This is a genomic window from Bacillus sp. 7894-2 (assembly GCF_002272225.1).
Classification (GTDB): domain Bacteria; phylum Bacillota; class Bacilli; order Bacillales; family Cytobacillaceae; genus Cytobacillus.
Genome location: NZ_NPDG01000058.1, coordinates 1 through 113,863 on the forward strand (window position 1 = coordinate 1; position 113,863 = coordinate 113,863).

A 113,863-nucleotide genomic window follows, 5' to 3' on the forward strand; every position below is an offset into this window, starting at 1 on the left:
GTTCGCTGCGTGCCTGCAGCGGAAATCAACGGGTAGAATTCATAAACCAAAAACAACAATCATTGAAAAAAGAGCCAAATAATAAAACGGACAAGCCAATGCTTGCCCGTTTTATTATTAAAGGTGATCTGTTTTTTTCGAATATTGGTTTTTCCCGGCTTTGCGGTTTTTCTCGCGCATCATATTTTTTTCGTGGAGAAGCGCATTATTGTCTTTCGCTTTCTTATCATTATCGGAAGTATGCGGCATAATAAAAATACTCCTTTCATACTGATGGGTTTAGCCTTCAGGAATATAACTGAAGTACAGTCATATTGTCTGTCAGAATGAAATGGAGTATGTATCCTGCACTTTTGGTTTAAATTTGCTTAGAGAAGAATATCGCTAAAGACCCTGGGCCAGTATGAGCCCCAATTGCTGAACCAATGGATGTAATATAGACTTCTTTGGCATTAAGCTCGTCCAGTATCAGGTTTTTCATTTCAAGGGCTGTGTCTTCATCATCAGCATGGCTGATGCCGACAGTCTGCGACTCAAAGGAAGTTCCATATTCTTTCATCAGCTCAATAATGCGGCGAAGCAGCTTTTTCTTGCCGCGCAGTTTCTCAATCGGCACAAGTTTCCCATCTTCTACTGTTAAAAGAGGTTTAATATTCAAAAGTCCGCCCAGAAATGCCGAGGCTTTCGATACACGGCCGCCTTTTGCAAGATATTCAAGATCATTTACCGTAAATAAGCTCTCGAGGTTCCGGCAGCGAAATTCGATTACTTTTTGGAGGTCTTCCTTGGATGCGCCTGATTGCGCTGCAGCTGCAGCTGCCTTCACAATTAATCCATATCCCAATGAAGCAGCCTTGGAATCGATGATGGTTAATTGGAAATCGGGGTAGTTCTCTTTTACTTGCTCAAGGATCATGACAGCGGTCTGGTATGTACCCGAAAGTTCGGAGGAAAAAGAAATATAAATGCCGTCTTCATTGTTTTTTGCCATTTTATTGAACGTTTTCTCAAAAAGAAGAGGGGATACCTGAGAAGTTTTTGGCATTTGGCCTTCCCTTATAGCTCTATAAACTTCCTTAGGTTCTATGGTGACTAAATCTTCATATTCTCCATCATTCAGTTGGACCTGTAACGGAAAAAGTGTGACGCCATGTTCTTTATAAAAGCTAAGCGGCAAGTCACACGCACTGTCAGCTAGAATTTTTACTGACATTATCTTTCACCTGCTTTCAAACTATATGAATTAAGTTTATAGAAATCAAGGAGAAAAAACAATGAATTGTGTTGAAAATGCACCTTATTAGGGTAAAGAAACTATAAAAATTCAGGGGGTAAAATATGGTTTGGCTAGAAACTAAGAAAGTATTTATTGTGTTGATTGGCGCGATATTGAATGCAATCGCGATGAATTTTTTTCTCATACCCGCTAATGTATATGCAAGCGGTTTTACAGGAGTGGCACAGCTTCTTTCAAGCATTCTGGGTGATTTCGGATCAACAGGTATATTGCTGTTCATTCTAAATATTCCTGTTACCATATTGGCCTGGAAAAAAGTTGGCCGTTCGTTTACGATTTATAGTTTTTTAAGCGTCTTCCTGATGTCTTTCTTCCTTGAAGTGATACCTGTAATCCACGTATCAAAAGATATCCTGCTTAATGCCGTTTTTGGAGGTGTCATAGCAGCTGTAGGTGTAGGGATGACACTTAAATGGGGGGCTTCCACAGGAGGAATGGATATCATTGCGATGGTCTTGTCCCGAATGAAAGACAAACCTGTCGGTACATATTTCTTCACTCTTAATGCCATTATTATTATAACAGCCGGTTTTTTATATGGCTGGGAAAAAGCTCTATACACTCTTGTAACCCTTTATGCTTCTACAAGGGTTATTGATGCCATCCACACCAGGCATGAAAAACTTACAGCTCTGATTATCACGAAAAAATCTGAAGAAATGAAAAAAGCGATCCATGACCATCTTGTCAGGGGAATAACAACTTTCCCTGCAAAGGGAGCTTTTACAAATGAAAATAAGGAAATGATGATGATTGTCATCACACGCTATGAGTTATTTGACCTTGAAAGAATCATAAAAGAAGTGGATCCGAATGCTTTTACAAATATTGTTCAAACAACTGGTGTATATGGTTTCTTCCGCAGGGATTAAATGAATGGAGGGATGAAGGATGCTTCGGCTTTTGGCTGCTGCTGTAATTATCTTTACTATGCCTATGCAAAGTTTTGAAGCTTCTGTAAAGGAAATGCCTTTTGACTTTAATGTAATGCCTCAAGCAGGACAAGAAACACTAAAGATCGATCTGCTTCTGAGGAATAAGGCCAATTATCCGCTGAGCTTTGAGTTTGGATCCTCTCATTTTTATGAAGTGGAGATTTTCACTCAAAAAGGCGAAAAGGTATATTCCTCCTCAGAAGGAAAAGTATTTTTACAGGCTATCCAAAACATTACCATTAACCCGGATGATATCAAGGTATGGGAAGAGCAGTGGGATTACAGGCATAAAGGGAAAAGAGTTCAGGAGGGAGAGTACCTAGTAAAAGCCCGGCTGCTGGCATCAAACTTAAATGGGGAAAAGTTGGAGACAAAACCTGAATCTCAAGCATCTGTTTATATCCCGGGCCAAAATCCTTCCTTTAGCCAGGCAAAGGTTACAGGCGGGAACGGCGAATATATCATATTATTTAAAGCTCGCCCAAAAAGCGGAAAGCTATGGTATACAGTTGAAGATGGCCATAATGAGCTGCAGTCTGAAAAGTCCATAGTGGCTTCATCAAATGATTGGAAGAGCTATAGGATAAAAATAAGCATTCCTTCTGTGAACATCCCTGAAAACGGAACAGTGCTTTTGCATTTATATGAAAAAGATGTAAACGGAGATATAATAAATTCCTTTCCTGTTATCCTGGAAAGGAGGTAAAAAGAGCTGGCAGCCATTGAGGCCGCCAGCTCTTTTTAGCGATACTGCGAATATTGTTCAAGCTCCTGCTGCATCTCCCGGAGCTGTGCCTGTTCAGCTGCAGTGGAGTTGGCAAATGCAGAACTTAAAGCATTTTTCGCTCGGGAAACAGTTTCTTCGCCTGCAGAATTTTTGGCTATTTCCACATATTTTCTGGCTTCCTGAAATAATCTGTTACCCATCGCTATATTCCTCCGAGGGATGATTCTTTCACATTAGCTAGTTTTTGGGCTTCCGCCTCAGCATAGGTCATGTGGTACGGGATACGCTCATCATGCTTACTAACAGTATCAGCACCCTGTTGAACGAAGCGTTTTGATTTATTACGTTTACCCATTCGAATCCCCTCCATGAAAAAGTTTGAAGCCGCAATTGGGCTGCTTCATCTTTAGTATGCTCCAAAGAAAGGATTTAAAAAGGGGATGGTTTCAAATTATTTCTTCATGGTCAGCAGCTTAAAGAGCTTTAAGATTTAATAAGTCATTTAGGTAAAGGCCGATTCCATCTTCCTCATTGGTTAATGTGACCTCTTTGGCAATATTTTTCACCTGGTCGATCGCATTGCCCATGGCAATCCCGTAGCCTGCAAATTCAAGCATTTCAAGATCATTGTCCTCATCGCCAAAAGCAATGATCCGCTCGGGTGGTATTTGGAAGTAATCAGCTGCTTTTTTGAGGCCAACAGCTTTATTCAGTCCTGTTTTCACGATTTCAATGACATGCCAGGGAGCCGCCCATCTGCGGTGGTCAATTACTTCGGCATGGACCTCGGAAAGATGATTTCTGATGGATTTTACATGTTCCTCATCAGTATGGATCAGCATGCTTGTCGGATTTTCTTTTAAGTAACTGCGCAAATCTCCCGTCGTAATATTCGGATCGCCAAAACCAAAGATGTCGAGAAGCTTCTCATCATGGTAGTGCAAATAAACATCATCAATAACTTCTGCCACGATATTATGAATAGTATAGCTATTAACGGCTTCGACAATTTCCTTTGCCACATTCATTTGCAGTGGTGTGTGGTAAACACCCCAATTATGGTCTTTAGGATGATGTATATATGCACCATTGAAATTGACAATCGGCGTAGTCAAACCCATTTCACGATAGTAAATTTCACTCGAGCGAAATGGCCTTCCAGTGGCAATCATTACTTCATGCCCTTGTTCGCGTGCCTTTTGAATAATCATTTTAGTTTTAGCCGAGATGGTTTTGTCATCTTTTAATAATGTGCCATCAAGGTCCAATGCAATTAAATGTTTTTCTGCCATAAGATCTCCTTCTAAGCGCTCAGCACTTTTATAATAATAATGTAATTGCAGCCAGCAGACTGCAGCGCATTGCTTATAGTGAAGTATGCCCCGCTTTTGTTCTAAGTGTAAAGGTTTTGGAAAAGAAAAGTCCACATGTTAAACTGAAAATATAGAAAGAATTTACATAAGACAAGAGCTTTAGCTTTTACAAAATCATTTTATACATATATGTTATCAATATTATTATAATTTTGTAAAAAAATTCATCTTGGTACAACAGGTTTAGGAGGGGAAATTGTGGTTGTAATTGAACATAAGCTTATCAGAGAAATTCCTGTTCTTGAACTTGCCAGGCAGGAACTAAAAGAGGAACCCCTGCCTTTTATCATTTTTGTTCATGGTTTTACGAGTGCCAAAGAACTTAATCTGCATTATGCCTATCTCCTTGCAGAAAAAGGGTTTAGGGTAGTACTGCCGGACACCCTATATCATGGGGAAAGATCCGAGGGCTTATCAGGCAGCGATTTAAACTTCAAGCTTTGGGATATTGTTCTGAATACCATTGCGGAATTGAACATAATCAGGAATGTCTATGAGGATTGGAACCTGATTGATCAGGGAAGAATAGGACTTGTGGGCACCTCAATGGGGGGAATAGTCACTTTGGGCGCCCTGACACAGTATGAATGGGTCAAAACTGCAGTTAGCCTTATGGGTATGCCATATTATGAAAAGTTTGCTCAGCTTCAGCTCGATGAACTGAAGAAAAATAATATCAAGGTTCCGCTCACAAATGAAGAACTAGCAGATCTCTTGAGAATTCTTAGGGAGCGGGATCTGAGCCTTCAGCCAGAAAAGCTTGCCGGAAGGCCGCTCATGTTCTGGCATGGCAAAAAGGACCCGGTTGTTCCTTATTCCTATACATACCAATTTTATGAGACCATCCAGCCCCTGTACAGTGATTCACCTGAAAACCTCCTGTTTATATCAGATGAACAGGCGGGGCATAAAGTCAGCAGGGAGGGGCTTCTTGAAACAGTTAAATGGTTTGAGGAACATTTATAACCTGTTTTTTTTCAATTCATTTAAATTTTTGTTAAGATAAAGATAGTAAATAATGAAGGAGTGCTGCAGAATGGATCAGGATTTAAAAGACAGCATTATGGGTGCACTGGAGCTTGTAGTAGACCCTGAGCTGGGGATAGACATTGTTAACTTGGGCTTGGTATATGATGTGAAAATGGAAGAGGAAGGGAAAGCTATAGTTGATATGACTCTTACTTCCATGGGCTGTCCTATGGCAGGCACAATTGTTGAACAAGTAAAGTCAGCGCTGGCAGATATCCCTGAAGTAAAAGACGCTGAAGTGAATATTGTCTGGAACCCGCCTTGGTCCAAGGACAAAATGTCCCGCTATGCAAAAATTGCACTTGGCGTACGATAAAATTTAAGCTTAAAACAGCAGGAGTATTTCCTGCTGTTTTTTTGTGCCCTTGTGAGGTAGTTCACTTATTTAACATGCCGATTACCCTATAATGACAATGGAAAGACACAATATAGTTTGCTTTACGTTGACAAATGGCCGGGAGTGAGGCCATCAAGGAGGCATCTCTAATGGGATTTGCTAGAGACTTTAATAAAGACCCTTTTATTGTGATATGGGAATTAACAAGGGCATGCCAGCTAAAATGTCTGCATTGCCGTGCCGAAGCACAGTACAGGAGAGATCCGAGAGAACTTTCCTTTGAAGAAGGGAAGGCCCTGATTGACCAAATCAGGGAAATGAATAACCCTATGCTTGTGTTTACGGGTGGAGATCCATTAATGAGGCAGGATGTATTCGACATAGCCGAATATGCCGTGAAAAAGGGTGTTCGTGTTTCCATGACGCCCAGTGCGACACCAAATGTAACTAAGGAAGCTATTGAAAAAGCCAAACAGGTCGGCTTAGCTCGATGGGCCTTCAGCCTTGATGGGCCAAATGCAGAAATTCACGACCACTTTAGGGGGACTTCCGGTTCCTTTGATTTAACGATTGAAAGGATAAAATATCTGCACGAGCTTGAAATTCCAGTTCAGATAAATACAGTTATCTCGCGTTATAATATCGATTACCTTGAGGAGATGGCCAAGGTTGTAAATGAACTCAAATGTGTTCTTTGGAGTGTGTTCTTCCTTGTTCCAACAGGGAGAGGGCAGGAGAAGGATATGATCTCACCGGTTGAGCATGAGAAGGTTTTTACATGGCTGTATAACTTAAGCAAAAAGGTTACCTTCGATATTAAGACAACAGCTGCCCAGCATTACCGGCGAGTGGTCATTCAGCAAAAAATGAATGAAGCAAAGGGTCAAAATGAGGATATTCAATATCTCGATGCTCTTACACAGCAAGGGCTGACGGGTTCCATAGATGGTTTAGGCAGGGCGCCTAAAGGAGTCAATGACGGAAATGGCTTTGTTTTCATTTCGCACATTGGGGACGTTTATCCGAGCGGACTTTTGCCTGTTAAAGCAGGGAATGTTAGGGAACAGCCGCTCGCCGAAATATACAGGGAATCACCCATCTTTAAAGATCTCAGAAATCCTGATAAATACAAAGGGAAATGCGGCCAATGCGAATTTCGTTATGTTTGCGGAGGATCGAGATCACGTGCATTTGCCATGACAGGGGATTATATGGAAAGTGAGCCGTTTTGTGTATATATTCCTAAGGCACTTAGAAAAAAAGCAGCAAAAGCGTAAAGGAATGAAGGAGTGCATTATGACTGCACTCCTATTCAATGCTGCAGTAAACGGCAGGGCAATTTTCACAGCCTATTTCATTTTTTAAATACTGAAGATCTTTAACTGTAATTCTTCCATTCATTATTGAAATAATGTCGTCCTTCTTCAGCTCGCCCAGTATCCGATTGGTGCTCTCTCTGGAGGTGCCGCAGAAATTTCCGAGTTCCTGATTCGTAAGTGGCAGATCAATGAGTATGCCGCCATCCAACTTTACGCCATAGCTGTTAGTCATTCTGATAAGAGTGGAATACAGGGCACCTTTTTTTCCATTAAGCACAAGGTCTCTGAATTTGGTCTGTGTATTGCGGAAATGGTCGCTCATCCATTTCATAAATTCATAGGCCAGAGTACTATTTTTGAAAATCTCCTTTTCCAGGACATCTTTTTTTATCACAGCTACCTCACCAGCTTCAAGAACTAAAGCATTCAATAAATATTTGGGGTCACTGGTAAATAAGGTCAGCTCACCAATGATTTCATTTTCCCCGCATAACCTGAAGGTGAGTTCCCTGCCATCTGCTGTTATCTTGCTGATTTGAATCTTGCCGGAAAGGATGATATATAGCTCATCAGCATCCATGCCTTCCTGAAAGATATAAGCCCCTTTCAGTGTTTTCATATGCCGGTCAGCGAAATGAAGAAGCTCTTTAATCTCAATGGAATGTGTCTGTTTAATGGCTGAATGAGCCATGGTAATCCTCCTTCATAAAACAGCTGTCTTTTCTCACAATAATATCATTTGTATAGTGAAAACATTGCCGGCTTTTGTGTCTTTATTGTGGCATTTTCTATAGAAATGGTTAGTCTTAACTAATAAACAGCATTTCCCTATTAACATTGCAGCGATTGTATGTTCTAATAATAAAAGCCCTTAATTTGAGATACTGGGTTATTTCTGTTATTTTAAGGGAAAGGCTAAAATATACATCTGTATAGAAAGCTTAATAAAGTCACTCTTTAAATGGAGTTGAACGAAATGGCTAAAACAATTATTAAAGATAAATTGAATAGACCTTTAAGAGACCTGCGCATATCTGTCATTGACCGCTGTAATTTCCGCTGCCAATATTGCATGCCGGCAGAAATCTTCGGTCCTGATTTTGCTTTTCTACCAAAAAGCGAGCTGCTCAGCTATGAGGAAATTGAAAGGCTGGCTAAAATTTTCGTAAGTCTTGGAGTGGAGAAGATCAGGTTAACAGGCGGAGAGCCCCTTATGAGAAGGGACATGCCTAAACTTGTTAAAATGCTTTCAGACATTGAGGGATTAAAAGATATTGGACTAACCACCAACGGTGTATTGCTTCCCAAACATGCCAAGGACTTAAAGGAAGCAGGACTGCTGAGGGTTAACATCAGTCTTGACAGTCTGGATGATGAGCTTTTCGGACAAATCAACGGACGCAATGTGGGTGTCAAACCAATCATTAAAGGGATTGAAGCAGCAAAAGAAGCAGGACTTGGGGTGAAGATCAATATGGTCGTCAAAAAAGGCCTGAATGATTCTGAAATTGTCCCTATGGCTAAGTTCTGTAAAGACAACGGCTTACAGCTGCGCTTTATTGAATACATGGATGTCGGAAGTACGAACGGCTGGAAAATGGATGAGGTTGTAACTAAAAAAGAGATTTATGAGATCTTAAAGGAACACTATTTATTGGAGCCGGTAGATCCCGATTATTTCGGAGAGGTGGCCAAGCGGTACCGCTATAAAGGTACCGATGTGGATGTTGGGTTTATTACATCTGTTTCTGAATCCTTCTGTTCAAGCTGCACTCGTTCAAGATTGTCAGCAAACGGCCAAATTTTCACATGCCTATTTAATGGTGAAGGGCACGATTTAAAGGAATTTATGAGAAAAGGCGCTACTGACGAAGAAATTACCGATCGGATTATTAGGATTTGGAACGGCAGAAAAGACCGGTATTCAGACGAGCGGACTGAAGAAACCGCTGCAAACAGGAAAAAGATTGAAATGTCCTATATTGGGGGATGAAAAAGCATGCTTTGCTGTGTCATGAGAAATGGACATAGCGGGCAGGCTTTTATTTTTGCCATTAGAATGCACAAAATCTGCAGCCGATATTGGCTGCAGAAAATGAGTGTTTAAATATATCGAGGGAAAAGAATGTTATTTTCCAGATGAACATGCATGAACGTTTGGCTTTCCAAATCTTCAAGCCGCTTATATACAAGACGGTAAGAGCCGCATGCATCAGCTGGAGGAGTAAAATCAGCTGTAATTTCCCTCAATTCCTTTAAGATTGAACCTGCATGATCATGCTCCTTCTCAAGCTCACGGATGTAGCTGATGATTTCTTCGCGATTTTCAACTTTAGGATCTTCAAGCTTTAGCAGAAGTGGAAAAACTGATTCTTCCTCTTTGGATGTATGTTCAAGAAGCTCGTGCTTCAATTCAAAGAACAATTGATGGACTTTAAGAAGCTCCTCATGGCTTTCTCCATGAACTCTTGATACCTTTGTAACATAAGGGCTAAGGAGTGATAGTTCTTCTTCAAGAGGACGATGATATCGATTAATGACATGTTCAATAATGTCTTCAGATGTACTATCTGTCCAGACCTCTAAATCATCAGTTTGGTTTTCCTTTTGAATTACTTCGTTTAATTCGCTAATCAGAACGTTCATATCCGCAGACTGCTCTGAAACTGCACGCGATAGCGGAATATTTCCGCCGCAGCAAAAATCAATGCGATGACGTTTAAAAACATCACTTGTCTTTGGAAATTCATTTACGATATCTTTTACGAGACGATCTTCGGTAATTTGTATTGTCATTGAATTTTCCTCCTTCTATCTTGTGAACTATCTAAAGAATAAACGATTATCCACTTCAACTTGGTGACGTGCATCACACTTGCAGGCTTTTTATAAAGTTTTTTGGGTAAAACCCAGCAAAAATGAAAACTGTAAGTGTGTTGATTGTCATGTTATGAATTTTCATGTACGTTTATAATAATTGAATTAGAAAAGTACATAGGAGCTGATATTATGCTGGAAAAAAGGACTCCCATTCCTGTTGCTGAAGCCGTAAAAAAAATCATGGCATATCAATTAAACGGAAGTGCAGAATACGTATCTATTAATGAAAGCAGCGGCCGTTTTCTGGCGGAAGATTTAAAAGCGACACATGATGTCCCTCATTTTGATCGATCACCATATGACGGTTTTGCTGTCCGTTCTGCGGATACAAGAGAAGCTTCAATGGAAAATCCCGTCATATTTGAGGTGGTGGACCACATTGGGGCGGGGCATGTGACTTCTAAAAACATTGGTCCATTCCAGGCTGTTAGAATCATGACGGGTGCGCAAATGCCTCAGGAATGTGATGCTGTTGTAATGCTTGAACTGGCAAAAGCATATGAAGAAGACGGTAAGAATTATATGTCCATAAAGCGATCCTATAAACCAGGAGACAATGTTTCCTTTAAAGGAGAAGATGCAAAAAAAGGAGATTCTTTAGTTAAAAAGGGGACAAAGATCAATCCCGGAATTCAGGCCATTCTCGCAACCTTTGGTTATGCAGAAGTGCCTGTTGCCAAAAAGCCTGTTATTGGATTATTTGCAACAGGAACTGAACTATTGGAAGTCCATGAACCGCTGGAGCCGGGAAAAATCAGAAACAGCAATGCTCATATGATTACCGCGCAAATTGAACGGGCCGGCGCGGAAGTTATTTATTATGGAAAGCTTCCTGACGAATTTGATACATGTTTTAATGCTGTGAAGGAAGCATTGAACAATGTAGATATGCTGATCACAACAGGCGGTGTATCTGTGGGCGATTTTGATTATCTGCCGGGCATTTATGAAAAGCTTGAGGCTGAGGTGCTTTTCAATAAAGTGGCCATGAGGCCAGGCAGTGTGACGACTGTTGCTCAGCATGAGAGAAAGCTTCTGTTTGGACTTTCGGGAAATCCTTCTGCCTGCTATGTCGGGTTTGAACTTTTTACCAGACCAGTCATCCGAAAAATGCTGTTCGCTGAGAAACCGCATTTAAGGAAAGAAACTGCTGAACTGGTGGCAGAATTTCCAAAAGCAAACCCATTTACGCGATTTGTCAGGACGTCTGTAAGTTATTCGTCAGGACGACTGGTGGCAGCACCAAGCGGAGTGGATAAATCAAACATTGTGATGAGTCTAGCCGGTGCGAATTCGCTAATGATTCTGCCAGGTGGAACCAGAGGATATGGCAAGGGGGACACCGTTGAAGTGCTATTGCTTGAGGACCATGAAGGAAGCGAATGGCCATGGTAAAGGAACCTGTTATCCTTCAGGTATCCGGCTATCAAAACAGCGGAAAAACAACGTTGATAAATAAATTAATTTCCGGATTAAAAGAGAATGGGCTTTCTGTCATTACCATTAAACACCATGGTCATGGCGGCAAACCTGAAACTCCAGAAGGCAAGGATTCCACAAGCCATATTGAATCAGGAGCTGAAGCTTCACTTGTAGAAGGGGGAGGCAGACTGCTATTGCATGCTGAAAAGAATAGCTGGAGCCTGGAGGAGCAGGTAAGGATTGTGCTGCAGCTGCAGCCGGACGTCGTGCTTATTGAGGGTCATAAAAAGGCATCATATTCTAAGGTTCTCTTGCTAAGAAGTAATGAAGATATGCATCTTTTGAAGGAATTGACAAATATATGTGCAGTGATCAGCTGGGATGATAACGTAATAAAACCAGACGATCTAAATTTTGAAGCGCCGTTTTTCAGCATTGGTGACCCCAAAGGGCCTGAGTGGATCGTTGAGTATTTAGCGAGCGAAAGAATGAAATAAAGATTAAATCAGAACAGCCCAATTTTATTGTGGGCTGTTTTTAATATCTTCAAATTTGAACGTTTTGTGGCGTTGCGTGTATCAGTGATAATCTTCACTTTATATTTACCGGGAAGATTATATATTATAGGCAGAAAGCAGCGGGGAGGTATTATAGATGAAGTTATTTATGCCAAAACAGCATGGTGCCTGGGCAATGCTGATTCTGCCATTTTGGCTCGGAGCAGCTGCATCTGATATTATTTGGTCTCATATCCCGTTTTTTTTAGGATGGATATTACTATATCTGGCCACTTATCCGGGCCTTCTGCTATTTAAAAGAAAAAGGATGGCTTTATATTCTAAATGGACAGCTATTTATCTGGTCCCGGCTATTTTACTCCTTTTAGTTCCTTTACTGGAAAGGCCATCGATTATCATTTTCGGACTTCTTTTGGTTCCTTTTTTTATTATTAATGCGCTCTATTCTTCCAAAAACAGAGATAGAGCATTGGGCAACGACTTTAGTGCCATTTGTGCATTTTCAATAGCAGGCCTTGCGAGCAGCTACTTGCCGCATGGGGAAATTTCACCGATGGCCTGGACAGTGTTTACAGCATCTATATTATTTTTTGCAGGAAGCACCTTCTATGTAAAATCAATGATCAGGGAAAAGAAAAATGGTTCTTTTAAATGGGTTTCATGGATCTTTCATACTGTGGTACCGATACTTTGGCTGCTGGCAGGCGGATGGATTGTATCTGCTGCGTTTCTTCCAAGCCTTTTCAGGTCCATTGCATTTTATGGAAAGTCATTTACACCTAAAAAAATTGGCGTTTATGAAATTGCTAATGCCTCTATATTTTTCTTAATGTTATTATTTGCCATACACACTTGAGAACCGGCCTGATGAGGCCGGTTTTTCCATTTATCAAGAAATGCGGATAATTAATATTAGAAATCTTTAAAACTTCAGTAAAATAGGTTGCAATTTTTCAAACCAGTTTCTATAATAAGAGAAACGCAAATTCATAAATATGTATTTAAATGATTAAATATACACTAAGTATGAAAGGAGCAATTATGAAGGTTTCAATAATCGGAACAACAGGATATGGGGGTGCTGAATTGCTCCGTATCCTTAAGCAGCATCCGGAATTTAACATTAAATCGATTCATTCTACCAAAGAAGGCATCCCCATTTGGAATGAATACCCGCATCTATATGGAATATTAGATGAAAATTTACAGCGAATAGATTCAGATCAAATAGCTGGACAGTCTGATATTATTTTTCTGGCTACACCATCCGGGATATCGGGAAAACTTGCTGAAGATTTTTCAGGTAAAGACGTTAAGGTAATTGACCTATCCGGTGACCTAAGAATTCCAGCTAAAGATTATGTCGAGTGGTATAAACAAGATCCTGCCAGCGAAGATCTTGTTGAAAAAGCAGTATATGGTCTTCCTGAATGGCACCGCAGAGAAATAGCATCCGCAGAAATCATATCTAATCCTGGGTGCTATCCAACAGCTGCTCTGCTAAGTCTTGCACCTGTGGTAAATGAAAATTTAATAAAACCAGATACTGTTGTCATCGATGCAAAGTCCGGAGTGTCGGGGGCAGGAAGGGCGCTTTCAAGAACAACAAGCTATGCGGAAGCAAATGAAAACCTGCGGGCTTATAAGGTAAACCAGCATCAGCATACACCGGAAATCGAACAGCAGCTGATGAAATGGAATTCCGAAATGAAGCCGATCACCTTCACGACCCATCTTCTTCCGATAACACGGGGCATTATGACAACCAGTTATGTTCAGCTGACCAAGGAATGCACTTCTTCTCAAATTCTTGAACTTTATCAATCAGTCTATGAAAACCAGCCATTTGTCCGGATTCGTCCAGAAAATACCTTCCCTTCTGTAAAAGAGGTTGCAGGCTCTAACTTTTGCGACATAGGTATCCATATGGACTCCAGAACGGGCAGACTGACAATCGTTTCAGTGATTGATAATTTAATGAAAGGCGCTGCCGGGCAGGCTGTGCAAAATGCCAATATAATGAGCGGATGTGATGAAACAGCGGGTCTCGGATTTGTTCCGCTCTATCCATAAGGAGGAAAGATAAATGCAATTAGTATCTCAAGCTGAAGTAGCTGAAGTGCCCGCCGGGAGCATCATCACACCGAAAGGCTTTACAGCAGCGGGTGTTCATGCAGGGCTGCGCTATTCCAAAAAGGATTTAGGGATTATTTTAAGCGATATTCCTGCACATTGTGCAGCAGTCTATACAACCAGCCATTTTCAGGCGGCCCCTCTAAAAGTTACACAGGAAAGCATTGCAGCCTATGGACTCATACAGGCAGTCATTGTCAATAGTGCATGTGCCAATGCCTGTACAGGGGAACAGGGTCTAATAGATGCTTATCAAATGAGAAAATCAGCTGCAGATAAATTCAATTTAAAGGAACAGCATGTGGCGGTTGCCTCTACCGGTGTCATTGGCGAGTATATGCAGATGGATAAGATAGAAGAGGGCATTAAGATGATGAAGCCCGGCAATGAGGCAATTCACTCAGACGATTTTCAAACAGCCATATTAACAACAGATTTAGTGATGAAGAAGTGCTGCTATTCTGCAGTTATTGATGGAAAAACAGTCACGATGGGCGGGTCTGCTAAGGGTTCAGGAATGATTCATCCCAATATGGCAACGATGCTTGCGTTTATCACAACAGATGCGAATATAGCCAGCTCTGATTTGCAATTTGCTTTAAAACAGGTTACCGATCGAACGTTCAATCAGATAACCGTTGATGGAGATACCTCAACAAATGATATGGTAATGGTCATGGCCAATGGAGCCAGCGGTACCAATAAACTTTCGCCGGATCATCCAGATTGGGATGTATTTATACAAATGCTTTCCAAAACTTGTGAAAGTCTGGCCAAACAAATCGCAAAAGATGGTGAGGGAGCAACAAAGCTGATCGAGGTGGAGGTATCGGGGACAAAAACCGATGATGATGCAAGAATGATTGCTAAACAGATTGTCGGCTCGAACCTTGTAAAGACTGCTATATATGGAGCAGATGCCAATTGGGGCAGAATTATCGGGGCAATCGGACAGGGCCAGCCGGCTATTGATCCATCTTCGGTAGATATTTCAATCGGACCTATAGTCATGCTGAAAAATAGTGTTCCTTTGACATTTTCTGAAGAAGAAGCAAAAGAGTACTTATCCAATACTGCCATTCAGATTACTGTGGATCTTCATCAGGGAGCAGGCATAGGGAAGGCCTGGGGATGTGACTTATCCTATGATTATGTCAAAATCAATGCAAGCTATCGTACCTGAGGGGGATGCCATTTGAAAAGTATAGTCATTAAATGCGGCGGCAGTGTTATGGAAGAACTGGGAAAAGATTTTTTTGATAGTGTTTTATTGTTGAAGAAAGAAGGATACCAGATTGTTTTTGTTCATGGAGGCGGCCCGGCAATTAACAGCATGCTGGAACTTTATAATATACCTCATGAATTTGTCAATGGGCTAAGAAAGACGACTCCGGAAGTTCTGGGGGTAGCAGAGATGGTCTTGTCGGGACAATCAAACCGCAAACTTACCTCAATGATCGAACTGCATGGTTTGAGAGGTTTTGGCGTAAATGGCAGTGATGCAGGATTACTAAAAGCAGAATGCATCAATCAGGATGAGCTTGGACTGGTTGGAGAAATAACGGCTGTTAATCCGTCGTTACTGGAAATGTTATTTAACGAAGACCTGGTCCCTGTCATTACTCCTATTGCAGCTTCAGAAGGCGGCACGAAACTGAATATCAATGCCGACTATGCTGCGGCAGCCGTTGCCAATGCCATTAAAGCTGAACAGTGCATCTTTGTAACGGATGTAAAAGGAATTTTCATTGACGGCAGCCTCGCTCCCCAGCTTGACGCGGATGAAATTGAACAGCATATTAACGATAAAAAAATTACAGGCGGGATGATTCCAAAAGTTACATCTGCCTTGAGCTTAATCAGCAAAGGACTAAAAAGCGTAATGATTGTATCAGGTAAAGAAAAGTTTTATAAGGATGGCATATGGATCGGGACGAACGTTTCTGCCAAGAAGGGGGTCTTAAATTGAGTAACCTATTTCCTACGTATGCCCGGTGGGAAGTCGAGCCGGAAAAAGCAGAAGGAAGTTATCTTTTTGATAAAAGCGGGAAGCGCTATTTGGACTTCACCTCAGGAATCGGAGTCTGCAATCTGGGCCACCGTCCAGCAAGTGTCCAACAATCTATTAACGAACAGCTGAATAAATTCTGGCATGTTTCCAATTTGTTCATACAGGGTCAGCAGGAGAATGCAGCAAAGACTCTCTCTGAAGCTGCGGGCATGGACCTTGTATTCTTTGCCAACAGTGGAGCAGAAGCAAATGAAGCAGCTATCAAACTAGCCAGAAAAGCTTCGGGACGGGAAAAAATCATTACTTTTCAGCAATCATTCCACGGGAGGACCTTCGCCACTATGGCTGCAACAGGACAGGATAAAATAAAAAACGGCTATGGTTCCATGCTGGAAACATTTAAATATGTTCCTTTTAATGATATTAATGCATTAAAGAATGATATGGATTTGGAAACAGCCGCTGTAATGCTGGAAATTGTCCAGGGTGAAGGCGGGATTCACATTGGGAATCAGGAGTTTCTTGCAGAAACAGAGAAGCTTTGCAAAGAATATGGTGCGCTGCTGATAGTAGATGAAATTCAGACCGGCATTGGCAGGACTGGGAAAGCCTTTGGATTTCAGCATTTTGGCCTTGAGCCCGATATCGTAACCGCAGCTAAAGGTCTGGGAAGCGGAATGCCAATAGGCGCTGTAATCGGAAGAAAAGCATTAGAAGGGGTGTTTGGACCAGGAAGCCATGGATCAACATTTGGCGGGAACCCGATCAGCATTGCTGCAGCTATTGCTACAATGAAGACAGTCTTTAATGATGATTTTTTACAAGGCGTTCAGGAGAAAAGTGCCTATCTTGTTGACAAATTGTCAGAAGCGCTAAAACAGATCGCAGCTGTTAAAGAGATTCGCCAACTTGGTTTGATGGTCGGTATTGAATCAGATATCCCTCTTCCATCTTTGTTAAAGGAATTAAGAGACAAGGGCTTGCTGGCATTGCCTGCAGGGGAAAATGTTTTGAGGCTGCTGCCTCCTTTGACAGCATCCAAATCTGAAATAGATGAAGCGGTACAAATTCTGCAATCCACCCTAAAGGAATTTTCAAAATCAGCTGTGTAAGCTGTATTATTTTTCACATAGATGAATAAAAATTAACAAAGTTATATAAATATACAAATTGCTTCGAGGTGTTGAGAATGGAAGGATACCTTCATTTAAATAGCGGCCATTCCTATAAGGGCCAATGGCTGACGGATCATCCTGAAAAGGATATAGAAGGGGAAATTGTCTTTTTTACAGGAATGACAGGCTACCAGGAAGTTTTGACAGATCCCTCTTATAAAGATCAAATTATTGTATTTACGTATCCTCTAATCGGAAATTATGGGATAAATGAGTCTGATTTTGAGAGCAAGAAACCACATGTTGCCGGGGTTATTGTTTATGAAGGAAGCAGAAATCCTTCACATTACAAATCCGCCTATTCACTTCAGGAATATCTTCGAAAATGGAATATTCCATTATTAGGGCATATGGATACCCGTTCCATTGTAAAGAAAATCCGTTCCGAAGGCAGTATGCCGGCAAAAATGTCTTCTTCGGAAACATCAGCTGACGGAATGCTGCTTCTAAAGGATGAAAAAGTTTGTAAAGTATCTTCACAAGCTAAGGAGTGCTTTGGAGAGGGCAGCGTTCATATAGTTGTCATTGATTTTGGCGCTAAAAAATCAATTGTGGATTCTTTGCTGAAAAGAGCTTGCAAGGTTACGTCTGTTCCATATAATACAAACTTTGAACAGATAAAAAAATTAAATCCGGACGGGGTAGTGCTTTCAAACGGGCCTGGAGATCCAAAAGAATTAAAAAGCATACTCCCGGAATTAAAAAAGGTGCTGGAGCAGTATCCGGCTTTGGGAATTTGCCTTGGCCACCAGCTGGCAGCTTTAGCATTTGGAGGCAATACAAAGAAACTGTCTTTTGGCCATAGGGGTGCCAACCACCCGATTGCGGACATGAAGAAGAGCACTGTCTTTATGTCATCACAAAATCACAGTTATGTGGTTGATGACGAGAGCATAAAAGGTACAGGGTTCAAAACCCGTTATATAAACCTTCATGACCAGTCTATTGAGGGACTGATGCATAAGGTCCTTCCAATCCATACGGTACAATTCCATCCTGAAGCACATCCGGGACCTGCGGATGGCGATTATATTTTTGATGAGTTTATGAACATGATTCAAGAGGAGAATAGGAGAGTTTTTGCTTATGCCTAAAGACACCAGTATCCAATCCATATTAGTAATCGGCTCCGGCCCTATTGTCATCGGGCAGGCAGCAGAATTTGATTATGCAGGAACACAGGCCTGCGCAGCATTAAAGGAAGAAGGCTATAAGGTTATTCTTGTTAATAACAATCCGGCTACCATTATGTCTGATAAAGCTTTTGCTGATAAAGTCTATTTTGAGCCGATGACAGCTGACAGCCTTGAGAAGATTATAAAGAAAGAACGTCCAGATGGCCTGCTTGCCACACTGGGAGGCCAGACAGGATTAAATCTTGCTTTTAAACTGAGTGAATCAGGTGTGCTTGAACGTTATGGAGTGAAGCTTTTGGGCAGCAGTATTGAATCCATTAAGAAAGGTGAAGACCGGGAAGCTTTTCGTAAGCTGATGAATGAGCTTAACGAACCTGTACCCGAAAGCATCATTGTCCATGAAGTGGAAGAAGCGCTTCAATTTGCCCGTGAAATTGGATTCCCTATTATCGTCCGTCCAGCCTATACCCTTGGCGGAACAGGCGGGGGAATTGCCGGAGATCTCGAAGACCTGATATCCCTGGTGCAGGGCGGGATAAAAGAAAGTGCGATTAGCCAATGTCTGGTTGAAAAAAGCATAGCAGGCTTTAAAGAAATAGAGTATGAGGTTATGCGGGATTCCCGGAATACATGCATCACGATTTGCAATATGGAAAATATTGATCCTGTAGGGGTACATACCGGTGATTCAATTGTTGTCGCACCTTCTCAGACCTTAACTGATGATGAGTACCAGATGCTCCGAACGGCATCCATTAAAATCATTTCAGAGCTGGGCATCATTGGAGGATGCAACATTCAATTCGCCCTGGATCCGCAAAGCAGGAATTATTACTTGATTGAAGTAAACCCGCGAGTCAGCAGGTCATCTGCCCTTGCTTCCAAAGCAACAGGCTATCCAATTGCCAGAATGGCTGCAAAACTTGCAGTCGGGTATAACTTATCGGAGATCATTAACCCTGTAACAGGAGACACATTTGCAAGCTTTGAACCAGCTCTTGATTATGTCATTGTTAAATTTCCAAAATGGCCTTTTGATAAATTTCCTTCTGCAGACCGCAGGCTCGGAACACAAATGAAAGCCACCGGAGAGGTAATGGGTATTGACCGGAATCTGGAACGGGCTCTTTTAAAAGCAATCCATTCACTTGAAGTGAAGGGAATGGATTTAATATCACCAGTTTTATCAGCTAAATCGGCAGATGAACTGGAGGAATTGCTATTAAAGCAGACTGATGAAAGATTTTTTACCGTGATTGAATTGCTGCGGAGAAACCACTCATTAGAAGCATTGCACTCTATCACAAAAATAGATTATTTCTATCTCCACATACTCAGTGAAATGGTGAAACTGGAAAAGCGCATTTCTTCCTTAACACTTGATGGAGCAACAAAAGAAGAGCTGCAGCTATTTAAGGAAAAGGGCTTCAGTGATAATTTTCTTGCATTCGAATGGAAAGTAACCGAGAAAGCAGTCAGGGGCAAACGGAAAGAGGCTGGCATTCTTCCTGCCTATAAAATGGTTGACACATGCGCTGCTGAATTTGAAGCACAATCTAATTATTTTTATTCAAGTTATTTTGGTGAAAATGAACAGGTGAAGAGTGATAAGAGAAAAGTCCTGATTATCGGAAGCGGCCCCATCAGGATTGGCCAGGGCATCGAATTTGATTATTGCTCTGTTCAGGGAGTGTTTGCGCTGAAAGATGAAGGCGTGGAGACAATCATGATCAATAACAACCCTGAAACGGTTAGTACGGATTATACAACCGCTGACAGGCTTTATTTTGAACCGTTAATCCTTGAGGATATCTTGAATGTGATTGAAGCAGAAGGAATTTCAGAAGTCATTGTGCAGCTTGGCGGGCAAACAGCTTTGAATCTGGCATCGGATCTTGAAGCTTATGGCGTTACCCTGCTTGGTACTGACTCAAATACCATCGATGCATTAGAGTACAGGAAGCTTTTTTATCAGCTGTTAGATGATTTAAATATCCCGAGGATAAAAGGAGATGTTGTCCACTCAGAAGCAGAGCTAAAAGCAGCAGCTGAAAACATTGGATACCCCATTCTTGTACGCCCATCTTATGTTATAGGCGGCAGAGGAATGGAACGTATTTCATCATCATCTGAGCTTGAAAGTTATTTAACGAAAGGTGATGTCCCTTATCCGATTTTGATTGATCAATTCGTGCATGCTTTAGAAGCTGAGCTTGATCTGGCGTCAGATGGAAATTATATATGTGCACCGGCAATTATGGAGCATATTGAAAAAACCGGAGTCCATTCAGGAGACAGCATGTCCGTTCTCCCGCCGCAAAATCTTTCAGAGAAAGTCCAGAATAAAATGCTGGTCTATGCAAAAGCGATTGTGCAAAAGCTCCATTATAAAGGACTTATGAATATTCAATATATCGTAAAGGATGAAGAGGTATTTATTCTTGAAATTAACCCCCGTGCAAGCAGAACGGTGCCTATTATCAGCAAGGTCACAGGTGTGCAGCTGGTAGAGATTGCGACAAAAATATTGCTTGGGAAATATAATTTGTCGAAAGATGAAATTCCGGCTGATTCGAAACTCCCGTTTGTATGTGTGAAATTTCCGGTCTTCTCGAATTATGCTTTAAAGGGGTTGGACAGCAAAGTAGGGCCTGAAATGAAATCAACAGGTGAGGGCATTTCACTGGCGCCTAATTATGAGGAAGCTGTCAGAAAGTCTTTCCACGCTGGTTTAAATGGTGTTAAGGGCAAATGTGTCGTAATAGCAAATTCTCCAAAAACAGACGAATTAACACATTATATTAATCAGGCTAAAGCTGTGCCTGTTTTCCTGTCTCCAGACAATATGGACTGGAATGCCCAGGAAACCTTTGCGTTATATAATCCCGGAATGAGTGAAGAAGATAAAAAAATGAGAGAAATGGGAACCAAAAACAGAATTTTGACTTTCAGTGAAAAGGAAACGCTTATTGCATTATTAAAATCAATGACGGCAGGCGAATGGGATGTTAAGTCCATTGAAGATTGGCAGGGCATAAAAAATAATGAGGCAGAAAAGGAAGTGGGCGTCATATGATTTCAACTCAGACAGCGGATAAGAGCTTAAATATTAAAGGGAAGGACTTTCTAACACTTGCAGACTTTTCAGGAGATGAAATAAAGGGACTTTTGGAAAAAGCAAAGCAATTAAAGGCAGCTCATTTGCAGGGGGCAGAAACATCTATCCTTAAAGGGAAAATCCTTGGCATGATTTTTGAAAAGTCATCTACGCGTACAAGGGTTTCCTATGAAGCAGGGATGCTTCAGCTTGGGGGCCATGCCTTATATCTAAACAGCCAGGACCTGCAGCTCGGAAGAGGAGAAAGCATAGCGGATACAGCTAAAGTGCTTTCCCAGTATGTTGATGCGATTATGATCCGCACGTTCTCACATGAGAAGATACAGGAACTTGCTTATCATGCGGACATCCCGGTTATTAACGGCCTGACAGATCTTTATCATCCATGCCAGGCTCTTGCAGATCTACTAACAATTGAAGAAAATAATGGGGAGTTAAAAGGCCAAAACCTGGCATATATAGGCGATGGCAATAATGTGGCCCATTCATTAATGATTGCTTCTGCCAAGATGGGGGTAAATATCACGATTGCCTGTCCTGCAGGGTATGAACCGGATCAATCTGTTCTCCAGCAGTCACAAGAGTTTGCCGAACAAATCGGTTCAAAGGTAAGCGTCACATCAAATCCTGAAGAAGCCGCTGCTAATGCCGATGCCATCTATACGGATGTCTGGACGAGCATGGGCCAGGAAGAAGAGAATGACAAGAGACTCAAAGACTTTGCTGAATATCAGGTTAATCAATATCTTGTCCAAAAAGCCAAAAAAGATTACGTCTTTTTGCATTGTCTGCCTGCCCATCGCGGTGAGGAAGTTACAGCAGAGGTCATTGATGGAAACAATTCCGCTGTGTTTCAGCAGGCTGGGAACAGGCTTCATGTTCAGAAAGCCATTCTTTCAGAGATATTATAATGGAAAAGCCTTCTCATCGCAGAGAAGGCTTTTTCATTAAGATAATAAGTAAACAAGCGGCCCAACGATAAAACAATAAATTGCAAAATACTTCAGGTTCCCTTTAGCCATTATATTCATAAACCATTTCAGGGAAAAGTAAGATGCAATCAGTGAGGCAAAAAAGGCTATAATATAGGGTAAAGCCAATTCAGATAAATTGGGATCAGTTAAAATGTCGTTGAAGCCCAATATCATTCCGCCGGCACTTACGGGGATATATAGAAGGAAAGAAAACCTTAAGGCTGTTTCCTGTTTCATCCCAAGTCCCATAGCGGCGACAATGGTGGCACCGGAACGGCTGATTCCCGGTATCAGGGCAACTGCCTGGGCAAGACCTACAATGATTGCGTCCTTATAAGATAATTCAGCATCATTTTTCCGTCCGCGTAAATTCCTGATCAGCCACAGGGCAAGTCCAGTTACGATAAGAGTAATCCCTACTGTCTTAATATTGGCAAGATGGTCATCAATAAAATCCTCAAACAAAATGCCAATAACACCGGCAGGGATGGTACCGATAATCAAGTAAAGGATAAATTGAAAATCTGCTTCCGCCTGCTTATCTTTGGTTGTAACGTATGCAAGGCCATTTCGAATCAGTCTTATAATATCCTCTCTGTATATAAGCAGAACAGCTAATAAAGAGGCTGTATTTACAAGAAGTGCAAAGCTTAGCCCTTTAATATCAAGGTCGAAAAAGTGCTGGGCAATTTCCAGATGCCCGCTCGAAGAAATGGGAATAGGCTCAGTAAATCCCTGAAACAATCCCAAAAATAAGTACTTAAGCAATGTCAGAAAATCAGTCACAAGTAAATCCTCCATAATGAAATCTCATACATCCCATTTAACTATAAAAAGGAGAGCAGAGTAAAGTGATATCCTTTTCATTGCTTTATGCGATGCCAATAGTTTCCCTCATGAGAGATGAAAGAGTGGAAATAATAATAAGTGATTTACGATTAAAGGAGGTATTTGGATGGGGCAAAACAGACAATTTAAGGCTGGCCAGAAGGCGCCTAATAATGGAATTTATATAGAAATTGGCGAAACGGGAAGCAACGTCAATAATCCTCAAATGCTTAAAATGAGAGCGGGGGACCAATTCCCGGAAACATCCAATCATAACCGGATTTGGACATATAAAAGAAAGCCCTGATTTAATAAATGGAAATTGGGGAAATAGGAAATAGAGCCATCCCTATAGCGGATGGCTTTTTAGATATGGAAAAAGCTGAAAACTTTACATATGAAAAGATTGCCTTATAATAAAATTAAAAGGTCAAAAAAGGTCAAAGAGGAGGTTGCATAATGGATGTAAATCGGATGACAGAGCGGCTTCAGGAAGGGTTAATGAATGCACAGTCCATTGCTATTCGCGGGCAGCATCAGGAGGTGGATGAAGCTCATTTATTCCTGGCTTTATTGGAGCAGGAAAACAGCCTTGTTTCATTAATTTTGTCAAAAATGCAGGTTCCTGCAGATTCCTTTTCTGATAAAATGCAGGAAGCACTTAGAAAGAAACCGCAAGTATCCGGTTCAGGAACAGAACAAGGGAAGCTGTATATTACCGGTAAACTGCAGCGGCTGCTGGCCGAAGCAGAAAAATACATGAAGATCTATCAGGACGATTTCATGTCAGTGGAGCATGTACTGCTGGCTGCTGCAGCAGCGGATACCGAAACGGCAGTAATTTTAAAATTATACGGGATAAGTCAAATGCAAGTGGAGCAGGCGATTAAAGAAGTCAGGGGGAATCAGAGAGTGACATCGCAAAATCCTGAATCAACATATGATGCATTAAAAAAGTATGGAAGAGATCTTGTCTCAGAGGTAAAGAAGGGAAAAGTTGATCCTGTAATTGGCCGGGACAGCGAAATCAGGAATGTCATTCGCATCCTTTCAAGAAAAACCAAAAATAATCCGGTTTTAATAGGCGAACCTGGGGTAGGAAAGACTGCTATTGTCGAAGGTTTGGCGCAGAGAATTGTCCGTAAAGATGTGCCTGAAGGCCTTAAGGATAAAACCATTTTTGCCCTTGATATGAGTGCTTTAATTGCAGGAGCCAAATTCCGGGGTGAATTTGAGGAAAGACTGAAAGCAGTTTTAAATGAAGTTAAGAAAAGCGAAGGCAGAATTCTTCTTTTTATTGACGAATTACACACCATTGTAGGTGCGGGCAAAACAGAAGGAGCCATGGATGCAGGGAATATGCTGAAACCTATGCTTGCAAGGGGAGAATTGCATTGTATAGGAGCTACCACCCTTGACGAGCACCGCAAATATATTGAAAAAGATCCTGCCTTGGAACGGCGTTTTCAGCAGGTATTGGTGCAGGAGCCGGATGTAGAGGATACAATCTCCATTCTAAGAGGGCTGAAGGAGCGCTTTGAAATTCATCATGGGGTCAACATCCACGATCGTGCATTAGTGGCTGCCGCAACCTTATCAGACAGGTATATTACAGACCGTTTCCTCCCTGATAAGGCGATTGACTTGGTTGACGAAGCCTGTGCGATGATCAGGACGGAAATTGATTCAATGCCATCTGAGCTGGATGAAGTCACAAGAAGGGTCATGCAGCTGGAAATAGAAGAAGCGGCACTAAGAAAAGAAATTGATGAAGCAAGCAAAAAGAGACTCGGAGATCTGCAAAAAGAACTGGCTGAACTAAAGGATCAGGCAAATAGCATGAAAGCTAAATGGCAGCTTGAAAAAGAAGGAATCCAAAAAGTCCAGGAAAAGCGGGAGCAGCTTGAGATTATGCGCCGCGAACTGGAGGAAGCCGAAAATAATTATGACTTGAATAAAGCCGCAGAACTTCGCCATGGAAGAATCCCGGCTTTGGAGAAGGAATTGAAAGAGCTTGAAATTGCAGTTAATGAGAATCAAGGGGACAGGCTGCTGAGAGAGGAAGTCACAGAAGAAGAGATTGCTGGCATTGTGGCAAGGTGGACAGGTATTCCCGTGATAAAACTTGTTGAAGGAGAACGTGAAAAGCTGCTTCGTCTTGAAAGTATCCTTCACGAAAGAGTAATTGGTCAGGATGAAGCGGTGCAGCTTGTGTCAGATGCTGTCCTAAGAGCCAGGGCAGGCATTAAAGATCCAAACCGCCCCATTGGCTCTTTCATCTTCCTTGGCCCAACCGGGGTGGGAAAAACTGAATTAGCTAAGGCGCTAGCACAGTCACTGTTCGATAGTGAGGAGCAAATAATCAGAATTGATATGTCCGAATATATGGAAAAACATGCTGTATCAAGATTGATTGGCGCTCCTCCGGGGTATGTAGGTTATGAGGAAGGCGGTCAGCTGACAGAAGCTGTCAGAAGGAAGCCGTACTCAGTAATCCTGCTTGATGAAATTGAGAAGGCTCATCCAGAAGTTTTTAATATCCTCCTGCAGATGCTTGATGATGGAAGGATCACTGACTCACAGGGCCGCACGGTTGATTTTAAAAATACGGTTATCATTATGACTTCCAATATCGGCTCCCACATTCTTTTGGAACGATCTTCCAATAAGTCAGACATAACTGAAGAGACCAGAGACAATGTACTTGGACAGCTGAGGAGCCATTTCCGACCGGAGTTTTTAAACAGAGTGGACGAAATTATCTTGTTTAAGCCATTAGCTCTCAATGAAATAAAGGGTATTGTATTAAAATTAATTACTCAGCTTCAAGCAAGATTATCAGATCAGCATATTAAGTTAAGTATAAATGAAAATGCGAGAGAATATATTGCAGAAAACGGGTTTGATCCTGTCTACGGCGCCAGGCCGCTCAAACGGTTTATCCAAAGGAACGTTGAAACAGCACTAGCCCGCAAAATAATCACAGGAGAAATTAAAGATCAAAGTGAAGTTATTATATCAGCAGAAAACGGCAGAATTGAACTGCTGGTAAAATAAGGACACAAATGAAAAGAATCATCCTGAATTAACAGGATGACTCTTTTCGTTTCCTGCAGAAGCTGCAGATTAATGAATTCCTTCTTTCTCAACAGGACCTTCAGGAATGATGGAAGCGACAACAAAAATTAGAACAGTTGTCCCAGCCGCCAGAATGGTGCCGGTTACAAAATCGTATGGCGCTCCAAGCATTGAGGAAACTACGTACGTTAACATTTGAACAAGAAGGAAAGTCCAGAAGAATGTCCAAAAGAATCTCATCTATTTCACCTCTAACATAATTAATCCCTTTTCATATTAGCATAAGCCATTAAAGAAATAAATTTATTTATTTTTTCTCTTTTGAGCCCATTGATGAACTTGTCTAAACTAGGCTAATCTCCCTTTCATTTTAAGTTTATTTACATACATTATATTATGAACAAACTTGCAAAGGAGTTTTACTATGGAAAGCCGGAACTTCCAGCTGGATACAGAATGGTGCATGATTCATTACCCAGATAAACCAAGTGGTTTCGGTATTCTGATAATTGGGGATGATCGGCACTTTGTTGATAGAAACTGCAGTTTTTGGACTCAAAATGAAGGGAAATGTTCATTAATTAAGAAACTCAGGCAAGATGGCTATACGATCTTTTATTCAAATTTATACGGAAGGCACTGGGGAAGCGATCGGGCTGTTGAGAAGGCTAAGTACTTGTATGAATATATTCTGCGTACAGAAATAATTAACGAAAAGATCCATATTATTGCTGAGGGCATGGGAGCGTTGGTTGCCCTTAGATTATTGCATGAAATGAGTGATTTAATCCGTTCAGCGGTATTAATAAATCCTATTCTCTCACTAAAGCACCATCTCGACCAGGAAAAAGAGCATAAGTTTTTTTATAAGAAACTATTAAAAGAATTGGCAGCTTCCTATGAAATAGAAACGGATAACATACCAGAACAGCTCAGCAAACATGAAAAGAACCTCACATCCGGCCTTAAAGTCCCCGTCAGAATCATTCAGGTTCTGGCCGGCGGAAGAGCTTACAAGCAATCGGATTATTTAAAGAAACGATCCATACAATGGGAAAATGAAAATAGCCCTATCTCAGTGTTTTATATCCTCCCGGATAAAAAACAGCGAATTTCTTCTCAAATGACAAGCTTCTTTAGAAAATATGAAAAAGTCCTGTAAATCTGCTGTAATTCCGTAAGAAATAAAGACAATCCTTTGAGCATAGTATACATTAATATGCTTCCAAGGAGGGGTGAAGATGGACAGGGCAGTCATTCTAGGGACATTTGAATTTATAGGTTTCAGCCTGTGCAAGCATCTTCTGGACCAGGGCTGCGAGATAGATGGAATCCATTTCGACAAAGAAAAAGATGACGCGTTAATTCAAGAAAAACGACTGACAATCGGACGAAATGCCAATTTCAATGAAAAAAACTATTCTGCATGGATTAAATCTGGAAAAATACTAAAAAATGACACGATTTTTATAGATATATACGACTTGTATATCAGGAATAAGCTTGGTGCTTTATGGGAGAAGGAGCTCATTGAAGGATTTCTTATGAAAAACCTGGCTATATTCCAGAGCCTTCAGGTAAAAATTGCATTTTTGCTTCCCATTCAGTGGCTTAAAGACATCAGCAGAACACACAGCCGGGTGGAAGATGTTATTACAGTCCTTAAAGAAAACAATATTTCAGTTGCAGCCTTTTATCTGCCTGTTATATATGGACCCTGGCAGCCTAAGGAATTTAGTTTTCATCAGGTCATTGCGGAAGAAAGAGTAATGATAAGTGAAAGAGAATGGATACATGATGCTATCTATATTGATGATCTCATTATTTTCTTATCAAATTGTACAGATAAGCCTTTAGATGAGTCTTATCTTTTGAAAAGCAGCACCACCGGGCACTGGCGAAAATGCGCTGACTACCTTTCTTTTGGCAATAATGAAAATTGGAGATGTCCCGATTTGGCATTAGGGAAAGTAACTGAAAGAACGATTCAGTGTTCAGTAAAATTCTCCGATGGTCTCGAAAAACAAAGACAACAGTTTATTTCATTAGGAAACCCGGATGACTTGTAAATTGGAAAAAAATCTTTCCATTTGAGATAAAGAAAAGGTAGAATTAAATTAGTCTGGTAAATTAAACCGGCAGCAGGAAGCGAAAGACAGAGAGGCGGAGAAAAAGAAGATGCATAAGACATTAAAGAATTTAGGGATCCTTCTTTTGTGCCTTCTTTTATTGGCCTCCTGCAGACAGCCAATGTCTGCAGGAAAACTTGAGAAAGCTGGATTATTAGTACCCGATACTGTCAATGACCAAGTATGGGGGACCAAAGGCTATAAAGGCATGCTAAAGATTCAATCCCATTATGATATTGAGGTTTATTATAAAGAAGGCATGAATTCAGAGATGGTTGTTGAAAGAGCTGTTAAAGAGTTTGACCAAAAAGGTGTGAACCTGATCTTTGGACATGGCAATGAATACGCTGCATACTTTAATAACATCTCAAAAAAATATCCTGACATTCACTTTGTCAGCTTTAATGGTGACGCTCAAAATGAAAACACCACCAGTTTAAACTTTGAAGCATATGCAATGGGTTTCTTCGGAGGCATGGTTGCAGGACATATGACGAAAACGAATAATGTAGGAATACTGGCGGCTTTTGAATGGCAGCCGGAAGTAGAAGGTTTTTATGAAGGTGCAAACTATATCAATGATAAAGTAAACGTGCAGATCCAATATGTTGGCAACTGGGACAATGATAACAAAGCCATCGCTCTTTTGGACAAACTTATTGCCAATAAGACAGATGTTGTATATCCGGCCGGAGATGGGTATAATGTTCCTGTTATCGAAAAGCTGAAAGAAGAAGGGCTCTACGCCATCGGCTATATTTCCGATCAGTCGGATTTAGGTGAATCAGTTGTCCTGACCAGTACAATTCAGCATGTAGATGTTTTATATGAACTAGTGGCAGAAAAATATAACGAAGGCGAGCTTGAATCAGGTAATCTATCCTTCGATTTCGAGGATGAAGTGATTTCACTTGGGAAATTCAGCCCGGACGTCGACGAAAAATTCAAAAAAGAACTAAACGCTGTCATTGAGAATTACAAAAAAACAGGCAAATTGCCTGAATAGTAATTACCATACATAGGAGGTGCTGCAAGATGAACGAAAAGAATATGGAATTCATGCAAATCGCCATGAAATACCTGCCGGAAGCCAAACAGCAGCTCGACGAAGCAGGCATCGAACTATCCATGGAAATGATTCAGCCATTTATGAACCTATTCACTAAAGTAATGAACGAAGCCTATGAAATGGGCAAAGCGGATGCCTTGGATAAGAGTGAATAATTTGGGAAACCAGCCTTTTAGGCTGGTTTTTGTTGTTTTTTGGAATACCAGCCTCTACTTCTTCCAAAACATCTCCAGCAAAGGACCCGCTTTTTTCAGTAACGGCTTTAAATGATGAGCTGAAGACATGAGCGTATCAATGTTGCCCATCAGTTCCTCGAAGTTTATATTGTTCAGGATATTGTTTTCATTTTCTTTGCCGGAACTTTCTCTTTCAGTAGTTTCTCTGCTTTTTCCCCCTAAGAGCCAGTCGTCAGCTTCATGAGCATTTCTGTTTCTGCCACCGAAAAGCCAATCATCTTTCCCCTGATGTTCTTCAGCACTGCTTTCGAATTCAATTTTGCCTCCATCTGGCTTATTTCTGACTCTTTCCCCAAATAAAAAATGGGTTAAAGGGTCCTCTGTATATCCCCTGTCTTTTTCATCTTTATCAAGCATATGCCAGTTCCCTCCTTCCAGATGCCTATATATCAGCATATGAAGAAAAATTGACCGGGTATAGACATTTGTGGAGTAATCAGCAGGCAAGGTAAAAAGTGTTGCGTTATTATATAAACTTTTGATAAAATTAGTACCAAGTCATAATAATTGATATTAATATTTAAATAGAGAATACTTATGGGTTTGTAAATATGAAAGGGAGTGGGACTCCATGAATGCTGGAATTATAGGAATCGGAAGATATCTTCCTGAAAAAGTGGTAACAAATGCTGATTTGGAGAAAATAGTTGATACTTCTGACGAATGGATCCGGACCAGGACTGGAATTGAACAGAGAAGAATTGCGGATGACAGCATCGATACATCAGATATGGCCTACGAGTCGGCACTGAAGGCATTGGCTAATGCAGGCATTGAAGCAGAGGATTTAGATCTGATTTTAGTTGCAACGGTTACACCGGATAAGCCCTTTCCATCTGTTGCCTGCATGCTCCAGGAGAGGCTAAAAGCAAGCAAGGCGGCGGCAATGGATATTAGTGCTGCATGTGCAGGATTCATGTATGGTATCATAACGGCAAAACAATTTATTGAAACTGGGACATATAAAAATGTTTTAGTAGTAGGTGTAGAAAAGCTTTCAAAAGTTACAGACTGGAATGACCGTAATACTGCCGTTTTATTTGGAGACGGAGCAGGTGCAGCTGTAATTGGGCAAGTCTCGGATGGCCGGGGGATATTATCATTTGAATTAGGAGCAGATGGTACTGGCGCAAAACATCTATACCAGGATGAATATATCATCATGAACGGGCGTGAAGTGTTCAAATTTGCGGTTCGTCAAATGGGTGAAAGCTGCATCAATGTGCTTGAGAAAGCTGGATTATCCAAAGAAGACGTGGATTTTTTAATCCCTCATCAGGCGAATATCCGCATCATGGAAGCTTCCCGACAAAGATTGGAACTTCCTGTTGAAAAGATGTCCAAAACAGTGGATAAATACGGAAATACTTCTGCTGCATCTATTCCGATTGCATTGGTGGAAGAGCTGGAAGCTGGTAAAATTAAAGATGATGATTTGCTTGTAATGGTGGGCTTCGGAGGAGGACTAACCTGGGGAGCCATTGCGATAAGATGGGGAAGATAAGAACTTCATTTAAATTTGATGATAATGTAAAAGGAGCTGCAATCTTATGAATAAAAGAAGGGTTGTTGTTACAGGCATTGGAGCTGTAACTCCGCTTGGAAATAATACAGAAACGACATGGAATAATATTAAGTCAGGTGTTTCAGGGGTTGGGCCGCTGACTAGATTAAATGCAGATGAGTACCCGGCTAAAGTAGCTGCTGAGGTAAAGGATTTCAATCCTGAAGACTTTTTTGATAAAAAAGATGCCCGAAAAATGGACCGCTTCACACATTACGCTGTTGCTTCATCCATGATGGCTGTTAGAGACGCAAACCTTCAGATTACAGATGAAAATGCTCATCGCATCGGTGTCTGGATTGGTTCAGGCATCGGCGGAATGGAAACATTCGAAAATCAATATGAAATATTTATGAAACGTGGATACAGAAGAGTCAGTCCATTCTTCGTGCCAATGATGATTCCGGACATGGCTACTGGCCAAGTCTCGATTTATCTGGGTGCAAAAGGATTTAACTCATGTACAGTGACTGCATGTGCGACTGGAACAAACTCAATCGGAGATGCCTTCAAGGTTATTCAGCGCGGCGATGCGGATGCGATGATTTCAGGGGGGGCAGAAGCACCAATCACAAAAATGTCTGTAGCCGGATTTTGTGCAAACACCGCGCTTTCAACTAATCCGGATCCAAAAACGGCCAGCCGCCCATTTGATCAGAACCGTGACGGGTTTGTTATTGGAGAAGGTGCGGGAATTGTAGTACTTGAAGAACTTGAGCATGCACTTGCCCGCGGCGCAAAAATTTATGCAGAAATAGTAGGATATGGTGCTACCGGGGATGCCTATCATATCACTGCACCGGCTCCGGGAGGAGAAGGCGGAGCAAGAGCCATGAAAATGGCAATCGAAGATGGCGGCTTAAAGCCGGATAATATCGATTATATTAATGCCCATGGCACAAGTACAGATTATAATGACAAGTTTGAAACGTTGGCAATCAAAGAGGTTTTTGGAGACCATGCCTATAAATTGGCAGTAAGCTCGACTAAATCAATGACAGGACATCTTCTGGGAGCTGCAGGCGGAATTGAAGCTATTTTCACAGTTCTGGCAATGAAGGAAGGAATCCTGCCGCCGACCATTAATCTCGAAAACCCGGATCCTGAATGTGATTTGGACTATGTTCCAAATAAGGCCAGGGAAAAAGAAATAACAGCAGCAATGAGCAATTCACTGGGCTTTGGCGGCCACAATGCAACCATTGTTTTTAAAAGATATGAATAAGAAATAATCAAAGCTGATTTAAGGGAAGTCAAACCTCCTTTGAATCAGCTTTTTTTAAAATTAACAAAATCCTTATACCTACATATTATCGAGTATAAGGAGGTGCAGAAATGGGATAGTTAGAACAGATTTATGGCTCGAGGAAGACTTTAAGGAACCGCTTAAAATATGTGAAAAGCTTACTGGACATTTCAATGATGATAATCCCCGAAAAATATACGAGTACCTAACGGGGTTCGGCATGTATAAACCTGACCGGTTCAGCAGGAATAATTTCAATGAGTTAAAAGAAAAGAAAGCGTGGGATCTGGCGAAAAAGATTCACTTAAAATATAGGAGGATGTGGACCGGGCCTGACATAGATGTTTACATTTTTCCGACTGCTGGAGGCGGACTTTTTTCGCGGCATCCTGGTAAATCAGGAGTATCCTTCGCAAATATGCTCTTTCTGTTTCTTCCTTCTGAAATAGAAGAAGATGAACTAGAGGCTTTATTTGTGCATGAATATCACCATGTCTGCAGAATTAACTCACAGAAAAAAAAGCTTGAAGAATTTACGCTGCTTGATTCCATAATATTGGAAGGGCTTGCCGAACATTCAGTAGAAATACACTGTGGAAAGAAGTTCAGAGGATCCTGGTGCAGCAGGTATTCGAAAGAGGAGATCAGGAATTTCTGGAATAAATTGATTAAATCGAACTTAAAAATAAAAAAGAATGATAGGCTCCATCAAAAGATATTATATGGTGAGGGATCATATCCTCTATTACTTGGTTATGCTGCCGGATACGAAATTGTAAGGGAATTCAAAGAGAAAAAAAGTTTTTCTACAAAAATTTCTTTTAGTGCGCCGTCCGAATATTTTGTGGACCAAACTTTATATAAACTGGATTCACATTCGCTTTAAAGTCCTAAAATGTGGGCTTTTTTTTTTGAAAAAGAAAAATGAATTTTAATAAATTTTAAAAAAATCTTGCAATTGTAATAAGTTTGTAATAATATTTTAGACAAATAGAATGAATTAACAGAATAATTAAAAATGTAAGAGGTGTCCTATGAGCGCAAAACCCCGTAAGCATAAAGACGCACCTTTACTAGAGGTGAAGAATCTAGAAACGGCTTTTTCCATAGATGGTACATACTATAACGCAGTTGATAATGTTTCTTTCCGAGTGAAACCCCGACAAATAGTTGGAATAGTGGGAGAGTCCGGGTGCGGAAAGTCTGTAATGAGCCTCTCTGTTATGAAACTCCTGCCTAAAGGCATTGGCAAGATCCGAAACGGTGAGATTCTCTTTGACGGTGTTCATTTGGAGAACATGACAGATTCAGAGATTAATAAGATCAGGGGAAAAGATATCGCGATGATATTCCAGGAACCTATGACTTCATTAAATCCTGTCTTCTCGATCGGGTTCCAGCTGCAGGAAGTATTATTCAATCATATGAAGATCTCCAAAAAAGAAGCACGGCTTAAAAGTATTGCACTTCTAAAAAGTGTAGGAATTTCAAGACCTGAAAAAATTGTGGATGAATATCCGCATCAGCTTTCAGGAGGTATGAGGCAAAGGGTTATGATTGCCATAGCCATTGCATGCCAGCCGAAGCTGCTGATCGCAGATGAGCCGACTACTGCCCTGGATGTAACTGTACAAGCCCAAATTCTTGAGCTTTTAAAAGAAATCCAGGAAGTCAATGATATGTCCGTCATTCTGATTACTCATGATCTTGGTGTAGTAGCTGAGATGTGCGATGAAGTAATCGTTATGTATGCAGGAAAAATAGCAGAGCGGACAGATGTAGATTCTTTATTTCACAATCCAAAGCATCCTTATACTCAGCTCCTGATGGGAGCCATTCCGAAAATGGATGAAGAAGTGGAAAAGCTAAGCACAATAAAAGGAATTGTGCCTTCATTAAAAAATATGCCTAAAACAGGCTGCAAATTTGCGGCGCGCTGCCCTAAGGCAATGCCTGAATGCCTGACAGTAACACCTCAATTGGCAGAAAATGAAGAAGGACATGAGGTTGCCTGTCTGCTTTACGAGACAAGCCAGCCGAAACAAGAGGTGAACGCATAATGAGTACAGAGCATAATAATACAGCTGTTCTAAAAAAGGATAAAAGCAGCAATGAAGTGCTATTAGAGGTTAAAAACCTAAAAACATACTACCCTATAAAAGGCGGAATCCTTAGAAGGACTGTAGCTGTCGTTAAGGCAGTCGATGATATTACCTTTGAAATTAAAAAAGGGGAGACATTAGGACTGGTTGGAGAATCAGGCTGTGGAAAATCAACAGCAGGCAGAACAATACTCAGACTTCTGGAGCCGACAGAGGGGCAAATCATTTTTGACGGACAGGATATCACTAATGTGAGAGGGACCAGCCTGAGGAAAATCCGCCAGGACTTCCAGATGGTCTTCCAGGACCCATATGCTTCATTAAATCCCACGATGATGGTCGGACACCTTGTGTCAGAGCCAATCAGAAATTATAACAGCAAATCCGAAAAGGAACTGAAGCCGGAAGTAATGGATCTTCTTGCGAAAGTTGGACTGCCTGAAGATGCTTACTATAAATATCCGCATGAGTTTTCCGGCGGGCAAAGACAGCGTATCGGAATAGCAAGAGCCCTGGCTTTAAGGCCTAAGCTGATTATTGCGGATGAGCCTGTCTCAGCCCTGGACGTTTCGGTCCAATCACAGGTATTGAACCTACTAAAAGAGCTGCAGGATGAATTTGATCTTACATTCTTATTTATTGCCCATGATTTGAGTGTTGTTAAACATATGAGTGACCGGATAGGGGTTATGTATCTGGGAGGCCTTGTAGAAGTCTCTGAAAAGGACAGCCTCTACGCAGAGCCTCTGCATCCATATACTCAGGCACTGATCTCTGCGATTCCTGAACCGGATCCGCGGAAGAAAAAAGAAAGAATCATATTAGAGGGTGATGTACCAAGCCCGATTGATCCTCCAAAAGGATGTACATTCCATCCGCGCTGCGCACATGCAATGCCTGAATGCCAGAGTGTAAAACCGCAATTAAAGGAGGTGAAGCCTGGGCATAGAGTCGCTTGTCACTTATATAAATAAGGCTTTGTCAAAAAAATATTTTTCGGGGGGAAAACAATGAAGAAATCAGCATTTTGGCTGCTTTCGCTTCTGCTTGTCATGTCTGTATTCCTTGCAGCATGTTCTGGCGGCGGAGAGAAAGCCAACACTGAAAAGGAACCAAAAGATGATGGGAAAGCATCTGGAGAAGTAAAAGAAGGCGGCAAAGTAACATTCGGTTACACACAGCCATTTAAAGGCGTTTTATCTTTTGCTTATTATGAAGGTGAAGATGATGCAAATGCACTTCAATTTATGCATGAAGGATTGCTTAAAGTAAATGATGAGCTTATTTCTGAACCGAACCTGGCAGAATATGAGTTATCTGAAGACAAAACTAAATTAACCTTCAAGCTTAAGCAAGGGGTTAAATGGCATGATGGTGAAGAATTAACAGCGGAAGATATGGAATATGCATGGTATTTAATTGCAGATCCAACGTATGAAGGTGCCCGTTTTGCTAACGTAGCAATGATCAAAGGTGCTCAAGAATATAAAGATGGTAAAGCTGACAAAATTGAAGGTATCAATGTAGTAGACGATTATACAATTGAGGTAACAGTAACTGAGCCTTCTGTTAACTTATTGGAAAATATCTGGATTTATCCTGAACCAAAGCACTACTACGGAGATATTTCTTCTAAAGAGCTTCCGGACGCCGATCAAATCCGTAAATCTCCAATCGGTGTAGGTCCTTTTAAAGTGAAAAACATCGTACCTGGTGAAATGATCGAATTTGAGCGTTTTGATGATTACTGGCAGGGACCAGCGAAATTGGATGGAGTAGTATACAAAATCATTGATGGTTCTCTTGCGCAAGGTTTAGTGCAAAACGGAGAAATCGATGTTATCGAAGCTCCAAAAGATCAATGGGAAGCTATTAAAGCTCTTGATAACGTAAATCCGGTAGAAGCAGATGCTATGTCTTACAGCTATATTGCTTTTGACTGGGGTCACTATGACACTAAAAAAGGTGTAGTAGTATCTGATAACAAGAAGTTCCAGAACAAATCCCTTCGCCATGCAATGGCACATGCCATTGACCGTCAGGCATTTATCGATGGTTTTGCAAATGGCTTAGGAAAACCATTAAACACTCCTTTCCCATCAGTATCTTGGGCGAAAATTGATGATTCAGAAATCAATCCGTATGAGTATGATCCGGAAAAAGCAAAGAAATTACTTGACGAAGCAGGTTATGTGGACAAAGACGGCGACGGCTTCCGTGAAGACCCAGAAGGCAAACCATTTACAATTAACTTTGATGCAATGGCAGGCGCTGAAACTTCAGAAGCACGTGCTCAATTCATCCTGCAATCATGGCAGGAAGTTGGCTTAAATGCAAAGCTTAATGGCGGTTCATTAAAAGATTTCAACCTTTTCTATGACACTATCGAAGCAGATGATCCATCTGTTGAGACATTCATGGGTGCATGGGGACTTGCAAATGATCCAGATCCAGCTGGAATCTGGTTATCTACTGATAAGTGGAACATGTGGAGATGGTACAGTGAAGAGTCTGATGAGCTAATTAAGAAGGGTATTACATTCCCTGAAGATGAAAGTAAAGATGTTACTGAACACCGTCAGGAAGTCTATAATGAATGGCAAAAGCTTGTTAATGAAGAATTGCCAATCATCTTCTTCGAACAGCGTGTAGATCCATGGGCGATCAACAAGCGTGTTGGCGGAGTTAAAGTAACTCCATTTGGAACTGATGAGTTCCACAAGTGGCACATTGTAGAGTAATAGTATTAAAGGGACCTGTATTCCTTGGGGGATTTGTTCTCCCAAGGAATACAAGTTTAACCAGCGAATAAATTTTTGTTTGGTAAGGGGAATGGAAATGCTACAGTACACAATTCGACGACTCATAGGTATGATTCCAATAATTTTCCTTATCTCAGTAGTGGTTTTCACCCTGGCAAAGCTTATGCCTGGTGATGCACTATCTGGAAAAATTGACCCATTAAACTCAGATCCGGAGTATATTGAAGAAATGCGTGAGCAGATGGGATTGAATGATCCTATTCCTGTGCAGTATGTCCGCTGGATGAGTGGTGTGGTCCAAGGAGATTTTGGAGATTCATTTGTTCACAAACGCCCGGTTATGGAATTAATTGGTGACCGTTTGCCGAATACGATTATTTTAGGAATATCAGCTCTGTTAATCACTTATTTATTAGCCTTTTTAATGGGAAGATACTCTGGGCGGTTTGCCTATAGCATTGGCGATTATTTAGTATCAGCTTTTAACTATCTAGCACTTGCAATTCCCAGCTTTGTTGCAGCTTTGGTTGCTATTTATGTTTTTGCCATCAATCTAGGATGGGTTCCAGCCACTGGAAGTATCGGCAGCGGGGTAGAAGCAGGAACACTGGAATATTACTTAAGTAAAGCAAAACATACAGTATTGCCGGCTTTAGTACTTGGAGCCATGGCTACAGCCGCATATACACAGTTCTTAAGAAATGATATGATCGAAAGCTCTCGCAAGGATTATGTTCGTACAGCAAGAGCTAAAGGTACGAAAGAATCTGCGATTTATAATAAGCACATTCTAAGAAACTCAATCATACCTATTGTAACTTTACTTGGATTCGATATTGCCAATCTATTTGGAGGGGCAATTATCACAGAAACCATTTTCACATACCCTGGCATCGGTTATTTATTCGTAGAATCAGTTAATTCACGTGATTATTCTGTCATGATGGCTATTGCCATGATGCTGACTATTCTAACGCTTATTGGAAATTTAGTTGCAGATTTACTATATGGATTAGTAGATCCGCGTATTCGTTTAAGTTAGGTAGGTGAGAGTATGGAACCATCAATTTCACAGCAAACTTCGCCTGGTTTAGCAGAGCCTGTTAAACCTCCGAAGAGTCAATCACCATGGGCTCTCGCCCGCCGCAAGTTTTTGCGCAATAAAGCAGCAATGATCAGTCTGGTATTCCTGCTGCTGGTCTGTGTAATGTCCATATTGGCTGAGCCGCTGACTATGCCGGTTGAGGAGACAGCCAAGATTAATTTAACACAAATGAGCAAAGAGCCATCTGCTGAACATTACTTCGGCACTGACAAGTCTGGCAGAGACGTTTTTGCCCGAACTCTGCATGGCGGCAAGACATCACTCTTGCTTGCATTCTCTATCACGATCTCGGTTATTACCCTTGGTACTCTCGTTGGTGCTACTGCGGGCTACTTTGGTGGCTGGGTTGATAATGCCCTGATGAGATTCACAGACTTTATGATGAACTTTCCATTCCTGCTATTTGTTATCGTGTTGAAATCCATTTTTATTGAATCAAGTACAGGAACCCTCATATTTGTAATAAGTGTACTCAGCTGGACAGGGACTGCACGTCTGGTGCGAAGCAAGGTCATGGCTGAGAAGGAAAATGAATATATCATGAGTGCGGTATCCATTGGATGTTCTGCACCGAAAACCATTTTTAAACATTTACTGCCAAACGTCATGTCAACCATTATTGTTCAGGCAACCATTACTCTTGCAGCGATGATCGTAGCAGAGACAGGCCTAAGCTTCCTTGGTTTTGGTGTACCAATCAACATTCCAACTTGGGGGAACATGCTTCAGGAAGCAAGGAGTCCCGATGTTTTAACAAGTAAATGGTGGATATGGATTCCGCCTGCTGCTGTTCTAACATTTACAATTCTATCTATTAACTTTATTGGTGAAGGCTTAAAAGATGCCTTCAACCCTAAATCAAACAGATAACAAAAAACGCCTGTAATCAGGCGTTTTTTGTTGTCTAATGGCCTATAGCTTGTACATATCTAAACAAATTTCTTCATATACATGTAAAAAAAGATAGTGGGAGTGAGTTTATGTCAGCAACAAAACCTATTAAGACTCACATATATAGAAGAGAATATGTTGTTTAGGGCATTTTGGCTTTTAACGGGATTTGGGGTTTCTGTTTCAGGAGGAGTCAGTATCATAGGGTATTTAAATTTGCTTACAACTGGACATTCCTTCAAAGAATACTTGGACTTTATTACCTCTCGTCCAGAATGCTATTTGCTTCCGGTCGGAATCATTATTATCACAATGAGCATATATATACCCCATTCCAATGAGGATGAATAAAAGGATATCATCAATTACTTTAATGATTATATATTACAAATAATGGATTGTGAGTGCAAATTAGGAATAAATTTACTGCCTGATGCCCATACTGAGTGACAAATAGTTTGTTGAAGTGGGGGTTGAAAAATGTTGTATCTTCATGATGTTTGGGTGAATTGGTTTGAAGGAGAAGAGAATGGATACAATGTATGCCATTTTCATGAATGGAGAAAAGATGATGGCGTAGAACTGCTTGACCAGGTTCCGTTGCTGAAGATTGACCCAGTTCTTTTTAATTATATTGAAAATGATCTTTCTGAGCTGCCACAACAACTTCTAGATGATATTTATCAAAAAGCTTATTTAAGGAAAAATCACGAACGCATTCAGTTAGAGTATTGTTTTGTTGTATCAGATGGGACAGGCATATTGGCTGTAGATACAATCGGCTATAATATTCCAATCAGAAAAAGCAGGCTAATACCAAGGCAGGAACAGCTGGCATATGAAATGCTTGAAAATCAGGAAACGGCTAATTACTCATTTAATGATCAAACGGCATTGAAGGAATTCCATATTCTTTCTCCTTCTCCAGATTTAATGGCAGGTTTGACAAGAAAAGAAAGACAGCTTAAACAGCTGCTCTTTATGGCACTCGACCAACTTCATTCATCTAAAAATGATGCTGAAATCCGTTATTGGTATACGGAGTGGAGCCCTGAGCGCTATACGAAAATACAATCAATGAATTTCGAAGAGGCCTGGTATGAATTATTTGATGAAAGTAAATACGGCTGGTCCAGTAAACATGAAAAATTTTGTGAAAACTTAATAAAGGGACAGCCGTTTTTTGAGAAGTTGTGGGAAATGGAGCATGGTCCAAAAGTAAATTAAAAAAAACAGCCTGAGGCTGTTTTTTTATTTTCTCTTTCTGCCAAGTCCCATGGCGCTTTCCATTTTTTTAATCATTTTGTATGCGACTTTATTAGCTTTTTCTGCTCCTTGATCAAGTACAAGATCAAGTTCTTCTGATTCCATTAATGCATAATATTTATCCTGAATAGGTTTAAGTGTTTCAATAACAATGTCAGAAAGGCCGGCTTTAAATTCACCGTATCCTTTGCCTTCATATTCTCCTTCGATTTCTGCAACAGTTTTTCCTGAAAGGATTGAGTAAATGGAAAGGAGGTTGGATACTCCTGGTTTGTTTTCTTTATTATACTTAACAATGCCTTCAGAATCTGTTACGGCACTTTTTATTTTCTTTTCAATTTGTTTAGGGTCATCTAATAATGAAATAAATGACTTTTTATTGGGATCAGATTTGCTCATTTTCTTTAATGGATCCTGAAGTGACATTACCCTTGCGCCTTCTTTGGCGATTCTTACATTTGGAACAGTGAAGATGTCGTTGTACTTCTTATTGAATCTCTCAGCAAGATCCCGGGTTAATTCCAGGTGCTGTTTTTGATCTTCTCCAACCGGAACTAGGTCAGTATTATATAGAAGAATATCTGCAGCCATCAAAGGGGGATAGGTCAGCAGTCCTGCAGATACGGCATCTTTACCTTCGGATTTGTCTTTGAACTGGGTCATGCGCTCGAGCTCACCGATGTAAGAAACACATTGCATCATCCAGCCTGCCTGTGCATGGGCTGGAACTTCCGATTGGATGAACAGAGTGGATTTCTCAGGGTCGATTCCAACAGCCAAATAGAGGGCAGCAAGACTTCGAATGTTCTTCCTCAATTCCAGTCTGTCCTGGGGAACAGTTATGGCATGCTGATCAACAATACAAAAATAGCAGTTGTAGTCATTCTGCAGTTCAACAAATTGTTTCATGGCACCAATGTAATTGCCAAGAGTAATTGTGCCGCTCGGCTGAATGCCGGAAAATATAGTTTTCATGCTTTTCCTCCTTTAATCGGCTTAAAAGATCATGAATTGACAGGCGTGTAAGTGAAGTTTTTGTCATGTAATCATAAAAAGGACATAAAAAAGAACCATTCATCCCTATAAAATAGGGACGAATGGTCCGCGTTGCCACCCTAATTACTCAAAAACTGAGTCACTCTGCCCCATGCAGAAAATCGCATAGGTCCCCGATAACGCAGGGAAGCGCCTGAACAATCAGAGGCTCAAAAGTCCATTCGATTTACCGGGCTGCCTGTTTGCACCTTCCACAGACTCTCTGCTAAACCCTGGGTAAATGTACTACTCTTTTTTCGTTGCCGACAGATAATTTAATTTTATCGTATTATATTATAAGTTAAACTATTCGGATACAAAAATCAAGCTTAGAATTAGAAATTATAGGGAGTACTTATTCTTCATAACAAGGTTAAATTTTACCAATATGTGGGTCCGATTTCCTGGTAAAATAGCAAAATATCTTAAAAAGAAAATTTTTTTTATTATCTCAAAAATCTTAATATATAAGACTTTTTGACGAAAAATGTCGTACTTCAAGGAATTGCATGTACAAAAAGCCACTTGCAATAAGTTTTTAAACTATTTATAATAAACGTAACAAACATAATCTTTACGAATTTGTTACATTTAAAACAAACCTATATCACTCCAGATTGCGAGAATATGGTGCATATTGAGTAAGTTTATAGCTTACATATTATAGATTACCCATTTTAATCTGAATTATCAGATTTAAAAGATAATCTATCTTTAAGAGAATATAAACTTGCTTTTTTTGTTGCCTTTTAAATAGTCTGCAAATTTTTTAAATTGAATTAACAGACTATTTAAGTAATATATCTGGGGCGCACAGTTGTGTTTTATATGAAAGACAAATGGTAAAGGAATTGTTTGAGGAAATTAATAGGGGGTTAATACCGTGAACAAAAGATTATCGATCTTTTTTAGCATGCTGCTTGTGCTAAGCATGTTCCTTGCTGCATGTAGCGGCGGCGGAGACAATGCTGAAGACGGCAAAAAGGGCGGAGACGACGACAAAAAGTCTGATGTGCCACAGGAATTAAGAGTAAACATCAACACTGAACCACCATCTTTAAATCCAGGGTTAGCAGAGGATGCTACATCTGGTACTGTTCTTCGCCAAATCCTTGAAGGATTGACTCGTATTGGTAAAGACGGAAAGCCAGAAAATGCAATGGCTGAAGATGTAAAGGTTTCTGATGACCAAAAGACTTACACTTTCAAAATCCGTGATGCGAAGTGGTCTAATGGTGATGCTGTAACTGCTAATGACTTTGTATATGCTTGGAAATGGGCACTTGATCCAGCTAACAACTCAACATATGCATACCAGCTTTACTACATCGAAGGTGCTGAAGCAGCAAATACTGGCAAAGGCTCACTTGATGCTGTAGGCGTTAAAGCAGTAGATGACAAAACTCTTGAAGTTAAGCTTGTTAACCCAACTCCATATTTCTTGGAATTGACAGCTTTCTATACTTATCTGCCGGTTAACAGCAAAGTTGCTGAAGCTAATCCAGAGTGGGCAACTGATGCTGGTGAAAACTATACAACTAACGGACCTTTCCATTTAACAGAATGGTCTCACAGCGATAAGATCGTTCTTGAAAAGAGCGAAACTTATTGGGATGCTGAAACAGTTAAGCTGGATAGCATTGAAATGATTATGATCAATGATCCTAACACTGAATTATCAATGTTTGATAATGGCGAACTAGATTGGGCTGGAGCTCCTACTGGTGCCCTGCCAACTGATGCAATGCAGGCTCTTAAAGATGATGGACGCCTGACAACTCAGCCAATCGCTGGTATCTATAACTATAAGTTCAATACAACTGTTGAGCCATTCAACAACGTAAATATCCGTAAAGCATTTGCACATGCTATCAACCGTCAGGAAATCATTGATAACATCCTTCAGGGTGAACAGCTTCCTGCGATGGCAATCGTTCCTCCAACAATGTTTGAAGAGAACGAAAAGGGTTATTTCCCTGACAATGATGTAGAAAAAGCAAAAGAATTTTTACAAAAAGGTCTAGAAGAACTTGGATATAAAGATGCGTCTGAGCTTCCTGCTGTAACGTTATCTTATAACACTTCTGAAGCACATCAAAAAATTGCTCAGGCAATTCAGGATATGTGGAAGCAAAACCTTGGTGTTGAAGTAAATCTTGATAACGCAGAGTGGAATGTATACCTTGATAAAATCAATACAATGGATTACCAAGTTGGCCGTTTAGGCTGGTTAGGTGACTTCAATGATGCGATGAACTTCCTTGAAATGTATCGTGACGCCGATGGCGGTAACAACAGTACTGGATGGGAGAGCAAAGAGTTCCAGGATCTTCTTGCAAAATCTGCAACTGAAGCAGATGCTGAAGCTCGCCAGCAATTATTAAAGGATGCAGAAGCAATCTTCATGGAAGATATGCCAGTAGCACCAATTTACTTCTACACTAATAACTGGGTACAGGCTGAAGGCTTAAAAGATGTTGTTGTATCTGGTCTTGGTGATGTTCAGTACAAGTGGGCACACTTTGAATAAAAAATAGTGATTAAGACGAAAGGTATATGGGAGTAATTGTCCCATATACCTTCGTTTCTGATTAAGGCATAGTAATAAATTGGAGGTGTTTGACAATGGCGAAATATATTGGAAAACGCTTGCTGTACATGCTTCTGTCTTTATGGATGATCGTTACGGCAACTTTTTTCTTCATGCGCATTGCACCCGGAAACCCTTTTGCATCTGAGAAAAAACTTCCTCCCGAAATTGAAGCTAACCTGAATGCTCATTTTGGCTTGGACAAGCCTTGGTATGCACAATATTGGGAGTATCTAGTTCGGATCGTGAATTGGGATTTCGGCCCGTCATTTAAATATAAAAGTCAAACTGTTAACGACTTGATTAATGAAGGTTTCCCTGTTTCATTTCTTCTTGGAATGGAAGCCATTTTTATCGCCGTTGCAGTAGGAGTTCTTTTAGGAATTATTGCGGCATTAAAGCACAATAGATGGCCGGATTACACAGCAATGATTGTGGCTGTATTAGGTATCTCAGTACCTTCCTTTATCATGGCATCATTCTTGCAATATTTCCTGGCAATAAAAATGGGTATTTTCCCTGTAGCACGGTGGGAATCTTTTATGCACAGCGTTCTGCCAGCCGTGGCATTGGCTTCAACACCAATGGCGTTTATCGCGAGGCTGACTCGTTCGAGCATGCTTGAAGTTCTGGCAAATGATTATATTAAGACTGCTAAATCAAAAGGTTTAAGCAGGGGAGTAATTACAGTAAAACACACGATACGTAATGCCCTTTTACCAGTAGTAACTTATATGGGGCCACTGACAGCGGGTATTTTAACAGGAAGTTTCGTTATTGAAAGAATCTTCGGTATTCCTGGACTTGGTGCGCACTTTGTAACTAGTATCAACAACCGTGACTATACGGTCATAATGGGTGTAACCGTTTTCTACAGTATTCTGTTGCTTGTATCTATTCTCCTTGTTGACATTGCATACGGAATCATCGACCCACGCATCAAACTTGCAGGCGGGAAGAAAGGAGAGTAATTATGCAGATTTCGAAAGATAAATTTAAGTTAGTCGGAACACAGCTTGGTGAAGCTGAAAAAATTTCAAAACCAAGTCTTTCTTTCTGGAAGGATGTATTTATTAGATTTCGAAAAAACAAGCTTGCCCTGTTTGGATTAGTATTATTAGGACTGCTGATCTTCATGGCAATCTTTGGACCATATATGACTCCATATGATTATGCATCAAATGATCTAAGCAACAAAAATCAGTCCCCTTCTTCTGAACATTGGTTTGGAACGGATGACCTTGGTCGTGACATGTTTGCCCGTACATGGGAAGGTGCACGAATTTCCATCTTCATTGGGGTTGCAGCAGCTGTAATTGATTTGATTATTGGTGTGCTTTGGGGCGGTATTGCCGGTTATAAAGGCGGACGCACAGATGAAGGAATGATGCGCTTTGCCGATATTTTATATGGTGTACCTTATCTATTATTAGTAATCTTGTTAATGGTTGTACTTGGACAGGGATTGTCGACTATGATTATAGCCATGTCCATAACTGGATGGATCAATATGTCGCGTATCGTCCGCGGACAGGTGTTATCTCTTAAAAATCAGGAATATGTCCTGGCTGCCAAAACACTTGGTGCCAATACAAGCAGGATTATGGGCAAACACTTAATACCAAATTCAATGGGGCCTATTCTGGTCACAATGACGCTGACTGTCCCTTCTGCTATTTTTACAGAAGCATTCCTAAGCTTTATTGGTCTTGGGTTAACACCGCCGATTGCGAGTTGGGGAACAATGGCCAATGATGGACTGTCGGCTATGCGTTACTATCCATGGCGATTATTCTTCCCTGCTGTGTTTATCTGCTTAACGATCTTTGCATTTAACGTGGTTGGCGACGGCTTGCGTGATGCTCTAGATCCAAGAATGCGTAAATAAGGAGTGAGAACATGGAAAAATTACTTGAAGTAAAAAATTTAGAAGTCTCATTCCAAACATATGGAGGTACAGTAAAAGCAGTCCGTGGAGTCAGCTTTGACCTTCATAAGGGAGAGACGCTTGCGATTGTTGGTGAATCAGGGTCAGGCAAAAGTGTTACTTCCCAGTCAATTATGAAGTTAATACCTATGCCGCCAGGCCGTATTTCAGGCGGGCAAATTCTTTTAAGCGGAGAAGACATCGTACCCAAAACAGAAAAACAAATGGAAAAGATCCGCGGCAAAGAAATCAGTATGATTTTCCAGGATCCAATGACATCATTGAATCCAACGATGAGAGTTGGAACACAGATAATGGAAGTGCTGGTTAAACATCAGAATATGTCTAAGACTGATGCCAAAAACAGAGCAATTGAATTACTGAGACTTGTTGGTATTCCGATGCCTGAGAAAAGGGTAAATCAATATCCTCATGAATTCTCCGGCGGTATGAGACAGCGTGCGATGATTGCGATTGCCCTTGCAGCCAATCCCAAACTTCTTATCGCTGACGAGCCGACAACGGCACTTGATGTTACGATTCAGGCTCAGATTCTGGAGCTTATGAAAGATCTGCAAAATAAAATGGATACATCCATAATCTTTATTACGCATGACCTCGGTGTTGTAGCAAATGTTGCGGACCGGGTAGCTGTAATGTATGCTGGCCAGATTGTTGAAATGGGTACTGTAGATGAAATATTCTATGACCCGCGTCACCCTTATACATGGGGATTGCTTGCGTCCATGCCAAGCCTGGAAAATGATGAGAAAGCTGAATTAGCAGCTATTCCAGGGACGCCTCCGGATTTGACGAACCCTCCAATAGGAGACGCGTTTGCAGCCAGAAATCAATATGCACTTGCTATTGATTTTGAAGAAGAGCCGCCGATGTTCCAAATCTCAGAAACGCATTTTGCGAAAACATGGCTTCTTCACCCGGATGCTCCAAAGGTTGAGCCCCCGGAGGCAGTAAAAAAACGTATGCGCCAATTATCCTCCACTTTTGAAAAGCCTGTAGTAGTGAAGGAGGGAAAATAATAATGGCAGAAAAATTGCTTGAAATTAAAAACTTAAAACAGCATTTTAATGTAGGCCGTCCGAATATGGTAAAAGCAGTTGATGGGATTACTTTTGATATTTATAAGGGAGAGACCCTTGGGCTTGTTGGTGAGTCTGGCTGCGGTAAATCAACTACTGGACGAACTATCATCAGATTATATGATGCAACAGATGGGCAGGTTCTTTTTGAAGGTGAAGACGTTCATGGCAAAAAATCTGCGAAAGAACTGAAAAAGTTTAACCGTAAAATGCAAATGATTTTCCAGGATCCTTATGCTTCCTTAAACCCGCGTATGACGGTTGCCGATATTATTGCTGAAGGAATCGATATTCACGGCTTGGCAAAAAGCAAAAAGGAACGTATGGAGAGGGTTTACGAGCTTTTGGACACTGTCGGTCTGAACAAAGAACATGCTAACCGTTACCCACATGAATTCTCTGGAGGACAGAGACAGCGTATCGGAATTGCCCGCGCGCTTGCGGTTGACCCGGATTTTATTATTGCCGATGAGCCCATTTCAGCATTGGACGTGTCCATTCAGGCTCAAGTAGTAAACCTTATGAAAAAACTGCAGCGTGAAAAAGGATTGACATATCTGTTTATCGCACATGATTTATCTATGGTTAAATACATCAGTGACCGCATCGGTGTTATGTACTTCGGTAAACTGGTTGAACTTGCACCAGCTGAAGATTTATATAATAACCCTATGCACCCATATACTCAATCACTGCTGTCAGCTATTCCGCTTCCAGATCCTGAAACGGAACGTACCCGCAGAAGAAAATCATATGATCCGGCAGTTCACAATTATGCTGATAATGAAAAGCTGGAAATGCGCGAAATAACACCTGGTCATTTTGTTTATTGCTCTGAAAAAGAGTACAACGAATTAAAAGCTAAATATGCAAAATAACAAAAAACGATCTCGACTGAGATCGTTTTTTACATCCTGGAAAAGTAAATGTTCGCTATAAAGGAATTACCAAGATGTAAATGGTCCAGTCAAATATGAAGAGTGTGGGAATTCTCTTTAACACTTTTATTCGCTAATGTGTACTTTCTATATAATACATCATTTTCCGGAATATTACTATGAGAATTTTCAATTATTTATATTTTTCCGTCAATTTGTTTATTTAAACAGGATTTTGATAGTTTTTTATTAAAATTGGTTTAAAGAATACTTATTAAGATAATTTAGTATAAAGATAGTTCTTAATTCTTTGAAATAATTTTATAATTAGGGTATCAAAGAGAATACTCAGATAAGGGGGCAAAACATGTGAACAAGGCATTAAACGTAGCTGCTGCCTTAATGTTAGTATCAGCTTTATTCATGTCAGCCGATCCAGGTGAGGCAAAAGAACAGGAAAATCAGGAATCAGGACTAAATCCTAAAAGGGAACATGTTTCGCTTGTGAAAACCCTTCCTGAAAAAGTCAGCCGTTTTCAATTTGATTCCGGCTATCATTTTCAATATCCAGATGCAGTAAGGGGGATATATGTCACAGGCCACTCAGCAGGGGGTGAAAAGTTTAATAAATTAGTAAAATTGATGGATGATACCGATTTGAATGCGATGGTAATTGACATTAAGGATGATTGGGGCAACCTGACGTATATTCCAGAAGAAAAATCACCATATGCCGATATCGGCAAGCCTTACATAAATGATCCAAAAAAAATCTTGAAAACCATGGAAGAAAAGCAAATTTATCCGATTGCCCGGGTGGTCGTTTTCAAGGATTCTGTTCTGGCGAATAAAAAGCCGGAATGGTCATATAAAGAAGGGAAAACAGTCTGGAAGAATGGCAGAGGTGAGTCGTTTGTAAATCCATTTTTAAAAGAGGTTTGGGATTACAATATTGGAATTGCAATCGAAGCTGCTAAAATGGGGTTTCAGGAGATTCAATTTGATTATGTCCGATTTCCTGAGGGGTTTGAACACCGCGATAGCTCCTTGAAATATAGTATGGGTGAATACGAAAATCTTAAAATTGAAAATGTACAAAAGCGTGTAAGTGCGGTTACTGACTTTGTCGAGTATGCCAGGAAGCAGCTCGAGCCATATGGGGTAAAGGTCTCGGTCGATATCTTTGGCTACACGGCGACCCTTCCAGAGGCTCCGGGAATTGGCCAAAATTTCTCTAAGATCTCAGAACATGTGGATGTAATTTCTTCAATGATTTATCCAAGCCACTGGACCTCTTATTTCGGTATAGCCAAGCCGGACCTGGAACCTTATAAGCTGGTTTCTGAATATGCTAAGCTTGAGAATCGAAAATTGGAAGAGTTGGATAGTCCCCCTGTATCCAGACCATGGCTTCAGGACTTTACAGCCTCTTATTTAGGAGCAGGAAACTATAAGAAGTATGGAAGAGCGGAAGTTGAAGCGCAGATAAAGGCACTGAAAGAACAGGGAATTGATGAATTCCTTTTATGGAATGCGGGTAATTCGTATACACAAAATGTTGATTATACACCATAAAAGCAAAAAGAGGCCGATTATTTCGGTCTCTTTTTGCTTTTGTTTATCAATTAATTAAGTTACATATTATTTGACACAAATTTTGTATGCGGTATCATAGTATAGAGGCATAGGCTACTGCTTTTTTTGTCCGCCTACGCTTTTCCATCCAGTCTGCACTCTAGCGGATTGATCCACGAATTCGGATTTATTTTTACCGCCAAAAATCTTTTCTCCAATACCATTAGTTAGTACACCTAACAAGGCAGTAAATCCAATTATAAGCAATGCAACAATCGTTAAATCAGTTATGTAACCAACCATGATAAACCTCCATCTTTCTTTTCACAGTCTCCTGTGATTAGTTAGTGTTTAAACATCCCTAATCATATTTTATTCGAAATTTTCCAGTATTAAAAGGGGAAATTCCACAAATACTTAATCTGATTAGAAATAATATCGCCTAAGTAAGTGGAAAGGAAAGCTGGGAGCTTATCATGCTGGAATAAATATTCATGCTCTTCAAACAATAGTTTGTTTACGGGCAAAAAGGAGAAGATCCATGCATTGGTATGAAAAACTGAATCAATATTTCCCTATTGAAGAAATGAAATCAAGAGAACATATGGAAACCTTATTAAAGGAACGGTCAGACATCTATCATAAAGATGAAGGTCCACACCATGTTCTTATGTATGTTGAGCTGGATAACTTTGTTTTTATTGATTATCTGTTTGTTTCGAAGGAATCCAGAGGACAGGGACTTGGCCATAAACTACTTCAAACTCTTAAAGCCAAACGCAAACCGATCATATTGGAAGTGGAGCCGGTTGATTATGAAGACACGGATACTGAAAAGCGCCTCAAGTTCTATAAAAGAGAAGGGTTTGAGCACGCCCAATCAATCGGGTACAGCCGCCGGTCTCTTGCGACCAATGAAATCAATACAATGGAAATTCTATATTGGTCCCCTGAGAACGAAAGTGAAGAAATGATTTATGAAGCCATGAAGAAAACCTATGAAATGATTCACACTTATAAGGATTCACATTTTTATGGAAAGTCATATCAGCCAGTAGATGAGGTACTGACTTATGAAGAAGATAAAAATGGAACGGATGTCTTAGAGGATTTATAAGGATTTGGAAAAACACAGCCATTTTTGTAAATGGCTGTGTTTTCATTTTCATTAATTAATTGAGAAAATATTTATAAGAATTTTGGTTTATTAAAAATTAACAGGGGTATATAAAGAATAATTTAGTATTGAACTAAAAAAAATCATACATAAAATTTCCTTAGGTTTAGGCTTAAGAAACTTTATGGAAGGAATTATAACAAAAATCATATAAAAAAATGAAACTTTTTGCTTGTTCATTCGTCTTATTAAGTAGATTCTAATTCTTAATCCGTTTGTTTAATGAATGTTTAATACTTTTATCATATTTATAAAAAGTTATACCAAAGAGATATTGTTTAGTGTATAATAAATAATATAAATTCCTTGATTAAAGTTATTTTAATCTAGAATACTCTAGAAATATTTGATTAAACAAATATAATCTCTGATAGTTTCATATATGTCTAAATTTAAGGAGTGTGAATTTGTAAAATGGTCACATTATACACTTCACCAAGTTGTACATCCTGCAGGAAAGCTAAATCATGGTTGGAAGAGCATGAAATTGCCTATAAAGAACGAAATATTTTTTCAGAACCGCTATCGATTGATGAAATCAAAGAAATTCTTCGAATGACTGAAGATGGAACAGATGAAATTATTTCAACACGCTCAAAGACATTCCAAAAGCTTGATGTAAACCTTGAATCAATGCCTCTCCAAGATTTATTTGAGCTAATCAAGGAAAACCCTGGGCTGCTTCGACGTCCAATCATTCTTGATGAAAAACGTTTGCAAGTTGGATATAATGAGGACGAAATAAGACGTTTCCTTCCAAGAAAAGTCCGTACTTACCAGTTGCGTGAAGCACAGCGTATGGTTAATTAACAAATATACTTAAAATTGAGAGGCCTTCTTTCTGTTTAACAGAAGAAGGTCTTTTTGTCTTTTGTGTGAAAAAGAAAAAGGAAAATGGATATAATAAGAGAATATTTAGTTAAGCCATTGAGAAAAGATGGACCAACTGGGACAATATAGGCATTTAACGGTTTTTTTAAACATATGACTTTTTAATTCCCTTTATGCTCAATTTGTCATAAAATAAAAGTACAAGGTACAAAATACATTTTACCTTCAATTTAATCGGGGATTAACCAATTGATTTACGGGTAAATGGATAACACATGACTGCTGGGGGTATTTAGTCCCTTCAATCATAGCCAGAAGGGAGAGTTGCTGCATGGAAATCGAACGTATTAATGATCATACCGTTAAATTTTATATTTCTTATCTTGATATAGAAGAAAGAGGCTTTGACCGTGAAGAGATTTGGTACAATCGTGAACGGAGTGAGGAACTCTTTTGGGAAATGATGGATGAAGTCCATCAGGAGGAAGAATTCCTTGTTGAAGGTCCTTTATGGATCCAGGTTCAAGCGTTGGATAAGGGTTTGGAGGTTCTTGTAACAAAAGCTCAGCTATCAAAGGATGGTCAAAAGTTTGAGCTTCCTGTCCCGGATGAAAAAGTGAAAGATTTGCCTGTGGATGAACATATAGAGGAAATGCTTGATCATCATTTCCGTAAATCCGATGATGATAATGATAACGGATATGAAGGAGATCTTGAGTTTCTATTAACATTTAAAGATTTTGAAGACATTATTTCATTATCAAAGCGGTCAATTCTTGATTCCATTACTACGAGGCTATATTCCTTTGAAGGGAAATACTATTTATTCGCAGAATTCCCTGAAGAGCTTTTTGAAGAGGATGACATAGATAACATGCTGAGTATTCTTCTTGAATACGGATACGAAACAAGTACAACTATTCACCGTGTAATGGAATATGGTAAATTGATTATAGAAAATGATGTTTTTGAAAATCTGAGAAAACATTTTAAATAGTAAGGAAAAGCCGACTTCATTATGAAATCGGCTTTTTTGTACGTGAACTGCCTTTGAAATAAACGATTAGCATAGAAAAATCTTGTGAGAGAATCCATCAGATAAAAAGGAATTTAGCCATTGAAAATAGAACAATAAGGAGGAAAGGAGATGGTCATTTGTTAGTTGCCTCAACAGAGAATGGAGTGCGAATAAGCCTTATAGGTTCACACAGCTTCCCGGCTCTACAGCAGTACAGGGAAAATCACAACTTTTACTGCCCGGAATGCAAAGAGAAAGTAATCATGAAAATTGGAAAGAAAAGAATCCCGCATTTCAGCCACAGAAAGGGTTCTGAATGTCCGGAAAGGTATGAAAGGGAATCAGAATACCATATGTCCGGAAAGGTGTTATTGTTTCAATGGCTAAAGAAAAAAGGTTTAAATCCAATTCTGGAACCATATTATCCGGAAATATCACAGCGGCCGGATATTAGTGTCCATTATGAAGGTGTTCATTATGCTCTTGAATATCAATGTTCAAGCATTTCGGAGGAGCTATTTATAAAGCGGACAGAAGCCTACCTTAAGTCAGATATCGTTCCAATTTGGATACTGGCAGGGAAAAGTATTAAGCGTACGGGTAAAACAAAAATTACTTTATCTGGTTTCCAATACCTATTTCTTCGGCAAGCAGCTTCAGGCCATTGGGTAATCCCTTCTTTTTGCCCCACTACAAAGTCTTTTATTAATATCCACCATATCCAGCCCCTTACAGTCAGAAATGCCTGCGCGCACTATGATGTAAAACCAATTTTCCAAGCAAATCCAACTATATTATTTAATCCATATTCTAAAGTTGATTTAAATCTAGAAGAATGGAAAAGAGAAGTTCGGAAAATAAAGAATTCCCTTTCACAAAATAGCGGTGCTATTAGAAATAACTTTCTTCAGGATTTATACTCCCGCTCAATTGCTCCTGCGTTCCTCCCGCCTGAAATTGGCCTTCCTGTACGTTATTCTCCATATATAGAAACCTCACCTATACAGTGGCAGAGTTATTTGTTTATGGATATTATCGGCAAAGAGAGGCCCTTCTCGCTTCCGCAGATGATTGCAGCCTTTCGCAACAGGGTAAAGAACAACGATATAAAAATAAGGTCAATCCCACTCGTTCAAACAGGCTCCGAAATCCATGCGATTAAAGAATATCTTGATGTCCTTATCAGCTTAAACATTGTTAATCATGCAGAAAAAGGTTTATACAAAAAAACAGAAATAACCGGTGAGCCTGATCATTATTCCCATTTAATCCAAATAGAGGACGACTTTTATAGAGGCATCACTCAAAGAATTTTGCAGGGCAAATAAATGAAAAATCTTATTTAACATAAAATAATCAAAGACTTCCATTTTTGCTCTTTAAAAAGCAGGAATTTTTTTCTTCAAAGAGAAGATAGTGTAATGGGACTTTTGAATGGAGGATGAATGTATGACTAATGAAACAACTGTAAAGAAACTGCCGGCAAGGAATGAGATTTTACCTGAAGATACTTGGCGTTTGGAGGATATATTCCCTTCTGATGATGAATGGAACAAGGAATACAGTGAGATACAGAAGCTGATTCCGGATGCAGGTAAGTATCAGGGGAGGCTCGGGGAAAGTGCTGAAACATTATATGCAGCGCTTCAGTTCCAGGATCATTTACTTTCGCGCCTTGGGAAGCTTTATACATATGCCCATATGCGTTATGACCAGGATACAACAAATTCATTTTATCAGGGAATGGATGACAAAATTAAAAACTTGTATTCTGAAGCTGCTAGTGCGCTTGCCTATATTGTTCCTGAGCTGCTGGCTGAAGATGAAGAGAAGATTGCAGGCTTTTTGAAGGAAAAAACCGAGCTGCAATTATATAAACATTCACTGGAGGAAATTAATCTTCAAAGGCCTCATGTATTATCTGCTGAGCAGGAATCCCTGCTTGCTCAAGCTTCCGAGGTGCTTGGGGCTTCCAGTAATACCTTTGGCATGCTGAATAATGCTGATTTGGAGTTTCCGTCCATTAAAGATGAAAATGGGGAAGAAGTCGAAATTACTCACGGACGATTCATCCGTTTTCTTGAAAGTGATGAGCAGCGTGTCCGGCATGATGCATTCAAAGCTGTATATGAAACTTATGGGAAGTTTCGCAATACATTTGCAAGCACTCTAAGCGGAAACGTAAAGAAAGATAATTTCAACGCAAAGATCCGGAATTATGATTCCGCACGCCATGCTGCCCTTTCTGCGGACAATATTCCTGAAAGTGTTTATGAAAATCTGGTCAATACTATTAACGATAACCTGCATTTGCTGCATCGCTATGTCAAACTCCGCAAGAAGGTTCTTGGGGTTAAGGAGCTTCATATGTACGATCTCTACACTCCTTTAGTGAAGGAAGTAAAAATGGAGATACCTTATAATGAAGCAAAAGATATGATTTTAAAAGGATTAAAGCCGCTTGGTGAAGACTATCTAAATATTTTAAAAGAGGGTTTTGAAAATAGATGGGTGGATGTTCATGAGAATAAGGGCAAAAGGAGCGGCGCTTATTCTTCGGGAACATATGGCACCAACCCTTATATACTAATGAACTGGCAGGATAATGTGAACAACTTATTTACTCTTGCTCATGAATTTGGGCATTCGGTTCACAGCTATTACACAAGAAAATATCAGCCATACCCTTATGGAAACTACTCAATTTTTGTTGCAGAGGTTGCCTCTACTTGTAATGAAGCCCTCTTAAACGATTATCTGCTAAAAACAATTGATGATGATAAGAAGCGGCTGTATCTGCTGAATCACTATCTTGAAGGCTTTAGAGGCACTGTTTTCCGTCAGACCATGTTTGCAGAATTTGAACATCTTATTCACCAAAAGGCGCAAAACAATGAAGCCCTGACTGCTGATTCATTGACTAAAGAATATTATGAACTTAATAAGAAGTATTTTGGGGATGAAGATATCATAATTGATGAGGAAATCGGCCTGGAATGGTCCAGAATCCCGCATTTCTACTATAATTATTATGTTTATCAATATGCAACAGGCTTCAGTGCGGCTACGGCATTAAGCAAGCAAATCCTCCAGGAAGGCCAGCCTGCAGTTGACAGATATATTGAGTTCCTGAAATCCGGGAGCTCGGACTACCCAATTGAAGTGCTAAAGAAAGCCGGTGTAGATATGACGAGCAGCAAGCCGATTGAGGATGCCTGCAAAGTATTTGAAGAAAAGCTTAATGAAATGGAAAAATTACTTTCTTAACAGGAAAGGTGCCAGGCTAAATTGCCCGGCACCTTTTTTTGGTGTTCAAAACCCCTTAAATCTCCTTCGGTCATTCAAATATAAACATAAGATCAGAAGTGAAATAAATAGAATAGGTGACGTAATGAAAAGGGGAATAAGTTTCATAAGGCCAAAAATATTCAAAATAAAGGAGACTAAAATGAGCATCAGCATCAGAAATACAGGCAGCTTTTTCATATTGCAGTCTCCTCCTGGGGCATTGTTACAACTATTTTATGCGGTTGTCCAGAGTGTCATGACATGATTTTGACAATATTGTGAAAAAGGGCACAAACTAATTGCCTTGTTCATTTTCGTCATGATATAGTACAGATGTGAAGTTGATCACATGCAAGCATTTACCCCTTTTGTTTGGACGTGAAAAATTTCTCCCATCCCCTTTGTTCGTAAAAAATAAACTGTGAAAGAGCCGTGCATAAGACTGCATGGTTTTTTCATGAAAAAATAAAGCTGTGCAGTTTGCACAGCTTTGAGATTACCCGGAATATCTCCAGAAATTACCGTATTTAGCAGGTACATATTCAGCGATTTGCTTTAGCTGAAGCTTTTTCATTTCCTTGTTCACTTCGCTGTCTGTCATATCGTATACTACGGAGATCTCCTTACTTGCCACCAGCTTAAAATATTTCAAGAAATATTCCAGGGGCGGAAGAGGAGCACGCTCAGGTTTATCAGGCAGCATTTCTTCCAAAATCTGTTCATAAATTTCATAAGGATAATACCCGGTTACTTTGATGCCTTCATCTTCTATGTTTTCATTGAAAAAGACAAGAGTTGGTATTTCTTGAACATCCATTTCAGAAGTTATTTTTAAATCGCATTGAAAAGCTTTGGCTGCACTATCTGAATGAATATCAGAAACAAATTCTACTACATCAAGACCGACTTCCTTAGCACAATCCTTTAGAACCTCAAAATTTGACACATTCTGCTTTTCAAGAAATAAAACTTCCTGGAGCTTGCGTAAAAATTTGATGCCAGCTTTTCTCCCCTGTAATTCAGCCGCTTTAATTGCAACTGAAGCCAGATGCGGGGAAGAAATTGGATTCTCGAACCAGAGGTTTCCATCACATGACATTCCAGAACGGCTTGCTGTCTTTTCCCACAAATCCGCAATGTTTTCGTAGTTTTGTCTTTTCCCCATATTTAAAGTTGCCAGCCTGCCGCTTAATACATGCTTTATGGAGAAATAGCGGCCATATTCAATCAGAAGCTTTTTTAAGGTTGGCTCCAGTGCCCAGCATTCAGGGCAAAGTGGGTCAACAAACATATAGACTTCTATGGGCTTTTTTTCACTGCCATAGCAATGTGGTGACGTGAACTTGATTTCATTGGATTCTGGCATATTCACGGGCTATCACCTTTCACTCCGGTCTCAGGTGTATTGATCATATGCTGAGCAGTGAGCACAAGTCTGGAGAAAAAGTCTTCCCTCAATTGTCCATCCAGCCCGATATGGTCCATCGCTTCATTCATGCATGAAAGCCATGCCCTTGCCCGGGATTCAGTTATAGGAAAAGGCATGTGCCGCGCACGAAGCATAGGATGGCCATGTTCTGAAGTATATAAAGGAGGTCCTCCTAAATACTGAGTCATAAATTGTTTTTGTTTTCTGGCTGTCTCTGTCAGGTCATCTGGAAAAATAGGAACGAGATCAGGATGTTGTCCTACGCGCAGGTAAAAAGCGTCAATTAGCTGGTGAAGCTTTTCCTCACCAATAGCGTCGAAGGGAGTGTGCATTTTCTCGGCCATATTTAAAACTCCTTTTTATGAGTTAATCATTTTTAAAAAAACTTCCTATTTAATATCAATTGCTGTAATCTCTTTATATTTTATCAATGAGGGGTTTATATCTCAAACAAATAGCTTACTGTACTCTTTAACGTCTCCTTGGCAAGCTTATTTTTTTTAGTATGGATTAAGCCCATGCTGTCAATCCGGAACATTTGCTGAAAAAAACATAAAAAAGCCGCCCGGTATATCGGGCGGCCGTTCTGAAGCTTAAGCCATAAATGAAGTGGTAACTTTTTTTATGTAATTTAGGGTTTCTCTAAAAGGCGGTATCCCCTCGTATTTATCTACATTTCCAGGTCCGGCATTATAGGCTGCCAGTGCAAGTTCTACATTATCCCCATATCTGTCCATCATTTGCCGTAAATATTTGACTCCTGCAAAAATGTTTTCTGCAGGGTCGAAGATATTATTAACACCAAGCCCCCTGGCTGTTTCCGGCATTAGCTGCATCAAGCCGGAAGCACCTGCATGACTGACGGCGTTCGGATTAAAGTTTGATTCCTGCTTAATGACTGACTTAATCAGATTAACAGGCACATTAAACTTATCTGATGCTTTTTGAATCAGATCATCAAAATCACTTTTAGTGGATTCGGCTAACTTGGTTAGCTTAACTGGCGGTAGAGCAGCAGCTGCAGGAGAAGCAGTTTGTAAAGCACTAATATAAGGCTTTAAAGACGCAATTGATCCTAGACCGCCGGTGGTTTGAAGTGATGAACCATTGTTTTCCGAAACCAGCCCTGCCAGCAGCTCTTGAAACAGAGGGTTAGAAGTATTTGTTTGTTTAGAGTTATTGAAGCCTTGCAGTGCCTGCAGTTCCATCAATAGTTTTAGCTGGTCTATGTTCATTGTATTGCTCCTTGGCAAAAGGTTAGTTTCTATTAGCCTTTTGCTGTCTGTATTTTTCGTTATAAAACCTCTTAATTTTATTTTCGGTCTTTCTGACAGGAATGTTAAGCTGCTGAAGTAAATTAAGAAAAACCATTTGTCCTTCCTTCCGATTATCTACTTCAAATTCTAATTCGAAATCTTCCTTATTTAAATATCGGCTGTGATCAAGAACAGCCAACCCTTTATTGTATTCCTTTTCTGCACGTTTTGTTGTGAGAGTGCCAAAGTATTGAAGGTTATCTGTCTTTATGCCAAGCTCTTCTAAGGATTCTTTAATCTGTTCCCCAGGGATTTTCCCTGTCTGAATCATCTCTGCTGCTTCAGATTCAGAAAGATCTTCATTAGTCTCCAGCAGCCCTTCAGGGTGGGGCTGTTTTAGAGTCAATTCAAACGAGCCGTTTTTTTGCCTGATCCTTAAGGCACTTCCTTTTTCCTTCAATAAAAAATCAGGTGTATCAAAATAATGATTCTCCTGTTTGGAAAAATCTTCACTTCTTATATTCAAAAAATTCATTAAAGCGGTAAATTCATCTCTGGTGATCATGTTTTTAAATTCGATTTCAATATTTTTATTAGACAAGCCTGTACACCTCAGCTATAAGTAATTATCTGTATTATCTCCTTATTAAGCATGGACTTCAATCCTTTGAAGAGTTTTTTAAGTTTGTGATAAATTCATTCAGGGGAGTTTGCTTCTTGCGGCTGTAAAAATTGCAGCAGGGGTTTTACTGTCCATAAAATCTGCGATAGAATAGGTAATGACAATGGAGGTAGAAAAATGAAACAGAAACTTACAATTGTAAATGCAGAATGGGCAGGAAATGAATTAATCTTGGGAATAGAGTCTGGGACCGTTTCAGGCTTAACCGCTATGCAGCAAATATTAGCTGATTCCGATAATCTTTCATTTATTTATATAGCAGAGAAAAACGATGACTATACATATATTTCCCTTCCGGAAACAGTCTGGCCGGAATTAAAAAAGGCACTTGATGGCCGTCTGCGGGTTTATGCTTCTGACATTAATCAAACTCGCCTTGAGCTTGCAGGATTTCATGAGGAATTAGGAGACTTAATAGAAAATATCCGCGGGAACAGCAATTATGGAAATGAAATGGTAGAAAAAGTAGAGAATGTATTCCAGTTAAATGTTTAAGTGGCTTAATACTTGGATATAGAGATAGGCTATGTATTTGAACAGAGATTTATTTGCTGATTTACAGGAGCATGAAAGCACCTGCCAGCAGGTGCAGTTGCCGTCTTTTTTATTTCGGATATTTGGTGGTGTTGCAGGTGAAGCATTGGGACTTATTTTTGGCGCCATATAAGCAGGCGGTTGAAGAGTTGAAAATTAAGCTAAAAGGCATGAGAAGCCAATTTGAAATGGATTCTTCCCATTCTCCGATTGAATTTGTTACCGGAAGGGTAAAGCCAATTGCCAGCATTCTGGATAAAGCAAACCAAAAAGGCATTCCACTCGACAGATTGGAGTCAGAAATGCAGGATATTGCCGGTGTAAGAATGATGTGCCAATTTGTTGATGATATTAAGAGAGTGGTTGAACTATTAAGACAAAGAAATGACTTTGAAATTGTAGAAGAAAGAGATTATATATCTCATAAAAAAGCAAGCGGTTACCGCTCATACCATGTCGTGATCCGCTATCCTGTACAGACGATCAAGGGAGAAAAAAAAATCCTCGCAGAGATTCAGATCAGAACTCTTGCTATGAATTTCTGGGCCACGGTGGAACACTCTCTGAATTATAAATATAAGGGCCAATTCCCTGAGGATATTCGGATGCGGCTCCAGAGGGCGGCAGAGGCTGCTTTCAGGCTGGATGAAGAAATGTCACTCATTCGCGGTGAAATCCAGGATGCCCAGGCATTCTTTACAAGAAAAAAAGAAAAACAGCAAAAGGGAGAAAACTAACAGTATAAAAGAGGAGCTTGGATAAGATGAAATTTGCCATTACCTCAAAAGGAGATTCAAAATCGAATACACTCATGCACAAAATGAGAACCTATTTATTGGATTTCGAGCTTACATATGATGAAGAAGAGCCTGATATAGTCATATCGGTAGGCGGGGATGGTACTTTACTCTATGCCTTTCACCGATACAGCAGCCGCCTGGACAAGACAGCCTTTGTAGGTATACACACAGGCCATCTTGGCTTTTATGCAGACTGGGTTCCGGAGGAAATCGAAAAGCTTGTCATTGCAATTGCCAAAACCCCGTATCAGGTAATTGAATATCCGCTCCTTGAAGTGATTATCCGCTACCAGCATGGCGGGAAAGAAACCCGTTATCTTGCATTAAATGAATCTACGGTCAAGGCTGTAGAAGGTACCTTAGTTATGGATGTGGAAATTCGAGGCCAGCATTTTGAACGGTTCCGCGGAGATGGCCTGTGTGTTTCTACACCATCAGGAAGCACAGCATATAATAAAGCGCTTGGAGGCGCAATTCTGCACCCTTCTTTGCCTGCCATCCAGCTTGCTGAAATGGCTTCCATTAATAATAAGGTATTCCGTACTGTGGGCTCGCCTCTCGTATTGCCGGCCCACCATACATGTATGCTGAAGCCGGTGAATGAACCGGATTTTCAAATTACTATTGATCATTTGACACTTCTTCATAAAGATGTAAAGTCAATTCAATTCAGAGTGGCAGATGAAAAGATCCGCTTTGCGAGGTTCAGGCCATTTCCATTCTGGAAAAGGGTCCACGATTCTTTTGTTGCTGATTGAAGAAAGGTCATCATCTGACAGAACAGGAGCCTACAGCTCATGGCGCGTTTTGAATTACAATGGAAAATTACAGCCCGGGATGCGGGCGTGTTAATCAGAGAATTTTTAAAAGGCAATCATATTTCCAAAACTGCCCTGACAGATATAAAATTTGCCGGCGGCTTTATTCAGGTTAATAATCAGGAAGTCAATGTCCGCTATGTGTTAAGAGAAGGTGATGTTCTTCAGGTTGGTTTCCCTGAAGAAGTTCCAAGTGAAGGCATGAAGGGGGAAGACTTGCCCCTGGATATTCTTTATGAAGATGATTATCTTCTTGTAGTAAACAAACCGGCAGGTATGAATTCCATTCCGTCCAGAGAACATCCTTCCGGAAGCCTGGCTAATCGGCTGATTGGATATTATCAGCGGATCGGTTTAAAGTCTGCAGCCCATATTGTGACACGTCTGGACAGAGATACATCAGGCCTGGTTCTGATTGCTAAACACAGGCATGTACATCATTTGTTCAGCGAACAGCAGCGCTCACGAAAAATCCATCGCATGTATGAAGCCTTTGCTGAAGGCTCAATCTGCCCGGATGCAGGAACAATAGAACAGCCGATTGCGCGAAAGAAAGACAGTATCATTGAGCGGGAAGTCAGTGAGGAAGGCCAATATGCATGTACTCATTATCAGGTCATCGGCCGGCATAAAGAATTTACACACATAAAACTGAAGCTTGAAACTGGCAGAACTCATCAGATCAGAGTTCATTTGGCTTGGCTTGGTTTTCCTCTTGCAGGTGACGAATTATACGGGGGCACAAGGCTGTTCATCAGGCGGCAGGCGCTGCACTGCTTCAGCCTTTCCTTCGAACATCCAATCCTGCACAAAACCCTTATATTTGAACAACAGCTCCCGGAAGACATGAATTGTCTTCTGTAAAGCCGGCATTTGCCGGCTTTTTTGGTTACATCTTCCTGAATTTTTCTTCAACAAAAGGCATACGGGATTGGACAGATAGCAATTGCATCTCAGGATATCTAAGCGCGGTTAGTTTATTGCCAAAAACTGCGCCTGTATCAATATTATAGGTATTATTAATACTCATCACTTCCTTTAAGGGAGTATGGCCATAGACGATTACAGCATCACCCTGATACTCTCTTGCCCAATCACGTCTTACAGGTGTGCCGTCAGGATTTTTTTCTCCTGTAATATCACCATACAGAACAAAGGTTTTTACTTTTGAAGAATGTTTCCCAATATAGCTTTCCTTAATTCCGGCATGGGCGATAACCAGGTTGTTATTATCGATTACAAGATATAGAGGTGCGTTATCATATAACTCCATAAATTTCTGTCTGACCTCATCCTGTGCTTTGGGAGACAGCTGCTCATATTCAGCGACTGTTGTTTCAAGTCCATGTGTAATTTGCACTTTATTCCCTAAAAAGAAGCGGTAGAGTTTATTGCAATGGTTGCCCGGGACATAGTATCCCAAGTTGTTTGCTGCAAGGTTATACACTGCATCAATGACTGCAAGCGACTCCGGGCCTCTGTCAGTAAGGTCTCCCACAAAGGCCAGTTTTCTGCCGCTTGGATGAACAGGAAAACCTTTTTTCCAGCTATAGTCCAGTTTTAAAGTCAGTTCTTTAAATTCAGCAAAGCAGCCGTGGATATCACCAATAATATCTAGTTTCATTTTAATGCTCCCTTAAAAGTTCTACTGTTATCATATCAATTTTCATAATATTTATCATATCTCATTGTTTTTCAGCAGCATATAAAGCTTTGACGATTGTAAAGTCCGGGAAATGGGGAAATTAAATTTACAAATTGCTCAGAGACGACAAAAAAACAAAGTTTTGCTAGTATAGGGAAGTACATTTTCCTGTTATCCAACAGAGTATGGATGGCTTAATGGAATGAGAGGAGGTTAACTGATATGGAAGGTCATACAGAGGAAAAGTCAGGTTCCCACATCAATGCCAGTCTTTTAATCCAATCTTTACAAAATGAAGAAATTGATATCTTCAGAAATGAATTTCTTGATATGCACCCATATGATCAGGCTTCATTTTTTAAAGATCTGGATGAGGATATCCGTGCAAAAATTTATCTTTATCTATCTCCTGAAGAAATGGCCGCTCTTTTTGAAAATCTGGAGATTGAAGAAGAAGATTATAAAGACGTTCTTGCTGAGATGAATCCCCATTATGCAGCAGATATGCTTTCAGAAATGTATGCCGATGATGCGGTCGATGTTTTAAATGAGCTTGATAAAGACCAGGTTGTCAGCTATTTAACCATTATGGATGATGAATCTGCAAAAGAAATTAAGGATTTGCTTCATTACGAAGAATATACAGCAGGAAGTATTATGACAACCGAGTTTGTTTCACTGTCAGCCAATCAGACGGTTCGTTCTGCTATGTATATTTTAAAGAATGAAGCGCCAAGGGCTGAAACCATTTATTATGTGTACGTTGTAAATGACGAAAAAAAGCTTATAGGCGTTATTTCATTAAGGGATTTGATAGTAAGTGATGATGACACGATGATTTCAGAAATCACCAATGACAGAGTAGTTTCCGTATCTGTGGGTGAAGACCAGGAAGATGTAGCAAGAAAAATTAAGGACTATAACTTCCTGGCTGTTCCGGTTGTCGATTTTCAAAATCACTTACTGGGTATTATTACAGTTGATGATGTCATGGATGTCATGGAAGAAGAAGCATCTGATGATTACTCCAAATTAGCTGCTGTATCGGATATGGATCATATTGACCGGAATCCGGTTTCTGCTGCGCGTAAACGCCTTCCATGGCTTATCATCCTGCTGTTTTTGGGTATGTTAACTGCAAGCCTGATCGGAAGGTTTGAGAACACATTGGATAAGGTGGCCTTACTGGCTGTTTTCATTCCTCTTATTGCAGGGATGGCTGGAAATACCGGGACACAGGCATTGGCCGTTGCTGTCCGGGGAATTGCTACAGGAGACCTTGAGAAAGAAAACAAATGGAAACTGGTGATAAGGGAAGCAGGGACCGGCTTAATTAATGGCAGCATTTGCGGTATTCTTGTTACTTTCATTGTTTACTTCTGGAAAGGGAATTTTTTTCTGGGTGTTTTAGTTGGCGTTTCAATATTGTTTACATTGATCGTTGCCACTCTTGCAGGAGCCCTGATCCCTTTACTAATGCACAGGATGAAAATTGATCCGGCTGTAGCGTCAGGACCATTTATTACAACCATCAATGATCTGATCAGTATTTTAATTTATTTTGGAATGGCGACATTATTTATGAGTTATTTAACAGGTTAAGGGGGTTATTTTATGGAACATGGGGCATCGGTTGCATCGCTTGTCATTGTTATTATAGCTGCTTTTCTTACGCCGATTTTACTGCACCGGCTGAAAATTAATTTTATTCCGGTAGTGGTGGCTGAGATTCTTATTGGTTTAATTATCGGTAAGAGCGGCTTTAATATCGTCCATGAGGATATGTGGCTTGAAACTCTTTCCACACTTGGATTTATATTTTTAATGTTCCTGAGCGGACTTGAGATTGACTTTACAGCTTTTTCTTCTTCAAAGAAGAGAGAAAAGCTGCCGAGCGGAAAACTCGAGCCAAATTCATTTGCAGTGTCTTCAATTGTTTTTATAGGGATATTCTTTGTTTCATTAGGACTATCCTATTTATTTGTCTGGGCAGGATTCATTGATAATGCTTTTTTAATGACTTTAATTATTTCCACCATCTCTTTGGGAGTTGTAGTTCCGACTCTTAAGGAAGCACACTTGATGAAAACAGGCATTGGCCAAATTATTCTTTTAATCGCAGTTATTGCAGACTTGGCAACAATGATTTTACTGGCCGTATTTGTATCTCTAAATGACAAAGGCGGAGGAAATACATGGCTCCTTCTCATCTTATTTGGTGTAGGCGTATTGCTGTATTTCCTCGGCAGAAGATTTAAGAACCTTAATTTTCTTGAAGCGATGTCGACAGGGACCGTTCAGATTGGAACACGAGCAGTATTTGCACTAATTATTTTCCTTGTGGCATTATCTGAAACAGTCGGGGCAGAGAATATTTTAGGTGCATTCCTTGCCGGTGTTCTTGTATCGCTCCTGGCGCCAAATCAGGAAATGATCCATAAGCTGGATTCTTTTGGATACGGATTCCTTATACCGATTTTCTTTGTAATGGTTGGGGTAGGGCTGGACGTATGGACTTTGTTCGGAGATCCGAAGATGCTTATGCTTATACCATTGCTGCTGATTGCTCTGCTGCTGTCAAAGCTTATACCGATTTATATCTTGAAAAGATGGTATGACATTAAGACGGTTATCGCCTCAGGTTTCTTGTTGACCTCAACTCTTTCCCTTGTTATTGCTGCAGCAACAATAGGCGAAAGAATGGGGGTTATAACTGCCGAAATGAGCGGCACATTAATTTTAGTTGCTGTCATAACAAGTATATTTACACCTGTTGTCTTTAAAAAGCTATTTCCTCAGGAAGCTGCTGAGGAGAAGAAGCTTAAAGTATCCTTTATTGGTGCAAACCAAATGACTATGCCGATCTATAATGAGCTTAAGTCATCCCTTTACGAGCCGGCTTTATATCATAAGAAGCAGGAAAAGGCGGAAAAACAGATAGCGGACTCGTTGTTCGATATCATTGAAGTAGATGATTTTGATATTGAGAATTTCGAAGGCACAGAGGCTTTTGAGTCGGATATTGTTGTAATCTCCACAGGGGATGAAGAGACAAATGCTACATTATCCATTGCTTTTAAAGATAAGGGAGTGGACCGGGTCATTTGCCGGATGGAAAGCCCTGATATGGAAGAAACGCTTCGGGAGCATGACATTGAATTGTTTTCAACTATTCTTTCCTCTAAGGCGCTGCTTCGTGCATTAATCGAGTCACCAAGCGTGGTGAACATATTAACGAACCAGGAAACGGCTCTATATGAAATCCGATTAAAGAATGAGCAGTTTGAAGGCATGATGCTTCGGAGATTCCCGTTTACAGGGGATGTAATTTTCGTTCGGATATTTAGAGGAAAGGATTCCATTGTTCCTCACGGAGATACTGAACTTCATGTCAATGACCGCTTGATTGTTACTGGATCTAAGGAATATGTTGATGAATTAAAACGGGAACTTGAATTTTGTGAATGGTGTTAGGATCTGATTGACTTTATCCTGCCGAAAAAAATCCTTCAATGACAACAGGATTTTTTTCGGCTTTTCTTTTGCGCAGAATTGATGTACAATTAGTACTAGGTACTAATAACATGTGATAATAACTCAGGAGGATTTAATAATGACTCTTTCTTTAAATGGAAAAACATTCGTCGTAATGGGTGTAGCTAATAAAAGAAGTATTGCGTGGGGAATAGCCAAATCCCTTCATGATGCCGGTGCCCGTTTAATTTTTACATATGCGGGAGAAAGACTGGAGAAAAGTGTTCGTGAATTGGCTGAATCATTGGAGGATGCACATTCTTTAGTGCTTCCATGTGATGTAACAAGTGATGATGACATCGCTAAATGTTTCAGCACAATTAAGGAAGAAGCTGGTGTAATTCATGGGATTGCCCATTGCATCGCCTTTGCACATAAGGAAGAACTTCAGGGAGAATACCTGAACACAACAAGAGACGGATTCCTGCTGGCTCATAATATTAGCTCTTATTCCTTGACTGCCGTTGCAAAGGAAGCCAGGGGATTAATGACAGAAGGCGGAAGCATTGTGACTCTCACATACCTTGGCGGTGAAAAGGTTGTGAAGAATTATAATGTTATGGGTGTAGCAAAAGCTTCCCTTGATGCAAGTGTCAAATATTTGGCTAATGACCTTGGAAAGGATGGGATTCGGGTTAATTCCATTTCAGCCGGCCCTATCAGGACTCTTTCTGCCAAAGGAATAAGCGAATTTAATGCGATTCTTAAAGAAATTGAAGAAAAAGCTCCGCTCCGTAAAACCACAACTCCTGAAGAAGTTGGAGATACAGCTCTATTCTTATTCAGCAGCCTGTCCAGAGGAATAACAGGTGAAAATATTCACGTTGATTCCGGTTATCATATCCTTTAATAGAATTTGTCCGCTCCAATGTGAGCGGGCTTTTTTTATTTCCTCAGAAACGAAAGCCCATTTTCTGCATACATATAATACGACGAACCATATCGATTGCGGAGGTGGGCATAGTGACTGAGAAAAGAGAAAAAGAACCTTTATTCTATATACAGCAGCCGAATTTTCAAATTCCTGAAAACAGGATGCAAACCATCTTTTCCAGCAGAAAAGCAGAGCAGGAGCGCAAGCAGAAACAAAATGACAGTTTATTGGATTTGGCTGGCACTAAAGAGGAACAAACGGTGCCGGAAGAAAAAATCGAAAATACTGCAGGGCAAATGGAAGTGCAGGAAACCATTGAAGAGTATGAATCCGGGAGAGAAGAGAAAAAAGGTGCATCCTTTGCTTTTACGACTGAAAAAAGAAAACCATCTTTCAATCGTGTAAAGAGTTTTAAGGAAATGGACACACTTGAACGCCTGGATTACTTAATTGATTTTCCAAAACAGCTTCCGCCCATACCATGCATATTTGAAACCGGGGAAAAGGCCATAAGGGGATTTCTTGTTTCAAAAAATGAAGAATGGATTGAGGTAAAGTTATTTGATGAAAGTACTGAAAAATTAAATTTTCAATCATTAAAAGCAGTCAAAATGATTGGTCTTAGAAGGTAGATCTTATTGCTGAAGCAGGCCGGCAAAAAATAGCCAGCCGAATGTTCGGCTGGCTTCTTTTAATTAGTCTTCACAAATATCCAGGTCAACATCTGCAATACACTGAACAGCGCAGAAGCATGTTAAATCAACTGTTACGCAATCATTTGTACTGCGGAAGTAGTCAACTTCGCAAACCTTTTTCAAGTCGATGCAGCAGTCATCAGCAAGGTTTACTGTTCTGTCCGGGCCAGATTTTCTGTCTACTGGCTCTAGAACGCGAAGCACTGCACAGCAGTTATCAAATACTTCTTCTACTCTAAAGAAGATTGATACACAAGCACAGTCATTTCCTGTAAAGAATGCATGGAATGGTGATCCATCTGCTGTTTTTAGTGTGAATACTCGTGTATCCGGGCGCTTATGGCGCTTTCTGTTTGAAGGTGAAATCGCTCCAAGCGGCTCCAGGAAACAGTTTGAAGGGCATTCGCACGTATCATCTGCATTATCTTGAATATCTTTTATTGCACGAAGTACTTCACATACACAGCTTTTGCCTTTGAAGTCGTCTTTTTTTCCACAACCCATTTTTGTTTTCCTCCTTGTTTGTTTCTTGTGGTCTACACTACTAACATATTGCCGAAGTGCCCTATGGGTTACGGACAAACGCCTTGTTTTTTCAAAAAATAGGCTATTTTTTTATAATTGAGGTGAAAAAGATGGACATAACACCTATGGAGCTGCTGATTTTGGCTCTTGCTTCCTTTAGGCTGACCAGACTGATTGTATTTGATAAAATTACCGAGTTTTTACGAAAGCCTTTTCTCGAAGAAGTGGAAGAAAAAGATGAAAATGGTGATATAGAAGTTTATTGGGTTGTGAAGGAAGGGAGAGTGAGGGGGTTCTTTGGAGAGCTTCTTAGCTGTTATTGGTGTACTGGTGTGTGGAGTGCCATGTTTTTATATGCTTCCTATTACTTGTATGCATCTTTTGCAGCTCCGGTGCTGATTATTTTGGCGGTTGCGGGACTTGCTGCTATCATAGAAACTCTTGTGCAAAAACTGATTGATTAGCATTGGTCTATTTATATATTATTTAGGCGTTTGCTTTACACAAGCTCCTGAGGCTCAGCATAATTTATGTAGAGGAAAATTATTGGTAATGGAGGGCCTCATCGATGCTTAACAAGGATAAAGATCAGCAAACGGAAAAAACACAGCCGGTCAGCAAGAAAAAGAAAAAGAAAAAGGGATGCGGCTGCGGAAAAAAACAATAATAAAACAGGAGCCGGTGTTTCCGGCTTTTTTTATTGATTTTTTTCTGGAAAAAATAGGATGGATAATAATGTTCATAAATCCAAAACCTTTCGAGGACAATATAATTAAAGATTTTACATAGGAAGGGACAAATATGAAAAAGAGACTGTTATTAATGATTGCATTTTCACTGAACTTATTATCAGGATGCAGCGATGATGGAAAGGTAACGGACAGCGACCTTGCACTCCTGAAAACGACCCATCCACCTGCAGTATTAATTGATAAAAATACGAAGGGAAATTTAGATTTAGTCCAAAACATTGAGCATGACGTTGAAAAAATGAAGGAACTTTATGATGTGGCGGTGGTCAAAAGCAATGGGGATACACTAGTAGCCTATAAGGTGAAGCACCTCCAGCGATTCCACATGAAAAAAATTGAAAAGAGAATGACAAAAATGCTTGAGGAGAAATACCCTGATGAGAACTTCATTGTTTCAAGTGATTATAAAATCTTTATTGAGGCAGTAGAACTCCAGGAAAAAATGAAAGATCCCGATTTTACAGACAAAAAAGCTAAAAAGAAGCTTGATAAAATCATTAAACTTAAAAATGAAATGACATAGGAGGGAGCGGGAGTCATGAGCAAAAAAGGAAATAAAACCCCGGAACAGCAGCAATATGAGAAGCTTGAGCAAAAACATGAAATTAAACGCCCGGTCCTGAAAAATTGTATTCGTGCTTTCTGGGTGGGAGGTCTCATCTGTACTGTCGGACAGGCAATAACATATTTTTATATCTACTTTTTTAATTTTACTGAACAGACAGCCGGAAATCCGACTGTTGCTACCATGATTTTTATATCCATGCTGCTGACAGGCTTTGGGGTGTATGACCGTTTAGGCCAGTTCGCCGGAGCTGGCAGCGCCGTTCCAGTAACAGGCTTTGGCAATGCTGTGATTTCAGCTGCTATTGAGCACCGAACGGAAGGTTTTGTGCTGGGTGTAGGCGGGAACATGTTTAAGCTGGCTGGATCGGTTATTCTTTTTGGTGTGTTTTCGGCTTTTGTAGTGGCCCTTATAAAAACGCTATTAATTATTTGGGGGGTTATTTAATGCTAAAGGGAAAACAATCATGGGTCTTTCAAAACCGCCCGGTCATTGCAGCAGCCGGTGTTTCCGGCGGGCCTTTTGAGGCAAACGGCAATCTGTCAGAGGATTTCGATGTCCTTCATGATGATTTATGGATGGGTGAAGACTCTTATGAGAAAGCGCACCGGATCCTTTTGGAAGAAGCGGGACAAACGGCCTTGAATAAGGCAAACATACAAAAGGAGAATGTTCAGTTTTATATTGCAGGGGATTTAATTAATCAGATAACACCTTCAAGTTTAAGTGCAAGAACAATTCAAATCCCTTATTTCGGGATTTTTGGAGCTTGTTCAACTTCAATGGAAGGACTTGCGCTGGCGTCTTTCATTGTCAATTATCGCGGTGCTGATTACGTTTTGACAGGTGCCTCCAGTCATAATGCCGCTGTTGAAAAGCAATTTAGATACCCGACTGAGTACGGCGGCCAAAAGCCCCCAACAGCCCAATGGACAGTAACTGGTGCTGGTGCGGCTCTCGTATCCGCAAAAGCAGCTGGACCCAATTTGCCGGTTACCACTTCTGCCACAATCGGCAAAGTAATCGACATGGGCCTGACAGACCCTTTTAATATGGGTGGGGCCATGGCACCCGCAGCAGCAGACACCATTACTGCACACTTCAAGGACATGCAGCTCGATCCATCCTATTACGATTTGATTGTCACCGGGGATCTCGGAAGAATTGGCCAGGAAACTGCTTATGAACTGCTCAAAAATAATGGATTGAAAATAGAGAGAGAGAAATTTAAAGATTGCGGATTAATGATTTATAAAGATGATCAGCCAGTCCAATCCGGAGGGAGCGGTGCAGGGTGCTCGGCTACTGTACTGTACGGTCATCTTTTAAATCAAATGAAGCAAGGGGCTTATAGAAGAATCCTTGTGGTCGCAACGGGTGCACTATTATCGCCTTTGACATTCCAGCAGAGTGAAAGTATTCCCTGTATTGCCCATGCTGTTTCTATCGAAATGACTTAGAGGAGGAATTTGAATGCTGCCTATGTTTTTCTGGGCTTTTGTAATTGGAGGCCTATTTTGCGTATTTGGCCAAATAATGTTTGATGTTTTTAAACTGACACCAGGCCATACATTGAGTCTTTTAGTTGTAATAGGAGCTGTTTTGGATGGTGTCGGACTCTATGAACCACTTGCAGACTTTGCCGGAGCCGGCGCGACAATCCCGATAACCAGCTTTGGCAATTCCCTTGTCCATGGAGCCCTTCAGGAAGCTGATCAGCATGGACTTGTCGGCGTATTGACCGGAATGTTCGAAGTAACCAGCTCCGGTATTTCAGCAGCGATTATCTTCGGTTTTATTGGTGCACTAATTTTTAAGCCGAAAGGTTAAAGGACATGAGGAAAATACAGAGGAATCCTCCTTTAAGTTATATAATACAGGCCATTTATTCCATCTGAATGAATAATCCAAGCCCTTCTTGGGAGCTTGCCCATACATCTCGCATATTTATCACATATTGTGTAGGGAGAAATTTAAGTGAGGTGAGAGGCATGGGCTATGGCTATGGAGGCTGCGGATATGGCGGGGGCTATGGAAATACGTTTGTTTTAATCGTCGTCCTATTCATTTTACTCATTATCGTAGGAGCAAGCTTCTACAACTAGATTGTAAAGAGCTGACTCAGAACCGGCAGCAGGTTTTGTGTCGGCTTTTTTGCATATAATGTACATAAAATGTACATAAAGTGAAATTTCAATCAAGGAGGTTTTACTGCCCATTAGACTTCGATAAATATTTATTAAATTTCACGTTTTCCGCCCACCTTCATAAGATATAAAAGAGTAAATGAAGGAGCGTGATTGAGCAGCATGGATAACAACTTTTTTAAGAACCTTGAAAAGAAAACAGGCGTAAATATGAAGGATGTATTTGAACTGGCCGGCTCTTTGCAGAGTGCAAATTTTAAAGATGAAAAAACAGTGCGAAATGTAATCAAGAGAGTTTCACAAATTGCAAACAAACCAGTCTCTAAGGATATGGAAGATAAGATTGTCAAGTCGATCGTTGCTGATGGAAAGCAGCTTGACTTTAATACAATTTCCCAAATGATGAATAAAAAATAACAGAAGGGCCTGGCCGGGTTGCAGCCAGGTCTTCTGTTTATTTTCCGCTATTGTTCCTGCCGCTTCTTGTGATGGGGGCAAGGAACCTTGAGGAATGTGTCTTCCGTCCACGCCTTTTTTCCGGCACAGATATATACAAGTCTTTCCTGGCCCTTGTTACAGCAACGTACATTAACCTTCGTTCTTCCTCTAATGGGGCAGAATCACCTGAACGGTAAGCTTCCAGTGCATGATCATGCGGAAGGTTTCCTTCAACTGCACCGGCCACATATACCACATTATATTCAAGCCCTTTTGCACGGTGGATAGTGCTTAATGTAATGGCATTATCATTATTCCTGCTGAGGCGCTTGATTTCTTTGTTCATGGCTCTCATATGTTCGGTATGCTCCAGAAACTCTTTAAGAGACTGAAAGTTGCGCGCAGCGACCTTCAAATCTTTTATATCATCAGAACCTTTATCCATTTTATTGCCTTCATTGCCGCGTTTTTTTATAAAGTCCTGAAAGCCCAATTCCTTTTCAACAGTTTCTATTGCGGTGATGGGACTAAGTCCTGAGATCGACCTGGTAACAGGGATCACTTTTTTTAATTTGCTTTCCTGAAAAGCAAAGCCTGTTTTTATAAATTTCAGGCACTCAAGTAATGAGCAATCCTGTAAGATGCTTTCTGCCTTAATATCCTGAAGGACAGATTGTTTAACAAATAGAGAAGGCAGCATATCTTTCAAAGCTGTCTGGTCATCTTCATTCACCGACAGCTTTAGAAAAGCAAGCATGCTTCGAACAATAAACCGATCATAAAACGATTCGGCATCCTGATCCAATTTAAACGGAAGGCTGGAATTGGCCAGCCGCTCAAAAATGGCCCTGCTCCCGGTATGAGTACGGAATAATACTGCAAAATCCCGCGGTTCATACCCTTCTTCAATTTTTTCCTGGATATCAGTCAGGATCATTGTAGCTTCTTCTTCCTCATCATAAGGAAAAAAGAGAAAGGGGTGCTGTCCACCTGAAAATTGAGCACTCATGCTTTTGGGACGTCTATATTTATTCAGAGAAATGATATGGTTTGCAGCTGATACGATCTCATGAGCAGAGCGGTAATTCTGACTCAATGTTATTACTTTTGCACCAGGGAAATCTTTTTCGAAATCCAAAAGATATTGGGGATCGCTCCCTCTGAAGGCATATATAGATTGATCATCGTCACCCACTGCACAGACATTTTTGGTTTTATCAGACAGCATTTTCATTAGCTCATATTGAACATTATTAATATCCTGGAACTCATCGATCAGGAAATACTGAAAGCGATTTTGATATTGTTCGAGAAGCTCAGGTTCTTCGAGAAAAAGGGCATGACAGCCTGTGAGCATATCATCAAAATCGAACAATTCTCTTTTTATCTTTGTTTGTTCATACCTATTATAAAGAATCGCAGTTTGTTCCTCCCACTCATTCTTTGGATGAACCTTCCCGGGTATGGTGAGAGAATTTTTCCAATAACTGATTTGCTGGAGGGCGAGGTCAAACGCAAATTCCTTTTCATCGAGCTTTAAGTCTTTGCTGGATTCCTTAATTATCTGTTCCCGCTGCCATTCTTTATTAAGGAGCTTGCCGGAAGCCCATTTTTCCGGATTGTGGAAGGAAAGGATCCGATAAAATAAGCTGTGAAAAGTGCCTGAAACAATTTGCCTGACCTTACGGGAATCCATTCCAGGGTATTGGATAAGGCGCTCCTTCATTTCAGCAGCAGCCTTAGCTGTAAATGTGACAAGCATTATGGATTTAGGGTCGATATTTTTCTCACGAAGCATAAAAGCAGTCCGTGTTGTTAAAACACGGGTTTTGCCGCTGCCTGCACCTGCCAGAACGAGCAGCGGGCCATCTACATGAGATACAGCCGCTGCCTGCTGTTTATCCAAGAATACACCTGCCTGTGAAAGGGACTTTAGGTATTCATCAGGGAAACTGGGACTTGCAGTAGCTTCTTTTAAATAGGGTGGGATATTTTTTACCGGCTGAGCCTTTTTAAAGGCTGATTCGGTTTCCTTTACTGCCGCTGAAGCAATTGGCCTCGAAACAGGAATTTTAAACCCGTTTCTTTCTATATATTCTTCAGTCTCCGTCTGGACTGGTTCGGGGTTAAGAGCTATATCTTTGCACGTTCTGCTGCTTTGATGAATATGATAAAAATGAGGTTCATCAAGAATTCCCAAATACAAGCGGACAGAAGCTCCGCAATCAGGACAACACAGCTTTCCTTTTTTGCCTTCTTCATAAATATGCTGAAAACTTTCTCTGTTCAATTGTTCCAGATTCACAGTCTTATTATGTAATTTTGCTGTTTTCATAAAAATACCCCATTATATATAAATTGCCGAGTTTAACAATATAATTTCTTTTTAACCACAAGACAAATTTAATCATAACAAACCGGTAAAGGATTCTAAAGTGCTATTCTGTTTAAAATTTCATGAAAACGGGTACATAAAATTAAAAATAGTTACGTATTCTCTTAATAATCAGATAAATACATAATCGAAGGGGGAGTCTTCATGGGCTATATTCTGCCTGTAACATCATATCAATATAATCAGTATGCAGAAAGAGAGATTGGCACAAAGTATGATCCTTTCCGGTTGGTGCCAGTTCCCAGGATATCAGCACAATCCAATGAAAAAGCATTCCGTCACGAACTTCCCCTTGATTTTCAAAGAAGGTCTACTAAATCAATTAATAAAGAGCGGGAAGACACCCAAACACGCAACACAAGGAAAAAAGCAGAAGAAACATATGGAGAGCTGACAGGAAAAGGGCGTTTTATTAGTGAATGCATATAAGAAAGCCGAAGAAGGACCTAGTTATCTAAATCCCCAAATTAGAGGAGAGGCTTAGTATTTTTGCACGTGCAAGGCCTCTCCTTTTTTCCATTCAGCGTACAGAACATCTTTCACACCGCTCGCTCCAAATTTTTTAATTTCATTCTTTAGTATTGTTTCATCCCAATTAATGCTTTTAAGATTATCCCAAACCACCTCTCCGTCTAAAATTACTGTTACAGGCAGTTCAACATTATTTGTTGGGAGGTTCAAATCTTGAATGGTTGGTGCCGCGAAATGCGGTTTTTTTAATGCACTGACAGTTCCATCCGTTTCCAGTATGGCATATTCACATTCTCTGATTGAAAAAACATCCTTTGATCTGAGGAGGTGCTGCAGCTGATTGATGTCGAGATGATTTTTTTTCAGTTCTTCATAAATAATTTTCCCTTTTTTTATAACGATTGAGGGCTCACCTTCAAGAAGCTTGCGAGCCCGCTTATATTTCTGAGTAAGAGTTTCTGTTGCGTATATGAGAGTCCCCCATACTGTAACAGCAAAGAAAATTTCGGGAATTCCAGTCTCCTGGTCGTATAGAGCATTGCCAACCAGCTCGCCTAACACGATTGCTGAGATAAAATCAAAAGGAGTAATTTGTGTAATTTGTGTTTTACCAAGGAGTTTCGCCATAATAAACAAGAAAATATATCCTACCCCAAGTACACTTAAGATATGTAAATATTCCATTCAAACCACTCCTTAGAATGCTGTATCCCAAATAGTGTTTGCAGAAAGCCCTAAAATTATTGCAACTTCTAACGCGTTTGCTCTAAGATGAGGCATCAAAAAAGCTCCCACCATCATGGCAGGAGCTTGTCCGCTATATTGTTTTCTTCATTGTACGGTGCGGGATTCCGGCATCCATAAATTCTTCAGAGATCACCTTATAGCCCAGTTTTTCATAAAAGGGTATGGCCTGAGTCTGGGCATTTAATTTTAAGGCAGACAATCCTTGTTTCAAAGCATGTTCCTCAATTTTATCCATTATTGCTTTTCCGGATCCGCTCTTGCGGTGTTCCTTCAATACGCAAATTCTTTCCACTTTGCCATTGCCGTCAACGGTACGAAACCTTCCGGCACCTGCTGGCATGCCATTATTATAAAGTACAAAATGGACTGCTTCGTCCTCGAACTGATCGATTTCCTCTTCTTCAGGAACATTTTGCTCGCTGACAAAAACGTGTTTCCTTACTGAGAAAGCATCTAGCAGTTCTTGCTCAGATGATACAACTTTTACTTCCATTTCACTATTCCTTTCCTAGCCTGAATGTTTCATATACGGTCCAAGAACCATTTTCCAGCTGATACAGAAGGTGAAAACGATCGATAACCTCTTCATGATTCACGGGCTGCATCCTTAAACTTCCATAAACATCTGAATGCTCATCATTGGAGAGTTTTTGCCCGATGGTAATATGTGGGACAAAATTATATTCGGGTGTTTCTCCGCTAATATGATCATTTAGTTCAATATGTAACTCTTCGAGCTGTGCTGAAGGCTCAATCTTGAAATAAATCACATTGTTGACAGGCTGGAAAGAGCTGATTTTTGATGCATTTATTTGAAATGGGTCGTGTTTCTTAGCTATTTCATAAAGCGTTTCTGTCAGCTGCTTTATTTCTTCTTCAGATGCTTCAAAGCGCGATCTTAAAGTTATATGCGGAGAAATTAGAGCATAATGCGGGTCATACCGCTTTCTATAAGAATTGGCCAAATCCTGCAGTTTTTTTGACGGGAAAATAACAATGCCGTAATTAGTCTCCATACAACAACCTCCATGTTTATTAATAATTTTTATAATAGGCAGGCTCTACTGAGATGAAAAACACTTTGTTGAACTATTATAGCAAATTTTCTAAATTCATTATCTAATTATACCTTTTTTCACAATAAAAAGCAGTGAGCTTAGGTAATCTTTTTATAGCGGAAGAATAGTTCTTTTCACTCAATTTCCAGTTAAAACATAAACTTTAACGCCCTTTTTAAATCAGGCTGCCAGTATGTCCATGTATGATCTCCCTCGAATTCATCATAAAAGTAAGGAAATTGCTTTTGCTTTAACAGATTGGAAAGATCCCGGTTTGGAGTCAGAAAGTCTTTCTCTTCCCCTCCTGTGGTTTTTACGGATGTCTCGCCTTTCCCGATAACATGGTAAATATTAAGAAGGTGAGGCTGGGTAAATTCCTCTACAGCTGCTGTAACGGAGTTATCAACATAAGGTGATTGAAGAATTAGCCTTCCGAAGGTATTAGGGTATTGAAGGGCCGCCATTAAGGAAACAGTTGCAGCAAGGGAATCTCCCATAAGTGCTCGTCCCATTCCCATTTGATAAGTAGGGAACTCATTGTCAAGGTATGGAACCAGTTCATGTGCAAGAAAACGGATATATGCATTATGCTTTTCACCGTCCGGATGATATTTCTTCCATCTGTCTTTGACGTTTTTATAAGGCACACCAACAATAATGATGTTTTCGATTCCTTTTCCATCTAATAATTCATCTGCAATGCGCCCGACTCTTCCCAGCTGGAAGTAATCCTTCCCGTCCTGGGCTATAACAACAGTGTATTTATATAAAGGTGAGAAGGAAGCGGGCAAATAAATGAGCAGTTCAACGTCTTCGCCCAGCTCTTTGCTTTGAATTGTAATGTCATGTATTGATCCTCTAGGGTAATCCATAATGTCTGTTCCTCCGTTTAGTCTTTATGTAAGAGTTTACATGATGATTTTATCATATATATATAGGAATTGCTTTTTACTTGCATTCTCATTCATTTACCGGGATCAATTTTATTTGTAGTAAATAAATTTCCGTATTTAAATGAAACTAGGAATCATTTGACAATTCTAATAAAGTTTATGTTAGTATATAATTGATGAAATCTAATCTTTAAAAGGGGGAAATAGGATGAAGAAGAGAAGTATATTCCTGTCCACAGCTCTGCTGTTAGCGCTTTCCATGGTTCTTGCAGCCTGCGGCGGCGGTAAAGATGAAGGCGGCGGAGATGGAAAAGGCGGCGCAGACAAGCCTAAGTTCATGAGCATTGTAACTGGTGGAACAGGCGGTACATACTATCCGCTGGGCGGATCATTCGCTGAAATTATTTCTGATGCTACAGGCATTGATACAAATGCTGAAGTTTCAGGTGCATCTGCAGAGAACATGAACACATTGAAAGATGGCAATGCTGAGATTGCATTTTCTCAAACTGACATTGCTTCATATGCGCAAGAAGGTAAATTAATGTTTGAAGGTGCAGCAGTTGACAATGTAAGTGCGATCGGCACCCTTTATCCGGAAACGATCCAGATCGTTACTACTGCAAAATCTGGCATTAAATCTGTTGAAGACTTAAAAGGCAAAAAAGTTTCAATCGGTGCACCTGGTTCAGGAACTGCTGCAAACGCAGAGCAGATTCTTGAAGTGCATGGAATCAAATTGGATGACATTAAAAAACAGGACCTTTCTTTTGATGAATCAACTGCCGGAATTCAGGATGGCAATATTGATGCTGCATTCGTTACAGCCGGAACACCTACAGGTGCTGTAGAAGGACTTTCTGCAACGGAAGATGTTGTGATTATTCCACTTGAGCAGGATAAAATCGATGCATTAATCGAGCAATATCCTTACTATGTACAGGATGAAGTGCCATCTGGAACATATAAGCTTGCGGAAGCTGCGCCGACAGTCGCAGTTCAGGCAATGCTTGTTGTTTCAAATGACCTTTCAGAGGATGTAGTTTACGATGTTACGAAAGCAATCTTTGAGAACCTGGACAAAGTTACACATGCCAAAGGAAAAATGATTAAAGCTGAAAATGCTGTAAAGGGTACTGGCATCGAACTGCACCCTGGTGCTAAAAAGTATTTCGATGAAAAAGGCTTTAAAGCTGAATAATCTTTCACCAACATAATCAAATAATGAATTTTGGCCGGCTGTAAAACCTGATAAGGTTATTGCGCCGGTCAATTAATTTTTAAAATGAAGTGGCAATCAATTGTAAAAACTGACAAATTTTTTTAGGTGGAGGTTTCATGAAATTTAATAAGCCAGGGTATAAAAAGGCGGTCCTGGCACTCCTCGTAATCATAACCATCGCAATCATGTTCTTCATACCCATTAAGCAGGCGGTTGTTTTTGAGTATCAAAACAAAGGAAAGGTGATTGCTTATTTCCCGATTAAAGAGGACAGAACATTTAAGATAAAGTATACACATTCCATCCACCTTACTGATGTTGTAGAAAGCTATACTATAACCGGAGATGGAAGTATTAAATTGTTCGAACTCATGTATGAGGATTTTGCCATTGGCATGCCTGAAAATGCTTCAGATGGAGAAACATTTGAACAAAAGAACGGCAAATATTATATTAAGAATATGAAAAGGGTTTTTCCTTCATTTGACCTAAGGCTGGGTAAGGTCAGAGCCAATCACAGATTGATTATGCAAGGCCGGGAATATGTCCTTTCAGATTATATCGAACCTGGTACATGGGTAAGAATAAAGGCGAAAAAGATAAACTTAATCGAGGTGTTGAAAGGAGTGAATATCCTTGGAAAATAAAGGGGAAACATTATCTCTTGAGGAACAGCAGAAATTGCTGGAGAAATATGATCCAGAGGCTGGTACAAGGAAATTAGGAGGAGTACTGGGCTGGATCGTCTTTTTTGGGCTATTGGCATTTTCGCTTTTCCATTTATATACAGGGGTTTTCGGGATGCTTACAGCCCAGCTGCAGCGTTCGATTCATTTAGGTTTTGCATTAGCCCTAATCTTTCTTTTGTTCCCTGCAAGGAAGAAAGACAGGGGACGAAAGCATAAGGTTGCCTGGTACGATATCATTTTAGCTATACTGGGTATTGCTGTAGGAGCTTATTGGCCACTTTTTATTGATGAAATTGTCATGAGGGCCGGGCGTCTGACCGAGATTGATTTTTATGTTGGTCTCATTGCAGTTCTTCTGGTTCTGGAAGCTACCAGGCGTGCGGTTGGTCTTCCCATAACCATTATTGCCGTCATTTTTCTTGCCTATGCGATGTTCGGGCCATATATGCCGGCATTTTTGGCGCACCGGGGTCTTGATTTAGAAAGATTGGTCCAGACCATGTTCTTTACGACAGAGGGTATCCTGGGTACCCCTTTAGGTGTATCTGCTACGTTTATTTTCCTATTCTTGTTATTTGGTTCGTTCCTGGTAAAAACGGGGGTTGGCCAGTATTTTAATGATTTGGCCGTATCCATCGCTGGAAAGAGAACAGGCGGACCGGCTAAGGTTGCCATTTTTTCAAGTGCACTACAGGGAACAATTAGCGGAAGTTCTGTAGCTAACGTAGTAACTTCAGGCTCTTTTACCATCCCTATGATGAAAAAGCTTGGCTACAAAAAAGAATTCGCTGGCGCAGTTGAAGCGACTGCATCTACTGGCGGCCAGATTATGCCTCCAATCATGGGTGCTGCTGCATTCCTGATGGTTGAGTTTATTGGCGGCGGTATTACATACTGGGATATTGCAAAGGCAGCTGCAATTCCGGCGCTTCTATATTTTGCAGGAGTATGGATCATGACTCACTTCGAAGCGAAGCGTGTAGGCCTTAGGGGTCTGAAAGATGAAGAAATGCCTAACCGGAAAGAAGTATTGAAGAAGATTTATCTGCTGCTGCCGATTTTAGCAGTTATCATCCTGCTGATGAGCGGAATGAGTGTAATACGTGCTGCTCTTTGGTCAATTGTCATTACGGTTGCAGTAAGTATGATCAGCAAGGAAACGCGGATTGGATTCAGAGATGCTATCGATGCTTTAGTTGATGGTGCACGTACAGCTTTGGGCGTTGCTGCAGCAACAGCTGCGGCAGGTATTATAGTTGGGGTAGTTGTAAAGACAGGGCTTGGATTAAAGATGGCGAATGGCCTTCTTGATCTTTCCGGCGGGCTGTTGATCCCTACTTTGATGCTGACAATGGTTGCAGCAATTATCCTGGGAATGGGATCACCAACAACGGCAAACTATGTTATTACATCAACAATAGCCGCCCCGGCAATCATTCTCCTGGGTGTACCTGATTTATCTGCTCACTTATTTGTATTCTACTTCGGTATTGTGGCAGATGTCACACCTCCAGTTGCTCTTGCAGCATTTGCCGCAGCTGGAGTATCCGGCGGAGATCCGATAAAGACAGGCGTAACAGCATCCAAGCTTGCCATCGGGGCTTTTATTATCCCATACATGTTTGTCCTGTCACCGGAGTTATTGATGATCGATACCACCTGGTATTACTTAATCTGGGTAGTATTCACCGCTTTAGCAGGTATGATGGCAATTGGCGCTGGTGTAATTGGCTACTGGCTGCGTAAGTTGAATATTTTTGAAAGACTGCTTGGAATTGCAGGAGGCCTGCTGCTTATTTACCCTGAAGGGGTTACTGATATTATAGGATTAGGTATCTTTATTCTGTTGATTGCATTGCAGGTTTTCATAAAAAAAGACGATCAAGCCAAGCCGCAAACAGCTTAATCTGTTAAAAAAAGCTTACGCGCTTGAGTCAGAAATTTCCCGAAGTATAAAATAAATTTAAAGAAAAAAGGAAGGATGCTCATATGAGATCCTTCCTTTTTTCTTCTGTTTGCTGGGGATGTCAAGCTCCTTGGTCGCTATGGCCGATAGAAAGTGTGGCACTGACATAATCTTCTTCACTGCTGGTTAATAGAACAGTGAATGTACCGGGTTCATCGCCTTCATATACTTCTTCACTGAGGGTTTCTTTTAATAGTTTGCTTTTATACTCAATGATTTCACGCTGGTTATTTTCGTCTTTAACTCTGTTAACTTCCTCGGCATCTTTCGGAATCCTTTTTTCGATAAATGCAAGAACCTCTTCATTACTCATCTCTTTTTCCATATCCTCAAATTGCAGCTCAACATTAACTGCGCGATGGGTTTTAAACTCTACCAGCATACTGTCTCCATTAAAGCGGGCTATCTCCTCGTTGTTTTTATTTTCACCATAAGCCTCTGTGAAAAGGTCTCGAGTGTCTCCCAAGCCAACTTCTTCAGTTATTCTTTTATTTTCTTCGGGTGTTTCTTCCGTTTCTGCCCGCTGTTCTTCCGTAGAAGGGTTGTTTTTGTCTTCCTCCTCTACAATTTGCTCTTCAGTCTGATTACAGCCAGCCAGTATAAGGCTGCCTGCAAACAATGCAGTAATGAATGATAATGCGTTAGATTTCATAAAATCCTTCCTTTCCTAATCATGTGGAATTTTAGGGTCCATTCCCAGTTAGAGAATATATACCCCAAAGGGAGCAGGATAATCGGGAAGGAGAAATAATAAAAAGCCGTACTTCTTCTGCGGAAATACAGCCTTGATGAGTGAATGATCTGGTCTTTTAGCTAATCTGGCGAGCCTTCTTTTCAGGTAAGATGGACATAATATGATTCAAATTAAAGATACGCATTTGCTTTCTATATAAACAATAGGCTAAAATCGTACTCCCTCGAAGTTCTTTGATTAATATTTTTCTTTGTGTAAATGAATTGCGTTTGGAGAGATAAATGATTTCCACAGGCTTTCTCTCTTCCATAGCACGATAAAGAATTCCTTTCATAGAGAAACCCCCTCCTTACTTTTATTTACATTATAAACGAACATGCGTTCTTAATCAAGAGGGATACGAAAAAATGTTCGCATAAAAAAAGACTTCCTAAATGAAGTCTTTTAAATAATCTTTAATCCCTTCTCTTTTAAGTGATTCAAAAGGACAGTCCCATATTGAATGGCATAGCCTAAAAAGATGGCTACAAACAAAGTCCCCAATCCAACCGGGCCGCCTAAGAGAAGGCCAATGGCCAATGCTAAAAATTCATTAATAATGCGTGCAGTCTTCAAGCTGATATTGAGCCTTTTGGCAGTTGCGATCATTAATCCATCAATGGGGCCGCTGAATAATTGCGGCCGGATATAGATGGATACTCCGAAGCCCAGAAGTATAATACCAGTAAAGAAGGCAAGTATCTGATAGGGAAAGTGTGTAACGGTGAAGCCGCTAAAAACAAGTTCCATCCAAAAATCGATCCCGAGACTCGCTAAAATGGTTCCTATAAATGATTTAAACTGCGGTTTTTCCCAGGTGAGTATGGCATTGAAAAATATAAGGGAAGCCGTAACCAGGAATGACCATGTTCCAATGGTGAGACCGAACTTATTGAAAAGCCCAACATAAACAGTGTCCCAGGCACCCGCACCAAGATTGGATAAGATGATTAGTGAAACACCGAGAGTGAGAATTAAATAACCTGCAATTATTTGAATGAATGTAGTGTGTTTAATCATGTAGAATCCTCCCCAATACATATTACAGTATTTAAATAATTACTCAAGGGGAAGAAGATATCCATTAGATTCCATCGATTAAACATAGAAAAACAGCTCCCGATAATGGGAGCTGTTCAATGGTACTTATACCTTAATATCAATTTTTGCATTTTTCTTCAATTCTTCCACATGCTTAACGAGCATTTCCTGCTGTTTTTGCTGTTCGAGCTGCTGTTTGATCTGCGGTTTTACTTCTTCCAATTTAGGGGGCTCCTGTCCTTCAGCACCACCCTGACTTGCATATTCTTCATAGAATTTTTGAATTTCTGCATCTGTAACATTCTCAGGTTTAATCTCGCCTTCGATGTATTTCGTATATTTAATATTGTTGGCAATTTCCGTCTCTAATGAATCGGGATTAAGGCCTGCCTGTTTCATTGCTGTTTCAAATTCTTTATCATTCTTGAATTGTCCTTTTGTTTCTTCGAGCTGCTTTTTGACTTCTTCATCAGAAGCTTTATAGCCTTTTTTATCTGCCTCCTGGAGAAGAAGTGTCTGGCCCACTAGACTGTCAAGTGTCTGCTTCTTAATTTTCTCTGCAGCATCTTTTGCAGTAGGGTCTTGTCCCATTTGCTGATACATCATTTGTGAAGAAGTAAGCACACTGTTATACTCACGTCCAAGAATTTCCTGGTCATTCACAATTGCAACTGTCTTTTTCTCATCAAGCTTTTGCTTATCCATTTTCTTTTGCATTTCTTCCATTTGCTTCTGCTGGTCCTGCTGCTGGTCGGTTTCAGCTGTTTTCGGTTCTTCTTTTTTATCTGCACTCTTGCTTTTATCGTCAGCTCCGCAAGCAGCTAAAACGGCAGATAGTAATACTAGTAAAAAGGGATACATTAGTTTCTTCATTGATATTTCTCCTTCCGTAACCCTGTATAGTTTGATTCAACTAACAAATGAATCATATAGAGGGCATTATAATGCATATAATCATAAAAAGATACCTTTAAGGTACAAAAGCCGAATTTGTAAAGGGAATGTAATCTGGTTATAAAGCTCTTAACCTGATAGTTTCTGGATGAAATATATGTATTGACTTTTTTATTGAAAAGAAGTATATTTTATATTGTCCCCAATACAGGGAAATATACATAACGATTCCGTAGCTCAGCTGGGAGAGCGCTACCTTGACAGGGTAGAGGTCGCTGGTTCGAACCCAGTCGGAATCATACTTAAAGTGTCTGGCTATCAATAGCCGGGCACTTTTTTGTGCATCTGGAAATAGTTTTTTTATGCTGGGATTTCCTCCGATGTTTTAACGAAACAGTGATAGGGAATCGTTAAAATATAAAAATTCACAAAATAATTTTTATTGAAAATCTATGCTATAATTTTATTGTGAAATTACAAGAGTTAGGGGATATTTCTATGTTGAAAGATCTGTTTATAGGCCTTTCCCAAAACGAATTTCTGAATAGTGCCGCAAAGAAATATGGATTGAAACTAGGCGCGCAGAATGTAGTTGCCGGGACAAATCTAGATGAAGCAATTCAGAGCATAAAAGAGCTAAATGCTCATGGCATCTCTTGTACTGTCGATAACCTCGGTGAATTCGTTTATAAAAAGGAAGAGGCGGCAGAAGCGAAAAAACAAATTATAGAAGTGATAGAGGCCATTCATGCAAATCAGGTGGATGCACATATCTCTTTAAAGCCTTCTCAATTAGGTCTTGATATTGACTACTCTTTCTGTCTTGAAAATGTCAGGGAGATAGTAGAAAGAGCAAGCCACTATGGTATTTTTGTGAACATGGATATGGAAGACTCCAAGCGCTTGCAGCCTTCCTTTGACATTTTGGATGAAGTATCCAAAGAATACAATAACGTCGGTACAGTTATTCAGGCATATTTCCTGGGTGCTGAAGAAGATCTTAAGAAATATCAGAACTTCCGGCTGCGGATTGTTAAGGGTGCTTACAAAGAGCCTGAAGAAATTGCTTATCAGGACAAAAATGACATTGACGCTAACTTTATAAAATTAATAGATTGGCATTTACTGAATGGCAAATTCACGTCAATTGCAACACATGATCATAATGTAATTAATCATGTAAAAGATTTTGTAAGGGCTAACAATATCCCTAAAGATAAATTTGAATTCCAAATGCTCTATGGCTTCCGTAAGGATATGCAGCTGAAGCTTGCTGGTGAAGGCTATAATTTCTGCACATATGTTCCTTTTGGACATGACTGGTATGGCTACTTCATGAGACGCCTGGCAGAACGGCCGCAGAACTTAAATCTTGTGGCCAAGCAGGTATTTACCAAGAAAACCAATACGATCATTGGTGTTGCAGCAGGAGCTTTCTTTTTAGGCAGATTGGCAAAGAAACGAAAAAAATAGTAATGCAGGAGCCTCCCAGAAAATTTAGTGGGAGGCTTTTTATCTTTTTATAAAGGAATTCTGGGCTATGGCTTTATTAAACTTGTAATTGAAGAAATGAAAGAGAAATATGGGTGCCAAGAAATCTACCTATCTGTCATTAAGGAGAACGAGCCGGCTATTCGTGTATATGAGAAAGTTGGTTTTGAACCGACAGGTGAGGTTATTCAGGCCTTTCATCCTGAACCTGTATACAAGTTAATAGTGTAAAGGAATCCCTGACTTTGTTGTCAGGGATTTTCTTTTGGCTATTTTATTACTTTGAATTGAACAATCAAACAAATACATGCAATAACACAAATCCCCAAAATACAAATGCCGTCTTGTAATGAAATCTTCTTCTCATACCTGTTGATTTCCTTCTGCGCAAAACTCCGCTGAATAAAAGAACGGCCAGGAGTAACAAAGTGAAAAATCCACTGCTTGTTTTTATGCTCCATAATTCCTGTAAGTGGGCAGCAATCATTAAAGAGGCATGTATAATAACCAGAAAAGAAGCCGTAACACCAATTGAAACATGATACTTCATCATTTTCTTTGAAATCTTTGCAAGTGTAATTTTAACCTTCCGTAATTTACTTTTTCGGATAAGTAAAAACACAAAATACATATTCAAGTTTAGTAAGAATAAAATAAATGCCGCCTGCGCTAAAACTTTTCCCAAAAGGATTAGATTTGTATCATATCCTTTGTAGAAGCTCCATAGAAGAATGGTAAGAATCGTAAAAAAGTTAATGCCTAGCCATCTGGCAATCATGTTAATCCTCCAGGCTTTTTACTTAATATAACATAATTTGTAATTGTGGGTTATACAATTTACATTGCATAAAAATAAATTATTTTTATTAAAAATGCATTTTTCTATTGCTAAAGAAGTATTTCATCCATTAAAATTCTCTTAAAGAAGGATTGCCTTCATGAAAAATAGATTTCCATAAAAATAAATAATTTAGAATAGTAGAAAATCTTCTTGTTAGAGAAGCATTTCGTGCTTTATACTTTGTATAAGAAGTTTTTCCTTCACTATTCATGAGGAGCCGTCATGAATAAGAAAACAATGAGCCAGTTGATTAAAGAAAGCTACTCTACTCTCTCACCAGGGCAGAGAAAAGCAGCTGAATTTATTATGGAGCATGCTGATGAAGCAGTGCTATTAACAGCATTCCAAGTTGGTAGAAGTGCAGGAGTCAGTGAGACAACGGTCATTCGGCTTGCATATGCACTAGGCTTCAGCGGTTATTCCCAAATGCAGGATCGAATCAGAAAAGAGTGGCTTGCCGGGAAACAACATGACACTATTGATCCTTCCGAAGATGATGCTGCAAAAGAGAACCTGTTTAAGAGGGTCATTGATCAAGAGAGGAAAATACTTCGGCAATTGCTTGATCAGGTTGATGAAATAGAAGTTTGGAAAGCGATTGATGCATTAATCCAGGCAGACAGGGTTTATATTGGGGGCTTTGGCAGTTCCTTTTCAGCAGGATACTGGTTTTATTACACACTTAAACAAATAAGGGGAAATGTTTATATCTCAGACCCTAACGGATTTATTCCTGAGGATGTGTGTGATTTAACAGAGCAGTCCGCAGTTGTCATTTTTTCTTTTCCGCGCTATCGAAAAGAAACCTTGAAGCTGGCTTTATTTGCAGAGAGGAAAGGCTCCGGGGTTATTGCTATCTCAGACAGGCAGCTTTCGCCGATCGGGCAGCTGGCTGCAGTCACACTTACTACCAACGAACTCATGGATAGTGGGCATCATTCCATTGCTTCGGTTATTAGTTTACTGGAGGTGCTGGTTGCAGGTATCGAAGAACGAAATCATGAAAATATTGCAAAAAGGCAGCAGGACCTGGAAGTTCTTTATTCAAATATGGAGTTATTTATTGAATAAAACTGAACAGCCGGGGAGTCAGGATCGAATTATAAGGGGGCAAATCGAATGAGCAGTCTTTCAAAGAAAATCATTAAGGAGAAGGAAACGGCATCCTATACAGCCGGGGACTATTTAAAATTTTTAATTCCCTCTCTGATCGGGGTTTTACTATTTATGGTGCCGATTCAAGGAGAAGATGGGATTACGATCCCGGTTGCATATTTAGCAAATCAAATTAACGGGTTGCTGGGTGCTTCCATACCTGCGATTACTGTTACTATAATGGCTCTATCAGTTATTGGTTCACTGATAGCAGTAATTTTTAAACCGGCCTTTATCTTAAACCGACCATATTTGAACAAATTGCTGAATGTGAGTAAATTTTGGGCAGCAGCCCGTTTGCTTGGAACAGTTTTTGCTATTATTACTTTATTTGAGATTGGTTTGGAACCGGTATATTCAGAGAACACTGGCGCACTCTTAATCTATGATCTAATTCCAATCTTGTTTACTACCTTTCTTCTGGCAGGTTTATTGCTGCCGCTTTTATTAAATTTTGGCCTGCTCGAATTTTTTGGTGCATTATTGATTAAAGTGATGAGGCCTGTTTTTAAGCTGCCGGGACGTTCTTCGCTTGATTGTCTGGCATCATGGGTAGGTGATGGAACAATTGGAGTCCTGCTGACGACAAAACAATATGAAGAAGGATATTATACAAAGCGGGAGGCGGCAGTTGTTGCAACTACCTTCTCGGTTGTTTCCATAACGTTTACGATTGTTATTATTCAATATTTAAATTTAGAGCAATATTTCATACATTACTATTTAACAATTGTCCTTGCTGGTCTGGTGGCTGCTGTAGTAATGCCGCGGATTCCGCCATTATCCAGAAAAGCTGATACAGCTTATGAAGGAACAGTAATGAAAGAGGAAACTTCTATTCCTTCACATACTACACCTGTTAAATGGGGATTAAATAATGCAATAAAAAAGGCACGTACCAATAATAGTGCTGCAGCAGTTGTAAAAGAAGGTTTTGAGAATGTTTTAGACATGTGGATGGGAGTTCTGCCGATTGTTATGGCCATTGGGACGGTTGCCCTGGTGATTGCTGAATTCACTCCTGCTTTTACGATTCTTGGCAAGCCGTTTGAGCCAATCCTGGCTCTTATGCAAATTCCGGAAGCGGCAGAAGCGGCCCAGACAATGGTGGTTGGATTTGCTGATATGTTCCTTCCAGCTGTGATTGGGAGCGGCATTGAAAGTGAAATGACAAGATTTGTCATAGCCTGTGTCTCTGTAACACAGCTGGTTTATATGTCTGAAATGGGCGGTTTGCTTTTAGGGTCGAATCTCCCTGTCAGCATAAAGGATTTAATTCTTATTTTTCTTCTGCGCACGATGATTACGCTGCCGATTGTTGCTGCTGTAGCTCATATTATATTTTAGGGATTTTTTATCGCAATTTTAAGGGTTTGAAGGGAAGGGGAAGGTTATGAAGCAAGAAGCATTAACATCACTGGTCATTAAAAACCTTCACACAGTTAAGAATCTTGAAGCTGTATACGAACTTGAAGCAAGAATATGGAGTGTGGAAGAAGCTGTGCCGGTTAATCATACAGTGGCAACGGTTAAAAATGGTGGGTTTGTGTTAGGCGCGTTCCTGGAAGAGGAACTGGTCGGTTTTCAATATAGTTTTCCCGGCTTTGACGGCACAAAGGCGTATCTCTGCTCCCACAGCCTGGGGATTCACCCGGAGTACCGGGCATCGGGGATTGGTGAAAAGCTGAAATATGCTCAAAAACAGACAGCGCTTGAGAAAGGCTATGATCTCATTTCCTGGACATACGACCCTCTTGAGACAGTTAATGCCAATCTCAATCTTCATAAGCTCGGGGCTGAATGTACTCAATATATAGAAAATGCTTATGGTGAAATGTCAGATCATATGAATGCAGGCATACCATCTGACCGATTTTTAGTGGAGTGGAGAATTCAAGATGAAGGTCCTGTGCGCCAATTGTCTGCTGAAATTCTGCCAAGGGCATTAGAAACAGGGGTCGCTGGAGGTTTGGCTGTTCCTGGAAGTTTAAATTTAGACTATGAAAATGAAAAAATTCTTATTCCGGTCCCAGGGAATTTCCAGGAAATTAAAAAGCGGGATTTTGAATTGGCTTTGAAATGGAGAAAGAGCACGAAAGAAGCTTTTGCTCATTATCTCAGTAAAGGCTGGATTGTAACAGATCTTATAAAGGACGAGGCTGCGGAAAGTCAATACTTATATCTTTTGGAAAAGAGATAATGCCGGGAGAATGGGAATATGGAAATTAAAAGCATCGTTTTAAGGCACGTGAAAATGGAGCTGCTGAATCCGTTTACAACAAGTGTCGGAACAGAAGTGGATAAGGACTTTATTTTGGTGGAAGTAAAATCAAAAAGCGGACAATCAGGCTGGGCGGAGTCGGTCTCCATTATGGAGCCGATTTACAATGAAGAAACAGTTAAAACAAATTGGCATATTATGAGTGATCATTTAATACCCATCCTTTTTGCATCAGAGATTCGGCACCCTGATGATGTTTCAGAAGCATTCAGACCAATAAAGGGAAATTTTAATGCCAAAGCAGCGCTGGAGGGTGCAGTCTGGGACCTTTATGCCAGGGAAAGTGGGATATCGCTCTCAAAAGCTCTGGGCGGAGAAAAGGAAAAAATAGAAGTGGGCGTTAGTGTCGGCATTCAGGAGTCGGAAATAAAGATGCTTAAACAAATTGAAGGAAACGTAAATGAGGGCTACCAGCGGATTAAAGTGAAAATTAAGCCTGACTGGGATGTGCATATCTTAAAAGCCATCCGTGCCCAATTTCCTGATATTAAGCTGATGGCTGATGCTAATTGCGCCTACACACTTAATGATATTGATCATCTTCAAAAGATGGAGGAGTTTAATCTAATGATGATTGAACAGCCTTTGGATCATGATGATATTATCGACCATGCCAAGCTTCAAAGTCATTTGAACACACCAATTTGCCTGGATGAAAGTATACATACCTTTGAGGATGCCAGAAAGGCGATTGAGCTCGGAAGCTGCAGAATCATAAACTTAAAAATTGGCCGGGTTGGCGGGCTTACAGAGTCAAGAAAAATTCACGACCTTTGCAGAGATCATAATATTCCGATGTGGTGCGGCGGAATGCTAGAAGCAGGAATAGGACGTGCACATAATTTAGCTATAACTTCCCTATCCAATTTTACACTTCCAGGTGATACAGCCCCGTCTTCCCATTACTGGAAAGAAGATATCATCGAACCTGCAGTCACTATGGACAACGGTTTTATATTCGTGCCTCAGGGTCCGGGAATTGGCTATGAGCCTAATCGCTGTAAAATAGAGGATGTAACTCTTTATAGCCGTACTTTTTCAAAAAAATAACAATGATAGTCAGCGCCAGAGGCAACTCTGGCGTTTTACTGTGTGAATTGCAGCTCGCTCCCTATATTTTTGTATTGTGATACAAATCACCGAAAGTTTGTCGGAGTTTTGATAAACTGATTGCAAAATTTAGAATTTTGCAATATAGGGAGTGTGTAGTTTGAAGGTAAAACGGCTGGCGTTTTTGACCATTATTCTTACTTATATTTTAATTGTGTTTGGCGGTTATGTAGCATCTTCTGAATCAGGTATGGGTTGCGGACCTGAATGGCCTTTATGCAATGGGCTGGTGATCCCGGTATTGGAAGGAGATACATTAATTGAATTTACTCACAGAGTTATTGGTGCAGTACTTGGAATAATGACAGCTGTATTGTACTTTAGAATTCAAAAATCAAATCAGGTGCGGGAACTTGATATAGCTTCTAAGGTATTGATGCTGCTTTTATTAATACAAATTTTACTGGGGGCAGCTGTGGTTTGGATGGACTTGCCCGCTATAATTGTGTCTGTTCACCTTATGGTTGCGATGGTTTTCCTTGCTGCGCTAATCTGGATCTGGCGGCGTGCTGATGACCAGCAGGCATGGACTGAAACAAGAAAAGACCGGAGTATTCAAAACAAATTTAAAGCCGTATCGATGTTGCTGCTTCTTACTTTATTTCTGGGTGCTTATATTAAGCATCAATCATTCGGAGTGGCCTGCAGCTGGCTTGAATGTACAAATGGCTTCATGCCAGTATCTTTTCCGGAACTGATTCAGACCGGGCATAGGCTTCTGGCCGGTGTTTTGGCCTTTTACATATTTATTCTTACATATCTTTCATTTAAAAATAGATGGGAGGCTGGATTGCAGAATCGGCTTATGGCTGCCTCCCTGCTGGTTTTAGGTCAAATCATAATCGGTATCCTCACAATTATAAGTTACATTGAAATATCCTGGGCTGTTCTCCATCTTGCTTTTGGAACAGCGTTATTTGCAATCATTTTTGAGGCAGGAGTATTTGCCTCATATTCCAGCAGGGTCAGGAGGCCGGGGGAAAAGAGCAGTAATCATTATTATGGATAATAGCAATACTCAAAAAAGGCAGTCAGATGACATGCCTTTTTGTTTTGTGACAGTTTATTTTTGCAGATCTCTTTTAGTAATTTCGCTTCTGATATCTGCCTCTTTCGAGAACTCTGCATCCTGCTTTTTATTATTAGGATATTTGTTTTTTCTTTCGCGGTTATCATTTTTGTTGGTCATAGGTCTGCCTCCATTGGTAAGTGTACTGTTAGATGAAAGAAAGGCCGGCCCTATGGCAGGGCCGGTACCCCAGCAAACACTTTACTGATTTTGCTGGTTTTTAAGCTGCTGCTCTGCCATTGCGACAAGGCGCTTAGTCATTTCCCCGCCGACAGAACCATTTGCTCGTGCGGTTGTATCAGCACCAAGCTGAACTCCAAACTCATTGGCAATTTCCTGTTTCATTTGATCCAATACATTTCCTGCACCGGGTACCAAAAGTTTGTTTCTTGCCATGATACATCACTCCCGACGATGAATTGAGCATATAAATGCTCGTTTTTAACTTAACCGATTAATTAACGGCAGATGCAGCTATATAATTCCAATCCATTTAATTATATGTAAGGTTTTATAACATAAAAATTATAAATTTTCAAAAAACTGATTGACATAAATAAAAAAGGGAGTAAAATAAGGATTAAATCTACAATATGTAAGGAAATATAACATGTGTTATGTGTTAGTTCTTACACCAACAATAATAGGGAGGAATTACAATTGGATGCCACATTTTTAATGAATAGTCTTTGGGTGATGCTTGGAGCAATTTTAGTCATTTTTATGCTAGGCGGTTTCATTATGCTCGAAGCCGGTTCGACCAGGATGAAAAATGCAGGGCATATTGCAGGTAAAACGATTTTTACCTTTGGTTTATCATCATTGGTGTTCTGGGCCCTGGGCTTTGGTTTCATATTTGGCGACCATGCAAATTTCCTGGTTGGTCTTTCAAGTTTTTTTTACTCAGGTGCAGAGCTTGAGGGGATGAGCTTATCTTCTTCTGTATTCTTCGTATTTCAGCTGGCATTTGCCGGTATTTCCATTACGATTGCACTAGGCGGATTTGCTGAACGTGCAAAACTATCCGTTTACCTCATTTTCACCGTATTATTTTGCGCTATTGTTTATCCTGTCATTGCACATTGGGTCTGGGGAGGCGGCTGGCTTGCTGAACACGGCAAACAGGACTTTGCTGGCTCAACAGTTGTTCACTTAACAGGTGCTATGGCAGCCTTGGCTGCTACTATCTTGCTTAAGCCTCGAATTGGAAAGTTTAACAAAGACGGTTCGGCCAACAATATCTATGGCCATAACCAGGTATATACAGCCCTGGGTGTGCTGATCCTGTGGGTTGGCTGGTTCGGGTTTAACGCCGGCAGCACATTGACTGTAGAAGATGGTTTCTTTGGATTTGTCGCTCTTAATACAAATCTTGCTGCCGGAGCAGGTGCAGTTGCCGCCCTGTTTATTTCATGGATGGTTATGGGAAAATCCGATGTGCCGACAATGCTTAATGGCGCTCTGGCAGGTCTGGTGGCCATTACAGCTTCCTGTGCTTTTGTTGATACATGGGCGGCTGTTGTCATAGGGTTTGTATCAGGAATCCTTGTATTCTACAGTGTGCGTTTCTTTGAAAAGAGAAAAATCGATGATCCGATCTTTGCTCTATCTGTTCATGGTGCTGCCGGGGTATGGGGAACATTATCAACTGGATTCTTTACCACACCTGAGTTAGCATCAGTCGGTAAACCTGGGTTGTTCTATGGGGGAGGCTTCGAACAGCTGGGAGTTCAGTTAATGGGTGTCGCAGCTTCCGGCCTTTATGCTTTTGCTGTATCCTTCATAATTTTGGCAGCTGCCGGGAAGGTATTGAGAGGACTTCGGGTAACAGAGGAAGAAGAAATTATGGGGTTGGATTTAAGTGAACATGGTAGCTATGGTTATCCTGAAGTCTTCATGGCTGATGAAAACAAAAAGATAAGCTCGTAAGCAAGAATTGAGCTTTATTAAAGGGAGTGCTTGGATGGAATCATCATTTAATTCTTATCAATCCCTGAAAAAATGGAAAGAGGAACAGATTTTAAGATACCGCTCAGATCCCAACGCTCTGAATGATTTACACGATTCTATCATGAAAGAAGTTTTTCGCATAGCTTTGGAGAGAATTAAAATTGAAAGAGCATCCTCATGGAAATTTGCATGGTTCACAATGGGTAGCTCGGGGAGAAGGGAGCAGGGCTTTCTGAGTGACCAGGACCATGGATTGGTGTTTGAACCGGGGGCTGATGAAGCGGAAGTGTATTTTTTAGAGCTGGGGGAGGAAATTTCAAAAGGTCTGCAGGCAGTTGGATATCCATATTGCGAAGGGAATGTGATGAGTTCTAATCCGCTATGGTGCAAATCATTCTCTGAATGGAATGAACAAATCCATGCATGGATACAGGAGGAGAGTCTGCAGACGATAAGGAATCTCCACATTTTTTATGACAGCAGAGTGCTGGCAGGCGAGGAAAAGTATATAGCTGAATTGAAGTCTTTTATTACCGTGAACATTCAAAAAAGCCCACATCTGCTGACCAGAATGATGGAGACCACCATGCATATGAAAAAGTCGGTAGGTCCATTTGGCCAGCTTCTGACAGAGGAGAAGGGAAGCCATCAAGGGGAGCTGGATCTCAAATACTCTGCATTTATACCTTATGTAAATGCTGTTAGAATCCTTGCTGTGAAAGAAGGAATTCAGGCCACATCTACTATTGCCCGAATCAATAAAGTTATGAAAATAAATGAATATGAGGGAATGGGGAAATATCGAAATAATTTTGCTGCTTTGTTAAAATGGAGGCTTCAGTCATACAGGCAAACAGATACCTATGATGATACTCACTACATTCAGCTTAAAACCTTATCAATATCAGAGCGAAATGAACTGAGAGATATTTTAAAGGATGCCAAAAAACTTCATCAGTTTGTGGTAAGGACCATTCAAAAGGGTGCAGGTTGATGAGGTTCCATCCTTTTGTCCAATTTGTCAGAGGTATTCAGGGTAAACTTCAGACTAACATGTTAGGTGGAATAAATGGTCAGAATCCGCAGCATATAGCATTTATTAGACAAATGCAGAGGGAGCTGGAGAATGCAGATTTAAAGGCTATCCCCTTAGGAAATTTAGATGTGGTTGTCTTTGATATTGAGACAACTGGATTTTATCCTGATAAAGGGGATCAAATTATTTCGATTGGTGCTGTTAAAACAATTAGCGGTAAAGTCAGTGAAGACTGTTTTTATTCACTTGTTCACTTTGATAAGTCTCTTCCAAGTGAAATAAAGGAGCTGACAGGTTTATATGAGTCTGATTTAGAAAAAGCTCCTCCCCTCTCAGGGGTATTGATTAGCTTCCTTGAGTTTGTTAAGGAAATGCCGCTGGTGGCCCATCATGCGAACCATGAGAAAAGCTTTATGCAGTATAGCAGCTGGAAGCTTTTCCACACGCCATTTAAGCATAGGATTTTAGATACTTCCTTCCTTTATAGAATAGCTGACCCTAATAAACCATTAAGAAAATTAGAAGACCTTTGTGAATTTTATGGCATCCCTGTTAAGGGTCGCCATCATGCTCTGGGAGATGCAAAACTGACAGCTCTCCTGTGGTGTCGCCTAATCGAGGAAGTTCATAAATCAGGGTGCTCAAACTTAAAAGAAGTTTACGAGCGCCTGGCCAGGTTAAGCTGACAAAAGGCAGCTTTGGATGGTGAAGATTAAGCAAGCTGAGGCAACTTCGGACAGAAATCATGTGGTTAAGCCAGTTGAACCTGGAGAAACTTCAGACAAAAACCTGATTGTTAAGGAAGTTTGAGTCCGAACCAGGAGCAACTTCAGACAGAAACATGATTGTTAAGCCAGTTTGAGTCTGAACCTGGAACAACTTCAGACAGAAACATGATTGTTAAGCTAGTTTGAGTCCGAACCAGGAGCAACTTCAGACAGAAACATGATTGTTAAGCCAGTTTGAGTCTGAACCTGGAACAACTTCAGACAAAAACCTGATTGTTAAGGAAGTTTGAGTCCGAACCCCGGTCCTGGCCGTCATAAAAACCCTTCCATTTAATCAAAATCAATGCCCCAATCACGATAAGATTGGGGCAAATTTGGTATCCTAAATCCCAGGGCAAAAAGCACAAAATTCTCCCTTAGAATTCCCCGTCAAATGGAGTAAAAGGAATGTTAAGTCTATTCTCAACTGCTCTAAGTCTTTGGTTAAGCCGATTCAACCTTCGTGTATGACGGTCAACGGTCTGATTAAGCATCCTGACCTGGTCAGTCAAATTGACCAGCTGCCTGTTAAGGCGGGTAATCTCTCTGGATTGATCCTGATTTTGTCTTTCTAAAGCAGTAACCCTTCTTTCGAGTTGCTGTGGCTGTCTGTCAGTATCATATTGTTCGAACTGCTGAATTTCATATTCAGGGGTGAAGTGGGCTGCTGGCTGAGGAAGATAACCTTGATAATAGCCATATGGATACATTGGGCACTCTCCTTTTATGCAAAAATCCTCTAACTCCTTATAATCTATGCATAAATGGGCGGAGAGACACGGCAAATGCCTATTTTAATGGCGGGCTGCTGCTTTGTGGTCGATATTATCTTTAAAATAGAAGGTTTTAAAACGGCCGCCTTTGTTTACATGAAAGGGGGGGCTTTGCTGATTTCCGAAACAAGAGAAGCAAGTGACTGCATCTGCTGGTCATCGAGGTCAAAAGCAATTTTGATCTTGTTTTCCAGATCAGCTGTTACTCTTCTCTTGCCCACCTCAACCAGAGCTATTAAAGAGAAGCTGCAGCTGACAACTCTTGCGAAATCACGCTGTGTCATGTTATAGCTCTTTCTGATTACTTTAATTATTTCTTTGTTCATTCTTATTCATCCTTTAACAATTCACCCATTTTTCCAGGGCTATGTTTTTTGTCTTATAGCTATAAAATTAGCATTGTAGTATAGGTTTGTCAAAGTAATTTAATAACAATGGAAAAGCAGTTTAATAGATTGGCTGGAGGTATAATAACTAAATATGAGGATAAAAAGAAAATAGAAAGGAGCTTTGCCTGTTGAATATACTTTGGGATTTTGATGGTACTTTATTTGATACATATCCAGCTTACACAGCGATCGTGAGAGAGGTTATGAATGATAAAAAGGTTTCCGATGAAGAGATTTTTTGTCAGCTAAAGGTTTCTTTTAGTGATGCTTTTCAACATTTTAAGTTAAATAACGAACAAATAAAAACAATCAGGATGAGGGCGAGACAGCTGCGTCCTAGTGATTTAAAGCCTTTTCCTGAGGTGGAGCAGGTATTAAAGCAGGCTGATAAGAATGTGATCATGACTCACAAGGAAAGAGAAGATGTTCTTTCGATATTAACTTTCCATAAATTAGATGGGTACTTTGCCGATATGGTAGCAGGTGACGACGGCTATCCGCGCAAGCCCCACACAGCTTCTTATGAATTCTTGCACCAGAAGCATAAGGTTGATTTAGCAATTGGGGACAGGGAAATAGATATTCTGCCGGCAAAGAAACTTGGAATTAAAACCTGCCTTTTTCAGAATAAAACCCCGGGAGCAGATTACTATCTGACCCAATATAGAGATTTTAATATGGCAATAAAGCCATATTAGAAAAACTCCTGGCACTTTTGGATGCCAGGAGTTTTATTTTACATATCCAGTGTTTTTGGTGAATTTTCTTCCTTTATTATGTTCTTGTTCCATCGTCATATTTATCGCCAAACAGCTTTTTCTTTTTTATTGTTTCAAAGTCTGCTTTGTACTTTTCCTCTGTTGATGAACTGCTCTTTATTTTTGATCCGTTTTTTTCTTCTTCCTTCTCCTGTTTTAAGTCTTCCATTGGAATAGGATCAACATTCTTTTCACTTTCATACTTGTCAAATAAACTTTCTTTTTCGGTTTTATATTGTTCGGGGTTATCCATCTTTCCATCCTGAATGTTTTTGTCCGCCATATGGGTCATCCTCCTTATTTCCGGTTTTCTTCCTGAGGTTTTTCAGGCTCTCTTTGAGGTTCGATATCTCTATTGTTTTCTTCCTTTTTTTCTTGTTCTATCGAATTGTTTTTTTCTGAATTGCTATGATCCGCCATAGTTAAACCCTCCTTTAACTGTTAGTATTCATTACCCTCTGGCAGTGTAGCAAAACCTAAATGACGGATTGCAAGAGTTTAACTGTTTAATCCGAAAGAGGAGAAGATGCTCTGTAAGCCCATAAAAAAATGCACCTTCACTTCTTGTGTGAGGTGCATTTTTTAAAGCTTTAGGCAGCTTTTAGGTTCGGGTTATTCTTACGCAGCTGCTTATACTTAAGGATTTGATAAACATACCAGCCGGTAATTAAGAGTGTTATGACAGATCCGATCATCATTGATAGCTGATAATCCATTTGAAAGCCTTCAGGGGCATAGAAGATATAGGTGGATACTACTCCAGTCATAAACAATGCAGGAACACCGCTAATCCAATGGAATTTGTTATTTTTCAAAAGATACATAGTGGCTGTCCAAAGCATGACCGCTGCTGTAACCTGGTTTGTCCATCCGACATATCTCCAAAGGAATGAGTAATCGATAGTTGCCAGATATAAAGTAGGAAGAGCCACAGGTAAGGTGGTGATGACAGCCTTCCATTTCCTATCCATTTTTATTAAAGATGAAAGTGATTCTGCCAGCATCATTCTTGAAGAACGAAGGGCGGTATCTCCGGTTGTAATCGGCAGGATGATTACACCCAGTATAGCAAGGATGCCTCCAAACGTACCAAGGAGGCTGCCGGAAATTTCATTAACCACTCCCGCTGGACCACCAGCCGCTAATGCATCTTGAAGACCTCCAGTTCCGCCGAAAAGGGTCATGCCCGCTGCTGCCCAGATTAAGGCAATAATTCCTTCACCAATCATGGCGCCATAGAAAACCTTTCTTCCGTCACTTTCCTTTTTTAATGTGCGTGAGACAATCGGACTTTGTGTTGAATGAAAACCTGAGATCGCTCCGCATGAAATGGTGACCATCAGTAGAGGCCAGATTGGAAGTTCACCTGGATGAAGATTAGACAGTGTCACATTCGGTATGGATTTTTCACTGAAAAGCAATGCAACTGCAATGGATACTGCCATAAAAATTAATATTGCTCCAAATAGAGGATAAATCTTTCCGATTATCCTGTTTACAGGCAAAACAGCTGCAAGGATAAAGTAAGCAAAAATAATGAGCAATGATGCCATAAAACTTAATGGAGTTATGCTCGAAATCAGCTGGGCCGGACCGGCAGTAAATGCAGCGGCAACTAGAACCATTAAGAGAATTGAAAATATATTAATGAACGTTTTGGCCGGTTTTCCTAAATATCTTCCGACAATGCTTGGAAATTGCTCCCCTTTATGCCTGAGAGAAAGCATCCCTGAAAAATAATCATGAACCGCCCCGGCAAAAATAGAGCCGGCAACAATCCAGATAAAAGCTGCTGGCCCGTATAATGCACCCATAATTGCACCAAAAATGGGACCTAGCCCAGCGATATTCAACAGCTGAATCAAGCTGCCTTTCCACCAGCTCATCGGAACAAAGTCCATTCCGTCTTTTTCCGTATAAGCAGGTGTAGGGCTGCTGTCATTTATACCAAATATTCGCTCTACAATCTTGGAATAAAAGACATAACCTGCAATCAGCAAAACAATCGAACCCAGAAAAGTCGCCATGAAAAAATCCTCCTGTTGTAAAAAATTATAAGTATAATCTGAAACTTAAGAATATGTTGAATATTGTACAAGGAAACTGGAATAAAAAGCAAGCTTATTTCAGAAAAAAAGATATTTTCCGATAATAATAATTTGGATTGGATAAAGTGAAGGAAGTCAAATAATGAAGGAACCCTCGTGCAAATGAAACCATAAGCTACTATAAGTTCATTTGAAGGGGGGAAGACAATGATTATCCTTTCGAATAATCAGAATAAACCGGGGGCTTCCAGTTTTTTTGGAGTTCAGCGTGAAATTTATCTGGCGCTTGACGGCAGTCCCGAGACACATCAATACGATTCAATGCATGAACTGCTATTTGATATTCTTTTGAGGGAGAATATCATCAAAGCAGCCAGGCAGCTTCATGGTAGCCGTGTGGAGTTTGCACCCTTTAATACATCACGCTTCAATCCGCGCATATGGAGAAGGACAAAATATGGTTACCTGCTTGATCCAACTGTTTTACCGTCCGATGCAATCATGGATGTGTTCACGAACAGCCGGGAATATGCTTTTGAATGTACAACAGCCATTGTGCTGATTTTTTATAAAGCTGTATTGGATTCCATTTCTGTCAGCCGCTTCAATACACTATTTCAGGGACTTCTAGTATGGGATTGGAATTATGATCATGACCTGTCGATTGTTACAAAAAGAGGACGGAATTTCATACCTGGTGATGTAGTTTATTTTTACAATCCTGATTATGATCATCCTGTTTGGACAGGTGAGAATTCCGTTTATTTGGGCGGGGGCATGTTCTTTGGGCATGGAGTAGGCATGGAAAGCGAAGCAGGGATGATAAGAGCTCTTAACACGCTTAGAAAGCCAGGTGCTACAAGGGATGCTTATCTCATTTCACAGCATAGCCGATTAAACGTGAAGTATCTATCACAGTTTGCCAAGCGGCCACTATCTATAGTTTGAAACGAAAGTAAGCTGACATTTCAATAGGGTGAATCGCTTATTTTTCAGAAGCCATTCACCCAGAATTATCCTCAATTGTAGTATATTTAGACGATTTTACTCATACCTCGATATTTGTATCCTAAAGAAGGCATATTTCCTGTGAATGTGGGAAAACAAAAGATAATGATTATAGATATATACACCAAATTACTTGATGTTTAAACATTAAAGGAGACAGAAATATGAAATTATCCCAGGTTATTAATTGCCTAAAGGATAGCGGGGAGATGGGTGTGCTTACAGACGATCCTGATATTACAGGGATTGAAATGGATTCACGCAAAGTGGGGAAAGGAAGCCTTTTTGTTGCAATTAAAGGTTTTCAGGCAGATGGACATGACTTCATTGGACAAGCTGTTGAAAATGGGGCGGCTGCCGTAGTGGGTGAGGACGCAATTGAGTTAAATGTGCCTTACATAAAAGTAACGGATAGCAGAACCAGTTTGGGGAAACTGGCGAACTGCTTCTATGATCGCCCTTCAAGAAAGCATAAAATAATAGGTATTACAGGAACTAATGGGAAAACAACCACTGCCTATATTTTAAAGCATATACTGGAGACTGCAGGCAGGACCTGCTCCCTCTTGGGTACTGTGTCAAACATTATAAATAACAGGGAATATAAGACCTGCAACACGACTCCTGATGCCCTGCAGATTCAAAAAATGCTGAGTAAAAGCCATGATGAGTTTGTCGTTATGGAGATTTCTTCTCATGCGCTGGAACAGTCAAGAACTGAAGGTCTGGAATTAGACTACGCGCTATTTACTAATCTGGCTCATGACCATCTGGATTATCATGATAGTATGGATCAGTATTTTAATGATAAAAAGAAGATTTTCACCTTGTTAAAAGAGGACGGTAAAGGAGTCGTCAATCTTTATAATTCATGGGGAGAAAAAATGGCAGAGGTTCTGCAAAATGAAAAGATTCCTTTGATTATGCTGGGTGATCAGAAGTGCTGTTCAATAAAAGACATTGCTATAAATGGAAAGACTGTTTTTATTCTCGAGGTGAGAGGGAAATCGTTTGAAATTGAATTTCCTCTTCCGGGTGACCATAATGTTTATAATGCAGCAATGGCTTTTTTGACAGGTATTGATTTGGGGATAGACCCGGAAGATATGATTAAGGCTTTGGCTTCATTTCCCGGTATACCTGGCCGTTTTGAAATGATTATTCATCCATCAGGAGCTAAATTTGTAGTGGATTATGCTCATACAGTGGATGCATTTGAATATTGCCTGGACACAGCGAAGCAGCAGGGGGCTGAAAGAATCTTTCAAATTTATGGATTCAGGGGCGGAAGAGATCAATCAAAACGTGTGGATATGATTAAAGTTTCGGCAAAATACTGCCATAAATTTTATTTGACCACTGATGACCTTAACGATGAGTGTGAAAATGAAATGTTAAGCCAATTAATTTCTATAAATAAAGAATATGGAGACGGTAAGGGTGAAGTGATCCCCGACCGGACTTTGGCTATCCGGAAAGCTTGGGCTGAAGCAAAAAAGAATGACTGGATCTTTATTACAGGAAAGGGACCTGAAGCTTATCAACAGTCATTTGCTTTACCGGCAGATAATGATTTGGAAACCTTAAAGCTGCTGAAAACTGGAAGTGAACAGGCAGTCTTATAAAAAAAAGGGTGCAGACCATGACTCGGACTGCACCCTTTTTGTCTATTCAATAAGGTCTAAATAATCAGCTACAATTCCATCCAGTGGATAATGCTTTAATTTATCTGCTTCTTTCTTTGAACGCACAGTCCAGGCAATTGCTTTCAAGCCATTCGCATGAATTAGATCGATCACACGCTTATTAACCACTGTCCACTTAGGATTCAGGTAGCTTGCATATTCGGCAATGTTTTTAATCTCCATTTTGTCAGGAGGATAGTTGATTAAGATGGCGACAGGGATTTCCGGCATCAGTTCATGAAATAATCTCATTGAAGCTGTTTCAAATGACTGCACAATAATATGATCTTGACCTTTTGAATCTAGTTTTCTTTTTTTTAGTTCCTCGGCGATCATCTTTTCAATGCCCGGATATAGGGATGGTTTTTTTAACTCAATTAAAAGACCGACACGATCCGCATATTTGTCCAAGACCTCTTCAAATGAAGGGATACAGGCACCGCTGAATTTTGCAGAAAACCAGCTGCCGGCATCCATTTTTCTGAGTTCATCAAAGGTGAAGTCAGAGACTTTTCCTTTATGGTCGGTTGTGCGGTCTACAAGGGAATCGTGAATCACCACCAGCCTTCCATCCTTGCTTAATTGCACATCAATTTCCAGATAATCTGCTCCCATTTCGATTGCACGGTCATATGAGGGAAAAGTATTTTCCGGGCAGTAGCCGGCAACTCCCCGATGGCCAATTCTTTTTATCTTATGTGCATTATTTGCTATTTTCTTAATGCCGAAAAATGAAATAACTGTAGCTAAAGCTGTAAAAAAAACATTTTTCATTACCTTCAAAGTCATTTCTCCTCGCCATTTTTGCTCATCTTAAAGGATGTGAAAACATTTTGTCAACTGCAGTGGATTACCGGGTTTTGATCCCTGTTCATTTCCAATCCTCATAAACAATTGTACCGCCAGTCAAATCCAGGGTATTTCTTTCTCCTTTATAAAATAGTTTTCCTTCTTCTTCAACAATAAGGTTTTCATATGTAAATACACTCTTTCCGGAAGGAAGCTGAATGATAATTTTCTCACCCAGCTCTTTTTTGGGGGCTTCAATAGTAATGAGACTTTGAGAATAAAAATATAAAGCTGTAAAGGCAGCAGCTAAACATCCCAATAGGACAATTGACACCAGCATAAACTTGCTCTTGGGCTTCTCCATATGCAATTCAGATCTTGTCATGATTCCTATCCCTCCGCTAACCAGATATATAGGTTTATTCCACCATTTTTCACCAGTTAATCCTAAATAGGATTTTAAATCCTCAAATATGGTATGCAGGAATAGTAACGAAAATGACTATAACAGGGTGAAAATAAGACAAGCTGAAGAAGCAGCAGTATTGGTTTGGGAAAAATTTAGAAAAATGAAACAAATTCTGATTTTGTCTGTATATAAATTAAGCTGTAATAGTAAAAAGGAAGGAGGCACGGGGTTGATAGCCTGACTATAAAAATGGATAGGGTGGTCTGGCAGAAGCAGAGGCAAAGAGAAAAATCGCCGAGGCATTTGAACAGTATGGCCAGGCGGCTATGATGGATATGGTCATTAACATGCTTCCGGAATATGCGAAACAGCTTGCAAGCCCGTTATCGAATATTGATAAGATTACAGTGGTTGATACAGGGAGTGACAGCTCTAATGGCGGTGCCAATAAAGTAACCGGCTATGCCGCCAACCTGATGTCCACGATGCAGGAAAGCCTGAAAGCTTCATCCGGTATAGACGTGAAAGAGCTTCTCCAAAACTTTTCAGGCAAAGGAAACGTCCGCCAAAGCTTGGAGCAGCTGACTGAGGAAATCAAAGAAAAAGAACCCATCCAGCCCGCTAAAGATATCCAGGCCACTCTCGCTCATAAGAAATAATGAAATTGCCTAATTTTATCGGGGGAGATAACCTCAAAATGCCTTTATATCAACAATAATTAGAAGCCTTCACACCGAAGGCTTCTTTTTTATGAAGAAAACTGTGTATTCGTCTATCGCACAATCTGGGTGAATTGAATAGGATATATTGAATCAAACAAAGGAGGTAATTGACTATGTCAGACGGTTGCGGATACGGCGGCGGTTTCGCCCTTTTAGTTGTATTGTTTATTTTACTGATTATTATCGGTGCTTCTTGGGGTTACGGTGGATTCTACTAATAAAATATGCAGACAGATTTAATTGGCAAGGGAGGGGATTTTATAATGTATGGCTACGGATATGGCGGCTGCGGATACGGTGGTGCTGGATATGGCGGGGGTTTTGCGCTAATTGTGGTTCTATTCATCCTATTGATCATCGTAGGTGCTTCTTGCTTTAAGTGGTAATAGATTAAAAAGAAAAGCAGGGGAGCCTGCTTTTCTTTTGTATGCATACATAACAGTGTTTCCAAAGATGCCAAATGGGGAAAAGAAGCAGCATAAAAGAAATAGGGAGGTTTGCAAAATGGATGAACTTAAAACACAGGATCGGGAAAACACTATGAGGGAAATTTACTCCATATTGGAGGGCGGACTTCAGCGGGAAATGCATCAAAATGAATATAAGCTTGTTTCCGAGTGGGTAAGCGGTTTTAATCTGGAGGAAAGAGCTACGATATTAAATATGCTCAAGGAGCTTACCAATAAGCATATCCGAATTGATTAAAGGTCTCCGGGGCAGATGCATGTATTCGCTGCTTGACATGAGCCTATTGACAATAAAAGCCAGAAGCTTATATACTACAATCAAACAGGTTGAAAGGATGATTTAGGGGCATGAAGTTATAATCTTATTTTTTCTGGTATCTTTTTATATTTAAAAAGTTTAACCCGGAGAACATAGGATTAGTGTGCCCTTTTTTAATCATTTCTTATCGGAAGTGATGTCTGCTTATTTGTCTTTAAGCGGATTATATTTTATTTAGGCGCGCGTTTTTTATGTATTTGCACCATGTCCAATGATGGGTGCACAGTCCTCTCCGGGTACGGGGAGGTTTTTTTATGTGTGCAAATAAAATCAGCAATCACCACAATAACAGTATACCGGTTATCATGGCCAGGGATCTTCAAAAATCATTCGGAGATAAAATGGTTTTTTCTAATTTGGAATTCGATATTTATCAGCAGGATCGAATTGGTATTGTTGGCTTAAATGGCACGGGTAAGACTACATTGGCCAATATTTTATTCGGCAGTATCCAGGCGGATAAAGGGACAATCGAGCGGATGAAGGAGTCATATAGAATCGCCTATCTGCATCAGTCAGCAGATTATTCTGTGAGTGATATTCATGCTCCTGACCAAAGCCCGGAAGAAGAAATTGTCCGTCAAGCAAGCAAATTAGGACTCCCAAAACTCCATGCATGGAAAACGGAAAGGCTTGATTCTTTAAGCGGGGGAGAAAGGTTGAAGCTATCCTTAGCTAAGGTTTGGTCATCAAAACCGGATATGCTGATTTTGGATGAACCCACCAATCATTTGGATTTACAGGGAATCGAGTGGCTTATTGGGGAGATTGGCCAATTCTGCGGTCCTGTCATGATCATTTCCCATGACCGTCACTTCCTCGATCAGGCTGTCGGAAGGATTTTTGAGCTGCAAGAAGGCACTTTAAACATGTATGACGGAAATTATACAGCCTACCGGGAGCAAAAGCAGAAAAATTATGATGATCAGCTTCATCAATTTAATGTTCAGCAAAGAGAGATCGATCGGATCGAAAATCAGATGGCCAATTTAAAAAAATGGTCTGAAAAAGCTCACAGGGAATCAACTAAAGGCGGAAGTCCTTCTGAGAATAGGCAGATAGGATTTAAAGAATATAACAGAGTGAAAGCCAAAAAGAAGGATCAGCAGGTGAAGTCAAAAATGAAAAGGCTTCAGCAGGAACTGGATAAAAATAAAATTGAGAAGCCCGTAGAAGAGGCCAAAGTGCACTTTCAATTTGATTCATCAGGCAAACGGGGAAAAAGGATCATTGAAGCTAAGAACCTCTCAAGAAGCTTTGGAGACCGGACTCTTTTCAAGGATAGCCAGTTTTATATAAAGCATGGCGAAAAAATAGGGATTCTTGGATCCAACGGGACTGGCAAGACCACTTTTATCCGTATGCTGCTTGAAGAGATAGCCCCTTCTGATGGGGAACTTTGGATTAGCAGCACTTTAAAAATTGCCTATTTAAACCAGAATATGAATGATTTACCGTTAACCAAAAACGCCCTTGAAGCACTTGATCTCAGTGAACGGGAGCAGATTTACAGGGCAAGGACCCTATTAGCAAACCTGGGTATGAAGGAAACGAAGTTAAAGCAGCCGATTGGACAGCTGAGCATGGGGGAGCGAATCAGGGTGAAGCTCACAGACATGCTTTTAAAGGAATATGACGTCCTAATATTGGATGAACCGACTAATCACTTGGATTTGCCGAGCAGGGAGCAATTTGAAAAAACGCTCAAGGAATTTTCAGGAACACTCATCATTATTTCGCATGATTTATACTTTTTGGAAAAGTTAAGCACAAGATTGCTTGTATTTGAAGAAAATAAAATAACCAGATTAGAAATGAATCTGAAGGAATATCGTATGAAATCCAGAAGATGCAAGCAGAAAAAAGAGCATGATTCCATAAAAGAGCAACTTATGATTATTGATAACCGCATAAGTGCGATTCTTGGAGAACTCAGTCTGCTTGTTCCGGGTGACAGCAAATATGCCCAGCTGGATATTGAGTTTAATGGCTTATTAGATGAAAAAAGAACATTGTTAAATCAATAAGTGCAAAAAGGCAGGCCCCGATTATAATGGGCCTGCCTTTACATCTGATTTTACTTCTTTTTAGTGCTGTTAGTATTCTTCTTTTTTGCATTAATCCACAGTTTGCCTTCTGCTGTCTTGCGGGTTTCATTGCCGTAGTCATCTGTCACTTTCACTTCAATTTCTGCACCAGGTGCTTTTACATTTGAAGTGGCAGTATAGTAGCCGACATAATGGCCAGGGGAAGTTTCCATCATTGGAAGCTCAGTAGCGTTATTCAGCTGTCCGCCAGCATTTGTTAAAGGCATTCTGATGGCAAACGTCGCTTTTAACCCTGGATCACTTTCAAATTCGATTTTTACCGATTCGCCTTTTTTAAGCTCCTTGTCTTCTGCAGGAAGAAGATTTTTTATGGACGGAGCGGTATATTTAGCATCGACAGTGATTGTTTTCTCTTCGCTGTTCTTCGCTTTATCCTGTGCTGTTACCGTAATGGTGTTTTCACCTTCATCCAGCAGGATGCGAAGAGAGTATTCACCGTCTGTAACCTTTGCTGTCTGGCCGTTTACTTTTACCCAATCAAGGTTATCGTCAGAAACGGTTCCTTTAACAGTAACTGTTTCTTTGTTTGTTTTGGATTTATCTGCAGGGCTTGTAATAGACAGTTCCGGTTTTGTTTTATCATATATTACTTTTACAGGTTCAGAAGCATCGGTGGATCCTGACTCTGTTGATGCTTTGGCCGTAAGTGTGTTTTCCCCTTCAGTAAGTGAAACTTCTGCTGAGAAAGTGCCTTCGTCTGTACTATCAGCCGATGCGACTTCTTCTCCATTATTAAATATTTTTACAGTAGTGGTAGGAGCGGAAGTACCTTCAATAGTAACTTTACCCTGGTTCGTAAATGTTCCATCCGCTGGTGAAGTAATGACAGGTGCTGTAACTTCATAGTTTACTGTTGCTCGGATCATATAGTTACCTTCATCTTCAGGCGACGGTGACCAAGCTCCGCCTACAAGCTGCCAGCTGCGTCCTGCATACTCTCCATCCTCATCTGTGCCAAGGCCAGGAGCATTAGGATTTGGTGCTGATTGGATATAGACCATATAGAAGTCGCCATTTGTAACGATCCCTTCGTCACTGAGATCTACATGTGTCCATTCACCGTTTCTTAATGCTGTTGCTTCAAATGGCCCTGCAAGTTTTTTGCCTGGAGCTCCATCCGGTCCGCTTGCATCGTATACTTCCACTTTGAAGTCTGTACCGCCCGGAGTCGGCCAGCTTGTATCCCAGAAGCGGAATAATCCGCCGGTAACCATTGCGCTGTCATGGCCGGATGCAAGGGACATCTTAACTGCCCAGCCATTGCCGGCATCGTAGAATGCACGTGCATTTTCAGCTGTACCATCATCATATCCAATTTCACCCGGATATCCGATAAATGGCTTAAGCTCTACATTTTGCTCAAGAGTTGAGCCGCCTTCGATCGTGATGCTCTGCTCCTTGCTGTAGTAGGAAGGTGCCATGGCTTTTAAAGTGTATGTGCCTTCGTAGGCTGTGAGTGTATATTCACCGTTTTCATTTGTTGTTACTGGCTGTACTGCCGCATCTTCAATTAAAAGAAGCGTAGTGTTTGCAACAGGCTCGCCGGTTGCTTCATTTGTCACAACCCCAGTAACTGTGCCTTTAGGTATTTCTTCAAGGACAAAGTTTGCAGTCGCTTCTCCATCCTGCGGAATATTTACATTTTGTGTTTGAGAACGATATCCGTAAGCTTCCGCTTTTACTGTGAAATCACCTGAAGCATGTGTCATTTCAAAAGATCCGTTTTGCGGATTAGTGAATACGGACCTGCCTGATTCGAGCACACTTACTTCGGCAGTAAGCGGAAGAAGAACAGGTGCAGGCTGCTGCTGTTTCCCATCATCTTTTGCTGGTGCATCCTTTTTAGGAACAATTTTATCAGGATTTACCTTTTCCTTCTTTAATTCTGTAGAAGGTTTATCCTTGCTGATGCCAAGCTGTGCTTTGCCTGCAGGTTCAACTGGAGTATCAGATAACCTTACATCATCAATATACCAGCCTTGCTTTTGAACAGAGCCATCTGTAGTCACATTGAAAGCTACATAAACCCTCTGTCCTGAGTATGCACTTAAGTCTACTTCTGCATTAACCCAGTCTGTTGTATTGCCGTTTACTCGAAGAGCCTGTTCCCAGTTTTCCATATCTGTTGATACAAAAACGTGACCATAATCATAACGGTTTTCAAGCTCGTGCCATTGCTTAAATTGAAGGTAGGCATTTCCTTCAGGCAGGTCAATAGGAGGCATCTGGAGATTCATGTTTGCTCTATTTGCATAGTTCCCGTCAAGTTTAGTTGCATATACTTTTTCCCCGGATGCTGCATTGCCAGGGCCTGAAGATGGAACTCCCCACTCCCAGCTGTTTTCCGGTCCATATGAAGTCCAGCCGGCCGGCTGTGATTCAAAGTCCTGAGAATAGCCAATGCTGATTCCTGGTCTTACTGCCACTTCATAGGAGTCGGTTTCAGTTAAATTACCGCCAAAGTCATTGACCTTCCATTTGTAAGTTACAGAAGGTTCTGCTATGTTTTCTCCAGGAATAACTGCCTGGTAAGTACCATCTTTATAGTTGCCGGCTGTTCTTTCGGCCTCAATAGCGGCCCAGCTGCCGTCAGCTTTTAAGTATTCAAGATCCACTCTTGTGACGCTTACATTATCTGATGCTGTCAATTCAAGTGCCAGATCCATTCCTGCATATGTTTCCTGAGGTGCTTCATGATTGGCTTCAGGAGCCTCGGAGTCATCTCCTTCTTTTGCAACCTGGCCTTTAATCTTTCCAAGGCCGGTCAGTACGGAAGATACCGCATCGAAGGCATTTACGAGCCCGTATCCAAAACCATTATTTGGTGTCTCAGGATAAGTACCATTTGTCAAAGGAGTTGAGGTGGTCAGCAGGATCTCCTCCATCTCTTCAACAGTCAGACTTGAGTCAACCTGGCGGAGCAGCGCGGCAACCGCAGAAACATGCGGGCCAGCCATGGAGGTTCCGTTCCAGCCGCCTTCATATCCGCTTCCGGGAACTGAGGAACGTATGTTAACTCCTGGTGCAGATACATCAGGCTTAACTTCCTGATATGGAGATGGCCCTTGCAGTGAAAAGCTTGCTAAGCCATTGTTAATATCAGTCGCACCAGTAGCAAATGATTCCGGGTAGTTTGCTGGTGTTGCAACCGAACCAGGTCCGCCTGGATTAAACAAAGTAGTGTTTCCTGCAGAGAATTCCGGGAAAATTTCAGCTGCACGCCATGCCTGCACCATTGGACGATACCATTCATCCAGTCCAGGTCCGCCGCCCCAAGAATTATTGACAACATCAGGCGCTTTTTCAGGATGCGGATTTCCTTCAGCATCCTTTGGAGCCAGGATCCATTCACCGGCTTCAAGAAGGTCTACATCTGTTCCGCCGTTTGCAGTAAAGGCTTTTACTGCGATCCATTTCGCACCAGGAGCAACACCGATCTGATTGCCTCCATTCGGCTCGGCACCAACCATAGTTCCGGTTACGTGGGTTCCGTGACCTTGATCATCGTAAGGAACTGTCTGGCCTGCAGTGGCATCAAACCAGCTGAATTCATGTACTGGAGAATCAGGCTGTGCAGGGTTATAGCCCCGGTACTTTTCTTTCAATGCCGGGTGGTTCCACTGAACACCTGTATCAATGGATGCAACGACTGTACCGGATCCGTCAATTCCCATTTCCCATACAGCAGGAGCTCCGACGCGGTCGATGTTCCATTCGATCGAGCTAGTTTCTGCTTGTGTTTTAAGAGATTTTTCGGCCTCTTTAACAGGTTTATGAAGCTGTCTTGTTTCATTTGGAAGAATCTTTTCTACTTCAGGGAATACTGCGATTTGCTCCATAACGTCTTTTGTAGCTGTTACTGCAATTGCATTGACAATGTAGAAGGATTGAACATCTTTTGCCTTGCCGTCTTTTTCCTGTTTTTGAAGAAAATCAGCGACATGGCCTTGAGTTTCAATAGCTGTAGATCTTAGTGAGGATAGGACTGCAGAGCGTTTCATGTATTTTGATTTAGAGGCTGTCAGTTTTTGTGATGCAGCCGCTTTTTCAGCCTTTTTGGCCGCTGCTGGAGCATCAGCCTGTTCTTTGAACTTTATTAGAAATGTTACTTTATCTTCTTTATCAAATTGTTTAAGCAGTGAGCTGTTTATTTTGCTTTTTGCAGTCTGAGGTGCAGCTTTCTTAACTGAAGTATGCGGAGAGCTTTTGCTTTCTGCCGATCCCATACTTGGGAACATCAGCGGCAAAATCAGAAAAGCTGTCAGCATTACATAAAGAATGCGATTAATTGTTTTCCTTTTTCTCTTCAAAAAATTCCCTCCTTGTTTTGTTAATTCATATTAAAGTGCTAGTTAGCAATGAAGAACTCAACCACCTCCTATGGGTACTTTCCAAAAATGGAAAACCCTTCCGCTACCTTGTACTTTAGCTAAATTAAAGGCAGGAGATTGTCGAAAAACAAAGTATTTTGCAATGGTTTTATTAAAATAGCTACAAGGTTACATAGTTCACTCAGGGTTACAGGCTTAAAGAATGAACTTTTTATGGTTATTTATAGATTAAAAGTACCGCTTTTCCATTTACTTAAATTTATCTTGGGAAAAATAAGGAAAAGGAGGGAGGCGGTATTTTTCCAGAATGATAAAATGATTAAAAAGGGTTAGGGGCATGAAAGAACCTTATGACCCGAAATATCAAGAATGAGATTCAAAGTTGGGTAGTCTGGAGTGAAACTTTATTCATTTGTCCACTGATAAAATGGATTGAAAAAAGTTACAGTTCAAAAGGCGCTTTCTCAGGATTTCTTCAAATTTAATGCTAAAGAACCAGATTATTTTGAGATATAGGATAAACGAACAGGATTTGATATTATGGATTGCTTTATAGAAGATTTAAATATTTTACATAAACAATGCAAAAGTGTTTCTTTTCTTATTCTTATTCGTCTAATAATATGCGAGGGGGCGCCACAATGGAGAGAATATCGGCAGAAGTGTTTGAAGATATATACAGCGAGTACAGCGATCGAATTTATGGATACATATTTCTTCTCGTAAATGATAAAGAAGTGGCGGAAGATCTGACACAGGACACCTTTATCAAAGCCTACAAATATATGAATCAATTTAATGGGGAGTCCCAGATTTTTACGTGGCTTGTCAGGATATCAAGAAATGTAGCCATTGATTATTTGCGCAAAAAAAGCAGATTCAAATTTTTCTCAATAGAAAAATTCCAGCTCCAATCAGATGAAGATACTCCTACAGAGATAATGATTAAGGGTGAAAAAGTGACACTCTTATATGAAGCAATCCGCCATTTGAAGTTGAGCTACCAAGAAGTGCTGATTTTGAGAAAAATAAAGGAGTTTTCCATAAGGGAAACGGCTGAAATCTTGAATTGGTCCGAAAATAAAGTGAAAATCACCACATCCAGGGCACTCGCAGCGCTAAAAAAAGAATTGCAGAAAAGGGGGGAAATCCATGAAGAGCTCATTCGGATCCGATAATTCCTTTCGAGAATTGGGACGTATTCCGCGGTCTCAAAAGCAAAAGCAGGAGAGTCTGCAAAAAATATTGAGGAGCATAGAGGAAAAACCTAAAAGAAAGAAAGCTATTTTCCCGAGATTTTTATCTGCTGCCGCTGTAATGGCTGCTTGTGTTATGTTCGCTTTCATTATTTTTTCTGAGGATTCTATGACAAGAGGCAGCAGCAGTTCAGAGATGCTTGGAAACAGCTTTATAAGTCAAACCACTATTGCTATATCAGAAACCGAGAAATCCTTCTCTGCCGATGGAAAGTATAC

General features: G+C 40.4%; 119 protein-coding genes, 1 tRNA gene, 1 pseudogene and 1 other annotated feature (1 of these 122 cut by a window edge). Of the genes and pseudogenes, 83 read left to right on the top strand and 38 right to left on the bottom strand.

The annotated features are described in order from the left end of the window. Positions 1 to 117: 117 nt before the first annotated feature. Positions 118 to 249 carry a DUF3941 domain-containing protein gene (locus CHI10_RS08475; RefSeq protein ID WP_009331260.1) on the bottom strand — a complete coding sequence of 44 codons (132 nt, stop codon included), beginning with the start codon at positions 247 to 249 and terminating at the stop codon, positions 118 to 120. Between the two features lie 109 nt (positions 250 to 358). Next, on the bottom strand, positions 359 to 1,213 hold the full coding sequence (locus CHI10_RS08480) for a DegV family protein (RefSeq protein ID WP_095243886.1): 855 nt from the start codon (positions 1,211 to 1,213) through the stop codon (positions 359 to 361). Positions 1,214 to 1,338: 125 nt separating this feature from the next. Here CHI10_RS08480 and CHI10_RS08485 point away from each other — a divergent pair, with 125 nt between their 5' ends. Both CHI10_RS08485 and CHI10_RS08490 read left to right on the top strand, forming a co-directional pair. Beyond that, positions 1,339 to 2,169 carry a YitT family protein gene (locus tag CHI10_RS08485; RefSeq protein ID WP_095243887.1) on the top strand — a complete coding sequence of 277 codons (831 nt, stop codon included), beginning with the start codon at positions 1,339 to 1,341 and terminating at the stop codon, positions 2,167 to 2,169. Positions 2,170 to 2,188: 19 nt separating this feature from the next. Further along, positions 2,189 to 2,938 (top strand): BsuPI-related putative proteinase inhibitor, encoded by a 750-nt coding sequence (locus tag CHI10_RS08490; protein WP_095243888.1) that lies wholly within the window; start codon positions 2,189 to 2,191, stop codon positions 2,936 to 2,938. 35 nt (positions 2,939 to 2,973) lie between these two features. Here CHI10_RS08490 and CHI10_RS08495 read toward each other — a convergent pair whose 3' ends face one another. The 3 genes from CHI10_RS08495 to CHI10_RS08500 form a co-directional block, all read right to left on the bottom strand. Next, positions 2,974 to 3,159 (bottom strand): DUF3813 domain-containing protein, encoded by a 186-nt coding sequence (locus CHI10_RS08495; RefSeq protein WP_048011909.1) that lies wholly within the window; start codon positions 3,157 to 3,159, stop codon positions 2,974 to 2,976. A gap of 2 nt (positions 3,160 to 3,161) precedes the next feature. Next, positions 3,162 to 3,314 carry a hypothetical protein gene (locus CHI10_RS22285; RefSeq protein WP_174750431.1) on the bottom strand — a complete coding sequence of 51 codons (153 nt, stop codon included), beginning with the start codon at positions 3,312 to 3,314 and terminating at the stop codon, positions 3,162 to 3,164. Positions 3,315 to 3,432: 118 nt separating this feature from the next. Further along, complete coding sequence (locus CHI10_RS08500; RefSeq protein ID WP_095243889.1) at positions 3,433 to 4,251, bottom strand: Cof-type HAD-IIB family hydrolase; 819 nt, start codon at positions 4,249 to 4,251, stop codon at positions 3,433 to 3,435. Between the two features lie 279 nt (positions 4,252 to 4,530). On the opposite strand from CHI10_RS08500, the gene CHI10_RS08505 reads away from it, so the two are divergent. The 3 genes from CHI10_RS08505 to CHI10_RS08515 all read left to right on the top strand — a co-directional run bounded on the left by CHI10_RS08505 (position 4,531) and on the right by CHI10_RS08515 (position 6,975). Then, positions 4,531 to 5,298, top strand: coding sequence for an alpha/beta fold hydrolase (locus CHI10_RS08505; RefSeq protein WP_095243890.1), 768 nt, complete (start codon positions 4,531 to 4,533; stop codon positions 5,296 to 5,298). Between the two features lie 70 nt (positions 5,299 to 5,368). Beyond that, positions 5,369 to 5,677 carry a metal-sulfur cluster assembly factor gene (locus tag CHI10_RS08510; protein ID WP_095243891.1) on the top strand — a complete coding sequence of 103 codons (309 nt, stop codon included), beginning with the start codon at positions 5,369 to 5,371 and terminating at the stop codon, positions 5,675 to 5,677. A gap of 170 nt (positions 5,678 to 5,847) precedes the next feature. After that, positions 5,848 to 6,975, top strand: coding sequence for a TIGR04053 family radical SAM/SPASM domain-containing protein (locus CHI10_RS08515; RefSeq protein WP_095243892.1), 1,128 nt, complete (start codon positions 5,848 to 5,850; stop codon positions 6,973 to 6,975). A gap of 31 nt (positions 6,976 to 7,006) precedes the next feature. Here CHI10_RS08515 and CHI10_RS08520 read toward each other — a convergent pair whose 3' ends face one another. Then, the gene (locus CHI10_RS08520; protein WP_095243893.1) at positions 7,007 to 7,708 is read right to left on the bottom strand and encodes a Crp/Fnr family transcriptional regulator; all 702 of its coding nucleotides are present in this window, start codon (positions 7,706 to 7,708) and stop codon (positions 7,007 to 7,009) included. 285 nt (positions 7,709 to 7,993) lie between these two features. Here CHI10_RS08520 and moaA point away from each other — a divergent pair, with 285 nt between their 5' ends. Beyond that, positions 7,994 to 9,010, top strand: a complete 1,017-nt coding sequence (gene moaA / locus CHI10_RS08525) for a GTP 3',8-cyclase MoaA (protein WP_095243894.1) — start codon at positions 7,994 to 7,996, stop codon at positions 9,008 to 9,010. Between the two features lie 110 nt (positions 9,011 to 9,120). Here moaA and ric read toward each other — a convergent pair whose 3' ends face one another. Then, positions 9,121 to 9,813, bottom strand: coding sequence for an iron-sulfur cluster repair di-iron protein (ric, locus tag CHI10_RS08530; RefSeq protein WP_095243895.1), 693 nt, complete (start codon positions 9,811 to 9,813; stop codon positions 9,121 to 9,123). Positions 9,814 to 10,026: 213 nt separating this feature from the next. Here ric and CHI10_RS08535 point away from each other — a divergent pair, with 213 nt between their 5' ends. From CHI10_RS08535 to argF, 10 genes are all read left to right on the top strand, one after another. Continuing rightward, entirely contained in the window at positions 10,027 to 11,292 is a 1,266-nt protein-coding gene (locus tag CHI10_RS08535) for a molybdopterin molybdotransferase MoeA (protein WP_095243896.1), read from the top strand. Continuing rightward, positions 11,280 to 11,816, top strand: coding sequence for a molybdopterin-guanine dinucleotide biosynthesis protein B (gene mobB, locus CHI10_RS08540; protein WP_095243897.1), 537 nt, complete (start codon positions 11,280 to 11,282; stop codon positions 11,814 to 11,816). Before CHI10_RS08535 ends, mobB begins: the two co-directional genes overlap by 13 nt. Before the next feature lie 157 nt (positions 11,817 to 11,973). Continuing rightward, positions 11,974 to 12,693, top strand: a complete 720-nt coding sequence (locus CHI10_RS08545) for a YwiC-like family protein (RefSeq protein ID WP_095243898.1) — start codon at positions 11,974 to 11,976, stop codon at positions 12,691 to 12,693. 185 nt (positions 12,694 to 12,878) lie between these two features. Next, positions 12,879 to 13,910, top strand: a complete 1,032-nt coding sequence (gene argC, locus CHI10_RS08550; RefSeq protein ID WP_095243899.1) for an N-acetyl-gamma-glutamyl-phosphate reductase — start codon at positions 12,879 to 12,881, stop codon at positions 13,908 to 13,910. A gap of 13 nt (positions 13,911 to 13,923) precedes the next feature. After that, entirely contained in the window at positions 13,924 to 15,153 is a 1,230-nt protein-coding gene (gene argJ, locus CHI10_RS08555; protein WP_095243900.1) for a bifunctional ornithine acetyltransferase/N-acetylglutamate synthase, read from the top strand. Positions 15,154 to 15,165: 12 nt separating this feature from the next. Next, positions 15,166 to 15,939: an acetylglutamate kinase gene (gene argB / locus CHI10_RS08560; RefSeq protein ID WP_095243901.1), complete on the top strand. Its 774-nt coding sequence runs from the start codon at positions 15,166 to 15,168 to the stop codon at positions 15,937 to 15,939. After that, the gene (locus tag CHI10_RS08565; RefSeq protein WP_095243902.1) at positions 15,936 to 17,093 is read left to right on the top strand and encodes an acetylornithine transaminase; all 1,158 of its coding nucleotides are present in this window, start codon (positions 15,936 to 15,938) and stop codon (positions 17,091 to 17,093) included. The genes argB and CHI10_RS08565 overlap by 4 nt, the downstream gene beginning before the upstream one ends. Positions 17,094 to 17,170: 77 nt before the next feature. Beyond that, positions 17,171 to 18,250, top strand: a complete 1,080-nt coding sequence (locus CHI10_RS08570; RefSeq protein ID WP_095243903.1) for a carbamoyl phosphate synthase small subunit — start codon at positions 17,171 to 17,173, stop codon at positions 18,248 to 18,250. After that, positions 18,243 to 21,368: a carbamoyl-phosphate synthase (glutamine-hydrolyzing) large subunit gene (locus tag CHI10_RS08575; protein WP_095243904.1), complete on the top strand. Its 3,126-nt coding sequence runs from the start codon at positions 18,243 to 18,245 to the stop codon at positions 21,366 to 21,368. The genes CHI10_RS08570 and CHI10_RS08575 overlap by 8 nt, the downstream gene beginning before the upstream one ends. After that, on the top strand, positions 21,365 to 22,321 hold the full coding sequence (gene argF / locus CHI10_RS08580) for an ornithine carbamoyltransferase (protein WP_095243905.1): 957 nt from the start codon (positions 21,365 to 21,367) through the stop codon (positions 22,319 to 22,321). Before CHI10_RS08575 ends, argF begins: the two co-directional genes overlap by 4 nt. Before the next feature lie 36 nt (positions 22,322 to 22,357). Here argF and CHI10_RS08585 read toward each other — a convergent pair whose 3' ends face one another. After that, positions 22,358 to 23,170, bottom strand: coding sequence for an undecaprenyl-diphosphate phosphatase (locus tag CHI10_RS08585; RefSeq protein ID WP_483294949.1), 813 nt, complete (start codon positions 23,168 to 23,170; stop codon positions 22,358 to 22,360). Positions 23,171 to 23,339: 169 nt separating this feature from the next. Here CHI10_RS08585 and CHI10_RS08590 point away from each other — a divergent pair, with 169 nt between their 5' ends. Continuing rightward, positions 23,340 to 23,519 (top strand): YjzC family protein, encoded by a 180-nt coding sequence (locus tag CHI10_RS08590; RefSeq protein ID WP_095243907.1) that lies wholly within the window; start codon positions 23,340 to 23,342, stop codon positions 23,517 to 23,519. 152 nt (positions 23,520 to 23,671) lie between these two features. Further along, positions 23,672 to 26,269 (top strand): ATP-dependent chaperone ClpB, encoded by a 2,598-nt coding sequence (clpB, locus tag CHI10_RS08595; protein ID WP_095243908.1) that lies wholly within the window; start codon positions 23,672 to 23,674, stop codon positions 26,267 to 26,269. A gap of 69 nt (positions 26,270 to 26,338) precedes the next feature. Here the strand turns inward: clpB and CHI10_RS08600 are convergent, their stop codons facing one another. Beyond that, a complete protein-coding gene (locus CHI10_RS08600; protein WP_035327181.1) occupies positions 26,339 to 26,530 on the bottom strand; it encodes a DUF2929 family protein in 192 nt (63 codons plus the stop codon). Between the two features lie 184 nt (positions 26,531 to 26,714). On the opposite strand from CHI10_RS08600, the gene CHI10_RS08605 reads away from it, so the two are divergent. From CHI10_RS08605 to CHI10_RS08620, 4 genes are all read left to right on the top strand, one after another. Continuing rightward, a complete protein-coding gene (locus tag CHI10_RS08605; RefSeq protein ID WP_095243909.1) occupies positions 26,715 to 27,452 on the top strand; it encodes an alpha/beta hydrolase in 738 nt (245 codons plus the stop codon). 79 nt (positions 27,453 to 27,531) lie between these two features. After that, positions 27,532 to 28,359: a hypothetical protein gene (locus tag CHI10_RS08610; RefSeq protein WP_095243910.1), complete on the top strand. Its 828-nt coding sequence runs from the start codon at positions 27,532 to 27,534 to the stop codon at positions 28,357 to 28,359. A 109-nt stretch (positions 28,360 to 28,468) separates the two neighbouring features. Continuing rightward, positions 28,469 to 29,425, top strand: a complete 957-nt coding sequence (locus CHI10_RS08615; protein WP_095243911.1) for a BMP family ABC transporter substrate-binding protein — start codon at positions 28,469 to 28,471, stop codon at positions 29,423 to 29,425. A 29-nt stretch (positions 29,426 to 29,454) separates the two neighbouring features. Beyond that, the gene (locus CHI10_RS08620; protein WP_095243912.1) at positions 29,455 to 29,643 is read left to right on the top strand and encodes a ComZ family protein; all 189 of its coding nucleotides are present in this window, start codon (positions 29,455 to 29,457) and stop codon (positions 29,641 to 29,643) included. A 54-nt stretch (positions 29,644 to 29,697) separates the two neighbouring features. Here CHI10_RS08620 and CHI10_RS08625 read toward each other — a convergent pair whose 3' ends face one another. Then, entirely contained in the window at positions 29,698 to 30,081 is a 384-nt protein-coding gene (locus CHI10_RS08625) for a hypothetical protein (protein WP_095243913.1), read from the bottom strand. 214 nt (positions 30,082 to 30,295) lie between these two features. Between CHI10_RS08625 and CHI10_RS08630 the strand changes: the two genes are divergently transcribed. From CHI10_RS08630 to CHI10_RS08675, 10 genes are all read left to right on the top strand, one after another. Then, positions 30,296 to 31,228 (top strand): beta-ketoacyl-ACP synthase III, encoded by a 933-nt coding sequence (locus CHI10_RS08630; protein WP_095243914.1) that lies wholly within the window; start codon positions 30,296 to 30,298, stop codon positions 31,226 to 31,228. Between the two features lie 46 nt (positions 31,229 to 31,274). Then, entirely contained in the window at positions 31,275 to 32,513 is a 1,239-nt protein-coding gene (fabF, locus tag CHI10_RS08635; protein WP_095243915.1) for a beta-ketoacyl-ACP synthase II, read from the top strand. A gap of 241 nt (positions 32,514 to 32,754) precedes the next feature. Further along, the gene (locus tag CHI10_RS08640; RefSeq protein ID WP_095243916.1) at positions 32,755 to 33,420 is read left to right on the top strand and encodes a DUF2268 domain-containing putative Zn-dependent protease; all 666 of its coding nucleotides are present in this window, start codon (positions 32,755 to 32,757) and stop codon (positions 33,418 to 33,420) included. 148 nt (positions 33,421 to 33,568) lie between these two features. Beyond that, positions 33,569 to 34,594: an ABC transporter ATP-binding protein gene (locus CHI10_RS08645; RefSeq protein WP_095243917.1), complete on the top strand. Its 1,026-nt coding sequence runs from the start codon at positions 33,569 to 33,571 to the stop codon at positions 34,592 to 34,594. Then, positions 34,594 to 35,610, top strand: a complete 1,017-nt coding sequence (locus tag CHI10_RS08650; protein WP_179288982.1) for an ABC transporter ATP-binding protein — start codon at positions 34,594 to 34,596, stop codon at positions 35,608 to 35,610. The genes CHI10_RS08645 and CHI10_RS08650 overlap by 1 nt, the downstream gene beginning before the upstream one ends. 36 nt (positions 35,611 to 35,646) lie before the next feature. Beyond that, positions 35,647 to 37,377, top strand: coding sequence for an oligopeptide ABC transporter substrate-binding protein (gene opp4A / locus CHI10_RS08655; protein WP_095243919.1), 1,731 nt, complete (start codon positions 35,647 to 35,649; stop codon positions 37,375 to 37,377). Positions 37,378 to 37,474: 97 nt separating this feature from the next. Further along, positions 37,475 to 38,440: an oligopeptide ABC transporter permease gene (gene opp4B / locus CHI10_RS08660; RefSeq protein WP_095243920.1), complete on the top strand. Its 966-nt coding sequence runs from the start codon at positions 37,475 to 37,477 to the stop codon at positions 38,438 to 38,440. A gap of 12 nt (positions 38,441 to 38,452) precedes the next feature. Further along, the gene (opp4C, locus tag CHI10_RS08665) at positions 38,453 to 39,373 is read left to right on the top strand and encodes an oligopeptide ABC transporter permease (RefSeq protein ID WP_095243921.1); all 921 of its coding nucleotides are present in this window, start codon (positions 38,453 to 38,455) and stop codon (positions 39,371 to 39,373) included. Between the two features lie 156 nt (positions 39,374 to 39,529). Beyond that, on the top strand, positions 39,530 to 39,745 hold the full coding sequence (locus CHI10_RS22960) for a YuzI family membrane protein (protein WP_095243922.1): 216 nt from the start codon (positions 39,530 to 39,532) through the stop codon (positions 39,743 to 39,745). A gap of 129 nt (positions 39,746 to 39,874) precedes the next feature. Then, entirely contained in the window at positions 39,875 to 40,621 is a 747-nt protein-coding gene (locus CHI10_RS08675) for a YjbA family protein (RefSeq protein ID WP_048010961.1), read from the top strand. A gap of 24 nt (positions 40,622 to 40,645) precedes the next feature. Here CHI10_RS08675 and trpS read toward each other — a convergent pair whose 3' ends face one another. Further along, entirely contained in the window at positions 40,646 to 41,635 is a 990-nt protein-coding gene (trpS, locus tag CHI10_RS08680) for a tryptophan--tRNA ligase (RefSeq protein WP_095243923.1), read from the bottom strand. Positions 41,636 to 41,746: 111 nt separating this feature from the next. After that, positions 41,747 to 41,965, bottom strand: a binding site (T-box leader). Positions 41,966 to 42,578: 613 nt separating this feature from the next. Between trpS and CHI10_RS08685 the strand changes: the two genes are divergently transcribed. From CHI10_RS08685 to CHI10_RS08710, 6 genes are all read left to right on the top strand, one after another. Next, positions 42,579 to 44,225, top strand: a complete 1,647-nt coding sequence (locus tag CHI10_RS08685) for a peptide ABC transporter substrate-binding protein (RefSeq protein WP_095243924.1) — start codon at positions 42,579 to 42,581, stop codon at positions 44,223 to 44,225. 95 nt (positions 44,226 to 44,320) lie between these two features. Further along, positions 44,321 to 45,256 carry an ABC transporter permease gene (locus CHI10_RS08690; protein ID WP_076256690.1) on the top strand — a complete coding sequence of 312 codons (936 nt, stop codon included), beginning with the start codon at positions 44,321 to 44,323 and terminating at the stop codon, positions 45,254 to 45,256. Then, positions 45,256 to 46,173 (top strand): ABC transporter permease, encoded by a 918-nt coding sequence (locus CHI10_RS08695; protein ID WP_370460348.1) that lies wholly within the window; start codon positions 45,256 to 45,258, stop codon positions 46,171 to 46,173. The genes CHI10_RS08690 and CHI10_RS08695 overlap by 1 nt, the downstream gene beginning before the upstream one ends. 11 nt (positions 46,174 to 46,184) lie before the next feature. Beyond that, entirely contained in the window at positions 46,185 to 47,252 is a 1,068-nt protein-coding gene (locus tag CHI10_RS08700; RefSeq protein ID WP_095243926.1) for an ABC transporter ATP-binding protein, read from the top strand. A gap of 2 nt (positions 47,253 to 47,254) precedes the next feature. Then, complete coding sequence (locus tag CHI10_RS08705) at positions 47,255 to 48,190, top strand: ABC transporter ATP-binding protein (protein ID WP_061791541.1); 936 nt, start codon at positions 47,255 to 47,257, stop codon at positions 48,188 to 48,190. Positions 48,191 to 48,613: 423 nt separating this feature from the next. Continuing rightward, a complete protein-coding gene (locus CHI10_RS08710) occupies positions 48,614 to 49,765 on the top strand; it encodes a putative glycoside hydrolase (protein WP_370460347.1) in 1,152 nt (383 codons plus the stop codon). A 114-nt stretch (positions 49,766 to 49,879) separates the two neighbouring features. Here CHI10_RS08710 and CHI10_RS08715 read toward each other — a convergent pair whose 3' ends face one another. Beyond that, positions 49,880 to 50,068 carry a hypothetical protein gene (locus tag CHI10_RS08715; protein WP_076256698.1) on the bottom strand — a complete coding sequence of 63 codons (189 nt, stop codon included), beginning with the start codon at positions 50,066 to 50,068 and terminating at the stop codon, positions 49,880 to 49,882. Positions 50,069 to 50,306: 238 nt separating this feature from the next. Between CHI10_RS08715 and CHI10_RS08720 the strand changes: the two genes are divergently transcribed. The 5 genes from CHI10_RS08720 (at position 50,307) to pepF (ending at position 56,058) form a co-directional block, all read left to right on the top strand. Continuing rightward, on the top strand, positions 50,307 to 50,882 hold the full coding sequence (locus tag CHI10_RS08720) for a GNAT family N-acetyltransferase (protein WP_095243928.1): 576 nt from the start codon (positions 50,307 to 50,309) through the stop codon (positions 50,880 to 50,882). Positions 50,883 to 51,356: 474 nt separating this feature from the next. Further along, complete coding sequence (gene spxA, locus CHI10_RS08725) at positions 51,357 to 51,752, top strand: transcriptional regulator SpxA (protein WP_009331204.1); 396 nt, start codon at positions 51,357 to 51,359, stop codon at positions 51,750 to 51,752. Positions 51,753 to 52,104: 352 nt separating this feature from the next. Continuing rightward, positions 52,105 to 52,770: an adaptor protein MecA gene (mecA, locus tag CHI10_RS08730; RefSeq protein ID WP_095243929.1), complete on the top strand. Its 666-nt coding sequence runs from the start codon at positions 52,105 to 52,107 to the stop codon at positions 52,768 to 52,770. A 185-nt stretch (positions 52,771 to 52,955) separates the two neighbouring features. Next, entirely contained in the window at positions 52,956 to 54,119 is a 1,164-nt protein-coding gene (locus tag CHI10_RS08735; protein ID WP_483294950.1) for a competence protein CoiA, read from the top strand. Between the two features lie 121 nt (positions 54,120 to 54,240). Continuing rightward, positions 54,241 to 56,058 carry an oligoendopeptidase F gene (pepF, locus tag CHI10_RS08740; protein WP_095243931.1) on the top strand — a complete coding sequence of 606 codons (1,818 nt, stop codon included), beginning with the start codon at positions 54,241 to 54,243 and terminating at the stop codon, positions 56,056 to 56,058. Positions 56,059 to 56,575: 517 nt separating this feature from the next. Here the strand turns inward: pepF and CHI10_RS08745 are convergent. The 4 genes from CHI10_RS08745 to CHI10_RS08760 all read right to left on the bottom strand — a co-directional run bounded on the left by CHI10_RS08745 (position 56,576) and on the right by CHI10_RS08760 (position 59,365). Further along, positions 56,576 to 57,445 (bottom strand): ClpXP adapter SpxH family protein, encoded by an 870-nt coding sequence (locus CHI10_RS08745; protein WP_179288986.1) that lies wholly within the window; start codon positions 57,443 to 57,445, stop codon positions 56,576 to 56,578. A gap of 2 nt (positions 57,446 to 57,447) precedes the next feature. Continuing rightward, complete coding sequence (locus CHI10_RS08750) at positions 57,448 to 57,852, bottom strand: globin domain-containing protein (protein WP_095243933.1); 405 nt, start codon at positions 57,850 to 57,852, stop codon at positions 57,448 to 57,450. 249 nt (positions 57,853 to 58,101) lie between these two features. After that, on the bottom strand, positions 58,102 to 58,743 hold the full coding sequence (locus CHI10_RS08755; protein WP_095243934.1) for a lytic transglycosylase domain-containing protein: 642 nt from the start codon (positions 58,741 to 58,743) through the stop codon (positions 58,102 to 58,104). Positions 58,744 to 58,765: 22 nt separating this feature from the next. Next, a complete protein-coding gene (locus tag CHI10_RS08760; protein ID WP_095243935.1) occupies positions 58,766 to 59,365 on the bottom strand; it encodes a CYTH domain-containing protein in 600 nt (199 codons plus the stop codon). Positions 59,366 to 59,563: 198 nt separating this feature from the next. On the opposite strand from CHI10_RS08760, the gene CHI10_RS08765 reads away from it, so the two are divergent. The 4 genes from CHI10_RS08765 to CHI10_RS08780 all read left to right on the top strand — a co-directional run bounded on the left by CHI10_RS08765 (position 59,564) and on the right by CHI10_RS08780 (position 62,462). Then, a complete protein-coding gene (locus tag CHI10_RS08765) occupies positions 59,564 to 59,941 on the top strand; it encodes a UPF0738 family protein (RefSeq protein ID WP_095243936.1) in 378 nt (125 codons plus the stop codon). Positions 59,942 to 60,078: 137 nt separating this feature from the next. Continuing rightward, positions 60,079 to 60,717: a GTP diphosphokinase gene (gene yjbM / locus CHI10_RS08770; protein WP_095244024.1), complete on the top strand. Its 639-nt coding sequence runs from the start codon at positions 60,079 to 60,081 to the stop codon at positions 60,715 to 60,717. Between the two features lie 26 nt (positions 60,718 to 60,743). Then, positions 60,744 to 61,538 carry an NAD kinase gene (locus CHI10_RS08775; protein ID WP_009331194.1) on the top strand — a complete coding sequence of 265 codons (795 nt, stop codon included), beginning with the start codon at positions 60,744 to 60,746 and terminating at the stop codon, positions 61,536 to 61,538. A gap of 39 nt (positions 61,539 to 61,577) precedes the next feature. After that, a complete protein-coding gene (locus CHI10_RS08780; protein WP_095243937.1) occupies positions 61,578 to 62,462 on the top strand; it encodes an RluA family pseudouridine synthase in 885 nt (294 codons plus the stop codon). A 25-nt stretch (positions 62,463 to 62,487) separates the two neighbouring features. Here CHI10_RS08780 and prpE read toward each other — a convergent pair whose 3' ends face one another. Continuing rightward, positions 62,488 to 63,222, bottom strand: a complete 735-nt coding sequence (gene prpE, locus CHI10_RS08785) for a bis(5'-nucleosyl)-tetraphosphatase PrpE (protein ID WP_095243938.1) — start codon at positions 63,220 to 63,222, stop codon at positions 62,488 to 62,490. Between the two features lie 243 nt (positions 63,223 to 63,465). On the opposite strand from prpE, the gene mgtE reads away from it, so the two are divergent. From mgtE to CHI10_RS08805, 4 genes are all read left to right on the top strand, one after another. After that, positions 63,466 to 64,845: a magnesium transporter gene (gene mgtE / locus CHI10_RS08790; RefSeq protein ID WP_095243939.1), complete on the top strand. Its 1,380-nt coding sequence runs from the start codon at positions 63,466 to 63,468 to the stop codon at positions 64,843 to 64,845. A 12-nt stretch (positions 64,846 to 64,857) separates the two neighbouring features. Further along, complete coding sequence (locus CHI10_RS08795) at positions 64,858 to 66,717, top strand: monovalent cation:proton antiporter family protein (protein ID WP_095243940.1); 1,860 nt, start codon at positions 64,858 to 64,860, stop codon at positions 66,715 to 66,717. A 139-nt stretch (positions 66,718 to 66,856) separates the two neighbouring features. After that, positions 66,857 to 67,627, top strand: coding sequence for an enoyl-ACP reductase FabI (gene fabI / locus CHI10_RS08800; protein WP_095243941.1), 771 nt, complete (start codon positions 66,857 to 66,859; stop codon positions 67,625 to 67,627). A 113-nt stretch (positions 67,628 to 67,740) separates the two neighbouring features. Further along, positions 67,741 to 68,283, top strand: coding sequence for a CotO family spore coat protein (locus CHI10_RS08805; RefSeq protein WP_095243942.1), 543 nt, complete (start codon positions 67,741 to 67,743; stop codon positions 68,281 to 68,283). A 63-nt stretch (positions 68,284 to 68,346) separates the two neighbouring features. Here CHI10_RS08805 and CHI10_RS08810 read toward each other — a convergent pair whose 3' ends face one another. Next, positions 68,347 to 68,850 (bottom strand): CotY/CotZ family spore coat protein, encoded by a 504-nt coding sequence (locus tag CHI10_RS08810; protein ID WP_095243943.1) that lies wholly within the window; start codon positions 68,848 to 68,850, stop codon positions 68,347 to 68,349. A gap of 131 nt (positions 68,851 to 68,981) precedes the next feature. Between CHI10_RS08810 and CHI10_RS08815 the strand changes: the two genes are divergently transcribed. From CHI10_RS08815 to spoVIF, 7 genes are all read left to right on the top strand, one after another. Continuing rightward, a complete protein-coding gene (locus tag CHI10_RS08815) occupies positions 68,982 to 69,335 on the top strand; it encodes a DUF1360 domain-containing protein (protein WP_095243944.1) in 354 nt (117 codons plus the stop codon). 337 nt (positions 69,336 to 69,672) lie between these two features. Further along, positions 69,673 to 70,146, top strand: a complete 474-nt coding sequence (locus CHI10_RS08820; protein WP_095243945.1) for a YhcN/YlaJ family sporulation lipoprotein — start codon at positions 69,673 to 69,675, stop codon at positions 70,144 to 70,146. Between the two features lie 15 nt (positions 70,147 to 70,161). Next, positions 70,162 to 70,635 carry a stage V sporulation protein AC gene (spoVAC, locus tag CHI10_RS08825; protein ID WP_095243946.1) on the top strand — a complete coding sequence of 158 codons (474 nt, stop codon included), beginning with the start codon at positions 70,162 to 70,164 and terminating at the stop codon, positions 70,633 to 70,635. After that, positions 70,635 to 71,648: a stage V sporulation protein AD gene (spoVAD, locus tag CHI10_RS08830; RefSeq protein ID WP_095243947.1), complete on the top strand. Its 1,014-nt coding sequence runs from the start codon at positions 70,635 to 70,637 to the stop codon at positions 71,646 to 71,648. The genes spoVAC and spoVAD overlap by 1 nt, the downstream gene beginning before the upstream one ends. A gap of 13 nt (positions 71,649 to 71,661) precedes the next feature. Beyond that, the gene (gene spoVAE, locus CHI10_RS08835) at positions 71,662 to 72,018 is read left to right on the top strand and encodes a stage V sporulation protein AE (RefSeq protein ID WP_035327302.1); all 357 of its coding nucleotides are present in this window, start codon (positions 71,662 to 71,664) and stop codon (positions 72,016 to 72,018) included. Positions 72,019 to 72,179: 161 nt separating this feature from the next. After that, entirely contained in the window at positions 72,180 to 72,293 is a 114-nt protein-coding gene (locus tag CHI10_RS08840) for a YjcZ family sporulation protein (RefSeq protein WP_019381501.1), read from the top strand. A 204-nt stretch (positions 72,294 to 72,497) separates the two neighbouring features. Continuing rightward, positions 72,498 to 72,752 (top strand): sporulation-specific transcription regulator SpoVIF, encoded by a 255-nt coding sequence (gene spoVIF / locus CHI10_RS08845; protein WP_076256981.1) that lies wholly within the window; start codon positions 72,498 to 72,500, stop codon positions 72,750 to 72,752. Between the two features lie 37 nt (positions 72,753 to 72,789). Here spoVIF and CHI10_RS08850 read toward each other — a convergent pair whose 3' ends face one another. Further along, positions 72,790 to 75,108: a UvrD-helicase domain-containing protein gene (locus CHI10_RS08850; RefSeq protein WP_095243948.1), complete on the bottom strand. Its 2,319-nt coding sequence runs from the start codon at positions 75,106 to 75,108 to the stop codon at positions 72,790 to 72,792. Between the two features lie 204 nt (positions 75,109 to 75,312). Between CHI10_RS08850 and CHI10_RS08855 the strand changes: the two genes are divergently transcribed. Then, positions 75,313 to 75,597, top strand: coding sequence for a hypothetical protein (locus CHI10_RS08855; protein WP_095243949.1), 285 nt, complete (start codon positions 75,313 to 75,315; stop codon positions 75,595 to 75,597). 51 nt (positions 75,598 to 75,648) lie between these two features. Here CHI10_RS08855 and CHI10_RS08860 read toward each other — a convergent pair whose 3' ends face one another. The 4 genes from CHI10_RS08860 to CHI10_RS08875 all read right to left on the bottom strand — a co-directional run bounded on the left by CHI10_RS08860 (position 75,649) and on the right by CHI10_RS08875 (position 78,316). Then, positions 75,649 to 76,323: a DUF421 domain-containing protein gene (locus tag CHI10_RS08860; RefSeq protein WP_095243950.1), complete on the bottom strand. Its 675-nt coding sequence runs from the start codon at positions 76,321 to 76,323 to the stop codon at positions 75,649 to 75,651. A 133-nt stretch (positions 76,324 to 76,456) separates the two neighbouring features. Beyond that, the gene (locus tag CHI10_RS08865) at positions 76,457 to 76,879 is read right to left on the bottom strand and encodes a GNAT family N-acetyltransferase (protein WP_076256734.1); all 423 of its coding nucleotides are present in this window, start codon (positions 76,877 to 76,879) and stop codon (positions 76,457 to 76,459) included. Positions 76,880 to 76,883: 4 nt separating this feature from the next. Further along, entirely contained in the window at positions 76,884 to 77,402 is a 519-nt protein-coding gene (locus CHI10_RS08870) for a YjcG family protein (protein WP_095243951.1), read from the bottom strand. A 191-nt stretch (positions 77,403 to 77,593) separates the two neighbouring features. After that, the gene (locus CHI10_RS08875; protein WP_179288983.1) at positions 77,594 to 78,316 is read right to left on the bottom strand and encodes an alpha/beta hydrolase; all 723 of its coding nucleotides are present in this window, start codon (positions 78,314 to 78,316) and stop codon (positions 77,594 to 77,596) included. A gap of 229 nt (positions 78,317 to 78,545) precedes the next feature. On the opposite strand from CHI10_RS08875, the gene CHI10_RS08880 reads away from it, so the two are divergent. From CHI10_RS08880 to CHI10_RS08890, 3 genes are all read left to right on the top strand, one after another. Beyond that, positions 78,546 to 79,538: a TAXI family TRAP transporter solute-binding subunit gene (locus CHI10_RS08880; RefSeq protein ID WP_095243953.1), complete on the top strand. Its 993-nt coding sequence runs from the start codon at positions 78,546 to 78,548 to the stop codon at positions 79,536 to 79,538. 137 nt (positions 79,539 to 79,675) lie between these two features. Then, positions 79,676 to 80,206 carry a DUF1850 domain-containing protein gene (locus CHI10_RS08885; RefSeq protein ID WP_095243954.1) on the top strand — a complete coding sequence of 177 codons (531 nt, stop codon included), beginning with the start codon at positions 79,676 to 79,678 and terminating at the stop codon, positions 80,204 to 80,206. After that, positions 80,196 to 82,154: a TRAP transporter permease gene (locus CHI10_RS08890; RefSeq protein ID WP_095243955.1), complete on the top strand. Its 1,959-nt coding sequence runs from the start codon at positions 80,196 to 80,198 to the stop codon at positions 82,152 to 82,154. The genes CHI10_RS08885 and CHI10_RS08890 overlap by 11 nt, the downstream gene beginning before the upstream one ends. Before the next feature lie 121 nt (positions 82,155 to 82,275). Here CHI10_RS08890 and CHI10_RS08895 read toward each other — a convergent pair whose 3' ends face one another. The 4 genes from CHI10_RS08895 to CHI10_RS08910 form a co-directional block, all read right to left on the bottom strand. Then, a complete protein-coding gene (locus CHI10_RS08895; RefSeq protein WP_095243956.1) occupies positions 82,276 to 82,866 on the bottom strand; it encodes a hypothetical protein in 591 nt (196 codons plus the stop codon). Between the two features lie 157 nt (positions 82,867 to 83,023). Next, positions 83,024 to 83,242, bottom strand: coding sequence for a hypothetical protein (locus tag CHI10_RS08900; RefSeq protein ID WP_035327332.1), 219 nt, complete (start codon positions 83,240 to 83,242; stop codon positions 83,024 to 83,026). Positions 83,243 to 83,352: 110 nt separating this feature from the next. Next, positions 83,353 to 83,967 carry a YczE/YyaS/YitT family protein gene (locus tag CHI10_RS08905; protein ID WP_095243957.1) on the bottom strand — a complete coding sequence of 205 codons (615 nt, stop codon included), beginning with the start codon at positions 83,965 to 83,967 and terminating at the stop codon, positions 83,353 to 83,355. A 126-nt stretch (positions 83,968 to 84,093) separates the two neighbouring features. Continuing rightward, entirely contained in the window at positions 84,094 to 84,861 is a 768-nt protein-coding gene (locus CHI10_RS08910; protein ID WP_095243958.1) for a SurA N-terminal domain-containing protein, read from the bottom strand. A 247-nt stretch (positions 84,862 to 85,108) separates the two neighbouring features. Between CHI10_RS08910 and CHI10_RS08915 the strand changes: the two genes are divergently transcribed. The 3 genes from CHI10_RS08915 to CHI10_RS08925 all read left to right on the top strand — a co-directional run bounded on the left by CHI10_RS08915 (position 85,109) and on the right by CHI10_RS08925 (position 86,604). Beyond that, positions 85,109 to 85,181: transfer RNA gene (locus tag CHI10_RS08915), tRNA-Val, on the top strand. Between the two features lie 199 nt (positions 85,182 to 85,380). Then, on the top strand, positions 85,381 to 86,355 hold the full coding sequence (locus tag CHI10_RS08920) for a proline dehydrogenase family protein (protein WP_095243959.1): 975 nt from the start codon (positions 85,381 to 85,383) through the stop codon (positions 86,353 to 86,355). Positions 86,356 to 86,382: 27 nt separating this feature from the next. Beyond that, entirely contained in the window at positions 86,383 to 86,604 is a 222-nt protein-coding gene (locus CHI10_RS08925) for a GNAT family N-acetyltransferase (RefSeq protein WP_286137264.1), read from the top strand. Between the two features lie 64 nt (positions 86,605 to 86,668). Here CHI10_RS08925 and CHI10_RS08930 read toward each other — a convergent pair whose 3' ends face one another. Continuing rightward, entirely contained in the window at positions 86,669 to 87,151 is a 483-nt protein-coding gene (locus tag CHI10_RS08930) for a hypothetical protein (RefSeq protein ID WP_095243960.1), read from the bottom strand. A gap of 285 nt (positions 87,152 to 87,436) precedes the next feature. Here CHI10_RS08930 and CHI10_RS08935 point away from each other — a divergent pair, with 285 nt between their 5' ends. From CHI10_RS08935 to CHI10_RS08955, 5 genes are all read left to right on the top strand, one after another. Then, positions 87,437 to 88,285, top strand: coding sequence for a MurR/RpiR family transcriptional regulator (locus tag CHI10_RS08935; RefSeq protein WP_095243961.1), 849 nt, complete (start codon positions 87,437 to 87,439; stop codon positions 88,283 to 88,285). A gap of 48 nt (positions 88,286 to 88,333) precedes the next feature. Then, positions 88,334 to 89,716: a YjiH family protein gene (locus CHI10_RS08940; protein ID WP_095243962.1), complete on the top strand. Its 1,383-nt coding sequence runs from the start codon at positions 88,334 to 88,336 to the stop codon at positions 89,714 to 89,716. 46 nt (positions 89,717 to 89,762) lie between these two features. Further along, positions 89,763 to 90,569, top strand: coding sequence for a GNAT family N-acetyltransferase (locus CHI10_RS08945; protein WP_095243963.1), 807 nt, complete (start codon positions 89,763 to 89,765; stop codon positions 90,567 to 90,569). 18 nt (positions 90,570 to 90,587) lie between these two features. After that, a complete protein-coding gene (gene menC / locus CHI10_RS08950; RefSeq protein ID WP_095243964.1) occupies positions 90,588 to 91,700 on the top strand; it encodes an o-succinylbenzoate synthase in 1,113 nt (370 codons plus the stop codon). Positions 91,701 to 91,860: 160 nt separating this feature from the next. Continuing rightward, on the top strand, positions 91,861 to 92,769 hold the full coding sequence (locus CHI10_RS08955; RefSeq protein WP_095243965.1) for a COX15/CtaA family protein: 909 nt from the start codon (positions 91,861 to 91,863) through the stop codon (positions 92,767 to 92,769). A 54-nt stretch (positions 92,770 to 92,823) separates the two neighbouring features. Here CHI10_RS08955 and CHI10_RS22640 read toward each other — a convergent pair whose 3' ends face one another. Beyond that, positions 92,824 to 92,949 carry a hypothetical protein gene (locus CHI10_RS22640; protein WP_286137267.1) on the bottom strand — a complete coding sequence of 42 codons (126 nt, stop codon included), beginning with the start codon at positions 92,947 to 92,949 and terminating at the stop codon, positions 92,824 to 92,826. Positions 92,950 to 93,030: 81 nt separating this feature from the next. Continuing rightward, positions 93,031 to 93,225: an alpha/beta-type small acid-soluble spore protein gene (locus CHI10_RS08960; protein ID WP_009331132.1), complete on the bottom strand. Its 195-nt coding sequence runs from the start codon at positions 93,223 to 93,225 to the stop codon at positions 93,031 to 93,033. Positions 93,226 to 93,489: 264 nt separating this feature from the next. Between CHI10_RS08960 and CHI10_RS08965 the strand changes: the two genes are divergently transcribed. Genes CHI10_RS08965 through CHI10_RS08975 form a run of 3 tightly spaced genes read left to right on the top strand, consistent with a single transcriptional unit; the run spans position 93,490 to position 96,501 of the window. After that, a complete protein-coding gene (locus CHI10_RS08965) occupies positions 93,490 to 94,758 on the top strand; it encodes an ammonium transporter (RefSeq protein ID WP_095243966.1) in 1,269 nt (422 codons plus the stop codon). A 34-nt stretch (positions 94,759 to 94,792) separates the two neighbouring features. Then, a complete protein-coding gene (locus tag CHI10_RS08970; protein ID WP_095243967.1) occupies positions 94,793 to 95,773 on the top strand; it encodes a DUF294 nucleotidyltransferase-like domain-containing protein in 981 nt (326 codons plus the stop codon). After that, the gene (locus CHI10_RS08975; protein WP_095243968.1) at positions 95,773 to 96,501 is read left to right on the top strand and encodes an exonuclease domain-containing protein; all 729 of its coding nucleotides are present in this window, start codon (positions 95,773 to 95,775) and stop codon (positions 96,499 to 96,501) included. The genes CHI10_RS08970 and CHI10_RS08975 overlap by 1 nt, the downstream gene beginning before the upstream one ends. Before the next feature lie 458 nt (positions 96,502 to 96,959). Here the strand turns inward: CHI10_RS08975 and CHI10_RS08980 are convergent, their stop codons facing one another. Together CHI10_RS08980 and CHI10_RS08985 are read right to left on the bottom strand one after the other, a co-directional pair. Continuing rightward, positions 96,960 to 97,292 (bottom strand): hypothetical protein, encoded by a 333-nt coding sequence (locus CHI10_RS08980; RefSeq protein ID WP_095243969.1) that lies wholly within the window; start codon positions 97,290 to 97,292, stop codon positions 96,960 to 96,962. Positions 97,293 to 97,447: 155 nt separating this feature from the next. Further along, positions 97,448 to 97,681 carry a helix-turn-helix transcriptional regulator gene (locus tag CHI10_RS08985; protein WP_095243970.1) on the bottom strand — a complete coding sequence of 78 codons (234 nt, stop codon included), beginning with the start codon at positions 97,679 to 97,681 and terminating at the stop codon, positions 97,448 to 97,450. 191 nt (positions 97,682 to 97,872) lie between these two features. Here CHI10_RS08985 and CHI10_RS08990 point away from each other — a divergent pair, with 191 nt between their 5' ends. After that, positions 97,873 to 98,442 carry an HAD-IA family hydrolase gene (locus tag CHI10_RS08990; protein WP_095243971.1) on the top strand — a complete coding sequence of 190 codons (570 nt, stop codon included), beginning with the start codon at positions 97,873 to 97,875 and terminating at the stop codon, positions 98,440 to 98,442. A gap of 76 nt (positions 98,443 to 98,518) precedes the next feature. Here the strand turns inward: CHI10_RS08990 and CHI10_RS08995 are convergent, their stop codons facing one another. From CHI10_RS08995 to CHI10_RS09005, 3 genes are all read right to left on the bottom strand, one after another. Continuing rightward, the gene (locus tag CHI10_RS08995; RefSeq protein ID WP_076256854.1) at positions 98,519 to 98,785 is read right to left on the bottom strand and encodes a hypothetical protein; all 267 of its coding nucleotides are present in this window, start codon (positions 98,783 to 98,785) and stop codon (positions 98,519 to 98,521) included. A 14-nt stretch (positions 98,786 to 98,799) separates the two neighbouring features. After that, positions 98,800 to 98,922: a 3-methyladenine DNA glycosylase gene (locus CHI10_RS09000; RefSeq protein WP_095243972.1), complete on the bottom strand. Its 123-nt coding sequence runs from the start codon at positions 98,920 to 98,922 to the stop codon at positions 98,800 to 98,802. 170 nt (positions 98,923 to 99,092) lie between these two features. After that, complete coding sequence (locus CHI10_RS09005; protein WP_095243973.1) at positions 99,093 to 100,529, bottom strand: carbon starvation CstA family protein; 1,437 nt, start codon at positions 100,527 to 100,529, stop codon at positions 99,093 to 99,095. Positions 100,530 to 100,757: 228 nt separating this feature from the next. On the opposite strand from CHI10_RS09005, the gene CHI10_RS09010 reads away from it, so the two are divergent. Continuing rightward, the gene (locus tag CHI10_RS09010; RefSeq protein WP_095243974.1) at positions 100,758 to 101,498 is read left to right on the top strand and encodes a protein-glutamine gamma-glutamyltransferase; all 741 of its coding nucleotides are present in this window, start codon (positions 100,758 to 100,760) and stop codon (positions 101,496 to 101,498) included. Positions 101,499 to 101,722: 224 nt separating this feature from the next. Next, positions 101,723 to 103,183: a UDP-N-acetylmuramoyl-L-alanyl-D-glutamate--2,6-diaminopimelate ligase gene (locus CHI10_RS09015; RefSeq protein WP_095243975.1), complete on the top strand. Its 1,461-nt coding sequence runs from the start codon at positions 101,723 to 101,725 to the stop codon at positions 103,181 to 103,183. Between the two features lie 42 nt (positions 103,184 to 103,225). Here the strand turns inward: CHI10_RS09015 and CHI10_RS09020 are convergent, their stop codons facing one another. Both CHI10_RS09020 and CHI10_RS09025 read right to left on the bottom strand, forming a co-directional pair. Then, positions 103,226 to 104,032 carry a glycerophosphodiester phosphodiesterase gene (locus tag CHI10_RS09020; RefSeq protein ID WP_286137268.1) on the bottom strand — a complete coding sequence of 269 codons (807 nt, stop codon included), beginning with the start codon at positions 104,030 to 104,032 and terminating at the stop codon, positions 103,226 to 103,228. Between the two features lie 82 nt (positions 104,033 to 104,114). Next, complete coding sequence (locus tag CHI10_RS09025; RefSeq protein ID WP_095243977.1) at positions 104,115 to 104,417, bottom strand: hypothetical protein; 303 nt, start codon at positions 104,415 to 104,417, stop codon at positions 104,115 to 104,117. Positions 104,418 to 104,701: 284 nt separating this feature from the next. On the opposite strand from CHI10_RS09025, the pseudogene CHI10_RS09030 reads away from it, so the two are divergent. The 5 genes and pseudogenes from CHI10_RS09030 to abc-f form a co-directional block, all read left to right on the top strand. Further along, positions 104,702 to 105,100 (top strand): annotated as a pseudogene (locus CHI10_RS09030) (flotillin domain-containing protein); the annotation flags it as partial. Positions 105,101 to 105,276: 176 nt separating this feature from the next. Further along, the gene (locus tag CHI10_RS09035; protein ID WP_076256869.1) at positions 105,277 to 105,381 is read left to right on the top strand and encodes a YjcZ family sporulation protein; all 105 of its coding nucleotides are present in this window, start codon (positions 105,277 to 105,279) and stop codon (positions 105,379 to 105,381) included. A 45-nt stretch (positions 105,382 to 105,426) separates the two neighbouring features. Then, complete coding sequence (locus CHI10_RS09040; protein WP_076256871.1) at positions 105,427 to 105,549, top strand: YjcZ family sporulation protein; 123 nt, start codon at positions 105,427 to 105,429, stop codon at positions 105,547 to 105,549. 118 nt (positions 105,550 to 105,667) lie between these two features. Next, positions 105,668 to 105,868: a hypothetical protein gene (locus tag CHI10_RS09045; RefSeq protein WP_076256872.1), complete on the top strand. Its 201-nt coding sequence runs from the start codon at positions 105,668 to 105,670 to the stop codon at positions 105,866 to 105,868. A 335-nt stretch (positions 105,869 to 106,203) separates the two neighbouring features. Continuing rightward, positions 106,204 to 107,976, top strand: a complete 1,773-nt coding sequence (abc-f, locus tag CHI10_RS09050; RefSeq protein WP_095243978.1) for a ribosomal protection-like ABC-F family protein — start codon at positions 106,204 to 106,206, stop codon at positions 107,974 to 107,976. A 50-nt stretch (positions 107,977 to 108,026) separates the two neighbouring features. On the opposite strand, the gene CHI10_RS09055 is transcribed toward abc-f, so the two are convergent. Further along, entirely contained in the window at positions 108,027 to 112,325 is a 4,299-nt protein-coding gene (locus CHI10_RS09055) for a S8 family peptidase (protein ID WP_179288988.1), read from the bottom strand. A gap of 704 nt (positions 112,326 to 113,029) precedes the next feature. On the opposite strand from CHI10_RS09055, the gene CHI10_RS09065 reads away from it, so the two are divergent. Next, positions 113,030 to 113,566: an RNA polymerase sigma factor gene (locus CHI10_RS09065; protein WP_095243981.1), complete on the top strand. Its 537-nt coding sequence runs from the start codon at positions 113,030 to 113,032 to the stop codon at positions 113,564 to 113,566. Further along, positions 113,541 to 113,863: the 5' portion of a hypothetical protein gene (locus CHI10_RS09070; protein WP_095243982.1), read on the top strand. 286 nt of this gene lie beyond the right edge of the window; only the first 323 of its 609 coding nucleotides appear in the window; the start codon lies at positions 113,541 to 113,543; the stop codon falls past the right edge of the window. The genes CHI10_RS09065 and CHI10_RS09070 overlap by 26 nt, the downstream gene beginning before the upstream one ends.

Excerpts from the sequence above, each read along its gene's own strand:
- CHI10_RS08545 (WP_095243898.1), top strand. The coding sequence starts at position 11,974 with ATGAAGTTATTTATGCCAAAACAGCATGGTGCCTGGGCAATGCTGATT.
- CHI10_RS08945 (WP_095243963.1), top strand. The coding sequence starts at position 89,763 with ATGAAGCAAGAAGCATTAACATCACTGGTCATTAAAAACCTTCACACA.
- CHI10_RS08520 (WP_095243893.1), bottom strand. The coding sequence starts at position 7,708 with ATGGCTCATTCAGCCATTAAACAGACACATTCCATTGAGATTAAAGAG.
- CHI10_RS08975 (WP_095243968.1), top strand. The coding sequence starts at position 95,773 with ATGAGGTTCCATCCTTTTGTCCAATTTGTCAGAGGTATTCAGGGTAAA.
- CHI10_RS08935 (WP_095243961.1), top strand. The coding sequence starts at position 87,437 with ATGAATAAGAAAACAATGAGCCAGTTGATTAAAGAAAGCTACTCTACT.
- CHI10_RS08625 (WP_095243913.1), bottom strand. The coding sequence starts at position 30,081 with ATGCTTGATAAAGATGAAAAAGACAGGGGATATACAGAGGACCCTTTA.
- CHI10_RS08875 (WP_179288983.1), bottom strand. The coding sequence starts at position 78,316 with ATGGATTACCCTAGAGGATCAATACATGACATTACAATTCAAAGCAAA.
- CHI10_RS22640 (WP_286137267.1), bottom strand. The coding sequence starts at position 92,949 with ATGACCAACAAAAATGATAACCGCGAAAGAAAAAACAAATATCCTAAT.
- spoVAD (WP_095243947.1), top strand. The coding sequence starts at position 70,635 with ATGCTAAAGGGAAAACAATCATGGGTCTTTCAAAACCGCCCGGTCATT.
- clpB (WP_095243908.1), top strand. The coding sequence starts at position 23,672 with ATGGATGTAAATCGGATGACAGAGCGGCTTCAGGAAGGGTTAATGAAT.
- CHI10_RS08700 (WP_095243926.1), top strand. The coding sequence starts at position 46,185 with ATGGAAAAATTACTTGAAGTAAAAAATTTAGAAGTCTCATTCCAAACA.
- pepF (WP_095243931.1), top strand. The coding sequence starts at position 54,241 with ATGACTAATGAAACAACTGTAAAGAAACTGCCGGCAAGGAATGAGATT.
- CHI10_RS08620 (WP_095243912.1), top strand. The coding sequence starts at position 29,455 with ATGAACGAAAAGAATATGGAATTCATGCAAATCGCCATGAAATACCTG.
- CHI10_RS08575 (WP_095243904.1), top strand. The coding sequence starts at position 18,243 with ATGCCTAAAGACACCAGTATCCAATCCATATTAGTAATCGGCTCCGGC.
- abc-f (WP_095243978.1), top strand. The coding sequence starts at position 106,204 with ATGTGTGCAAATAAAATCAGCAATCACCACAATAACAGTATACCGGTT.
- CHI10_RS08920 (WP_095243959.1), top strand. The coding sequence starts at position 85,381 with ATGTTGAAAGATCTGTTTATAGGCCTTTCCCAAAACGAATTTCTGAAT.
- CHI10_RS08780 (WP_095243937.1), top strand. The coding sequence starts at position 61,578 with ATGGCGCGTTTTGAATTACAATGGAAAATTACAGCCCGGGATGCGGGC.
- argF (WP_095243905.1), top strand. The coding sequence starts at position 21,365 with ATGATTTCAACTCAGACAGCGGATAAGAGCTTAAATATTAAAGGGAAG.
- CHI10_RS09040 (WP_076256871.1), top strand. The coding sequence starts at position 105,427 with ATGTATGGCTACGGATATGGCGGCTGCGGATACGGTGGTGCTGGATAT.
- CHI10_RS08900 (WP_035327332.1), bottom strand. The coding sequence starts at position 83,242 with ATGAAAGGAATTCTTTATCGTGCTATGGAAGAGAGAAAGCCTGTGGAA.
- CHI10_RS08640 (WP_095243916.1), top strand. The coding sequence starts at position 32,755 with ATGTATAAACCTGACCGGTTCAGCAGGAATAATTTCAATGAGTTAAAA.
- CHI10_RS08675 (WP_048010961.1), top strand. The coding sequence starts at position 39,875 with ATGTTGTATCTTCATGATGTTTGGGTGAATTGGTTTGAAGGAGAAGAG.
- prpE (WP_095243938.1), bottom strand. The coding sequence starts at position 63,222 with ATGAAACTAGATATTATTGGTGATATCCACGGCTGCTTTGCTGAATTT.
- CHI10_RS08485 (WP_095243887.1), top strand. The coding sequence starts at position 1,339 with ATGGTTTGGCTAGAAACTAAGAAAGTATTTATTGTGTTGATTGGCGCG.
- CHI10_RS08855 (WP_095243949.1), top strand. The coding sequence starts at position 75,313 with ATGGGCTATATTCTGCCTGTAACATCATATCAATATAATCAGTATGCA.
- fabF (WP_095243915.1), top strand. The coding sequence starts at position 31,275 with ATGAATAAAAGAAGGGTTGTTGTTACAGGCATTGGAGCTGTAACTCCG.
- CHI10_RS08775 (WP_009331194.1), top strand. The coding sequence starts at position 60,744 with ATGAAATTTGCCATTACCTCAAAAGGAGATTCAAAATCGAATACACTC.
- CHI10_RS08905 (WP_095243957.1), bottom strand. The coding sequence starts at position 83,967 with ATGATTAAACACACTACATTCATTCAAATAATTGCAGGTTATTTAATT.
- CHI10_RS08815 (WP_095243944.1), top strand. The coding sequence starts at position 68,982 with ATGGACATAACACCTATGGAGCTGCTGATTTTGGCTCTTGCTTCCTTT.
- CHI10_RS09010 (WP_095243974.1), top strand. The coding sequence starts at position 100,758 with ATGATTATCCTTTCGAATAATCAGAATAAACCGGGGGCTTCCAGTTTT.
- opp4B (WP_095243920.1), top strand. The coding sequence starts at position 37,475 with ATGCTACAGTACACAATTCGACGACTCATAGGTATGATTCCAATAATT.
- opp4A (WP_095243919.1), top strand. The coding sequence starts at position 35,647 with ATGAAGAAATCAGCATTTTGGCTGCTTTCGCTTCTGCTTGTCATGTCT.
- CHI10_RS08650 (WP_179288982.1), top strand. The coding sequence starts at position 34,594 with ATGAGTACAGAGCATAATAATACAGCTGTTCTAAAAAAGGATAAAAGC.
- mgtE (WP_095243939.1), top strand. The coding sequence starts at position 63,466 with ATGGAAGGTCATACAGAGGAAAAGTCAGGTTCCCACATCAATGCCAGT.
- CHI10_RS08610 (WP_095243910.1), top strand. The coding sequence starts at position 27,532 with ATGGACAGGGCAGTCATTCTAGGGACATTTGAATTTATAGGTTTCAGC.
- CHI10_RS09020 (WP_286137268.1), bottom strand. The coding sequence starts at position 104,032 with ATGACTTTGAAGGTAATGAAAAATGTTTTTTTTACAGCTTTAGCTACA.
- CHI10_RS08515 (WP_095243892.1), top strand. The coding sequence starts at position 5,848 with ATGGGATTTGCTAGAGACTTTAATAAAGACCCTTTTATTGTGATATGG.
- argC (WP_095243899.1), top strand. The coding sequence starts at position 12,879 with ATGAAGGTTTCAATAATCGGAACAACAGGATATGGGGGTGCTGAATTG.
- CHI10_RS08810 (WP_095243943.1), bottom strand. The coding sequence starts at position 68,850 with ATGGGTTGTGGAAAAAAAGACGACTTCAAAGGCAAAAGCTGTGTATGT.
- opp4C (WP_095243921.1), top strand. The coding sequence starts at position 38,453 with ATGGAACCATCAATTTCACAGCAAACTTCGCCTGGTTTAGCAGAGCCT.
- CHI10_RS08490 (WP_095243888.1), top strand. The coding sequence starts at position 2,189 with ATGCTTCGGCTTTTGGCTGCTGCTGTAATTATCTTTACTATGCCTATG.
- trpS (WP_095243923.1), bottom strand. The coding sequence starts at position 41,635 with ATGAAAACTATATTTTCCGGCATTCAGCCGAGCGGCACAATTACTCTT.
- CHI10_RS08865 (WP_076256734.1), bottom strand. The coding sequence starts at position 76,879 with ATGGAAGTAAAAGTTGTATCATCTGAGCAAGAACTGCTAGATGCTTTC.
- CHI10_RS08715 (WP_076256698.1), bottom strand. The coding sequence starts at position 50,068 with ATGGTTGGTTACATAACTGATTTAACGATTGTTGCATTGCTTATAATT.
- CHI10_RS22285 (WP_174750431.1), bottom strand. The coding sequence starts at position 3,314 with ATGGGTAAACGTAATAAATCAAAACGCTTCGTTCAACAGGGTGCTGAT.
- fabI (WP_095243941.1), top strand. The coding sequence starts at position 66,857 with ATGACTCTTTCTTTAAATGGAAAAACATTCGTCGTAATGGGTGTAGCT.
- CHI10_RS08750 (WP_095243933.1), bottom strand. The coding sequence starts at position 57,852 with ATGGCCGAGAAAATGCACACTCCCTTCGACGCTATTGGTGAGGAAAAG.
- CHI10_RS09035 (WP_076256869.1), top strand. The coding sequence starts at position 105,277 with ATGTCAGACGGTTGCGGATACGGCGGCGGTTTCGCCCTTTTAGTTGTA.
- CHI10_RS09065 (WP_095243981.1), top strand. The coding sequence starts at position 113,030 with ATGGAGAGAATATCGGCAGAAGTGTTTGAAGATATATACAGCGAGTAC.
- CHI10_RS08755 (WP_095243934.1), bottom strand. The coding sequence starts at position 58,743 with ATGAACATAGACCAGCTAAAACTATTGATGGAACTGCAGGCACTGCAA.
- CHI10_RS09055 (WP_179288988.1), bottom strand. The coding sequence starts at position 112,325 with ATGCTGACAGCTTTTCTGATTTTGCCGCTGATGTTCCCAAGTATGGGA.
- CHI10_RS08910 (WP_095243958.1), bottom strand. The coding sequence starts at position 84,861 with ATGAAGAAACTAATGTATCCCTTTTTACTAGTATTACTATCTGCCGTT.
- CHI10_RS08860 (WP_095243950.1), bottom strand. The coding sequence starts at position 76,323 with ATGGAATATTTACATATCTTAAGTGTACTTGGGGTAGGATATATTTTC.
- CHI10_RS08820 (WP_095243945.1), top strand. The coding sequence starts at position 69,673 with ATGAAAAAGAGACTGTTATTAATGATTGCATTTTCACTGAACTTATTA.
- CHI10_RS08960 (WP_009331132.1), bottom strand. The coding sequence starts at position 93,225 with ATGGCAAGAAACAAACTTTTGGTACCCGGTGCAGGAAATGTATTGGAT.
- CHI10_RS08475 (WP_009331260.1), bottom strand. The coding sequence starts at position 249 with ATGCCGCATACTTCCGATAATGATAAGAAAGCGAAAGACAATAATGCG.
- CHI10_RS08510 (WP_095243891.1), top strand. The coding sequence starts at position 5,369 with ATGGATCAGGATTTAAAAGACAGCATTATGGGTGCACTGGAGCTTGTA.
- CHI10_RS09000 (WP_095243972.1), bottom strand. The coding sequence starts at position 98,922 with ATGGCGGATCATAGCAATTCAGAAAAAAACAATTCGATAGAACAAGAA.
- CHI10_RS08570 (WP_095243903.1), top strand. The coding sequence starts at position 17,171 with ATGGAAGGATACCTTCATTTAAATAGCGGCCATTCCTATAAGGGCCAA.
- moaA (WP_095243894.1), top strand. The coding sequence starts at position 7,994 with ATGGCTAAAACAATTATTAAAGATAAATTGAATAGACCTTTAAGAGAC.
- CHI10_RS08870 (WP_095243951.1), bottom strand. The coding sequence starts at position 77,402 with ATGGAGACTAATTACGGCATTGTTATTTTCCCGTCAAAAAAACTGCAG.
- CHI10_RS08930 (WP_095243960.1), bottom strand. The coding sequence starts at position 87,151 with ATGATTGCCAGATGGCTAGGCATTAACTTTTTTACGATTCTTACCATT.
- CHI10_RS08895 (WP_095243956.1), bottom strand. The coding sequence starts at position 82,866 with ATGAAATCTAACGCATTATCATTCATTACTGCATTGTTTGCAGGCAGC.
- CHI10_RS08500 (WP_095243889.1), bottom strand. The coding sequence starts at position 4,251 with ATGGCAGAAAAACATTTAATTGCATTGGACCTTGATGGCACATTATTA.
- CHI10_RS08880 (WP_095243953.1), top strand. The coding sequence starts at position 78,546 with ATGAAGAAGAGAAGTATATTCCTGTCCACAGCTCTGCTGTTAGCGCTT.
- CHI10_RS08840 (WP_019381501.1), top strand. The coding sequence starts at position 72,180 with ATGGGCTATGGCTATGGAGGCTGCGGATATGGCGGGGGCTATGGAAAT.
- CHI10_RS08645 (WP_095243917.1), top strand. The coding sequence starts at position 33,569 with ATGAGCGCAAAACCCCGTAAGCATAAAGACGCACCTTTACTAGAGGTG.
- CHI10_RS08690 (WP_076256690.1), top strand. The coding sequence starts at position 44,321 with ATGGCGAAATATATTGGAAAACGCTTGCTGTACATGCTTCTGTCTTTA.
- CHI10_RS08995 (WP_076256854.1), bottom strand. The coding sequence starts at position 98,785 with ATGGCGGACAAAAACATTCAGGATGGAAAGATGGATAACCCCGAACAA.
- mobB (WP_095243897.1), top strand. The coding sequence starts at position 11,280 with ATGGCCATGGTAAAGGAACCTGTTATCCTTCAGGTATCCGGCTATCAA.
- CHI10_RS09015 (WP_095243975.1), top strand. The coding sequence starts at position 101,723 with ATGAAATTATCCCAGGTTATTAATTGCCTAAAGGATAGCGGGGAGATG.
- CHI10_RS08970 (WP_095243967.1), top strand. The coding sequence starts at position 94,793 with ATGGAATCATCATTTAATTCTTATCAATCCCTGAAAAAATGGAAAGAG.
- CHI10_RS09025 (WP_095243977.1), bottom strand. The coding sequence starts at position 104,417 with ATGACAAGATCTGAATTGCATATGGAGAAGCCCAAGAGCAAGTTTATG.
- mecA (WP_095243929.1), top strand. The coding sequence starts at position 52,105 with ATGGAAATCGAACGTATTAATGATCATACCGTTAAATTTTATATTTCT.
- CHI10_RS08705 (WP_061791541.1), top strand. The coding sequence starts at position 47,255 with ATGGCAGAAAAATTGCTTGAAATTAAAAACTTAAAACAGCATTTTAAT.
- CHI10_RS09045 (WP_076256872.1), top strand. The coding sequence starts at position 105,668 with ATGGATGAACTTAAAACACAGGATCGGGAAAACACTATGAGGGAAATT.
- CHI10_RS08600 (WP_035327181.1), bottom strand. The coding sequence starts at position 26,530 with ATGAGATTCTTTTGGACATTCTTCTGGACTTTCCTTCTTGTTCAAATG.
- CHI10_RS08885 (WP_095243954.1), top strand. The coding sequence starts at position 79,676 with ATGAAATTTAATAAGCCAGGGTATAAAAAGGCGGTCCTGGCACTCCTC.
- CHI10_RS08765 (WP_095243936.1), top strand. The coding sequence starts at position 59,564 with ATGAAACAGAAACTTACAATTGTAAATGCAGAATGGGCAGGAAATGAA.
- CHI10_RS08495 (WP_048011909.1), bottom strand. The coding sequence starts at position 3,159 with ATGGGTAACAGATTATTTCAGGAAGCCAGAAAATATGTGGAAATAGCC.
- ric (WP_095243895.1), bottom strand. The coding sequence starts at position 9,813 with ATGACAATACAAATTACCGAAGATCGTCTCGTAAAAGATATCGTAAAT.
- CHI10_RS08795 (WP_095243940.1), top strand. The coding sequence starts at position 64,858 with ATGGAACATGGGGCATCGGTTGCATCGCTTGTCATTGTTATTATAGCT.
- spoVIF (WP_076256981.1), top strand. The coding sequence starts at position 72,498 with ATGGATAACAACTTTTTTAAGAACCTTGAAAAGAAAACAGGCGTAAAT.
- CHI10_RS08605 (WP_095243909.1), top strand. The coding sequence starts at position 26,715 with ATGGAAAGCCGGAACTTCCAGCTGGATACAGAATGGTGCATGATTCAT.
- CHI10_RS09005 (WP_095243973.1), bottom strand. The coding sequence starts at position 100,529 with ATGGCGACTTTTCTGGGTTCGATTGTTTTGCTGATTGCAGGTTATGTC.
- CHI10_RS08590 (WP_095243907.1), top strand. The coding sequence starts at position 23,340 with ATGGGGCAAAACAGACAATTTAAGGCTGGCCAGAAGGCGCCTAATAAT.
- CHI10_RS08745 (WP_179288986.1), bottom strand. The coding sequence starts at position 57,445 with ATGCCAGAATCCAATGAAATCAAGTTCACGTCACCACATTGCTATGGC.
- CHI10_RS08615 (WP_095243911.1), top strand. The coding sequence starts at position 28,469 with ATGCATAAGACATTAAAGAATTTAGGGATCCTTCTTTTGTGCCTTCTT.
- CHI10_RS08985 (WP_095243970.1), bottom strand. The coding sequence starts at position 97,681 with ATGAACAAAGAAATAATTAAAGTAATCAGAAAGAGCTATAACATGACA.
- CHI10_RS08630 (WP_095243914.1), top strand. The coding sequence starts at position 30,296 with ATGAATGCTGGAATTATAGGAATCGGAAGATATCTTCCTGAAAAAGTG.
- menC (WP_095243964.1), top strand. The coding sequence starts at position 90,588 with ATGGAAATTAAAAGCATCGTTTTAAGGCACGTGAAAATGGAGCTGCTG.
- CHI10_RS08720 (WP_095243928.1), top strand. The coding sequence starts at position 50,307 with ATGCATTGGTATGAAAAACTGAATCAATATTTCCCTATTGAAGAAATG.
- CHI10_RS08980 (WP_095243969.1), bottom strand. The coding sequence starts at position 97,292 with ATGTATCCATATGGCTATTATCAAGGTTATCTTCCTCAGCCAGCAGCC.
- CHI10_RS08480 (WP_095243886.1), bottom strand. The coding sequence starts at position 1,213 with ATGTCAGTAAAAATTCTAGCTGACAGTGCGTGTGACTTGCCGCTTAGC.
- spoVAC (WP_095243946.1), top strand. The coding sequence starts at position 70,162 with ATGAGCAAAAAAGGAAATAAAACCCCGGAACAGCAGCAATATGAGAAG.
- spxA (WP_009331204.1), top strand. The coding sequence starts at position 51,357 with ATGGTCACATTATACACTTCACCAAGTTGTACATCCTGCAGGAAAGCT.
- CHI10_RS08850 (WP_095243948.1), bottom strand. The coding sequence starts at position 75,108 with ATGAAAACAGCAAAATTACATAATAAGACTGTGAATCTGGAACAATTG.
- CHI10_RS22960 (WP_095243922.1), top strand. The coding sequence starts at position 39,530 with ATGTTGTTTAGGGCATTTTGGCTTTTAACGGGATTTGGGGTTTCTGTT.
- CHI10_RS08710 (WP_370460347.1), top strand. The coding sequence starts at position 48,614 with ATGTCAGCCGATCCAGGTGAGGCAAAAGAACAGGAAAATCAGGAATCA.
- spoVAE (WP_035327302.1), top strand. The coding sequence starts at position 71,662 with ATGCTGCCTATGTTTTTCTGGGCTTTTGTAATTGGAGGCCTATTTTGC.
- CHI10_RS08940 (WP_095243962.1), top strand. The coding sequence starts at position 88,334 with ATGAGCAGTCTTTCAAAGAAAATCATTAAGGAGAAGGAAACGGCATCC.
- CHI10_RS08535 (WP_095243896.1), top strand. The coding sequence starts at position 10,027 with ATGCTGGAAAAAAGGACTCCCATTCCTGTTGCTGAAGCCGTAAAAAAA.
- argJ (WP_095243900.1), top strand. The coding sequence starts at position 13,924 with ATGCAATTAGTATCTCAAGCTGAAGTAGCTGAAGTGCCCGCCGGGAGC.